The organism is Hominimerdicola aceti (genome assembly GCF_025567495.1).
Taxonomy (GTDB): Bacteria; Bacillota; Clostridia; order Oscillospirales; family Ruminococcaceae; genus Hominimerdicola; species Hominimerdicola aceti.
Genome location: NZ_JAOQJZ010000006.1, coordinates 1 through 115,343, shown reverse-complemented (window position 1 = coordinate 115,343; position 115,343 = coordinate 1). Strand labels below are relative to the sequence as shown.

At 42.0% G+C, this 115,343-nt stretch carries 106 protein-coding genes, 1 tRNA gene and 1 pseudogene (1 of these 108 running past the window's edge); 46 read left to right on the top strand and 62 right to left on the bottom strand.

Annotated elements, in window-relative coordinates; all coding sequences use genetic code 11:
- The 3 genes from OCV57_RS07480 to OCV57_RS07470 all read right to left on the bottom strand — a co-directional run.
- Positions 1–379: the 5' portion of a class I SAM-dependent methyltransferase gene (locus tag OCV57_RS07480; protein WP_317245241.1), read on the bottom strand. The gene continues 413 nt to the left of window position 1, outside the view; 379 of the gene's 792 nt are visible here — the first part of the coding sequence; the start codon lies at positions 377–379; its stop codon lies off the left edge, out of view.
- Positions 380–563: 184 nt separating this feature from the next.
- Positions 564–1,196: a GyrI-like domain-containing protein gene (locus tag OCV57_RS07475; protein ID WP_267301038.1), complete on the bottom strand. Its 633-nt coding sequence runs from the start codon at positions 1,194–1,196 to the stop codon at positions 564–566.
- A gap of 96 nt (positions 1,197–1,292) precedes the next feature.
- Complete coding sequence (locus tag OCV57_RS07470) at positions 1,293–2,021, bottom strand: metallophosphoesterase (protein WP_267301037.1); 729 nt, start codon at positions 2,019–2,021, stop codon at positions 1,293–1,295.
- Positions 2,022–2,324: 303 nt separating this feature from the next.
- On the opposite strand from OCV57_RS07470, the gene OCV57_RS07465 reads away from it, so the two are divergent.
- Positions 2,325–2,810, top strand: coding sequence for a hypothetical protein (locus OCV57_RS07465; protein WP_267301036.1), 486 nt, complete (start codon positions 2,325–2,327; stop codon positions 2,808–2,810).
- Between the two features lie 162 nt (positions 2,811–2,972).
- Here OCV57_RS07465 and OCV57_RS14380 read toward each other — a convergent pair whose 3' ends face one another.
- From OCV57_RS14380 to OCV57_RS07450, 4 genes are all read right to left on the bottom strand, one after another.
- On the bottom strand, positions 2,973–3,116 hold the full coding sequence (locus OCV57_RS14380; RefSeq protein WP_353733755.1) for a helix-turn-helix domain-containing protein: 144 nt from the start codon (positions 3,114–3,116) through the stop codon (positions 2,973–2,975).
- Positions 3,117–3,307: 191 nt separating this feature from the next.
- Complete coding sequence (locus OCV57_RS07460; protein ID WP_046440221.1) at positions 3,308–4,636, bottom strand: threonine/serine exporter family protein; 1,329 nt, start codon at positions 4,634–4,636, stop codon at positions 3,308–3,310.
- 18 nt (positions 4,637–4,654) lie between these two features.
- The gene (locus tag OCV57_RS07455) at positions 4,655–5,452 is read right to left on the bottom strand and encodes a DUF4866 domain-containing protein (RefSeq protein ID WP_022288239.1); all 798 of its coding nucleotides are present in this window, start codon (positions 5,450–5,452) and stop codon (positions 4,655–4,657) included.
- A gap of 23 nt (positions 5,453–5,475) precedes the next feature.
- Positions 5,476–6,378, bottom strand: coding sequence for a LysR family transcriptional regulator (locus tag OCV57_RS07450; protein WP_022288240.1), 903 nt, complete (start codon positions 6,376–6,378; stop codon positions 5,476–5,478).
- A gap of 153 nt (positions 6,379–6,531) precedes the next feature.
- Here OCV57_RS07450 and OCV57_RS07445 point away from each other — a divergent pair, with 153 nt between their 5' ends.
- Both OCV57_RS07445 and OCV57_RS07440 read left to right on the top strand, forming a co-directional pair.
- Entirely contained in the window at positions 6,532–7,227 is a 696-nt protein-coding gene (locus tag OCV57_RS07445; RefSeq protein WP_022288241.1) for a YoaK family protein, read from the top strand.
- A 339-nt stretch (positions 7,228–7,566) separates the two neighbouring features.
- Complete coding sequence (locus OCV57_RS07440; RefSeq protein ID WP_267301034.1) at positions 7,567–8,358, top strand: alpha/beta hydrolase; 792 nt, start codon at positions 7,567–7,569, stop codon at positions 8,356–8,358.
- Positions 8,359–8,507: 149 nt separating this feature from the next.
- Here OCV57_RS07440 and OCV57_RS07435 read toward each other — a convergent pair whose 3' ends face one another.
- The 8 genes from OCV57_RS07435 to OCV57_RS07400 all read right to left on the bottom strand — a co-directional run bounded on the left by OCV57_RS07435 (position 8,508) and on the right by OCV57_RS07400 (position 16,015).
- Positions 8,508–8,924, bottom strand: coding sequence for a hypothetical protein (locus OCV57_RS07435; protein ID WP_267301033.1), 417 nt, complete (start codon positions 8,922–8,924; stop codon positions 8,508–8,510).
- A gap of 390 nt (positions 8,925–9,314) precedes the next feature.
- Entirely contained in the window at positions 9,315–9,725 is a 411-nt protein-coding gene (locus OCV57_RS07430; protein ID WP_267301032.1) for an ABC transporter ATP-binding protein, read from the bottom strand.
- A gap of 5 nt (positions 9,726–9,730) precedes the next feature.
- Positions 9,731–10,882, bottom strand: coding sequence for an AlbA family DNA-binding domain-containing protein (locus tag OCV57_RS07425; RefSeq protein ID WP_267301030.1), 1,152 nt, complete (start codon positions 10,880–10,882; stop codon positions 9,731–9,733).
- Between the two features lie 304 nt (positions 10,883–11,186).
- A complete protein-coding gene (locus tag OCV57_RS07420; protein ID WP_267301028.1) occupies positions 11,187–12,140 on the bottom strand; it encodes a hypothetical protein in 954 nt (317 codons plus the stop codon).
- Positions 12,130–12,591, bottom strand: coding sequence for a DUF4869 domain-containing protein (locus OCV57_RS07415; RefSeq protein WP_022287080.1), 462 nt, complete (start codon positions 12,589–12,591; stop codon positions 12,130–12,132). Before OCV57_RS07415 ends, OCV57_RS07420 begins: the two co-directional genes overlap by 11 nt.
- 219 nt (positions 12,592–12,810) lie before the next feature.
- Positions 12,811–13,449 (bottom strand): cyclase family protein, encoded by a 639-nt coding sequence (locus tag OCV57_RS07410; RefSeq protein WP_267301027.1) that lies wholly within the window; start codon positions 13,447–13,449, stop codon positions 12,811–12,813.
- Between the two features lie 26 nt (positions 13,450–13,475).
- Positions 13,476–14,909: an ATP-binding protein gene (locus OCV57_RS07405; protein ID WP_267301025.1), complete on the bottom strand. Its 1,434-nt coding sequence runs from the start codon at positions 14,907–14,909 to the stop codon at positions 13,476–13,478.
- 164 nt (positions 14,910–15,073) lie between these two features.
- A complete protein-coding gene (locus tag OCV57_RS07400) occupies positions 15,074–16,015 on the bottom strand; it encodes a DUF2971 domain-containing protein (protein ID WP_267301024.1) in 942 nt (313 codons plus the stop codon).
- A 220-nt stretch (positions 16,016–16,235) separates the two neighbouring features.
- On the opposite strand from OCV57_RS07400, the gene OCV57_RS07395 reads away from it, so the two are divergent.
- Positions 16,236–17,660, top strand: a complete 1,425-nt coding sequence (locus OCV57_RS07395; protein ID WP_267301023.1) for a restriction endonuclease subunit S — start codon at positions 16,236–16,238, stop codon at positions 17,658–17,660.
- A gap of 49 nt (positions 17,661–17,709) precedes the next feature.
- On the opposite strand, the gene OCV57_RS07390 is transcribed toward OCV57_RS07395, so the two are convergent.
- The 8 genes from OCV57_RS07390 to OCV57_RS07355 all read right to left on the bottom strand — a co-directional run bounded on the left by OCV57_RS07390 (position 17,710) and on the right by OCV57_RS07355 (position 28,431).
- Positions 17,710–18,513: a tyrosine-type recombinase/integrase gene (locus OCV57_RS07390; protein WP_317245227.1), complete on the bottom strand. Its 804-nt coding sequence runs from the start codon at positions 18,511–18,513 to the stop codon at positions 17,710–17,712.
- Positions 18,514–18,572: 59 nt separating this feature from the next.
- Positions 18,573–19,274: a hypothetical protein gene (locus OCV57_RS07385; protein ID WP_267301022.1), complete on the bottom strand. Its 702-nt coding sequence runs from the start codon at positions 19,272–19,274 to the stop codon at positions 18,573–18,575.
- Between the two features lie 4 nt (positions 19,275–19,278).
- On the bottom strand, positions 19,279–20,844 hold the full coding sequence (locus OCV57_RS07380; RefSeq protein WP_267301020.1) for a restriction endonuclease subunit S: 1,566 nt from the start codon (positions 20,842–20,844) through the stop codon (positions 19,279–19,281).
- Positions 20,841–22,328, bottom strand: coding sequence for a class I SAM-dependent DNA methyltransferase (locus OCV57_RS07375; RefSeq protein WP_267301018.1), 1,488 nt, complete (start codon positions 22,326–22,328; stop codon positions 20,841–20,843). The genes OCV57_RS07380 and OCV57_RS07375 overlap by 4 nt, the downstream gene beginning before the upstream one ends.
- Before the next feature lie 3 nt (positions 22,329–22,331).
- Positions 22,332–24,668 carry an EcoAI/FtnUII family type I restriction enzme subunit R gene (gene hsdR / locus OCV57_RS07370; protein ID WP_267301017.1) on the bottom strand — a complete coding sequence of 779 codons (2,337 nt, stop codon included), beginning with the start codon at positions 24,666–24,668 and terminating at the stop codon, positions 22,332–22,334.
- A 214-nt stretch (positions 24,669–24,882) separates the two neighbouring features.
- Positions 24,883–25,998, bottom strand: a complete 1,116-nt coding sequence (locus tag OCV57_RS07365; protein WP_267301016.1) for a hypothetical protein — start codon at positions 25,996–25,998, stop codon at positions 24,883–24,885.
- A gap of 13 nt (positions 25,999–26,011) precedes the next feature.
- The gene (locus OCV57_RS07360) at positions 26,012–27,178 is read right to left on the bottom strand and encodes a GTPase (protein ID WP_267301015.1); all 1,167 of its coding nucleotides are present in this window, start codon (positions 27,176–27,178) and stop codon (positions 26,012–26,014) included.
- The gene (locus OCV57_RS07355) at positions 27,178–28,431 is read right to left on the bottom strand and encodes a GTPase (protein WP_267301014.1); all 1,254 of its coding nucleotides are present in this window, start codon (positions 28,429–28,431) and stop codon (positions 27,178–27,180) included. Before OCV57_RS07355 ends, OCV57_RS07360 begins: the two co-directional genes overlap by 1 nt.
- 336 nt (positions 28,432–28,767) lie before the next feature.
- On the opposite strand from OCV57_RS07355, the gene OCV57_RS07350 reads away from it, so the two are divergent.
- Positions 28,768–29,088, top strand: a complete 321-nt coding sequence (locus OCV57_RS07350) for a helix-turn-helix domain-containing protein (RefSeq protein ID WP_118054467.1) — start codon at positions 28,768–28,770, stop codon at positions 29,086–29,088.
- A gap of 144 nt (positions 29,089–29,232) precedes the next feature.
- Here the strand turns inward: OCV57_RS07350 and OCV57_RS07345 are convergent, their stop codons facing one another.
- Genes OCV57_RS07345 through OCV57_RS07335 form a run of 3 tightly spaced genes read right to left on the bottom strand, consistent with a single transcriptional unit; the run spans position 29,233 to position 31,617 of the window.
- Complete coding sequence (locus OCV57_RS07345) at positions 29,233–29,550, bottom strand: DUF960 domain-containing protein (RefSeq protein WP_267301013.1); 318 nt, start codon at positions 29,548–29,550, stop codon at positions 29,233–29,235.
- A 10-nt stretch (positions 29,551–29,560) separates the two neighbouring features.
- The gene (locus OCV57_RS07340; RefSeq protein ID WP_267301011.1) at positions 29,561–30,502 is read right to left on the bottom strand and encodes a class II glutamine amidotransferase; all 942 of its coding nucleotides are present in this window, start codon (positions 30,500–30,502) and stop codon (positions 29,561–29,563) included.
- 2 nt (positions 30,503–30,504) lie between these two features.
- Complete coding sequence (locus OCV57_RS07335) at positions 30,505–31,617, bottom strand: amidoligase family protein (RefSeq protein ID WP_267301009.1); 1,113 nt, start codon at positions 31,615–31,617, stop codon at positions 30,505–30,507.
- Between the two features lie 294 nt (positions 31,618–31,911).
- Here OCV57_RS07335 and OCV57_RS07330 point away from each other — a divergent pair, with 294 nt between their 5' ends.
- The gene (locus tag OCV57_RS07330) at positions 31,912–32,085 is read left to right on the top strand and encodes a helix-turn-helix domain-containing protein (protein WP_267301007.1); all 174 of its coding nucleotides are present in this window, start codon (positions 31,912–31,914) and stop codon (positions 32,083–32,085) included.
- 145 nt (positions 32,086–32,230) lie between these two features.
- Positions 32,231–32,629: a hypothetical protein gene (locus tag OCV57_RS07325; RefSeq protein WP_117891918.1), complete on the top strand. Its 399-nt coding sequence runs from the start codon at positions 32,231–32,233 to the stop codon at positions 32,627–32,629.
- A gap of 34 nt (positions 32,630–32,663) precedes the next feature.
- Here OCV57_RS07325 and OCV57_RS07320 read toward each other — a convergent pair whose 3' ends face one another.
- From OCV57_RS07320 to OCV57_RS07310, 3 genes are all read right to left on the bottom strand, one after another.
- A complete protein-coding gene (locus OCV57_RS07320; protein WP_267301006.1) occupies positions 32,664–32,858 on the bottom strand; it encodes a helix-turn-helix domain-containing protein in 195 nt (64 codons plus the stop codon).
- Positions 32,839–34,035 carry a hypothetical protein gene (locus OCV57_RS07315; protein ID WP_267301005.1) on the bottom strand — a complete coding sequence of 399 codons (1,197 nt, stop codon included), beginning with the start codon at positions 34,033–34,035 and terminating at the stop codon, positions 32,839–32,841. Before OCV57_RS07315 ends, OCV57_RS07320 begins: the two co-directional genes overlap by 20 nt.
- Before the next feature lie 549 nt (positions 34,036–34,584).
- The gene (locus OCV57_RS07310; RefSeq protein WP_267301004.1) at positions 34,585–35,826 is read right to left on the bottom strand and encodes a hypothetical protein; all 1,242 of its coding nucleotides are present in this window, start codon (positions 35,824–35,826) and stop codon (positions 34,585–34,587) included.
- A 269-nt stretch (positions 35,827–36,095) separates the two neighbouring features.
- Here OCV57_RS07310 and OCV57_RS07305 point away from each other — a divergent pair, with 269 nt between their 5' ends.
- Positions 36,096–37,919: a hypothetical protein gene (locus OCV57_RS07305; RefSeq protein WP_267301003.1), complete on the top strand. Its 1,824-nt coding sequence runs from the start codon at positions 36,096–36,098 to the stop codon at positions 37,917–37,919.
- 121 nt (positions 37,920–38,040) lie between these two features.
- Positions 38,041–38,256 (top strand): excisionase, encoded by a 216-nt coding sequence (locus OCV57_RS07300; RefSeq protein ID WP_181981517.1) that lies wholly within the window; start codon positions 38,041–38,043, stop codon positions 38,254–38,256.
- A 93-nt stretch (positions 38,257–38,349) separates the two neighbouring features.
- On the opposite strand, the gene OCV57_RS07295 is transcribed toward OCV57_RS07300, so the two are convergent.
- The 4 genes from OCV57_RS07295 to greA all read right to left on the bottom strand — a co-directional run bounded on the left by OCV57_RS07295 (position 38,350) and on the right by greA (position 42,242).
- On the bottom strand, positions 38,350–39,300 hold the full coding sequence (locus tag OCV57_RS07295; protein WP_267301002.1) for a DNA-methyltransferase: 951 nt from the start codon (positions 39,298–39,300) through the stop codon (positions 38,350–38,352).
- Positions 39,288–40,049 (bottom strand): hypothetical protein, encoded by a 762-nt coding sequence (locus OCV57_RS07290; protein ID WP_267301001.1) that lies wholly within the window; start codon positions 40,047–40,049, stop codon positions 39,288–39,290. Before OCV57_RS07290 ends, OCV57_RS07295 begins: the two co-directional genes overlap by 13 nt.
- A gap of 107 nt (positions 40,050–40,156) precedes the next feature.
- Positions 40,157–41,728: a lysine--tRNA ligase gene (gene lysS, locus OCV57_RS07285; protein ID WP_046440215.1), complete on the bottom strand. Its 1,572-nt coding sequence runs from the start codon at positions 41,726–41,728 to the stop codon at positions 40,157–40,159.
- Positions 41,729–41,765: 37 nt separating this feature from the next.
- Complete coding sequence (greA, locus tag OCV57_RS07280) at positions 41,766–42,242, bottom strand: transcription elongation factor GreA (protein ID WP_022287906.1); 477 nt, start codon at positions 42,240–42,242, stop codon at positions 41,766–41,768.
- Positions 42,243–42,498: 256 nt separating this feature from the next.
- Between greA and OCV57_RS14375 the strand changes: the two genes are divergently transcribed.
- The 3 genes from OCV57_RS14375 (at position 42,499) to OCV57_RS07270 (ending at position 45,646) form a co-directional block, all read left to right on the top strand.
- The gene (locus OCV57_RS14375; protein WP_394804275.1) at positions 42,499–43,152 is read left to right on the top strand and encodes a family 43 glycosylhydrolase; all 654 of its coding nucleotides are present in this window, start codon (positions 42,499–42,501) and stop codon (positions 43,150–43,152) included.
- Positions 43,153–43,262: 110 nt separating this feature from the next.
- Positions 43,263–43,847 (top strand): carbohydrate-binding protein, encoded by a 585-nt coding sequence (locus OCV57_RS14370; protein ID WP_394804274.1) that lies wholly within the window; start codon positions 43,263–43,265, stop codon positions 43,845–43,847.
- 11 nt (positions 43,848–43,858) lie between these two features.
- Positions 43,859–45,646 (top strand): glycoside hydrolase family 5 protein, encoded by a 1,788-nt coding sequence (locus OCV57_RS07270; RefSeq protein WP_267300999.1) that lies wholly within the window; start codon positions 43,859–43,861, stop codon positions 45,644–45,646.
- Positions 45,647–45,708: 62 nt separating this feature from the next.
- Here OCV57_RS07270 and OCV57_RS07265 read toward each other — a convergent pair whose 3' ends face one another.
- The 3 genes from OCV57_RS07265 to OCV57_RS07255 all read right to left on the bottom strand — a co-directional run bounded on the left by OCV57_RS07265 (position 45,709) and on the right by OCV57_RS07255 (position 49,301).
- Positions 45,709–47,682 carry a CotH kinase family protein gene (locus tag OCV57_RS07265; protein WP_267300998.1) on the bottom strand — a complete coding sequence of 658 codons (1,974 nt, stop codon included), beginning with the start codon at positions 47,680–47,682 and terminating at the stop codon, positions 45,709–45,711.
- A 203-nt stretch (positions 47,683–47,885) separates the two neighbouring features.
- Positions 47,886–48,653 carry a type III pantothenate kinase gene (locus OCV57_RS07260; protein WP_267300997.1) on the bottom strand — a complete coding sequence of 256 codons (768 nt, stop codon included), beginning with the start codon at positions 48,651–48,653 and terminating at the stop codon, positions 47,886–47,888.
- 24 nt (positions 48,654–48,677) lie between these two features.
- Positions 48,678–49,301 (bottom strand): ECF transporter S component, encoded by a 624-nt coding sequence (locus OCV57_RS07255; protein ID WP_267300995.1) that lies wholly within the window; start codon positions 49,299–49,301, stop codon positions 48,678–48,680.
- A gap of 479 nt (positions 49,302–49,780) precedes the next feature.
- Here OCV57_RS07255 and OCV57_RS07250 point away from each other — a divergent pair, with 479 nt between their 5' ends.
- Both OCV57_RS07250 and OCV57_RS07245 read left to right on the top strand, forming a co-directional pair.
- Positions 49,781–50,995, top strand: a complete 1,215-nt coding sequence (locus OCV57_RS07250; protein ID WP_117876580.1) for an iron-containing alcohol dehydrogenase — start codon at positions 49,781–49,783, stop codon at positions 50,993–50,995.
- 153 nt (positions 50,996–51,148) lie between these two features.
- Positions 51,149–51,733: a GNAT family N-acetyltransferase gene (locus OCV57_RS07245; RefSeq protein WP_147342887.1), complete on the top strand. Its 585-nt coding sequence runs from the start codon at positions 51,149–51,151 to the stop codon at positions 51,731–51,733.
- Positions 51,734–51,798: 65 nt separating this feature from the next.
- Here OCV57_RS07245 and radA read toward each other — a convergent pair whose 3' ends face one another.
- The 6 genes from radA to OCV57_RS07215 form a co-directional block, all read right to left on the bottom strand.
- Positions 51,799–53,172 carry a DNA repair protein RadA gene (radA, locus tag OCV57_RS07240; RefSeq protein ID WP_267300993.1) on the bottom strand — a complete coding sequence of 458 codons (1,374 nt, stop codon included), beginning with the start codon at positions 53,170–53,172 and terminating at the stop codon, positions 51,799–51,801.
- Between the two features lie 131 nt (positions 53,173–53,303).
- A complete protein-coding gene (locus OCV57_RS07235) occupies positions 53,304–54,167 on the bottom strand; it encodes a PSP1 domain-containing protein (protein ID WP_046440206.1) in 864 nt (287 codons plus the stop codon).
- 41 nt (positions 54,168–54,208) lie between these two features.
- Positions 54,209–55,204 carry a DNA polymerase III subunit gene (locus OCV57_RS07230; RefSeq protein WP_243128076.1) on the bottom strand — a complete coding sequence of 332 codons (996 nt, stop codon included), beginning with the start codon at positions 55,202–55,204 and terminating at the stop codon, positions 54,209–54,211.
- A gap of 34 nt (positions 55,205–55,238) precedes the next feature.
- Positions 55,239–55,562: a cyclic-di-AMP receptor gene (locus tag OCV57_RS07225; RefSeq protein ID WP_022287895.1), complete on the bottom strand. Its 324-nt coding sequence runs from the start codon at positions 55,560–55,562 to the stop codon at positions 55,239–55,241.
- A 55-nt stretch (positions 55,563–55,617) separates the two neighbouring features.
- Positions 55,618–56,949 (bottom strand): aminotransferase class I/II-fold pyridoxal phosphate-dependent enzyme, encoded by a 1,332-nt coding sequence (locus OCV57_RS07220; RefSeq protein ID WP_267300991.1) that lies wholly within the window; start codon positions 56,947–56,949, stop codon positions 55,618–55,620.
- Positions 56,950–56,951: 2 nt separating this feature from the next.
- Entirely contained in the window at positions 56,952–57,266 is a 315-nt protein-coding gene (locus OCV57_RS07215; protein WP_265290692.1) for a sigma factor-like helix-turn-helix DNA-binding protein, read from the bottom strand.
- Positions 57,267–57,633: 367 nt separating this feature from the next.
- On the opposite strand from OCV57_RS07215, the gene OCV57_RS07210 reads away from it, so the two are divergent.
- The 3 genes from OCV57_RS07210 to OCV57_RS07200 all read left to right on the top strand — a co-directional run bounded on the left by OCV57_RS07210 (position 57,634) and on the right by OCV57_RS07200 (position 60,907).
- Positions 57,634–57,861, top strand: coding sequence for a DUF896 domain-containing protein (locus OCV57_RS07210; protein ID WP_118124075.1), 228 nt, complete (start codon positions 57,634–57,636; stop codon positions 57,859–57,861).
- Positions 57,858–58,844: a helix-turn-helix transcriptional regulator gene (locus tag OCV57_RS07205; protein ID WP_022287891.1), complete on the top strand. Its 987-nt coding sequence runs from the start codon at positions 57,858–57,860 to the stop codon at positions 58,842–58,844. The genes OCV57_RS07210 and OCV57_RS07205 overlap by 4 nt, the downstream gene beginning before the upstream one ends.
- Positions 58,845–59,320: 476 nt before the next feature.
- Positions 59,321–60,907, top strand: a complete 1,587-nt coding sequence (locus tag OCV57_RS07200; protein ID WP_267301062.1) for a potassium/proton antiporter — start codon at positions 59,321–59,323, stop codon at positions 60,905–60,907.
- A gap of 218 nt (positions 60,908–61,125) precedes the next feature.
- On the opposite strand, the gene OCV57_RS07195 is transcribed toward OCV57_RS07200, so the two are convergent.
- Positions 61,126–61,326 (bottom strand): hypothetical protein, encoded by a 201-nt coding sequence (locus OCV57_RS07195; RefSeq protein WP_118054429.1) that lies wholly within the window; start codon positions 61,324–61,326, stop codon positions 61,126–61,128.
- Positions 61,327–61,661: 335 nt separating this feature from the next.
- Here OCV57_RS07195 and OCV57_RS07190 point away from each other — a divergent pair, with 335 nt between their 5' ends.
- The 13 genes and pseudogenes from OCV57_RS07190 to OCV57_RS07135 all read left to right on the top strand — a co-directional run bounded on the left by OCV57_RS07190 (position 61,662) and on the right by OCV57_RS07135 (position 75,481).
- Positions 61,662–61,943 (top strand): hypothetical protein, encoded by a 282-nt coding sequence (locus tag OCV57_RS07190; RefSeq protein WP_022287888.1) that lies wholly within the window; start codon positions 61,662–61,664, stop codon positions 61,941–61,943.
- An 86-nt stretch (positions 61,944–62,029) separates the two neighbouring features.
- The gene (locus OCV57_RS07185) at positions 62,030–63,520 is read left to right on the top strand and encodes a sensor domain-containing diguanylate cyclase (RefSeq protein WP_267300986.1); all 1,491 of its coding nucleotides are present in this window, start codon (positions 62,030–62,032) and stop codon (positions 63,518–63,520) included.
- Complete coding sequence (locus OCV57_RS07180) at positions 63,517–64,785, top strand: ABC transporter substrate-binding protein (RefSeq protein WP_267300985.1); 1,269 nt, start codon at positions 63,517–63,519, stop codon at positions 64,783–64,785. The genes OCV57_RS07185 and OCV57_RS07180 overlap by 4 nt, the downstream gene beginning before the upstream one ends.
- A 441-nt stretch (positions 64,786–65,226) precedes the next feature.
- On the top strand, positions 65,227–65,730 hold the full coding sequence (locus tag OCV57_RS14270; protein WP_287612933.1) for a type II secretion system protein: 504 nt from the start codon (positions 65,227–65,229) through the stop codon (positions 65,728–65,730).
- 226 nt (positions 65,731–65,956) lie between these two features.
- Positions 65,957–66,424, top strand: a complete 468-nt coding sequence (locus OCV57_RS14265; RefSeq protein ID WP_022287885.1) for a type II secretion system protein — start codon at positions 65,957–65,959, stop codon at positions 66,422–66,424.
- 265 nt (positions 66,425–66,689) lie between these two features.
- Positions 66,690–68,390 (top strand): hypothetical protein, encoded by a 1,701-nt coding sequence (locus OCV57_RS07165; protein WP_267300983.1) that lies wholly within the window; start codon positions 66,690–66,692, stop codon positions 68,388–68,390.
- A 118-nt stretch (positions 68,391–68,508) separates the two neighbouring features.
- A complete protein-coding gene (locus OCV57_RS07160) occupies positions 68,509–68,928 on the top strand; it encodes a GtrA family protein (protein ID WP_022287883.1) in 420 nt (139 codons plus the stop codon).
- A 30-nt stretch (positions 68,929–68,958) separates the two neighbouring features.
- The gene (locus OCV57_RS07155; RefSeq protein WP_267300980.1) at positions 68,959–69,762 is read left to right on the top strand and encodes a glycosyltransferase family 2 protein; all 804 of its coding nucleotides are present in this window, start codon (positions 68,959–68,961) and stop codon (positions 69,760–69,762) included.
- Complete coding sequence (locus tag OCV57_RS07150) at positions 69,759–70,496, top strand: glycosyltransferase family 2 protein (protein WP_267300979.1); 738 nt, start codon at positions 69,759–69,761, stop codon at positions 70,494–70,496. The genes OCV57_RS07155 and OCV57_RS07150 overlap by 4 nt, the downstream gene beginning before the upstream one ends.
- A pseudogene (locus tag OCV57_RS14365) lies at positions 70,493–71,011 on the top strand (lysylphosphatidylglycerol synthase domain-containing protein); the annotation flags it as partial. The gene OCV57_RS07150 and the pseudogene OCV57_RS14365, both read left to right, overlap by 4 nt.
- Before the next feature lie 393 nt (positions 71,012–71,404).
- Positions 71,405–72,409 (top strand): hypothetical protein, encoded by a 1,005-nt coding sequence (locus OCV57_RS07145; RefSeq protein ID WP_267300977.1) that lies wholly within the window; start codon positions 71,405–71,407, stop codon positions 72,407–72,409.
- Complete coding sequence (locus OCV57_RS07140; RefSeq protein ID WP_267300976.1) at positions 72,372–72,941, top strand: HAD family hydrolase; 570 nt, start codon at positions 72,372–72,374, stop codon at positions 72,939–72,941. Before OCV57_RS07145 ends, OCV57_RS07140 begins: the two co-directional genes overlap by 38 nt.
- 11 nt (positions 72,942–72,952) lie before the next feature.
- A complete protein-coding gene (locus OCV57_RS07135; RefSeq protein ID WP_267300975.1) occupies positions 72,953–75,481 on the top strand; it encodes a hypothetical protein in 2,529 nt (842 codons plus the stop codon).
- Positions 75,482–75,678: 197 nt separating this feature from the next.
- On the opposite strand, the gene OCV57_RS07130 is transcribed toward OCV57_RS07135, so the two are convergent.
- Positions 75,679–76,083: an ImmA/IrrE family metallo-endopeptidase gene (locus OCV57_RS07130; protein WP_267300974.1), complete on the bottom strand. Its 405-nt coding sequence runs from the start codon at positions 76,081–76,083 to the stop codon at positions 75,679–75,681.
- A 3-nt stretch (positions 76,084–76,086) separates the two neighbouring features.
- A complete protein-coding gene (locus OCV57_RS07125) occupies positions 76,087–76,434 on the bottom strand; it encodes a helix-turn-helix domain-containing protein (RefSeq protein WP_117864751.1) in 348 nt (115 codons plus the stop codon).
- A gap of 319 nt (positions 76,435–76,753) precedes the next feature.
- On the opposite strand from OCV57_RS07125, the gene OCV57_RS07120 reads away from it, so the two are divergent.
- On the top strand, positions 76,754–77,230 hold the full coding sequence (locus tag OCV57_RS07120; RefSeq protein ID WP_267300972.1) for a hypothetical protein: 477 nt from the start codon (positions 76,754–76,756) through the stop codon (positions 77,228–77,230).
- Positions 77,231–77,290: 60 nt separating this feature from the next.
- Here the strand turns inward: OCV57_RS07120 and OCV57_RS07115 are convergent, their stop codons facing one another.
- The 3 genes from OCV57_RS07115 to metG form a co-directional block, all read right to left on the bottom strand.
- Positions 77,291–77,908 (bottom strand): flavodoxin family protein, encoded by a 618-nt coding sequence (locus OCV57_RS07115; protein ID WP_267300971.1) that lies wholly within the window; start codon positions 77,906–77,908, stop codon positions 77,291–77,293.
- A 288-nt stretch (positions 77,909–78,196) separates the two neighbouring features.
- Positions 78,197–78,273, bottom strand: a tRNA-Arg gene (locus OCV57_RS07110).
- Between the two features lie 43 nt (positions 78,274–78,316).
- Positions 78,317–80,269, bottom strand: coding sequence for a methionine--tRNA ligase (gene metG, locus OCV57_RS07105; RefSeq protein WP_267300970.1), 1,953 nt, complete (start codon positions 80,267–80,269; stop codon positions 78,317–78,319).
- Positions 80,270–81,018: 749 nt separating this feature from the next.
- Here metG and OCV57_RS07100 point away from each other — a divergent pair.
- From OCV57_RS07100 to OCV57_RS07085, 4 genes are all read left to right on the top strand, one after another.
- Complete coding sequence (locus tag OCV57_RS07100; RefSeq protein WP_022287910.1) at positions 81,019–82,377, top strand: MATE family efflux transporter; 1,359 nt, start codon at positions 81,019–81,021, stop codon at positions 82,375–82,377.
- 15 nt (positions 82,378–82,392) lie between these two features.
- Positions 82,393–83,100: a histidine phosphatase family protein gene (locus OCV57_RS07095; RefSeq protein WP_022287911.1), complete on the top strand. Its 708-nt coding sequence runs from the start codon at positions 82,393–82,395 to the stop codon at positions 83,098–83,100.
- Positions 83,101–83,482: 382 nt separating this feature from the next.
- Positions 83,483–85,246 (top strand): ABC transporter ATP-binding protein, encoded by a 1,764-nt coding sequence (locus tag OCV57_RS07090; protein WP_195552141.1) that lies wholly within the window; start codon positions 83,483–83,485, stop codon positions 85,244–85,246.
- Complete coding sequence (locus OCV57_RS07085; protein ID WP_038672069.1) at positions 85,247–87,022, top strand: ABC transporter ATP-binding protein; 1,776 nt, start codon at positions 85,247–85,249, stop codon at positions 87,020–87,022.
- A gap of 115 nt (positions 87,023–87,137) precedes the next feature.
- On the opposite strand, the gene OCV57_RS07080 is transcribed toward OCV57_RS07085, so the two are convergent.
- On the bottom strand, positions 87,138–87,848 hold the full coding sequence (locus OCV57_RS07080) for an NAD-dependent protein deacylase (RefSeq protein ID WP_267300967.1): 711 nt from the start codon (positions 87,846–87,848) through the stop codon (positions 87,138–87,140).
- Positions 87,849–87,913: 65 nt separating this feature from the next.
- Positions 87,914–88,984 carry a branched-chain amino acid aminotransferase gene (locus OCV57_RS07075; RefSeq protein WP_022287915.1) on the bottom strand — a complete coding sequence of 357 codons (1,071 nt, stop codon included), beginning with the start codon at positions 88,982–88,984 and terminating at the stop codon, positions 87,914–87,916.
- Positions 88,985–89,297: 313 nt separating this feature from the next.
- Here OCV57_RS07075 and OCV57_RS07070 point away from each other — a divergent pair, with 313 nt between their 5' ends.
- The 3 genes from OCV57_RS07070 (at position 89,298) to OCV57_RS07060 (ending at position 94,295) form a co-directional block, all read left to right on the top strand.
- Positions 89,298–91,094 (top strand): L,D-transpeptidase family protein, encoded by a 1,797-nt coding sequence (locus tag OCV57_RS07070; protein WP_267300965.1) that lies wholly within the window; start codon positions 89,298–89,300, stop codon positions 91,092–91,094.
- A 67-nt stretch (positions 91,095–91,161) separates the two neighbouring features.
- Positions 91,162–93,003 carry an excinuclease ABC subunit UvrC gene (gene uvrC / locus OCV57_RS07065; protein ID WP_267300964.1) on the top strand — a complete coding sequence of 614 codons (1,842 nt, stop codon included), beginning with the start codon at positions 91,162–91,164 and terminating at the stop codon, positions 93,001–93,003.
- Complete coding sequence (locus OCV57_RS07060) at positions 93,003–94,295, top strand: bifunctional folylpolyglutamate synthase/dihydrofolate synthase (RefSeq protein ID WP_267300962.1); 1,293 nt, start codon at positions 93,003–93,005, stop codon at positions 94,293–94,295. Before uvrC ends, OCV57_RS07060 begins: the two co-directional genes overlap by 1 nt.
- Before the next feature lie 42 nt (positions 94,296–94,337).
- Here the strand turns inward: OCV57_RS07060 and glpK are convergent, their stop codons facing one another.
- Together glpK and OCV57_RS07050 are read right to left on the bottom strand one after the other, a co-directional pair.
- Complete coding sequence (gene glpK, locus OCV57_RS07055; RefSeq protein ID WP_267300961.1) at positions 94,338–95,819, bottom strand: glycerol kinase GlpK; 1,482 nt, start codon at positions 95,817–95,819, stop codon at positions 94,338–94,340.
- 329 nt (positions 95,820–96,148) lie between these two features.
- Positions 96,149–98,020, bottom strand: coding sequence for a hypothetical protein (locus OCV57_RS07050; RefSeq protein WP_267300960.1), 1,872 nt, complete (start codon positions 98,018–98,020; stop codon positions 96,149–96,151).
- Between the two features lie 399 nt (positions 98,021–98,419).
- Between OCV57_RS07050 and OCV57_RS07045 the strand changes: the two genes are divergently transcribed.
- The 4 genes from OCV57_RS07045 (at position 98,420) to OCV57_RS07030 (ending at position 101,487) form a co-directional block, all read left to right on the top strand.
- Positions 98,420–99,124: a hypothetical protein gene (locus OCV57_RS07045; RefSeq protein WP_022287921.1), complete on the top strand. Its 705-nt coding sequence runs from the start codon at positions 98,420–98,422 to the stop codon at positions 99,122–99,124.
- A gap of 59 nt (positions 99,125–99,183) precedes the next feature.
- Positions 99,184–99,693 carry a hypothetical protein gene (locus tag OCV57_RS07040; protein ID WP_022287922.1) on the top strand — a complete coding sequence of 170 codons (510 nt, stop codon included), beginning with the start codon at positions 99,184–99,186 and terminating at the stop codon, positions 99,691–99,693.
- A gap of 35 nt (positions 99,694–99,728) precedes the next feature.
- Positions 99,729–100,205: a peptidylprolyl isomerase gene (locus OCV57_RS07035; RefSeq protein WP_117858725.1), complete on the top strand. Its 477-nt coding sequence runs from the start codon at positions 99,729–99,731 to the stop codon at positions 100,203–100,205.
- Between the two features lie 79 nt (positions 100,206–100,284).
- Complete coding sequence (locus tag OCV57_RS07030) at positions 100,285–101,487, top strand: hypothetical protein (RefSeq protein WP_267300959.1); 1,203 nt, start codon at positions 100,285–100,287, stop codon at positions 101,485–101,487.
- Between the two features lie 50 nt (positions 101,488–101,537).
- Here OCV57_RS07030 and OCV57_RS07025 read toward each other — a convergent pair whose 3' ends face one another.
- From OCV57_RS07025 to OCV57_RS06995, 7 genes are all read right to left on the bottom strand, one after another.
- Entirely contained in the window at positions 101,538–102,374 is an 837-nt protein-coding gene (locus OCV57_RS07025; protein WP_267300958.1) for a prephenate dehydrogenase, read from the bottom strand.
- 96 nt (positions 102,375–102,470) lie between these two features.
- On the bottom strand, positions 102,471–103,760 hold the full coding sequence (locus OCV57_RS07020; RefSeq protein WP_267300957.1) for a Sapep family Mn(2+)-dependent dipeptidase: 1,290 nt from the start codon (positions 103,758–103,760) through the stop codon (positions 102,471–102,473).
- A gap of 2 nt (positions 103,761–103,762) precedes the next feature.
- Positions 103,763–104,620, bottom strand: a complete 858-nt coding sequence (locus tag OCV57_RS07015) for a metallophosphoesterase (RefSeq protein WP_267300955.1) — start codon at positions 104,618–104,620, stop codon at positions 103,763–103,765.
- A 15-nt stretch (positions 104,621–104,635) separates the two neighbouring features.
- Complete coding sequence (locus OCV57_RS07010) at positions 104,636–105,484, bottom strand: patatin-like phospholipase family protein (RefSeq protein WP_267300954.1); 849 nt, start codon at positions 105,482–105,484, stop codon at positions 104,636–104,638.
- Between the two features lie 115 nt (positions 105,485–105,599).
- Positions 105,600–106,118, bottom strand: coding sequence for a hypothetical protein (locus OCV57_RS07005; protein ID WP_117957208.1), 519 nt, complete (start codon positions 106,116–106,118; stop codon positions 105,600–105,602).
- Between the two features lie 14 nt (positions 106,119–106,132).
- Positions 106,133–106,729, bottom strand: coding sequence for a cache domain-containing protein (locus tag OCV57_RS07000; RefSeq protein ID WP_267300952.1), 597 nt, complete (start codon positions 106,727–106,729; stop codon positions 106,133–106,135).
- Positions 106,726–107,244, bottom strand: coding sequence for a MotA/TolQ/ExbB proton channel family protein (locus tag OCV57_RS06995; protein ID WP_267300950.1), 519 nt, complete (start codon positions 107,242–107,244; stop codon positions 106,726–106,728). Before OCV57_RS06995 ends, OCV57_RS07000 begins: the two co-directional genes overlap by 4 nt.
- A gap of 1,017 nt (positions 107,245–108,261) precedes the next feature.
- Between OCV57_RS06995 and sleB the strand changes: the two genes are divergently transcribed.
- On the top strand, positions 108,262–108,942 hold the full coding sequence (gene sleB, locus OCV57_RS06990; RefSeq protein WP_038672043.1) for a spore cortex-lytic enzyme: 681 nt from the start codon (positions 108,262–108,264) through the stop codon (positions 108,940–108,942).
- 37 nt (positions 108,943–108,979) lie between these two features.
- On the opposite strand, the gene OCV57_RS06985 is transcribed toward sleB, so the two are convergent.
- From OCV57_RS06985 to OCV57_RS06975, 3 genes are all read right to left on the bottom strand, one after another.
- The gene (locus OCV57_RS06985) at positions 108,980–110,332 is read right to left on the bottom strand and encodes a PASTA domain-containing protein (RefSeq protein ID WP_267300949.1); all 1,353 of its coding nucleotides are present in this window, start codon (positions 110,330–110,332) and stop codon (positions 108,980–108,982) included.
- Entirely contained in the window at positions 110,289–110,849 is a 561-nt protein-coding gene (locus OCV57_RS06980; RefSeq protein WP_267300948.1) for an RNA polymerase sigma factor, read from the bottom strand. Before OCV57_RS06980 ends, OCV57_RS06985 begins: the two co-directional genes overlap by 44 nt.
- A 139-nt stretch (positions 110,850–110,988) precedes the next feature.
- Positions 110,989–111,111 carry a hypothetical protein gene (locus OCV57_RS06975; RefSeq protein WP_022287987.1) on the bottom strand — a complete coding sequence of 41 codons (123 nt, stop codon included), beginning with the start codon at positions 111,109–111,111 and terminating at the stop codon, positions 110,989–110,991.
- Positions 111,112–111,304: 193 nt separating this feature from the next.
- Between OCV57_RS06975 and OCV57_RS06970 the strand changes: the two genes are divergently transcribed.
- The 3 genes from OCV57_RS06970 (at position 111,305) to OCV57_RS06960 (ending at position 114,998) form a co-directional block, all read left to right on the top strand.
- Positions 111,305–113,203 carry a lipopolysaccharide biosynthesis protein gene (locus OCV57_RS06970; protein ID WP_267300946.1) on the top strand — a complete coding sequence of 633 codons (1,899 nt, stop codon included), beginning with the start codon at positions 111,305–111,307 and terminating at the stop codon, positions 113,201–113,203.
- A 61-nt stretch (positions 113,204–113,264) separates the two neighbouring features.
- The gene (locus OCV57_RS06965) at positions 113,265–113,516 is read left to right on the top strand and encodes a YdbC family protein (protein ID WP_022287989.1); all 252 of its coding nucleotides are present in this window, start codon (positions 113,265–113,267) and stop codon (positions 113,514–113,516) included.
- 237 nt (positions 113,517–113,753) lie between these two features.
- A complete protein-coding gene (locus OCV57_RS06960) occupies positions 113,754–114,998 on the top strand; it encodes an ROK family transcriptional regulator (protein WP_267300942.1) in 1,245 nt (414 codons plus the stop codon).
- The last annotated feature ends 345 nt before the right edge of the window (positions 114,999–115,343 follow it).

Here is a 115,343-nt window from a genome sequence, read left to right as displayed (position 1 = left end):
TCTCGCCTGATTCAGGGAGAAGCTTTTCTCTCACGGCAATAGTTTCGGGCAGGTCGAGGTTATACCAATGGGTGTAGCCGTTCATTCTGTAACAGCGTGTATCAAGTCCGCAGGCGATATTCACCACCACTGCGCCTTTGTTTTTTGCAAGATACTTGTTCGCAAGCTTATCGAGGACTATTGTCCTTGCAACAACGCCGCTGTGCATTGCTGAGTCCTTATCGGCAAGTGAGAAATCATAGTTTATCTTATCTATTATCTCCACGGCTTTTGTATCTTTTATCGCGCCCCTTGTTTTTGTCTCCTTTGCACGGGCATACACGGTTTGAAGCATAGTTTCAGGCACGCCTGAGAGCTTTGGTTTTTCATTCATATCCATTTTTCTTCCTCCTGTGGTGTTATTAAGATAGTTGCGACTAACTTACTTTTTTATGATAGCACATTGAGGGGGAAATGTCAATAGAGGTGGGGCGGATAGGGGCGTTGGGGCAGAAAAATACCGATACAGAGGGGCTGTATCGGTGGATAATTATTTAAGAAAAGAATGACTAAATGGAAGTATTCTATATCTTCTTTATTGGAAGCCTAATGACAGTTTTCCATTTTTCAGGGACAACTCTCCTTGCATCTGAGAGATAAATTTCATGGTGTAACCTTGTCTTAGTTATGTCATTGACATATCCGTTTTTTTCTAGATATTCATCAATTAGAGCAATAGTAGCTGGTTCATCATCAAACGAACCCAAGTGCATTATTTGAACACATAATCCCTCGTCAATTGTCATTAGCTCTGCTGACGAACAATCTAACTTTTTCTTTTTAGTTGCTGTTTCAACTGCCCATTCAAAGTCTTTTTGAGTTATAAATTCAGGTAAACGGATAACAGATATCCAATTGAATGATGCCTTATCAGTATAGTCTATACCGTCTATGCCGTCCTGCCACCAAAAACCCTCAAGTGGTGGAACTACATATTCAAAAAATCCTTCAATTTTATGATCTGTTTTATAACTCATTTTCAGTGTATAGGCAACAGCATATAGCACACTAATTGCTTGTTGATATGCTCCACATACTTCATTTGGGTCGCCTTTTCCTCTGATTGTAATATAATTTGCTTTAGGAACAGTTACAATTTCTGGCTTGTTTTTAGGCATATAAAATTCTTTGTACTCTTTCTTAAAATCAAAAGCCATGATTACCTCCATAAAATATAATCTATAAATACGCTTTAATACGGCATAACCCCCGTTTTGTCCTCGTCGGTTATGATATTTAACGGGACAAGTATATCACATTTTGAAGTGATTTTCAAGGGGCTGGTTTATTTTGTCAACATAAAACTCCCTGTCTGTTTCAAAGCAGTAGGCGCACAGACGTCCACCTGAGGCACAGCCACAGTCTATGGCTATGTGTCCGTTGGCTTTGTAGGCTTCGGGTCTGCCGTGGTTTGGGATATTGGCGGTAGGGGTGTGACCTGTCACAAGGAAAGTATTCGGGTCGCTGAAATAGCGTTTTGAATAGTCGGTACGTTCCCAGATAAGCTCGTGGAGGGTATATTCATCAAGAGACTTATCCTCGCTAAAGCCCCCAAGACCTGCATGGGTGAGGACAAAACGTTTGCCGTTTATGGTGATATCCTCATACATTGAGAAGCTTTTAAGAAACTCTATAAAGTACACACGGTCGGCTTTGGGGAGGGAGATAAATTCGCTGAAAGTGGGTTTTCCTCCGCTGGTGAGCCAATCTATCAGGTCTAGCCGTTCGTCTTTTGTAAGCTTGCTCACATCATTTTTTATGAGGTGGCGGAGATTGATATAGGCAAGGTGTTCGTGGTTGCCAAACAGCGGGATAACATTATCACGAGTCATGATGTCGTTATAGATCTCCATAGTTTTTTCGCCCCTGTCGCAGATGTCACCTAGGATATAGAGGGTATCGTCCTCAGAGAAGCCTATTTTTTCGAGAAGCTTAATATACTCCTCATAACAGCCGTGGATATCAGATATTGCATATGTCATAAAAGCACCTCGCTGGGTTTTGGGTCGGGTTTCTTGTCTATTCTATTATAGCATACTTAGGGGTAAAATTGGGGAGGTTTGAAAAATTTTTTTACCCATTGGCATAGAGTTCGCTTCAAGCTGTATAATGGGGATAAAATTAAGGGGAGTTGAGCAAAAGTAACCGTTAAATATTCCGTACACTACCCGACTTTGTCACTAAAAAATAATAAAATGGACAGAATATTCAATTGTCCAAAAATTGTTACCACAAATCTTAAAAAATATGGTATAATATCAGAAATACAGTTTGGAGGTGTGATTATGGAATCTGGAAAAAACAACAGAAACAAGGAAATGCTTGACGATTATATAGGCTACAAGCTGACAACAGAAAACAGCTCTCAGCATATTTCGTTCAATCTCAAAGGAATCGTTGTCGCTGTGTTGACCATCATAGGGATAGCCATGATCTATGATGCCCTGCGCCCCAAATGCGCACACTCAGGCTGTGACAATTCTCCTGAAGAAGGCAGCAGTTACTGTTTGATACATGACCCTAAGTATTACAATAATAAGAACAGCTATACTCCAGTATTCACAACCGCTACAACATCACGTCCGGAAACCACTACAGCAAGTAGTTCAGCTACCAGAGCTACCCGTAAGAATACCAATAAAACCTCAACCAGTAAATCTGCTGAGTATGATGCTCATGATTATGACGACCCAGAGGATCTCTATGAAGATCACTATGATGATTTCTATGACTACGAGGATGCAGAGGATTATTGGGAGGAGAATAATTGACTCTTTTTTCATACAAGAATAAGCACAAATGCAAAAGACGTTCCATTTGGATAAAATGAAACGTCTTTTGTTTGATAATAGTTTTATCGTAGTCCTATAAACAGGAGAATGTAATGTCTACACGGCAGACAGATAAATCTGTGAGATATTGTCCCGTATATTCTACTTTCTAAAATCTCTGGGGCTGCACCCGTAGGCTTCTTTAAAGGCTTTTGAAAAATAGCTGTGATCGTCAAAGACGCAAAGCCCACAGATAGCATTTATCGAGTCAGATGTGTTTTTTATCATATATGCCGCATTGCGCAGACGATAATTTTTTTAGATATTCAAACGGCGACTGTCCTGTTATGTTCTTAAAACACCTCAGCACTTCGCTTTTGCTGACAAATGCCGCTGACGCCAGTTATAGGTAATGGAGAATAGTCTTAATAGGAAAGTGTATATCAATATAGTTTTTTTATGTGGGTTCGGTATAGCTTTAGGCTATGACTAAGATTTTAAGTACAACACCTAAATGACCTGTCCGTAATTATCCTAGCGAAGATAAGCCCCAAAGGCAGAGCTAGTATTATCAGCAGAGCAGACGCAAGCCATGACGCAGATGTTTCAAGGGACATGACGCCCAAATTATAGAAAGCCTTGTAAAGATATAATCCCGGAACCATTATGACTATGGACGGAACGGTTATGGATATTCTCGGATAGCCCACATACTTTTTCAGCAGCGAGGCGAGTATGCCTGCGGTGAATGCCCCCACAAACGCAGCAGCTGCAGGAGGAAATGAAACAAGGTCAACAAGTTCCAATCTCAGAGTGTTTGCAAGTGCACCTATAACTGCCGCAGAGGCTGCAAGCTTGACAGGGCTGTTGAACATAACGGAAAATCCGAAAACTCCGCAGAAACTTGCCGCAAGTCTGAACAGTATGAACTGCCATAAGGTAAGGTGCAGAGGCAAAAAGTCCATTGGCGTAAGGTGCAGGATAAGTGCCATTAACCACGCCGTCATTGTGGCTACAATTATAATGATGAGGGCGTAGGTCAGCCGCTCGATGCCCGAACGCATATCGAGCTTTGAAAGGTCTATGCCGCTTGTGATGAACGGAAAACCAGGTATAATAAAAAGCATTGCACATATGTAGCCTGCCTCATGCTGCATTTTTATATTGAAAAGTATTTTCGCAAGTTCAAACAGCCCTGCATATGAAAGGCACGCCGCCGATACTGAGGCAACTATTCCAAGCACAAGGGTAAGGTGGTGCTTTGTGAATTTGCTCCGCACATAATTGCCAATGCCTGCACCGAAAAATGCACATATCATCTCGGTCAGTCCACCGCCAAGCAGGAATGTGAACGCTCCGCAGGCAAGTGCCGCCGCAAGTCCCAAAACAGGCGGCGAGTAAAGTCCGTGTATCTTTTCGATATCGTCAAGTTCATTGTGGACCTGTTCGCAAGTCAAACTATCGCAGCGGCTGACAAAATCGTTGATGAAATTTTCAAGACGTGTTAGCTTTGAATTGTTTACTCCCGTGTTAGTAAGGCAAAGAGACTGCGAAAAGCAAGCCTCGCCGTCAAAACAGGTGTAGTTTATGGACATAAGCCCGATATCTGCTGTGCAGGTCAGTCCCATACATTCCGACATGGTGTTCATGGAACTTCTCACACGCCACGCTCCCGTTCCGCAGGAGAGAAACATCATTCCCACCCTGCCTATAACAGAGGCTTTTTCTTTTAGGCTCGCCTTTGATACTGGCTCGTCCTTTTCGGCGTCTGTGAAATCGTGCCATGGGATATCCATGTGATTTTTCTTAACTATAGTTTGTGACATTCAGTATCACTTCCGTTTTTAAAGATCAAGGCTGTCTGAGCCTGCTTTTTTCATCATTTCCTCACGGCAGGCAAGCACAATGCCGTCTATCTCGCTGAGGTGCATGAGCATTTTCTTTTCAAACTGATGAACAGGCAGTAAAACGCCGATCTCATCAAATGATTTTCCAGCCTTTTCGCCTGTTTCTTGTCCGTAATAGACCATTGCGGTTGGGGCAGTCTGCTGTATCTTGTGGAAAGTATTCCATATAACATCATAGGTCTGAGCCTCGGAAAGTCCAAGCTTTACAGTGTCAGGCAGGGCGTAAAGTATAAGCACGCCACGTCTTTTGTCAACACGCTTTTCCTTAATGTTCATTCCGTCGGTATAGACCCTCATAAGGTCATATCCGTCCGCAAGATAAAGCTTTGAACGTGGTGCACAGCTGTGGTTTTTGTACACATCACGAAATTTTTCGAACTCATGCTTTGTGACAAGCTTTTTCTTTTCTTCAATGACATCGCCTTCAGGGGTCGTAAGGAGTTCAGGATTTTTTCCGGCTTTTCCGTGAAAACGCTTTGGTATAAGGTAAGCCTCTCTCAGCAGATCGAAAAGACTTCTTCCGCAAAGCTCCAGCAGAAGTGCACTTATATCACCGTTCGTATATGCGGTCAAAAGCACCTGCACAAGATGTTTTGGGTCAGGATCGGTCTGCATATCGTCGTCACTAAGGTGATCGTAAAGCACGCTGCTGAGCCTTTCGCAAGCTCCTTCCGATGCCATTATCCTTGAAAAAAACTGTTCGACTTCATTTTCTTTTGGCAAAACTGTAGGCATATTATTATCTCCTTTCATGTATGTCATATCTCAGCATTTGCAAACATATTACACTTTTTCAGTATCATTTTTTGTATCTCTGTAGCGGCGGCATTGAGTTTTTTGTCTGCATTTTCTGCAAGAACGATGCTCCTCTTTGGAAACTCTTCATCAGTTTTCAGAATATAAACATCGCCGCTTTGTGCCATTGGTTCAGGTATAAGGCCTATGCCAAGGTTGCTTTTCACAAGCGGCATTATCTGATCGGCAGTTGCGACCTCTATATCCGGCTGAAAATCTATTCCATGCTGGAAAAAGAAATCGGAATAGAAATCATATGTCCTTGTGTTTCGGTTAAGTGATATTATAGGGTGGCTGCAAAGTTCCTCAAGAGTGAGCGTTCGCTTTGCAAGATCCTTTAGCTTTGTGCTGCATATGATAAGTTCACGGAACTCTCTGAGCTTATGAAAATTCAGCGAGCCCTCTGTGCTTATCGGCGTTGTTACCACAGCGAGGTTTGCAATGCCGCTTTTGAGAGCAGTCAGTGCCTGAGGGGTTGAATGGTTCAGCAGCTTTATTTTTATTCCCGGATATCTTTCATGGAACTCATTGAGAAGTGGCAGCATAACGCCGTGAAGTGCGGTCTCCGTCACACTTATGGTGACAGTTCCGCTTTGCAGGTCGTTGGCTTTTGAGATCTCATCTTCGCCCTCTGTAATAAGTTCCACCGCTTTTGAGATGTGCTCGTAAAGTATCTCTCCCTCAGGGGTAAGCGTGACGCCGTTTTTCATTCGATTGAAAAGCGTGCAGCCAAGTTCTCCTTCGAGTATTTTTATCACCCTTGTGATATTAGGCTGATTTGTGAGCAGCACTTTTGCCGTTCTTGAAAAGCTGCGGTTCTTTGCGGCATAATAAAATATCTTATAATATTCGTAATTTATATTCACTTTATCACTTTCTCGCTATATCAATATTTTATATCTTGCATATAAATTATATATTTGACTTATATATCTGAGATAATTATAATGGAAAAAGGAGAAAATTAAAGTGTATAAAAATATTTTTCTTGTTAATTTTTTATGAAGGAATATGATAAAATGATGTTACGATCAAGAAAACAAATGTCTGAAACCAATATGCTCATGATACTTCTGACCATATCAGGGGGCTTGCAGGACGCATATTCGTATTTTGTGCGAGGTGAAGTTTTTTCAAATGCACAGACGGGAAACATTGTGCTTATGAGCACATATGTCGCAAAAGGCAACTGGCACAGGGCGTTGCACTATCTTATACCTGTGCTGGCGTTTGCAATGGGGATTTTCATAGCCGAGCGTCTGCACGCACGTTTCAAGGACGTGGGATTTATACATTGGCGGCAGATAATAGTTTTCACGGAAATGGTGCTGCTTTGCATTGTGGGGTTTATACCGCTTGGCGGTTCATACGATTTTGTTGCGAATGCACTTTCATCATGTGCCTGTGCAATGCAGGTGCAATCGTTCAGGAAAGTAAATAGTTATCCATACGCAAGCACGATGTGCATAGGAAATATGAGAAGTGCAATGGAATCCATAAGTGCATACATGAGGATAGGGGACAAGTCGCTGCTTAGGAAATCGCTGCAATATTTTCTTACGATATTCGTATTTGCCTGCGGTGCAGGAATAGGCGGAGCATATTCATTATACATAGGCAATGAGTTTATATGGATATCTTGCGCATTGCTGCTTATATGCTTTGTGCTTATGTTTATAAAGAGTGAGAATGATATGATGAGGGAGGATATGTAGGGCACATTTCGGTTAGTATTGTATTATAAAGGTCAAAAGCCGCAAGGTCGGACAGCTTTTTTGCTGGTTTGACTTTGCGGCTTTGATTTTGATATAATGAATAAAATAGTTGCAGGGGTAGATAGACACCTTGTAAATGTGGAGAAGCGTAGAATTATGATTGACAAAAATATTATGAAAAAGCGGCAAGGTACGTTGGGACGAGGCTTTGACAGATGTGATTTTTATTTTTATAGGGATAAATGATTTTGTGAGGGAAATTGAAAAATTTTTTCGCTGCCCCCTTGGACAAACCTGATTTTATGTAGTATAATTATATAAAAAACAGGAGGAAAAGCTATGTCAAACTTAACGATCAGATTTTATTCAAATTGCCTGCGGAGGTATACCACGTTTAAAATGTACCTGCCATGTGACATAAGGCAGGACTGGGGGCAGACAGATACGAAATACTCGGAAAACAGCACCAAAACGCTTTTCTTGCTGCACGGTTTTACAGGCGACGCAGAAAACTGGGTGCCTGAATATCTTGCGGACAAGTATAATTTTGCAGTAGTTATCCCCTCGGGCGAAAATTCTTTTTGGCTGGACGGACGCTCGACTGGTCATCAGTTCTGCAAATTCGTCGGCGAGGAGCTTGTGGACTATGTAAGACGAGTTTTCAGACTTGCGAAAGATGGCAGTGAAACATACATTATGGGTCTTTCAATGGGCGGATTTGGTGCGCTTCATACAGCATTTGCATATCCAGAAACCTTTGGCAAGGTTGCTGCATTATCTTCGGCTCTTATCGTACACGAAGTCGCAGGAATGTCAGAGGGGCAAGGCAATGCCACAGCGAATTATGAATATTACAGAGAATGTTTCGGCGAAACGTCTGAGGTGCTGAACAGCAGGAACAATCCCGAATTTCTTATAGACGAACTTCAGCGAGAGGGCAAAAATATCCCAGATATATTTATGTGCTGCGGTACAGAAGATTTCCTGCTTGAAAACAACCGTGATCTTCACAAATTTCTTGAAAGCAGAAACGTTTCTCACGAGTATTTTGAAAGCAAAGGCAACCACGATATGATGTTTTGGAGTGAGTATGCTGAAAAGGCGGTCAAGTGGATGTTTGAGGAGAAGTAAGAGCGGTGATGTCTTTGCGGTTTTTATGTGATAATATGAAACACAAGAAACCTCATACAAACTGCACAATATAAAAATACCCTTTGAGAAAGGGATTTCTCCTATCTCAAAGGGCAGGTTGACTAAATCGGATTTTTATACATAAATTACTAATCATAATAATTCAATGCATTCTCATATAATTCTTGACATTGTTTTTCATTGCCGTAACCTAAACAATCGTCAGCATAACTCAAGATATAAAATGGTTCTTCGAGTTTTATTTTTTCGGGTAATAACGTCCATAAACGATACATTGCTTTTCCAAAGTCAGCAATGTTATTACCGTCATATAAAGGCTTAATCTTACTCATTAGTTGCTTGCCAAATTCCATAGTATCAAAAGATAATACATTTATTAAGTGACGTAAATGGAACATAGCATCTTTAAAGGCCATTTCTTCCAAATCAAGCAAATTCCTATCTTCGGGATTATTAAGGAAAAGGCGATTAAGGGTTTCTTCGTATTCATTAACTTTTTCATACCCAACATCATATAACAATGAATATACAAACAATTCTTCCATATCTTCCTCCGCTCAAAGAAACACAAATAATAAATAATTAAAAAGCCTCTTGATTTGTATTTCTGTTTGTTTTAAAAATGGGCAATCCAAATTGGAATTGCCCATTAATTCTACAAATTATCTTACTATGTTTACTCCAACGTCTTCATCGTAGGGAAATACCCACACCGCCTTTTTATATCTTTTCAAAAGCTCGCAAACCCTTGATTTTACTGGATTTGCGACATTTTTGCTTTTTACGAAAGTTTATATATTCTTACAAAACCTACGCCATTTTGGCGTAAAATTGGCGTATGGGGATTTGGTGGGATTCTACTATAAAACAGTTTAGATTTTATTGGGCTGAAAAAATTAAACAGCTTTTTTAGAATCTATCTTTCAACTCATCGTTTAAAAGCTTTTCTTTAATGATAATAGTGTTCTGCCATTGATATTCTCGCTCGACAATTCGTAGATCTCATCTAACTCAAGCATTAAGCCGGTGGGGTTTCGCCCTATTATTACATATTGGTTTTGTGCATCAAAAGCAATATACTGCCTCATTTTATCGTCCAGCAGAATATCTGCATTATCTATCACGAAAAGCTTATCCTTCGAATTTTTGATCGAAGTTTTGTAATTCTTTTTCTGGTCAAGATAATTAAAACACCTTATTCTTTTATCATTTGCAGACAGTTCTTCAATAAATGAATACAGAGCGGATTTGCCAACGCCAGAGTCGCCTGTGATAAAAGTAACGTTGTAATCGAGATGCAGATCAACGATGAACGAGGTGTGGGTAGTATGGATCTCTTGCATCACGATTTTTATTCATCTTCATATTTACTTCTATACTCTCTAAGCATTTCATTAAGAATAAAGCCCGTATTTAAATATTCTCTATATACTTCTGTTTTCTTTTTACTTTCCGTTTCTATGTAATTATATTTGTCCGCCTTAGCGAGTCTATCTTTGAATTCTTCAAAATAATATGTAATAAAGTCTTCAAAAGCAAATCGCTCATTTTCGGAGTCAAATATCAATACCACCTTCATTAAGTTTCTATAAGCATATCGTTCTTCTCTATTTTCATGATCATACATGAATTTCAAAAGAGTATAGCGTTTTGTACCATTTGAATAGTATTTATAGGAAATTGTATCATATGGATTAAATTCCTGCTTGATATATCCCCATTCAGGTACTGGTATGGTCAACCTTCCGCTATCAAGGCAGACAATTTGAAACCCTTCTAATACGGTTTGATTTGCCATAATATCAAGCCTCATAAAAGAGGTTAATTCGTTTAATTGAGAATACGAATAGAACTCATCTCTTCGTCGATTGTCTGAACATTCATCATCATCCCAATATGTACGAATAACATATTCTGGTTTGTAAATATGATACCAAGATTCTTCATATTCATTCCAGTTTAGTTTGTTGTTCATACTGTCATATATGAATTCAAGTGGAGATTTTGTCAGGCCCAGCCTTTTCTTCCATAGCATTTCTATTTCATGGTATTCCGCATTATCATCATTCGGGGTATTTTTATCGCCAATACGAGTATAGATACATCCTACCTTCATTCTCCCATACGGCTTTTTCAGATAAATCGGCGTAAAATCAGTATTCTTAATAATCAGTACATCTATTTCTTTCCCATCCAGAAATATGGTATGCAATTCAACTTTAGGAACAATATCTCCTGCAAAATACAGTTTATTCAAGGTATCGATTATATCTGCTTGTTTTCTGCGAGGTTTCGTCATGCCTACGATTTGGTAATCATCTGATATTCCAAACACTAAATAACAATCTTTATCATGTACGGTATTAGCAAAACAAACAATGTCTTTTATAAGATCTTCTGCTTTTTGATGCCATTCTTGCTTGAAATCGCATTGTTCTGTTTCACATCTTTTCATTATAAAAGACTCTATACGCTCTTCTAATTCGTATTCACCATATTCCATGATTGCCTGTTTTCATCTCCTCATTATCAGAAAAATCATTCTCTTCCAGATTTGTCGGCAGAAATGCTAATTATAATTATCTTTCTTGTATGCCTTGTAGTTATCACCGAAACGTTTGACAAGTTTTTTCAGTGCTTCTATTCTATTCATGTTGGTGCCTTTAATATAAGTAAAACTATATAAAATTTACATATCCGCTCATAGTAATTATATCACCAAAACCTTTGTTTTGTCAATTCAGAAATCATAAAAACAAGCCACACCCTGTGCAATCAAATCAACACAGAGTATGGCTTGTCTATTATTATTTTTTCATTGCATTTAAAATAGAATAAATATTTTGTTCGGATAAATATCCGGAAGGGATATGGCTCTTGTTCTCGTGATACTCAAGATTTGCTTTGCCATTAGTTTCTGCCACCAGCAATGCAGTAAAAAAGCGCTCCCAACTGAAATACTTTTCACAATCTATATGTTCTGCCGGGTCAGCCAAAATCTCTTGAACATTATCGTTACGGTCAAAAATCGCCGAGCGAAGAATAAGCCATTCAAAACTCTCCGGCAAAAAAAGATCGATCTTATTATTTGATACAGACTTTAAATACATAAGCTCTTTGATTTCTGAACCAAGTGCCGCAGCGTCGGCTATTACAAGAATACGCTTACCTTTATGCTGTTCCAGTAATTTTACAATTCCGCTCTTTCCGTTAGAACTGATACATTCGAGATCGTGATCTTCAGTTGCTTTCTTAAAAAACTGAAGACCCGACCTGCTGTCTTCAACGATTACAATATCATACGGAAATGCTGATATATCATTTTTTGAAATGTTCTTATATATCTTCTCGAACTTCGGTTTTGCACCATTTTTATGGATCTTCCTGATAGCATCTATACTGTATGGAATTTGCGCCAACGGCTCTCTTGTTACAAGAACATAATAATTATCAGAACCCTGAATCGCTTTTGCAAACTCATAAGAAGATAGAAATGGTGTACTTTCTTCAACAAAAACAATGCTCTCGTGGGTATTTTCAAGAATGGTTTCCCAATTAGCATTTGACAATACAAGGCAAGGTTTACTGCACTTTAAAATTACACCACTTTGTTCATCAAGTTCGGAATAGTTTCTCACCATATTGATGAGTTTCGTTTTTCCAGTGCCACTGTCCCCTGTCAATATCGTTACATTTCTCTCAAGAGTAAAATTAAACGTTATGTGCCTGTTTTTTATTTGTATTTTTATTTTACCCCTCATTTTCTTCACCCCTCAGATATCTATCTGCAAGCATCAAATATTCAATTGGGTCTGTAATCACTTTTCTTTTCCCTTCATTTATTATTTTCACAGAAAAAGACTTTCCAAAGTCCATCAAATGATGCAATGATACCGTAATATCCTTGTTTTCAGCCATTTCAAGCAGATACTTTGAGCAGTTATCTCCGCAATTTGAAATATTGAAGATCTTTTTAGGCTGATTATATATCAGCAAAAGAGTCTTAACGCCCGCTGACAATTCCGTTGAATTAAATTTGCCAAAAATATCGTTTTCTATAAGATCAGGGCCAATTACAGTTGAGTCATCAATATCCTTAATGATCTTTTTTGCAAATGGTTCCATGACCCACATTTTATCATACTGATTTGCATAATAGACCTCAGTATTGTATATTTCTTTAGGGTGTTTTCCAAAAAATATTCTAAGCACAACACCATCTCCTTATAGCTATTATTCACAAGCAAAACGGACGTATACGCCCATACAGTCTGCCTTCTTGAAAAATTTTGTTATTCTCATTATACCATTTTTCTGCGGGGAAAGCAAGCAGGATCGCATAAAAAACAAGCCACACCCGTGCTGTCAAATTGGCACTAGGTGTGGCTGTTATGTTGATGATAATTTTGTTGTACATCTATAAGTTGGAATTTATCTTTCAGCAGCGATCAGTATAGCTCTGCAAGGCGAACCGTCCGCACCTGATAGATTTAATGGTGCTGCGTTTAAGAAATAAACTCCCTCTGAAACTTTTGCTAAACGTATACCTTCAAGCAATACAGCGCCAGCTCCTAATAGGATAAGGTGTACTTCCATCGGAGCATTTTCAGGACCGACAGTTTGAGATTCATTACCAAGCAGTAAAATGTTTGATTCAGCAAACACTTTAGCTGCTTCCGCAGAGACCTCTGCATCTCCCTTGATAAGAATTCTCTTTGCCGCTTCTGAATTCTGTTTTTTCGCTTTTTCAAGTATTTCCGTGGCATCATCGGCAGAAACGATTCCATTATGTTCTGCCACATAAGCCATTCCTATAAATGTATCTAAACTTACGGAATCTACGGTTTTTCCGTCTTTGATAAAATGAAACGGCGCATCTATATGCGTGCCGTTGTGAGCGCACATACTAAAAGCCGTCAGGTTATACAAATCGCCTTTTTCCATTGAAGAAATCACCCTTTTTTTCGGTGTCGGGTCGCCTGGATATACCTGACAGCCGAAAACCTCTTGAGAAATATCATAGATTTTCATTTCATATTCTCCTCCACAAATTCCGATTTGTATTTCCATGCGTAATTGTCCACTCTAACTTTTTCCTACCTCGCCAAAAACTTTTGATACTTACTCTTAGGCTTCTCAGGTATCGTCATAATAAGCCTACCGCTTGCTATCATTGGCTTGACGTACCTTTCCATAACGTAAGCAATCGTCATTCTGCCATTGAAAAACTCCGCTATCTCATTCCTGCTTCTCGGCGTTTTACAGAATTCAAGTATCTCAGTTTCAATGTCATCTATCGGCACGCTTTCGGCGGCGCTGTTGTACAACGTCACCTTGAATACGCCTCTGTCGCTCTCGAATTTCGGTGCAGGCAGACCACTTTCTTCCATTGCATTTATTATCGTGGGTATGCCGCTGTATCTGTTCTCCGTTTCACCGAGTATCTCCATAGCACCCGCTATCTTAGGGTTTCTTGTGTCGGCAGACACTTTTCCCAATCTGTCAAGGGTCATTCTGCCGTAAAGTCCGCCGGGATTTTCTATCTCAAAACGGTTGCTGAACATCTTTATGGTTATAGGCGTCGTGTCCGTGTGGATACTGTAATCTCTGTGGATAAGAGCGTTCAGGATAAGCTCTCTTATAGCAATTACAGGATATTCCGTCTTGTCCGTTCGCTTGCCCGTGTTCGGGTCTATGATAGTCGCAGTTTTCATATTTTTGCGCACGAACACCAAAGCATCATTCAGCATCTGCACAAGTGTTCCGTCTATTCGCTGATTGTCTATAAAACGTTCGCCGACGCTTGCCGTACTGCTTATCTCAGTTCCGGGCACAGACACAGCCGTTATGCAAAGCTGCGGAAAAAACGCCTGCGGGTAGTTTGAGAAAAGCATTATTCCGGTCAAAGTCGGTTTGCCCTCATCAGTAAAACCTTGCAAGCGGCATATTTCCTCATTTGAAAGCTCGGCAAGATTAGGCTTTTTGCTTTTCAGCAGGTCAAAATAAAGCTTGAATGCGTTGGTCTGAATGTCCTTTGTAAAGGCTCTTTCACAAATTCTCAGCTCGTCGTGAATGCTTTTTTTGAAAGCCTCATAGCTGTAAACCTCATATTCCGTCATAAGTCTGTCAGCGTCGCCCGACCTGACATATGAACCTTTCAGCCTGCCGACACCGCTGTAAAAGCAGGGTTTGTCAGTATTATCAATCTCCTGTATCTCGGCAGACACGACAGTTTTTCCGTCGATAGATGCAACGGAAAACAGCGGTCTTATCACAGGCGTCATTTCCTTACACTGCGCCTCGACCTTTTTCATAAGGTCAGCTGTATCATAAACTCCGCAGACCTCGTACCCGTCATTTTCATCTACGCCGAAAATAATAACGCCTCCGCCCGACTGATTTGAAAAAGAAGACAGCGAATCACGCACCTTAGGGCAGCCCTTATTTGCCGCTTTTATCTCTACATTGTTGCTTTCACTGCGAACAAGCTGTATTTGTTTCACCATATCTATAAGTTCATTATCCAGCATTTTATCGCCTCCATAATATAATTATACTGATTTTATAAGAATTTGTCAAGACTAAATTCTTATAAAATTGTAATTTGTCCTATAAAAGTCTAATAAAAGTCGTATAAAATGAGGCGGTTGCTTATAAATTGATACGGGAGTACAAAAATCTTTATAAATGGCTGTTAAACGTAGGTTAATGTAGATTTGTATATTGTATCAATTCCACAAAAACAATTATCACATTTGCATACAAGAAATTTAGCAAGTTCCTCAGGCGAAGCTTGACACAATGGTCCTATAGTCACCGATTTTATGGCCTTAAATAGTTCTGAACCTAATTCAAGTTTCCTGTAAGGGATTAATCGATTTTTATTTGTTCTATAATCAACAGGAGAGATTTTTATATTATTTTCTAAATAATATATATTTCCCATATATTGTTTCAAGCCCGTTGCTCCAATATGTATATCATCAAATACATATTGCTTTATAGCATCATCACTTAATGAATCATATAAACCAATTCGAAATTCATTTTCCGCTAAAAAAGCAGGATTTTTTACTTTAGCTCTTTTAAGCCCTATTTGCATTTTTACTTCACGAGTAAATTTAACTGAGTCTGTTATCAAACTATGCTCATTTTTTATTGAAATCAATTTTTCTGAAATAAAAGAGTGTAATTCTTCCTTTGCCTTATAAGTTACATTTTCAGCGAAAAATCCCTCTTTTACCAACCCTTCAAAAAATGATTTATCAAATCCTATACATATACCTTTACCATCATCACCATAAGCACGCCACTGGTTTAAATCATCTCGTATATTTGAAAAACAACAAATAAAGCACACATTAGCATATAATTCAGAAAGCCTCGTCATGTATTTTTTCATATAATCATCGCTTTCAATATTTGCTTTTTCTTCATCTGATAAACCGTCATATAAGTTTTTCATTTCTTCCTCAAAAACATCTAAAAAATATTTTTCTTCTGAACTATCATTCATATAATGATAGCCTGACATAAATAAAACTTTGTTCTCCACAATAAGACGAAATGTTTCAAGGCTGCAATAATGATAAACTTGGTTTTCAAAAGGTATTTTTTCTGTGATTTTTATACACATAGCATTTCACCACTTCCTACATTTATAGTTAAATCAAATTCTCTTCACATTCAGCGATCCACCTATCCAATAACTTCACTTAATTCTCAGAACATAGAAGATTTATAACTTAGTCCAACTTCATTACAATCTTTGAAATATTTGTTATTCTTATTATAGCATTTTTCTGTGTGTATGGCAATGGTGCAGTGAAGAAATCACAAAATATATTTCTGATAATTTGCCTTATGCCTTCTGTGAGCAGATTGGCAAGGAGATACGGGATATTTCGGACGATATACCGTTTGAGATTCCTGATTCGTGGGAGTGGTGCAGGCTTTCGGATTTAGCCATCAAAGAGATTAAGCGAGGAAAATCGCCTGTTTATGCCGATAGTGGCTCTGCCCTTGTATTCGCTCAGAAATGTAATGTAAAAACAGGCAGAATCAATATCACGCTTGCAAAGTATCTTGCAGATAGTGTTATCAGCAAATATCCGCAAGAGGAATATATGCAGGACAGAGATATTATCGTCAATTCTACTGGTACAGGTACACTTGGTAGAATTGGTCTATATTCTGATAGGGACAATCCAAACAATTTACCCTTAGTTCCTGATTCTCACGTCACCATAGTAAGGGTATGCAAAAGCATATCGCAGTATATTTATTATATCCTTAAATGGTACCAGCCGTATCTTGAAGAAAGCGGCGAAGGCTCAACAAAGCAAAAGGAACTGAAAGCGGATAGGATCAAAGAGTTATTTATTCCTATCCCACCGCTTGCCGAACAACACCGCATCGTAGCCAAGATAGAAGAACTCCTCCCATACATCGAAAGATACGGCAAGGCAGAAGAACACCTCACAACCCTCAACACCACCTTCCCCGAAGCCCTGAAAAAGTCTATCCTGCAAGAAGCGGTACAGGGCAAGCTCGTTCCGCAGAACCCCGATGATGAGCCTGCAAGTGTGCTGTTAGAGCGTATCAGAGCTGAAAAACAGGAACTTATAAAACAGGGAAAAATCAAGAAAACCAAGAATGAATCCGTCATCATAACAAGGGATAAAATTCCTTATGAGATCATCGACGGAAAAGAGCGGTGTATCGCTGATGAAGTGCCGTTTGAGATTCCGGATAGTTGGTGTTGGTGCAGGCTTTCAGATTTGGCTATCAAAGAGATTAGGCGTGGAAAATCTCCTGTTTATGCGGATATTGGCTCTGTTCTTGTATTCGCACAGAAATGCAATGTAAAAACAGGTGGCATCAATATTTCGCTTGCAAAGTATCTTGTTGATAGTGCTATCAGTAAATATCCGCAAGAGGAGTATATGCAGGGCGGAGATATTATTGTAAATTCTACGGGAACAGGAACTCTTGGCAGAATAGGTATGTATTCCAACGAAGATAATCATGATAATATGCCTTTAGTTCCTGATTCTCATGTCACCATAGTAAGGGTATGCAGTGATATATCACAGTATATCTACTATATTCTAAAATGGTATCAACCTTATCTTGAAGAATGTGGCGAAGGATCTACAAAGCAAAAGGAATTGAAACCTGGCAGAATAAAAGAATTATTCATACCTGTTCCTCCATTATCAGAACAGAAACGGATAATTGAAACAATAGAAAGCATTTATAATTACTGCGACAAGCTATAAAAAACGGGCATACTCTCGTTTCTGAGGGTATGCCCGTTGTGTTTATGGATCACCAGTCAATAATGCTGTCCACGATTTCACGCTGTTCCGTGGCGGTCTTACGCAAATAAATGCGAGTGGTCTCGATGCTTTCGTGTCCCATTAGGTCGGCAAGAAAAGCAATATCGTTACAACGTTCAAGAAAGCTCTTTGCAAAGCGGTGACGGAACGAATGAGGATACACCACTTTTGTATCAATGCCGTATTTTAATGCAAACTTCTTCAATTCGCCCGATATGCCTCTGGTGGTTATGCGCTGTCCTCGCTGGTTAAGAAAGACGAAACCGCTGTCTTGCCTTTTATCAGTAAGCCACGCAAGTGCTTCTTCTTGCAAAGATTTTGGAATGTAGATACGGCGAAGTTTACCGCCCTTTGAATACAGATCGAGATACCCAAGTTTAACGTGTTCAACTTTGATCTGTATCAGCTCGCTTACTCTTGCCCCTGTGGCAGCAAGAAAGCGGATCACGAAGTACCAAAATAGTTCGTCGTCCTCTTTCAGGCATTTTTTGAAGTACAAGTAATCCGCTTCGCTTATGACGTTTTCGAGAAAAGGTTTCTGCTGAACTTTTACAAATGATAGTTTCCACTTTTCCTTACTCACGCTTTCAAGGTAACAGTTCATACCACGCAAGCGGAGATTCACCGTCTGCGGTTTGAAATTGTCCACAAGCCACATCTTGTAACCCGTAAGATTTTTCTTGGTAACGCTGTTGTACTGTTCTGTAAACTGTTTTAATGCAAACAGATACGCAGATTTTGAGTTTTCGGACAGATTTGTCTTGTCCAAATATGCCTTAAATGTGTCAATCATATCGAAAGACCTCCTTCCGATATAATTATAACTGAATATACGATTTAAAAAAATAGGTATTATATTCGCCCTGCAACCATACCGCCATTCTCAGTTTTCTCAAACTTCATGATGAGCGGATCATCAATCTCGTATGTCTGAGTCTCCCAGTTCCATGCACAGACATACACAGCAGGAAAGGGCGAACGCAGAATCGCTTTGAAAAAAGCACCGTAACAACCGTTTTGTGGTCCGCTGTGAAGCAAATCCATCATCACACGAAATTCATCTTCCAGGACGAAGATGAACAGGTCGGTATTGCCGCTTTTATGCTTTTCGCCCTTCTCTCGCACTTCACGCAGAATGTTTTCAGTTGAACATTCGATGATTGGAAAATCGCAATCAAACTCAGAAAGCTTTTCTGCAAAGTCCCATTTTGTGGGATCATATCCCATATGCGATTTCACGAGCTTCAAATCGCATCTGTATTGTGCCATTCCTTCCTCTGTATTTGGATAACAGTATTCATGGATTCTATCATAAACATTTCGTGCTTTCTCCATGATTTCAAGCTGTTCTGCGGTGCTTTTTCGATGAAACCGATTGATATGCGTTATGATTGCATTGTTATGTAGTGTGTGGGTGACTTCAAGAAAACGCTCTTCGTCCAGATACTTGAAATCAGGCATAGACGGATGGGAGTTGTCATCGTGATAATTGTCATCAAAAGCTACTCCCTTGCGCACAAGTATCATTTTTGCTTCCTGTTCGCCTTGCTTCATACTCTCACCTCAGAGTTAATCTTTCAATCATGGGCATGATTTCTTCAATTTTTGCGACTATGCGGTGCTGTTCGGCAAGAGGTGGAAGCGGGATAAGCAGATTACCCATTTCTTTTGCAGGCATTTGTCTTACTGCTGTTCCTGTTACTTTGCTTTCTACATAATTCGTATAGTCGGGTGACTTGAAATAACTTGATATATAACCAAACAAGGATTTATCCAACAGTCTAATTATAAGCATTTGTGCGCATATAAAGCCCGTATCGAATTGTTCATTAGCTTCAAATTTCGCTGTTTTTCCTACACTTCCCCTAAGTAAGCAGATTATATCCCCGTCTACAAGTTTGCCATTGCCAAGTTCATCATACTTTTGTTGTGATATAAATCGAACATTCTGAAAGCTCATCATATCACCATCAATGTCTTTAGCTCCAAAGAAAGGGATACCAATCTCAACATAGTCTGCTTCAACAGGGTATTTACTACTTCTATCTCCATTCTCTAAAATAGCTAAGTCGGATAGTTTACACCACACCCAACTATCGGGAATCTCATAAGGAATTTTATCCCTTGTTATGATGGCCGATTCGTGCTTGTCCTTCTTGATTTTTCCCTGTTTTATAAGTTCCTGTTTTTTTGCTCTGATACGTTCAAGAAGTACACTTGCAGGTTCATCAAAAGGATTTTGAGGAACAAGTTTTCCTTGTACAGACTCCTGTAAAATAGACTTTTTCAGCATTTCTGGGAATGATGTGTTTAAGGCTGTAAGCTGTGTTTCTGCTTGCTCATACTTCTCTATGAATGGAAGGAGTTGTTCTATCTTGGCTACTATGCGGTGTTGTTCGGAGAGAGGCGGGAGAGGGATAATGCATTCTGATAATTGATTTAGATAAAATCCTTTTTGAGCTGTTCCCGTGGCTTCTCGTACTATTTTATCCTGAAAAAAAGGATTATCAAAGAAATATTTAAGATAATAATTATAGATTAATGTGCTTATTACCGTAACACTTCTTTGAAAACAAATATTGTGTCCCCCTTGAAAGACGCAGCTTCTGCCAAGCGAACCAACTGACGTGAAAAAAACATCTCCTACTGAAACTTTTGTACGTGAATTTTCTTTTTCAAAGATTTCTTTATTTAAATATCGTACCTTATTAAGTTCTACAAGTGTGTTATGATTTATATTTGTAGATGAAAGCATATAGTATTGTGTAGTGGATTTTTCGCCTTTTGGGGGATTATGGTCTCCATCTACAAGTTTAGTACATATACTCGACAATCTCACCCACTCCCACGACTCAGGAATCTCAAACGGTATATCGTCCGAAATATCCCGTATCTCCTTGCCAATCTGCTCACAGAAGGCATAAGGCAAATTATGGGTAGCGCCTCTGAATATCTCCGAGGATTTCTTATCCTTTTTGATTTTGCCTGCCTTGATAAGCTCCTGTTTTTCGGCTTTGATACGCCGGAGCAGTACGCTTGCAGGCTCATCACCCGGATCTTGCGGAACGAGTTTGCCCTGCACCGCCATCTGGAGTATGGAGTTTTTAAGCTGCTGTGCTGTCATGTCAAGTCCTCCATATTGCTGATACCGAGAATGCCCGTGATCTGCTCCAGAATACGGTCAATATCCGCATTCAGGCTTGCACGCTTCTCCTGATACTGCTGGATCAGCTCTCTCGGAGGGAGTATTTCTTCTTCCTCATGAGGGAAACCGCAGAGGTCAATATTATAGCTTCTCTCCGCAAGCTCCTCAACTGTGTACTTCTTCGCCTTGTCAAAGCCGTCAATGGTGATCTCCTGTCGGTCGCTCCACCACTCAACAGCAGGAGCAAAGTGTTCGAGCTTCATAGGCTTGGTCTTGGAGAAGTTCTTGTATCCGTCGGGCATATCCAGACGATAGAACCATGTTTCCTTCGTCGAGCCTGTCCTGTCAAAGAACAGGATATTTGTAGTAATAGAGGTGTACGGAGCAAAAACGCTGTGCGGCATACGAATGACAGTGTGCAGATTGAACTCGCTCATCAGCTTTTTCTTGATAGCGACCTTTGCGTTATCCGTACCAAACAGGAAACCGTCAGGGAGAATGACCGCAGCTCTGCCGTTCTGCTTCAGGCGGTACATAATGACCGACATGAACAGGTCAGCAGTCTCACTGCTTGCGAGATCAGACGGAAAATGATTCTTGACTTCCGTTTTCTCGCTGCCGCCGTATGGTGGATTCATCAGAACCACATCAAACTGATCGTCCTCCGTATAGTCAAGAACATCCTTTAACAGCGAATTATCATGATATACTCTCGGTGTGTCAATATCATGGAGCAGAAGGTTTGTGACACAAAGCATATACGGGAACTGCTTCTTTTCAATACCGTAAACCGAGGTATCAAACGCCGCTCTGTCCTCAACAGTCTTTTTCTGTGATTCAAGGGCTTTGAGCCAACTGATGATAAATCCGCCCGTACCGCAGGCAAAATCAGCCATCTTTTCACCGATTACAGGCTTTATCATCTGTGCCATGAAGTCAGTCACAGCACGGGGCGTGTAAAACTCACCGGCAGAGCCTGCACTTTGCAACTCTTTCAGGATAGACTCATAAATATCGCCAAATGCGTGGCTTTCCTCATAATTGGTAAGGTCAAGCTCATCAATGACGTTGACTACCTGGCGAAGCAGAACACCGTCCTTCATGTAGTTGTTGGTGTCCTCAAATGTTGTCTTGACGATAGCCTTATTGATAGGCGTAGTCTTGGAAACTTGTATGCCTTTCAGCGTGGGAAACAGCGTATTATTGACGAAATCAAGCAGATCATCACCTGTCAAAGCTGTACCCTTGCCGTCATCTACCGCCCAATTACGCCAACGGCAATCTTCGGGGATAATAGACTCATAGGCATCATCATCAAATTCCCAATCTTCTTCCTTTGTGTCGTAAACCTTGAGAAACAGCAGCCAAGCGATCTGCTCAATACGCTGTGCATCACCGTTGATACCTGCATCGTTTCTCATAATATCCCGTAATCTCTTTACGAAATTACTTAAACTGCTCATATTTTAAACCACCTTGTAAATTTCTTCTTCAAGCTCTTTTACAGCCTTTTTATATCCTTCCTTACCACCAAACAACTTAACGATTGCCGCAGGCTTGCCCATACGGATAAAAGGATCAAGCTTTAATACCTGTGTGTCCTCTATCTGATAAATGCCCTCGTTTGAGTACATATCAAGCAGGGCTTCCAGAACTTCTTTCGCAAGACCATTATATTTGCTGATAAAATCACGTTTCTTTACATCGTTTGCACGTTCTTTTCGGGTCAATGGTTTCTTATCAAACGCTATGTGTATTATAAAATCAAAATCGTCTATATCGCCCATACCCTGTGATTCTTTTAAGGCCTGAATATCTATCCCGTGTTCTTTAAACAGCTCTGAAATAGTGCGTTTCTTTTCTTCACTATTCCAGCTTCTGATAAAATGTTCTAGATCGGCAAATTCTCCTAAAATGTTTGTCTTTGTATAATCTATGATATTCTCGTGACGAAGAAGCTTACCATCCGCATCATAAACCGATACCACTTTGTTTATAATTCGTACAGTACAGCCATCTACACCGACATACGGTTTAGGCTGTGGCTCAGGATGTGGTAATGGAGAATCAACAGGGCCGTCAGTATCGATCTTAGGTTCTGGAGAATGATAATTTGAATCAATTTCGACCGGCCCATCCCAGCCTTCATCATAGAACAGCCTTGTCACACCTCTGAAATCCATAACTACAAAGTGCGTCTTGCCCTCTTTTTCACGCAGTCTGGTACCTCTGCCGATGATCTGCTTGAACTCGGTCATAGAGCCGATATTCTCATCAAGCACTATCAGCTTTGTCATTTTGCAGTCAGCACCCGTAGACAGGAGCTTGGAAGTCGTAGCGATAACAGGATAAGGAGAGCCGACAGAGATGAAGTAATCAAGCTTGCTCTTGCCGTACTCGTCCGAGCCTGTGATACGCACCACATAATCAGGATTCTGAGCAACCATATCCTTATTGAAGTTGACAAGAGCCACTCTCATACGCTCCGCAGCATCCTCAGTCGCACAGAATACTATCGTTTTCTGCATACGGTCTGTGCTGATAAGGTAGTTCGTAATTTCAAGGGCAACCTGGTTGATTCTGTCCTGAATGATGATATTGTAGTCATAGTCGGTATTGTTGTATATCCTGTCCTCAATTTCGTTGCCGTAATAATCTCGCTGTCCTTTCAGCGGTCTCCAGCCGTCACTAATGTCTGTTGTGATGCTGATGACCTTAAACGGGGCGAGAAATCCGTCTTCAATGCCGTTTTTGAGGGAGTATGTGTAGATTGGTTCACCAAAATACGAAATGTTAGAAGTATATGTTGTCTCCTTCGGAGTAGCGGTCATACCTATCTGTGTAGCCGAGGAGAAGTATTTCAGTATCCTGCGCCACTTGCTATCCTCTTTGGCGCTGCCTCTGTGACACTCATCTACGATAATAAGGTCAAAGAAATCCTTGTCAAACAGCTCGGAGAAATGCTCCTTATCATCATCACCGATCAACTGCTGATACAGCGAGAAATAGACCTGATGTGAGGTGATAGTGGTTTTGTTATCCTTAGCAACATTGATCTTGTGGATGACCTTTTCAAGCGGAGAGAAATCCTGCTGTATAGACTGATCCACAAGAATATTCCTGTCGGCAAGATACAGTATCTTACGCTTCATACCGCTTTTCAGCAGACGGTACACGATCTGGAACGCAGTATAGGTCTTGCCCGTGCCTGTTGCCATGACGAGCAGGAGTCTCATTACACCACGAGCAATAGCATCAACAGTACGGTTTACTGCCACTCGCTGATAATATCTTGGCTCGTAGGTATTCTGGCTTGAATAGTAAGGCTGGCTGATGACTGCAAGCTCATTCCCTGACAGCCCTTGCCCGCCGTTCGCATTTGCCTTGTATCGTTCCATAAGCTCATTAGGTGTAGGGAAATCATCAAGTGCGATTTCACGCTCCATACCTGTCAGCATATCGTGTTCATAGAAAGCATCACCATTGGAGCTGTAAACGAAAGGTACATCCATCATCTGAGCATAAGCTATAGCCTGTTGTAAGCCGAATGATACGCTATGGTTATTGTCCTTAGCCTCAACTATCGCTATGGGGAAACTGCTGCTCCAATACAGAACATAATCGGCAAACTTGGCGCTTTTCTTATCACGATGGACAAAGTTACCGTTCAGACAGATCTTACCGTCGGTGATCCTTGTTTCCATTGTAATTCTGTTTTTATCCCACTTATCAAGAATAGCAGGAGTAATGAATTGAAGCTTTATATCCTCTTCTGACATTTCTTTTTTTGCAAGTATGGTCATTGTCACACCTCCACTTCAGATAAGATAAAATTATAAGAAGTTATATATTCACATCACATTATACCACATTTCCCACAAATAGTCAATCATTTAGCTGCGTTTTTTATTGCTTTGTAATAAAAATGAAGTAAAGTCACTAAATTTAAGGTAGAAAAAAAGCAGCCTTCCGACTCCTTAAAAAGCCGAAAAGCTGCCATAACAAAATTCAAAAATATCAGCTCAGCGAACTAATATAATACCCTAGTGTACTCTTAGGATTAAGCTCCGAAAGATCAACAGCTACGCCTACCGCCATGCCTAGCCGCTCGCGGTCTGCCTGCGATACGTCGAACTCTATGCCCCACGCGTTGCCGTCTATGTTTATCCACGCCGTCGGGCCGAACGTTCCGCCGTCAAGCGTTGCGCCCTCCAGGCTCGGGCAAATGGCTTTCAGCTCGTTGTACGTCATTCCAACCTGCACGCCCTCGGTGATGTATCCGCCCGGCGTGACGTGTATCGCGTACGGGAAATCAAGCGTGCCGATGTTCTGTATGTCCGTGGTGTAAAAGCCTATCTTTGTGTTCGGATACACGTCGTCGTTCTCGACAGCGATGATGTTTTCCTGCCCCACTGATATAAAATCCATGCTGAAATCGTCGCCAAGCTCGGCAAAAATATCGTCCGCCGTTTCGTAGATAAGGTCGTTCGCATACACCGTGTCGTCGTAAATGTCATACGGCGCAAGCGTGGTCACGGGCTTAGTCGTGGTCGCCTCGGCGGTCGTTGTGGTGGTAGTTTCCGTCGGCTGAGCGGCGCTGTCAGATTTTTCGTCTGCCGAACTTCCGCCGACTTCGATAAGAAAAGTCGCCGAATGTTCGTCACCATCTGAATCATAATGGCTCTCAGTGATCCTGAAATCACCCGCATTGTCCACACCAATGCAAGCCTGAGCCTTGCAGGAGCTTCCTATAGGCGCTTCATTTGGGTTTCTCGCAACGTCGCCCGGGTAACTGTAACCCATAACGCCATTGCTGTCTATTATGGTGTCCTCCATGTCAAAGAAAATGCCCTTTGCTATGCCGTCCTCGTCCTCGTAACCGATGTTTGTATATTCGTAGTCCACGATATAGACCGCCGCAGGATTTTCGTCCGCATACTCATTGCGCTCAGCCGTTTCCGTGACGCCTGTAACGGTAAGCGACCACTGCCCATCAACCGTCCAAGTTTCGCCAATGGTGTAGTAGTCTTTCTTCTTGCTTTTTTTGTCGCTGCCTGAATCGCTGTCAGAACAAGCGGTGAGCAGCAACAGCGCACCCGTGAGGACTATTGCTGTTAGCTTTTTTATGGTCATTTGGTTGCACCCCCTATATCTTGATCTCGATAGCAAGCAGCTTTTCCTCAGTTTTCTCGATCTCTTCAAAAACTACGCCTTTCGTTCTTACAATGTACCTGTCCACCGTTTCATGAAGGTCGTTTTTGATAGCTTTTGCCGTCTTTACGTTTATCTTTATCTCTGCAAAAAGCTTTTTCATAAGCTCTTTGGTAACATCCTGGTTCATGAATTTCAGTATTTTTCCCGTTGATTCGGCGATCCTTTCCACCTGCTGACTTACTTCTTCTTTGAAAGCCTTTGTTGCGTCAAAAAACATTATTGGGTCGTTCAGCAGCTTTAACGCGTCCATACCAAAAACGATCGCGTAATACTCTTGTGACAGCTGCTGATAATAATTATACGCATCGTTAAACTCGTTATTTAGTTTCATTACAGACTTAAAAACAAACATTCCGAATTCATTGTTTATTTCCTCTTCAAACTTATCGAGCTTATGATGCTTTCGCAGAACAAAGCTTGTACTTGCCACCATATCATGAAGCTTATCGTGCTCGCTGCGAAACATTTCGTTGGCGTGCTCTTTTATTTTATACGGCACTTTTACCTTGTAATTGTTCCACAAGTTGCGGATAATGCAGTTTACTACCTCTTCGCGTCCAAACTTTTTTACCTCGCCAGAAATAAGTTTTTTCTCATAGTTGTTTACAAATATCACCGAGTCAGCCGAAACGCCGCCGTCTTCAACTATGCGCCTTTTCATGCGCTCCGCTCTGTCGTCGTTTTCAGACTTGCAGTGAGTTATCACAACGTTTACGTTGTTTTTCTCAGCTATAAGGTTGTTTATTATGCTTATCTCAAAATCTTCCACTCTGTCAGAGTCGGCGCTAAGGCAGTAGATTATGGTGCTGAACCATTCGTTGATAGAGTGCTTGTCGTACTCCGCTACTTTGTCGATTATCTGCTTGTGCCATTCGTCCGCCTTGTCGGGTTCAAGACCCCAGCTGTCGCATATCGAAAAAGATATTCGGTCGTTATCTTTCAGCTCAAAAGAATATTCGTGCAGACCCTCCGCCGTTACGGGTTTTCCTGCACCCGTCGGTGAAACTTCTTCTCCAAATATGTAATTCAGCAGACTGCTTTTGCCAACGCCCGATTTGCCAGCTATCAGTATATTAGTTTTTATCTTGTCGCCTTCCATTATTTCCTTGCTCCTTTTTTCGTATCCTTGAACATATCAACTACAGCTTTTACTATTCTCTCTACAATTTTCTGATCCTTGCCCTTGCTGATCTCTTTCATTACCTTTTTCAGATTTTCAACAGTAAAGTAGTCGGAAATTTTGGTGATCATAAGGCCTTTCGAGCCGCCGTTCTCTATGCAGGCTTTAGTGTATTCCTCGCAGATCTTCGTTATCGCAACGCCGAGGGTAGCCGTAACAGTAGTTGCCACTGAAACATTTACCGTAGCTTTCGCCGCGCCGCCGACAAATGGGATCACCGAAAGCAGCTGAGAAGCCAGCGTTTTTCCTATATAAGAAACGAAGCCCGCTCCGGCTAAATTTTTCACAACGCCCTTCATATCATTATCTATTCCGTAGCAGCTTAAAATATCCATCGCCATTTTTACCTGTATGCCCATAAGCGGTACCGAATCGGAAAGTGGCACGGGTACAAATGATGTAGCCGTAACAATACCTGCGGCTAAAGCCGCGTATTTCGGTATCTTGTGCTTTATCATCATTTCTGCCATTTGACCCTGCGCTTTTTTGAGCGACGGGATAAAGCTTTCTCTGAGGTAATCGTCAAGATTATGATGTGCCCAGCTGTTTATCTCAGATTTCTGCACATACTCGTCGCCAAGATCGCTGTTAGTAGAATAGGTAAACACCTCAATACCGTTTATCCTATTGCGTTTTCCGGCATCGCCGACAGCGTCCTTTATCTGAGCGACTTCGTTCTCGTCAAGATTATCCACCTTTGTAATAATAACGCACACGGGGATATTTCTCGCCTGTATGTCTTTTATCAGCCTTTCATCGAGATCCATGAAGCGGTTATTTATGCAGTACCAAACCTCGTGGATGTGCATACCCAAATCCGCAGGATAATTATTTTTGCGTTCGTCGATAAGATCTATTATATTTTTGTAAAAAGCGCTGTTTTCCGGCGTAGACGAGCTTTCTACCTCGTAGCCTTCAGTGTCGAACAGGGTAATGCTCTTTGAATGATACTCGTGTATGCCCCTTGTCTGCGGCTTTCCGCTGCTTCCGACAGGAGCGGCACTATCCTTATCAAACTCGAAGAAGTCGTTTATAAGGCTGCTTTTGCCAACGCCGGTAGCTCCGCACACTATGATATTGATATTTTTTGAAGCATTTTCCTTTACTTCTTCATAGCACTTATCATAGTCAAAGTTTTTTACGTCAAATTTCTTGTTGATGTTTTCGTTCATGTCAAAAAACTCCTTTTCCTTATTGATTTGTCAATTATCAACTATAACTGACATAATAATACGTTTTTGTATGTTAATTATAACACATTCTTTTTCACTTTTGTTAAGCTGGCTGCTTAGTATAACGTTTTCGTAAGATATTTTTTTATTTTAACAAAAAACATGACACAATCCGCTTCTTATACAAATATCGCATTATTTCAAATACTTTACATCATTATATCATATTATTTCACATATTTCAACCCCTTTATAGGAAAAATTCCGACATAATGCATAATGATATAGGATAAAATATTATATATGGGGGTGCAAATAATGTACGAGAACAAATTCATGTATGACAATAATTTTGCTTTGAGGCTCTCAAAACTTCGCACACAGAAAGGTGTTTCCGCAAGGGATATGAGCTTATCTATTGGACAGAACGCAGGGTATATAAACAATATCGAAACAGGAAAAGCCCTGCCCTCTATGACCTCTTTCTTTTATATCTGCGAGTATCTGGACATTACGCCGCAGGAGTTTTTCGATGCCGACGCCGAGCAGCCAAAAGAGCTAAGTAAGCTTATCTCTGACCTGAAAAAGCTCAACAAAAGGCAGCTGGAGAACATTGCTGATATTGTTAATGATCTGGCTAATGGGAATAGGCGGTGAGAGGGTAAAAGGTAAGTTTGTACGTCTGCCACATAGACAAGACCGACACTTTGAAGCATGATTATAAGGTAAATAGGTACAGGAGAGGTGAGGTTCAGTACAAAAAAATCACAGCCCCCTCGAAAGCTGTGATTCCTTTTCAACTCAATACTCCTCCGCCAACAGCAGCGTAATATGATCCACATCGTCGATCATATACGCCCTGCTGTTTATCTCCACGTCGGTCGGTATGAAATATTCAAGCTTAGCCTCGGGGCATTCCTGCATATGATAAATGTGCAGGAATTTTTTCTGCCCCTTGACTTCTGTAACTATCTCGAAAACTTGCAGATAATCAAGCTTTCCGCTGACCTTTTCTCGCATTTGCTCTACGGCTGAAAATAACGCCACTTGCAATTCAATAGGGAAGTTTTCTGCCACGCCGCTTGTGACGTATCTGCTTCCGCTGAATGTGTATGCCATAAAATACCTCCTAATAATATTCTCCCACCAGCACCCTAGCCTCCTCGATACACTCCCTCAACATACTCCTGTCGCAAAGCATACCCTCTATCTCTTCGTTCGTGTAACCCATATCGTAAAGCAGCATAAGATCCTCCTGCGATACCCCGAACATACCACATATATCGAAAAGTTCGTCATCATCATAAGCGAGCTTTCTGTATCCATAATAGTTCCAGCCATAGCAGAACTCGTTTGGAATAAAGCTGCTTTTCTCAAAATGCCCACGCTTGTCAATGCTTATGATCTCTCCCTCTGTGACCTTTATCACTTCAAACGGCAGCTTTTCAAGGAAACTGCCTTTCAGCACGTTCTTCATAATGTCCTCGGTGGACGTGTAAACATACAGCCCTAATTGCTTGTAATGGATAAGGCAAAGCGGATTGTCGCCCTTTGCTATGAAAAGCTTGTTCTTGTCGCTAAGTATCGTGAATACAAAAGAGCCTTCTACCGCCTCTGACATTTTCGCTATGGTCTTGAAGTCAAGTCTGCCGTATTTCTCAATAAGCTGTGCGGCAACGTAGCTGTCAGTTTCTATCTTGCTTTTCGGCAGATGTTCAGACTTTGCAAGCTGGCTGTCGTTGTAAAGCACGCCGTTGTGACATAAAGCAAAAGACCCGTCCGCAGTTTTGCCTGTGAATGGGTGGTTATTGTAAATGTACCTAGCGTCGCCTTGCGTAGTCATTCTCGTGTGACCTGTGAGGATAACTGTGTCCTCTGGCACATAAAGCTTTACCTTGTGAGCAGGTTTTGCCCTCTTGAACACTTTAAGCTCGTCGTGTTTCACATAAGCTATTCCCGTTGCGTCTTTACCCCTCACCTCTGACTCGACGGATAATCTGTTGATAAGCTCTTTCATCTCGCTCCTGCTGAGCGAACGTCTGTAATTTACAAATCCAAATATCGCACACATAGTTAATCCTCCTCGCTGACAGGCTCGTTAACATAGAGCCTTTTCTCTTTCAGATACCTGATAAGTTCTGTATATTCAGGCTTTATGCCCAGCACAAAATCCGCCCAGGATTGCTTGTTCATCTCATCGTCATTAAGGCAAACTGCATTTTCGCATATGCTGTCAACAAGTTCAAGCGTCGCCATAAAGCTGTTGAATTTTAGAGTGCCCCTGAACAGCCTTATCTCCACAGTATCAGCATTTGTTATGTTAACACAGGCATATCTGCCCTTAGTGCTTTTCTTTGCCTTTTCAAGTATCTCTTTCGGCTTGTCATTGTAACCGTGTCTTGCCGCCCAGCGGTCAACGCTGTATGCAGTACGCCGTGAGAACTTGAAAAGCTCGTTCCAATGGCTCTCGAAAAAGAACATTATTCTGCTTATGACTTCTTCCTGTTCCTCGTAGGAATATCCAAGCTGCTTTCGGCCTATATGGACGTGAAGTCCGCAGGTAGACGTATTATGCGAACGGTAGCCAAGGGCAATGGCTTTTTTTACTATCTCGTCCCACGGGAATTTCTTTCGATGAAAATCTATTGAACAAGGGTGGCTGACAAGTTCCATTCCCTCGTCCAGCGAGCCGTCTGACTTTATGTAAAGCACTTCGTTCTGAACATTAGCTGTATCATAAATCTTTTCCGCATTATCATCGTATCTTCCTGCACCGTCTATCTCCAGTTCAACGCCGTAAAAACGCACGTTGTCTTCTTTCGGCAGTTTGTAAAACACGGGCTTTGGCTTGTAGTAATAATCGTTGATGTAGTCGCTGCTGTCACAGCAATCGTCATAACATTCACGGCAATAGGCATTATCGCCGCGCCAGTAAGTATCGTCTGAATGCACGATAGTTTCGCAGTTTGAACAGCGGTAATAATGATTATCATAGCAATCTGTGCAGAGGATAGTGTTTTCATCGCTCACGGTATTTCGTTCGATACAGCGGTCGCCGCAATGGTCGCATACCACAGTTTCGTTATCGTAGCAATCCTGACAAAGTATCTCGTTTTCGACTTCATAGCATTCCGCCTCGTCCTCTAAAGCGCAGCCGCAAATGCTGCAATAGGTAAGTTCGCTCATTTTAAAACTCCTTTACAAAATACAAAAATTAAAGGCAGACCCGAAAGCCTGCCTATGGTGTTCACTCGTCCTTATCTGCGATATAGGTGATGATCTCCTGCGCAATCTCCACCAGCACGCTGCCAACAAGCACGAGTATGACTTTAGCTTTGTTCATCGTAACGCCCTCCTTTCCGCATTTGCGTTACTTCACAAAGATGATGTATATTTGTAAAAGGTAAGTTTCCGAAAAGTGCCGAACTAAACCGCAGAACATTAAGATAAACCGATATTTTTTGAAAGGAATGATAAAATATGTTTGATGATATTCCCGATATACTTACCGCCAAAGAATGTCATCAGCTTTTAAAGATAGGAAAAAACTCTATGCTCCGTTATCTTAAAACAGGGGAGATAGAGGGTTTCAAGATCGGCAGCAGGTGGAGGATTTACAAGTTTAGTGTTATTGAGTTTTTGAGGAAGAGGTGAAAAAAGAACCGCCCCTGTACTGTGTTTTTCAGTACAGGGGCGGGTGCTTTACTATTGACAAGTTGTCAATATATGCTATACTAGTTATAATGATACATACATTCATATGAAAGGATGTGAAAAGTAGTTATATACTACGGCTATTATGAGTGAAATGATTGAATTTAGCATTTATGGTACGCAAGATAATTTTTGTGATGATTTTCAAGAAATAAACGAACAACTTGCACCATATAACGCAAGATTTGTAATGCCAAGCGGATTGGGTGCTGGAATACCTATTGATTCCATTATTCATATTTTTCTTCCGTTTGTTACTGAAGCGTTCAAAACTTTTGTGCTTAACGGTGGTTATGACATTTTTAAAATGCGGATATCAAAATTATATGCCAAATTTACTAAACACGCAAAAGAAAAGAATATGAATTGTGTTGTTTACATAAGCCGAGCAAAAGGACCAGATTATAATGAGATCAAAATAGAAAATCCGACTGAAGAGGTTTTACTACACACAATCGACCGTTTCTTTGACGATAATGTATAAGCAAACCTTTATGCTGGTTGATATCAATATTGACTTATTTTTGGCTGCTTTTCTCAAACTTAAAAACCTCCTCCACAGGTATCCTCCAAACACGGATACTCGGCTTGAAAGCTTTTATCTTTCCCTGATTGATAAGCTTAACCAAAGTTGGTCGGCTGAGCCGCAGCATTTTGCAAGTTTCGTTAAGAGTAAGGAATAATTTTTCTGTTTCAACATTCTTCTTGCTCACACCTAGGCACCCCCTCGAATTCGTAATAATTATCTGACGCATTAAGATAAAATTTTCTGTTTCTTGTCCTTTTGAGCAGATACTCATACAGCCTAGTATCGGTCGGCGTTGGGTCGTTAAAGCCAAGTGCACTGCTCAATGACTGCAAAAACGGATAATCCTTATTTTTGATAGTGACAGGCGATATGTGTATATCGTCGAACCAGTTCATCACGCCTAATGACGAACTATGACTATCGCAGTATATCAATCGTGCGTCCGTAATATTTGGCAAACTATCTCTGTCAAGTATCGTCGATAGATCTATCATATACTTTTTGTGCTTAGGCTTGCCGTCAATGCTTCTTTTTATGTACTTTTTCAGCCAGTAGATATTCAAAAACGACTGCGTTCTTTCCTCAACGTCAAATATCCTATAAAATTCTCTTTCGATAAAATAGCTTCTCCGCTCAAACATATGGCGCAATATCTCGATTGTAGTTGTTTCGTACGCCATTTTTCTTATGTAACTTTTGTAACATCTTAACTCCAGCCTCATAGTGTTTTTGTAGTATTCAAGCTCCGTGTCGGTAAGGTCTTGATCTATTGCCGCACGGGCTTTATTGTATACAACAAATTCTGCTATACTTGTGTTGCCCTTTTTCATCAGAGCATTGAAGGAATCTTCTCTGCGAAAATCCTTTGTGTTCTTTTCAAGCTGTTCGTTGAGTTCAAATTTGTCAGGCACGAACATTCTTCTCATAAGCATTATGTATTCCTTGATGACTGTCTCAGGTACTTTGTGTATGTCTTTAGTTATATCTATCCTAGTCAGTTCAAAATCATTTATATCGAGGTCAGGCATTCTGAACTTGATAAATTCATTGACGTAGTATATCATTTTATCAAGATCGTCCCTCATTTCAACGTGCTTTACCTCGTCTTTGAAATATGGTATCTTTCCGGTAGCTATCCTTAAAACTATCTTATAGTTCTCACCCTTTCTGTGGCGTTCTCCTTTAGAACATTTTCTCGTTCTCATATCTATACCCGACCTATTAGCTTCAAGTGAAGTCGGATAATAAAATTCACCTTTCTTTACGCACTTCTTTGGAACTGTGCCTAGCTTTTCTGTAATATATTCAAATGTAGTGTGATAAGTCAACTCGATAGTATCAATAAAATAATTGTTTTTCATTTGATCTAACTCCTTGTTTTTAGGCAAAAAATTTTATTTTATAGGATTGTTATATCAAAATAAAAAATAATTTAAAATAATGCTTGTGAATACAACATAAAGATAAAAAAATTATTTATAATATAAACAATTTATTATAGACCCGTTTAGCTTGATATAATATCATACTTTTATTACTGATATATAAGAGTAAAAATAGATATTAAGAATATTAGGGGTATAGGGGAATACCTACAGCTTTAAGCTGTTCATTTTTTTTCAAGAATACTTATCCTTATATATATATCGCTAAGTTACGCACAACTATCAATGCGAATATATTTGCGTTTCACTTTGCCAGTCGTAAAGCAATAAAGATGCTTCTAAATGGAATTTATTAGAGCGTACATATTATAAAAAGAATAAAACCGCAAGTACAAGCCGTTTTTTGAATCAACAGCGTAAAACTTGCGGTTTTTTGTTTAGAAATAAAATTCAATGTAATTATAAGGAAAAGAGTGTGCTTGATTTAGCACTCGGCTCATCTCAGCCGTATAGTATGAACGAGGTTTATATTTTAACAACAGATAAAAGATCAGAGAGCTGTTCATCGCTAAACACAGGATAGTGACCATATAGTGTGGTGTAAACTCTATCAAGAACTTCTTTGCGGCTAGTGATTTTTTGTTTCACACTATTATTGTATGCAGAATATGACTTATCGGAAGAATTATTTGTATCTTTTTGCTTTATCAACTTTATAAACTTTTCTAACCGCTTACAAAGCGTGATAACATCCTCCTTGATACGACCAGCGTTATTGTTATTTAAAACAAGCAGCTCACATCTTTTTAACGCCATAACAAAAAGCTCATAATTCTCCGCATAGTTGTTGTCATCTTTATTATCATCATTCTTCTTATCACAAGTACCAATATGACATGCCCTCAAAAGATCACGAAGTATGCGGCTCTTCTTCAAACGCTCCAAACTCTCTTGTTCCTCTTCCGAAAGACTGTCCATATCATAAACGAACAGCTTATGCTCTTGCTCCGCATTGTCCTGCGAAACGGCTTTTTCTTCTTTAAGTACCTTGCGTTCAGACGGAATGACCCTTATTTCACGTCCTAGCGGTTCCCATACGTTGCGCCTTAGTTCAGTACCTATTTGGCTTTTACCATATGTTTCAGTTGAAGTGCCGTACCAATCAACAAGTGTGTCACGGCCAATGCAGTTACTGTCCGAACGCTCACTGATAAGAAAATGCCATACTCCCAACAGGAAACAGTCGGCGGTAAAGTTAAACTGTTTATCTACCATTTCTCTTTTGGTCGTGCTTTTGCCGTTCCCGAAAATGTAAAACGTTGTATCGTCGGCAATGTCCTTATCATCTCTTATCGCTCTGAGCAGTTCGTCGACCATTTGTCTGCACTTATTTTCATCAATGCAATACAAAACAAATTCAGCCATAAACGCAAGCGCTATCGGAGTATCTGACTGTACATCTTCTATAAATGCCGCTTTTATCTCATCTTTTTCCAGCATAAGAAATTTAAAATTAAAGAGTTCCTTTTTGCAATTTATCAGATTGCTGTTCAGGCTTTTCAGTGTGTCTGATCGTTCATTATCATCAGTATACCAATTCAAAGTAAGCGCAGAGATAAAATACTTGAAGATAGTTGTCGAAATTACAGTATTATTTGCTCCCAAAAATCTTTTTTCTGCTATAGCTTTATCTTTTCTGGTATACCTTGACAAGAGTTTCAAAAAGATACCTAGAGAAAGATACGAACTTTTCTGAGTTTCTTCCATTTGAATGTTTCCTCCTTTTCAACATAAATCAGCGCATATGTACAAGTAGCATAAAAATCGCTCTGAAACTTTGTGAGTATTCACTTGGCGTTAACCCGTTAACATCTTTGCGTTAACGGTTCTTGGTGTGATAAACTCTAAACAGACAGATGATCTGATAGAGATAAAGTACAACAAAAATACTATGTGTCAGCAGCTTTGTAGTGCTTCTATTATATCACTTATTTACAGATATTTCAACTACTACTTGCTTAAAAGGAGAGCTTCTTATGAAAACTTTATTATTAACTCCAAAATTGCCGCAGGAGTATATACTGAAAGACGGCTGTTATTACAACTCAAAAGGCAAGATAACGGAATGGTCGATAATGCAATTAGAGTTTTATTCCACTATCAATACCCAGCACAATTGTACTAAGTACGTCAGATTTCACATCAAGCTAGCTGAGCAGGATAAGACGTATAGTTTCGATTGTCCGCTAGCACTTGCGATAGAGGGAAAGGCTTTAGACATCTTTTTCGACTATCAAATATACGCACTTTGCAGCGACAACCTGTTTTCAAAATTCATATCGTCGGTAGTGAAACTGAGCGTATTCGGTCAAACTCCTGAGGATAACTACGCCATAGATCAAGGCTATCTGAAACTGCAAAACGGCAAGATCGTTTTCGGATTAGGCAACGAAGTTGTCAATGCTTCCGACGAAGACCCTGTTATCTCTGAAAGCACTATAAAGCTAAAGAAAAGCGATAACAGCGGCGACTTTACTTCATATCTCGACAAGCTTATAAATTCATCATCATTCCCGCCGGCGGCATTCATAGCGTCCTTAGTTGCTTATGTCAAGCCGATGTTTGAGAACGAGCTAGACGAATATGGTTTTACCATATTCATTTACGCCGATTCAGGGCTTGGCAAAACGGAATTTTCAAAGCTGCTCAGTGATATTTTTGAAGATCACGACAACATCGTTTCATTGTCCAGCGATAAATATGCAATCAAGAAAGCCGCAAAGCTGAAAGATTCATTGATAGTTATCGACGACCTGAATCGCACGGTATCATCGAGGATAAGAAATTCCAACGAAGCAAAGCTCTGCGACTTTATACAAATGAATCAAAGCAGCGGCAACTGCCACTACAAAGACATCGAGGTGAAACTCGACAACATAGCTATCGTCACAGCAGAATATGTCATCAAAAACAACAGCACCATAAACAGGTGTCTGCTAGTCCAGCTTGAAAACGCCTTTGACAGCGATGAACTTACTCTGTTGAAAAAAGAGCACGGAAAGTACATTGCGTTTCTAAAAGACTTCATCTTGTGGCTGTGCTGGAATTATGAAAAAATATCCGATGAATCAGCGTATTACAAAAGCAAGAACGATAATAGCAATATCGGCAATGAAAATAGCGGCAAGCTAAAGCGGATAATGCGTACCTATCAGATACTTTGTATCACGCTGGATATTTTTAAACGCTATCTTAAAGAACAGCACGATCTTACGGACGAGCATATCAAAGACTTATCTAACATATGCAAGACCTCGATAGAAAACTGTATCAACGACACGATAGACCATTGTTTGACAGATGATAATAAGATAGGCAGAGAATTTATCGACGAGATACTTCTCGGCATATTCCAAGAGGACATTGTGTCCGCAGATTTTGCTGAATATTCCAAAGAAGCGAAAAAAGCAAGAAAAAACAAATATCTGCAACGATACGTCTTTTATTTTGACGGCTCTTACCTTTGCGTTGAGGCTGACGTTTTGACAAATTGGCTGAAAACCAGATTAGAGCTTGAGGTAGTACCCAGTAAACAAAAAGTATCGGCGCAGTTAAGATATTATGGCCTGCTCAAAGTTATCGGCGGCGAGTACACATCTACTATTTCAGAGGACAAGAGCAGAAAATATTATCAGCTATACTTGCAGAGATTGAAAGAATGTCAGGCTGAGATCGCCAATATATCGGCAGACGAAGTGCATTATTGGTGGGATGGTTCTTCAAGTTCGTCTGATTATGGCAGTTGGGGAGATAACTCGAACGACTGTTTTGAAAACATAGATGACCAAGAGCCTTATTAACTCCATACTAACTGCAGTTTTCTAAAGAATAGAAAGAAAGTCGAACAACGCCCATAAAAAGGAGCAAAGTCTTATTTTACACTAATACATTATTTTCAAGATACCAAGGAGGTAAGCAATTATGGATATGGTCAGAGAAAGGGAACTCAACGTCCCTATATTTCAAAAGCAAAACCTCACTATCGAGGAAGCCGCCGTTTATTCAAACATCGGTCAGCACAAGCTGAGAGAACTCACGGCAGACGAACGCTGTCCGTTCGTTTTGTGGGTGGGAAATAAAAGGCTTATAAAGCGCAGGCAGTTTGATGAGTATATGTCGAGAGCTTATTCTATCTGAATCATATAATCAAAGCTAAATTTCAGCAGAATTTAGATATTCATTTTTATAAGGAGGAAATAGTAATGCAGAATAAAGTCATGTATATCCTATTTAATATTGGATTTTATATTTGTCAAAAATAGAAGTTTGTTCAGTTTCTATCATTTTTGTCAAATACTTCGATTTAACTTCTTCCAAAAAAACAGGAATTGCATCTTTATGGTTTTTTAAAAACCAGTTTATATGATTATATATATACTCAATACGAACATCTGCATCATTTAAATCATTTGGACATCTAGTCATTTTTTCATCTACTGAGTCAAAGCCCTCAAAAGGTTTATTAAGTCTTTCTTCAATCATTTGACAATAATCTGGATTTAATTCAATAGTAATACCCTTTCGATTGGTATTTTGACAAACATGTAAACAGGTACCGGATCCCCCAAATGGATCTAGTACACAATCATTCTCATTAGATGATGCTAATATCATTCTTTCGTAAAGACCTTCTGGCTTTTGAGTTGGATGTGACTGCCTTTTTGAATTACAGTAATGTATGTGAGAAAATTGCCATACATTTCCTGGGTTGGCACCTCTCATATTATTAATATTTCTGTAAAATTTTTGTGGAACCCGTATATCATCAAGATTGAAAGTAAATTTTTTTTTATCTTTCGTAAACATTAATATGTCATCATGTCGTGGAGAAAAGCCTTTTGTTTTTCCAATTCCTTGTGTATAAAACCATGTAATCCAACTATTGAAGTGCATTCCCAAGTCTTGTTCAAGAATTTTATAAATATATGAAATATATCTCATTCCCATAAAAACATATATAGTACCATTTGGCTTTAAGATTCGTTTTGCTTCTGATAGCCATTTCTTTGAAAAATTAATATATTCATCAAACTCTAATTTGTCTTGTGATTTACCATAATTTTTATTCAAATTATATGGTGGGTCTGTAACTATTAATGATACGGATTCATTGGGCATTCTCATTAATTCCTTAATTACATCTCCGCATATAATGCGTTGATTATCAATTACTTTATCCATCCGTTCTTTTTTGCCTCCCTAATAAAATCATCAATATTTCTTCTGCTACTGTTAAGGTATTTATTATCTAAAAGCTGGCACATTTCCCACGTTGTTCTATATTGATATGTAATATAGTGAATGTCCTTTATTTGTATTTGACCTGTACCTAGAGCAGGATTATAGTTTATGTCCGAATCAGATATAAACTTTAAATCATACTCGTTGTGGTCTATTACTTCCATAATACCATCCATTAGTTTAGTTTGTTCATTTCGCTTTACATATACTCTATGCTTAATTGATAAAATAATAAACATAAAATCCGGGTCATTCACATATGCTGTTCTAATTCTTGAAAAAGAAGTAATATTAGGACCTTTTCCACTGTTTGGGATATCATTTGCTGTTGCCTTTACATCAACATTTCCTGTCAATACATCGCTATTTCTTTTGAATTGCAGAATAATATCTGCCATGCCCAGCCGTTCTTGTGCTTCGACATTTATTAGATGATATGGATTATTCATATCATCTCTAATGCCCGCAAAAACTTCGCCTGCCCATGCCTCAAGCATTGGGCCTGCAATCTTGTTAATATTTTCAAGTGGTAATCCCATTCTCAAATTTGTATTAATAATAATTTTATTATCACCACTTCGCATTTGATTATCCAGAATATCTTTTATTTGTTTTATAATGAATTCAGAATCTTCTCTGTATGTTTTTGATTCAATTGGCTTTTTTAATAACAAATCTTCGTACTTCATTTATTTCTCCTTTTATAAAAAACGGCTGGAATATAAATCCAACCGCTTTTTGTGTATTATTTCTAATCAGTTGTAATGTTTAAAAAGCACCAATTTATCATGCTTTCTTATTCCAACGTCTTCATCGTAGGGAACAAAAGCACATCTCTAATAGCCGGTGAGTTAGTCAGCAGCATAACAAGTCTGTCAATGCCGTAACCAATTCCGCCTGTAGGTGGCATACCTATCTCCAAAGCTCTCAGGAAGTCCTCGTCTGTGTGGTTTGCTTCCTCGTCACCCTGCTTCAATGCCTCTTCCTGCGCTGCAAATCTCTCACGCTGATCTATCGGATCGTTCAGCTCTGAGTATGCGTTGCACATCTCTCTGCCTGTGATGAAAAGCTCAAATCTCTCTACATAATCAGGATTTTCTGGCTTCTTCTTTGTAAGCGGAGAAATCTCGATAGGGTGATCCATTATGAATGTAGGCTGAATAAGATGCTCCTCAACATATTCCTCAAAGAACAGGTTGAGTATGTCGCCCCTCTTGTGCCTTGCCTCGTATTCAATGTGATGCTCGTCTGCAAGTGCTTTTGCCTCTTCTGTTGTGGCTACCTGTGAAAAATCAACTCCCGAATACTTCTTTACTGCGTCGATCATTGTCATTCTCTCAAAAGGCTTGCCAAGATCTATCATTACATCGCCGTATGGTACACAAGTTGTGCCGCATACCTCCTGTGCAACGTGCCTGAACATATTCTCTGTGAGATCCATCATGCCGTAGTAATCTGTGTATGCCTGATAAAGCTCCATAAGAGTAAACTCAGGATTGTGTCTTGCGTCAACACCCTCGTTTCTGAATACTCTGCCTATCTCGTATACTCTTTCAAGTCCGCCGACAATAAGTCTTTTCAAATAAAGTTCCAGAGAAATTCTAAGCTTAACGTCCTCGTCAAGTGCGTTGTAGTGTGTCTCAAATGGTCTTGCGGCAGCTCCGCCTGCGTTAGATACCAGCATTGGAGTTTCAACTTCCATGAAGCCCTGTCCGTCAAGATATCTTCTGATAGATGAGATTATCTGTGACCTCTTTATAAATGTGTCCTTTACCTCAGGATTGCATATAAGGTCTGTGTATCTCTGTCTGTATCTAGTGTCCTGATCCTTCAGACCATGCCACTTCTCAGGCAACGGCAGAAGCGACTTTGAAAGCAGTACGAACTTCTGAGCGTGAATTGATATCTCGCCCATTTTTGTTCTGAATACAAAGCCCTCAATGCCAACGATATCACCGATATCGCCCTTCTTGTAATCGTCAAATTCTTCCTTGCCGATCTCGTTCATTCTCAGATAGACCTGAACCTTGTCGCTCTTATCTCTCAGATCGAAAAAGCTTGCCTTGCCCATAAGACGTCTTGACATTACTCTGCCTGCAACGCTTACTGTTATGCGGTTTGCCTCAAGAAGCTCCTTGAGCTTTTCCTCGTCCTCGCCTGCCTGTTCCTTAAGTTCAGCCTCAAGCTTTTCATACTGTGCTTTAGCCTCGGCACAGCTTGCTGTAACGTCATACTTTGTTATCTCAAATGGATTCTTGCCCTTGGCTTTCAGCTCTTCAAGCTTGTCCATTCTTATCTTCTTTAAGCTGTTTATGTCCTCCTGAGTAAGCTCTTCCTCAGGAGCGTTTGTGCGGTTTTCCTCGCTCATTTATATTTTCCTTTCCGTGTGTTTTGTAAGTGGTCTGTTACTTTGAAATGTCGATGACCTCGAATTTCAGCAGACCGGCAGGTGTTTCAGCCTCGAAAATGTCGCCCACCTTGTGCTTGAGTGCAGCCTTGCCTATAGGTGACTCGTCAGAGATCTTGCCGTTGTCAGGGTCAGACTCAGTTGAACCTACTATCTGAAGATCCTCGATCTCGTCAAGCTCGATATCCTTTATCTTGATGATAGAGCCTACGCCTATCTCGTTTACAGAAATATCATCGTCCTCAACGACAGTTGCGTTTGAAATGAGAAGCTCTAACTCATTGATCTTTGATTCAAGGATAGCCTGCTCGTTCTTAGCCTCGTCGTACTCAGCATTCTCGGAAAGGTCTCCGAAAGAACGTGCTTCTTTAAGCTTCTGAGCAACTTCACGTCTTTTTACTGTAATAAGGTATTCAAGTTCCTCCTGCAATTTAGCATAACCTGCTTTTGAAACAGTCTTAGAAATAGCTGCCATAATTAAACACTCCTATATCAATATAATTTTATACGGGTACTATCAACTTAATATTATACACGATTTGCCCTCTTTTGTCAAGGTCGGAAGCCGTCGCAAACGGGCTTTTTTGCACCTTTGGACAGTCTGCACGATTTTACATTTTGCACAAATTTTCACCTCTGACAGCGTGTTAGGATATTGAAAATAATAATAGTATGATCTATAATTATCTTATGATAAAACAAGTTATGAAAAAACATAGGAGGAAATTTTCATGCCAAACCCCATTTTGCCTGCATGGGAGTATATCCCTGACGGCGAGCCGAGAGTTTTCGGCGACAGAGTTTATCTTTATGGCTCACATGACAGAGCCGCTCAAAGCGACTTTTGCGACTATAAACTGAAAGTCTGGTCTGCACCGCTTGATGACCTTAACAATTGGGTCTGCCACGGACACAGCTTCCATACCCGTGATGACCGTGACCATAAGTCCGATACCGAGGGAATGACCGACCGCAAGCTGTTCGCTCCGGACGTTATAGAAAAAGACGGCAAGTATTATCTCTATGCCTATATAGTCGGCTCAAAGGGAGTTGTTGGCGTGTCCGATAAGCCCGAAGGTCCTTTCAAGCTCCTTTCTCAGTATAAATATGACCCTGAGGACGCAGGCGATGACGGCATTTATAATGATGCAGGCGTGCTTGTTGATGATGACGGCAGAGTGTATATTTATTACGGCTTCACAGAATCCAACTTCAATGAGATAGACCCTGCGGATATGTATACCATTAAAAAGGTAAAAAGGGCAGCTACAAAAGAGCGGTCATTGATGACAGCGACAACGCACCGCAGGAACAGCGCTTCTTCGAGGCAAGCTCCCCAAGGAAAATCGGAGATACATACTATCTTATATATTCCCCATGTGTAGGAAGCAGGCTTGCCTATGCAACCTCAGATAAGCCACAAGGTCCGTTCAAATATCGTGGATATATAATAGACAACGGCGTTGACTATCCGGGTGGAAATGACCACGGCTCAGTGTGCAATATAAATGGTCAGTGGTATATTTTCTATCACAGAATGACAAACAATACCATAATGTCAAGACGTGCCTGCGTTGAGAAAATAGAGATTCTCCCTGACGGAACGATACCGACAGTGGAAATGACCTCGCTTGGCTTTGAGGACAGCCTTGACCCTTTCAAGCCTTATCCTGCGGATATAGCCTGCGTGCTTAAAGGTGGTTGTTTTATCACCGAAAAGGATATCTTCACAAGAAGTATCGTGAACATCACCGAGGGCAATGTTATAGGCTATAAGTATTTTGATTTTGGCGAGGACTTTTCCTCAAAGACCATGAAGATAGCCCTGAAAGTCAGGGGCATGGGAACTATTTCAAAGGTGGCGGTCTATGCTGATGACTATGAGAACGGCGAGCCAATAGGCTATGTTGATATCGGCACAGGCGACGGAGTTTACACAGGAGTAGTCAAGTCCCTTACTGGCAGACATTCTATCTATTTTGTGCCTACAGCTTTTTCAGATGAGCTTGCCGATTGGATAGCAGATTATTTCAAAAACAAGCCGCTTTTTGAACTTGAAGAATTTGTATTTATGAAATAGGAGGAAATGACATGGAAAAGTTTAGGCTTATCCCACTTCTTACCGCGGCGGTCATGGGCTGCACAGCACTGCTTGCAGGCTGTGGAAAGGGAAGCGACAGCCCTTCATCTAAGGCAGAGGAGGGCGCAAAGACCTCTGATGACGGAAGTATAAACAAAGACCTTACTGCAACCGAGCTTGCAAGACTTCTGGGCAACGGCACAAACCTCGGAAACACCATGGAAGCCTACGGTCATAAAAGCTATTCTGCCGACACCGACCCTGAAAGCTTTGAAACTTTCTGGGGTCAGCCTGTCACAACGGAAGAAATGATAAAGGGCATGAAAGCAAGCGGCTTTGACTCTCTCCGTGTGCCTGTGGCATGGACAAACGCAATGGAGTATGAAAAAGGCGATTACACCATAAATGAAGCCTATCTCGACAGAGTGGAGGAGATAATAAACTACGCTTTGGATAATGATATGTATGTTATCATAAACGACCACTGGGACGGAAGCTGGTGGGGAATGTTCGGTTCTTCAGAGCAGAGCGACGTTGACAAGGCGTTTGAAATGTATAAGTCCATGTGGACGCAGATAGCGAACAGATATAAAAAATACTCCGACAGACTTATATTTGAGGGTGCAAACGAAGAGCTTGGTGACAGACTCAATGACACAGACGTTTGCAAAAACTCAGGCTCGCTTTCAAAAGCCGAGTGCTATGAAATGGCCAACAAGATAAATCAGACCTTTGTTGACACTGTCCGTGCAACAGGCGGAAACAACGAACAGCGTTTTCTTCTTATCGCAGGCTACAATACCGATATCACAATGACCTGCTCAAACAAGTTCCAAATGCCAACTGATACCGCAAAGGATAAGCTCCTGCTTTCTGTTCATTATTATACCCCATGGGATTATTGCGGAACAAAGGGTCGCTCAGATTGGGGAACAAAGACAGACTATGAGGAGCAGAACAGACTTTTCAGGAACATGACAAAGTATTCCGAGCAGGGCTACGGCATAATAATAGGCGAGTATGCAGTGCTTACAAACGGCGGTGACCTAAAGAAAGGCACTGACAAGTTTATTGACAACCTCCTCGACAACTGTGACGCCTACGGCTTTGCACCATTCCTTTGGGATTGCAGTGATTTCTTCTCACGTTCAGAGCTTAAAATGCGTGATGAAACTGTGGCAAAGATATTTGATGAAAGACGCCGTGATAACCAGTCCTCGATGACAGTGGAGGAGGAAAGAGCCGCTGCTGTAAAGAAGCTTGATGAAACTCTTGCGGCTGCACCTGAAAAGCTAACAGATGATACCGCACCGCAGGCTGACGAGAACACAGCGGTGGCATGGATAATGTATCAGAGTGCAGATTTTTCCGTATGCTACAGCGTTGGTGACGAGTATGATCCGGTTTCAAAGAGCGACGGAGTTATCGCAGAAAACGCAGTTATAGACGGTGAGGGAACTTACACAGTAAGCCTTGATATGTCATCAAACAACGCCAACGGCATTGCATTCTCGGCTCTGGGTATCGCAAACGGTGAGAAGCTTTATCCGAACTATATCGCAACTATTGACGAGATAAAGATAAACGGCGAAGCTGTTGAAACCATAGCGGAGGGCTACACCACATCTGACGATGAGATCTGCACAAGAGTGAACCTTGTAAATCAGTGGGTATCCGCACCGCCTGAGGACGCAAGGATAGCAGGCGGTGACCTTTCAAAGGCTTCTCCAACAATACTTGACTATGCAGGAAAGATAAACACTCTCGAAATAACATTCACATACGCTCCTGCGGCATAGATCAGAGCATATAAAAACGGCAGTTCAGCATATGCTGTTCTGCCGTTTTGGTTTGTGAAATATCAGAACTGCGAATTAGTCCAGTCCACAATACTTTGGATAGACTTATCACGTTTGTTAATGAACGCCCTTATGCAGTCTGAAGAAGCATATCCTCCATGAAGCGCTTCTTCAGCCGAGCCTGTTTCTGGGTATCTTGCAAAGAACTGCTCATAAAGAGGGGAATATACGCTCTCAAATTCTGCGAGCCTATCAAGTGCCTTTTCTTTTTCAAACGTACCCTCAGACATCTTTAAAAGCCTGTCATTGAAATCGTTCCTGAAATCTTCATTTGACATAAGATAAGCAAAACTCAGAACCGCAGGATTTTTCGTGTCCGTGTCAAGCAGTCCCTTTGGCTTGTAGTTATCCTCTTTCATGGTGTTCGTCCATGCGTCGCCTTCACCGCTCACTCCGCCGAACTCAATGTCATAGAACATGAAACGCCATTTGCCGTCTGCATATTCGTTGGAACTGTCTGTGTTCTGCACCTTCCACATTGACCAGTTCTTGCCCGGCCAATCCCACTTGTTGTTTATCCAAACCTCTGCAAGGAAATAATCTCTCACACTGTCGGTGTCAACAAGCTTTGAGAACTCCTCATAATCCGTCTGTGTGGATAAGTCTTTGTGAGAAGCGAAGAAATCTGTAAGCTCCTTGAAGAAATATCCCTCGTCTGTTTCTCCCTCCGGAAGCTTGCCCTCGTCAAGCTTGTAGCCGCTCTGATAGGTTTCTGCGTCGCCTTTGTAGACCACCACATCGTCTTTGTTCACACCGTAGTGGTTTTCAAAATAATTGTCGGAATAGTCCTCCTCCAGCACATAAAGTCCCCAGTATTCGCCATTCAGATAAACAACGCATGGACGTGAAGCCTTTGTTGAGCCGTCAAGCTCTGTCATAAGACTCTGCCAATAGGTGTCATTGAATTTTGCTGTAAAAGCACAATTTCCACCTGCACGGAGAGTAAGCGTCTTAAAGCTGTCGATAGTTTCATCAGATGCGTTTTTCAGCCCCTCAAAGACCTCATAGTTAAACTTCTTTTCGCCATATTTCTTTCTGGCGTAAAGCCTGAATCCCTTTTGCAGGTCGGAGCGTGAATAGTTTCCCTGTATCCTTATGCCGCAATCCTGTGACAAAGCGTTCGTCACATTTCCCTCGGCTGAAATCTCGTTAAGCTCGATGTGACAATCACGTTCCCATTCCTTGCCACGCTGTTTGTAGTTTGCGTCAAGCTGTCTTGCAGTTTCGTTTTCTATGCTTTCTCCGCTGGCTTTATAGTCCTCAAGTGCCTTGTTGAAAATATCTCCCTTGACGTAAATGCCGATCTTGCTGTCGAAAAGGTCAGCGTAGTCCATTGTGATGTTCATTACCGCAAGGTCATGCCCGGCCGCTTCACAGCTTTCTTTAAGTCCTTTTATATGCTCCTCTGCGCTTCCTATGTAAAAGCTGCCTGAGAAGCTTTGCGAAACGCTTCCGTCGCTTTTTTCGCTTGACGCTCTTATAACAGTGCATTTGTCCACCGCATTGTCAGAAGGTGCTTTCTTGTTGCACCAGAAATCCCCCTCGCCAAAGCTGAACTCATTGAAATTTCCTGATATCATTTCTGTCGGCACGGCTGAAACCACATTAGGGTCATTGCTCCTGTCTTTTATCTCGATAGGGGCAGTGTATTCTTCTCTCGTGGCAGAGGTCCTAGGGTCTGTGCCGTCAGTGGTGTAGTATATCTTCTCGCCATCGTTTGCGGTAAGCTCAAGGCTGAAACCGCTGTCATAAAAGCCGCTTTTCTGCGAAAAACCTACCACGCTGTCATTGATAACAAGGTCAGGCTTGTCTGTTTCAGGTTCGGTGGTGGTATTATCATAGTCTGAAACACTGCTGTCCGCTTTGCCGGAGCTTTCAACCGCTTTTGATGAAGCCTGTGAACCGTCCACACCCTTTGAACAGCCCGACAGCATAAGCACTGCGGCCATAAGGCATAATATTTTTCTTGCGTTCATATATTTCCTGCTTTCTGTTTTATGTAAACGTTTTACTTTGCACATATGATTGTACCATAACAAAGTCCTGGAAGCAATAGAAACGCTCCATTTTCGGCATTTGCAACTGTTTGAAGCCTGTTTGTTTGTCTATTATGGATATAAAAAGCGACATAAAAAAGCGTCGGATAAACTACCCGACGCTTTGTGTATTGTATTTTAAATTATTGTTTGTTTTTATTGTAGATTATCATAAGCCCTTTAAGCAGAAGCTCATCGTCAATGACGATGTCACGCTTGCAGTAAGGCACTATTATCTTTGCCACGCCGCCAGTGGAAACCACCGTGCATTTTTCCCCAAGTTCGTTTTCTATCCTCTCGATAACTCCGTCAATGCTTGCAGCGTTGCTGTGGATTATACCGCTCTTCATGCAGTCGATAGTGTTCGTGCCTATGACCTTTTTAGGCGGCACAAGGCTGATAAAAGGCAACTGTGAGGCTTTTCCTGACAGAGAGTCAAGGGAAGTCCTCAGTCCCGGTATTATCATTCCGCCAATGAAATTCTTTTCCTTGTCGATCACCGATACGGTGGTCGCAGTGCCCATGTCTATCATTATAATAGGTACAGGATAAAGATTTATCGCCGCAACTGCGTCAGCAACTCTGTCGCTGCCAAGCTGGGCTGGATTGTCAAGGTTTATTTTAAGTCCCGTTTTTATTCCCGGTCCTACCACCATGATACGCTTTTTGATGAGCCTCTCCATAGCCTCTTTCATAGTAAGCGTAACAGAAGGCACAACGGACGAGATTATACCGCCCTTGAAGTCGTTAATGTCTATGGAATGTATCTCAAGAATGTTCTTGAGCATTATTGCATATTCAAGTGCCGTGGACTGCTGATTTGTAGAAAGTCTTTCAACAAAAAGTATCTTGTCGCTTTCAAAACAACCCATGACTATGTTTGTGTTTCCTATATCGACTGCTAAAACCATTTGTATGTTATCCTTTCGGTGGTATTATGCCTGTGCTTTACTTTTGTTAGGTATGAACTTTGCTTTGTAGAGTGCAGCACCTACCGTACCTGTAACAAATGTGCATACAGCCATTTCGACCAAAGCGTTTATGCCTACAAAGGTGCAGATGAATACTATTATATTCTTTCCGCCCATAAGCTCTTTTACATAATCGGTGTTGCCGAAAAGCAAAACAAGTGCACTCATAAAGAACGCAGTGTTCAAAAACGCAGTAAAAAAGCCCGTAACAGCATATGAAACATAATTGTTTGTTACCTTGCTCATTCCTTTTGCAATAAATCCTACGATAATGCCGTCAAGAAGTCTTGGTACAAATCGCTGAACGAAAGCCAAAATAGGGTTTATCGATACTAAAACTGCACCCATTCCGCTTGGTACGCCAATTCCGAAACACTGCAGAAAACTGAGCAGTCCAAATATTCCGCCAATGACCGCACTTCCCACAGGACCTACCGTTACAGCCGCTATCGCAATAGGAATTACATTAAGGGTAATTACCAGCGGTCCGATCGGTATAGAACCGATAGGGGTAAATGAGAAGATCATTGTAAGAGCTGTCATCAAACCCAGTATCACCAATGATTTCGTGTTGACCTTTGTTTTCATATTAAATTTCCTCCTTGTTATTATTCCTCCATCGTGGGAGGATACAATACAATACCAATATATTATAGCATATTTTTTCTCATATTTCCATAGCTTACGCAAATTTTTTATGAATTTTTTATGAATTTTTTTATCTTCATAAACAGGAATATCTCCACACTCATAAATGTATAATTTATTAACAAAAGAAAACAAAATAAGTGCCACAAAATTCCATATAGTGCAAACAAAATCGTGATTTTTCATGTAATTGTGATATTTTTTACACCTGTTTTACACATTCATATGTACATTTAGCTGTATGCACTAACAGATATACGCTATGTAAAAGTTAATAATTAATAGAATATTCATAGATTATGTTAGAATAGTTCATTGACATTTTGTATAATTAAAAGCAAGCAAAGAGAGAATTTGTGTGAGATTTACACAAACCTCTTTGGATTACATTATTACATTACATATAGGAGGAATTAGAAATGAGATTTACATTACCAAGAGACCTTTATCACGGAAAGGGAGCACTGGAGAACCTGAAAACACTGAAAGGTAAGAAAGCTATCATCGTAGTCGGCGGCGGCTCAATGAAGAGAAACGGTTTTCTCCAGAAGGCAGAAGCTTATCTGAAAGAGGCTGGAATGGAAGTTAAGCTTCTTGAGGGCGTAGAGCCAGACCCTTCTGTAACAACAGTTATGAACGGTGCAAAGGTTATGCTCGAATTTGAGCCTGATTGGATCGTAGCAATGGGCGGCGGCTCACCTATCGACGCTGCAAAGGCTATGTGGATCAAGTATGAGTATCCTGACTGCACATTTGAAGATATGTGTAAGGTATTCGGTATCCCTGAGCTGAGAAAGAAAGCACACTTCTGCGCAATTTCTTCAACATCAGGTACAGCTACTGAGGTAACAGCATTCTCTATCATCACAGATTATGACAAGGGTATCAAGTATCCTATAGCTGACTTTGAGATCACACCGGATGTAGCTATCGTTGACCCTGATCTTGCTGAAACAATGCCACAGAAGCTGACAGCTCATACAGGCATGGACGCTCTGACACACGCTATCGAAGCTTATGTTTCAACAGCGAACTGTGCATATACAGATCCGCTTGCTATCCACGCTATCGAAATGATCCAGAAGGATCTCGTTGATTCCTACAACGGCGATATGGGCGCAAGAGATAGAATGCACGACGCTCAGTGTCTTGCAGGTATGGCATTCTCAAACGCTCTGCTTGGTATCGTTCACTCAATGGCTCATAAGACAGGCGCAGCTTTCGCTGACTATGGCGCACACATTATCCACGGCGCAGCTAATGCAATGTATCTGCCAAAGGTAATCGCATTCAATGCTAAGGACGAAACAGCTAAGAAGAGATATGGCGTTATCGCTGATTATATGCACCTGGGCGGTTCAAACGATGACGAGAAGGTAAAGCTCCTCATCGAGTATGTAAGAGGCATGAATGACAAGCTCAACATTCCTCACTGCATCAAGAACTATGGTACAGACAGCTATCCATGTGAGCAGGGCTTCGTTCCAGAGAACGTATTCCTTGAAAGACTCCCTGAGATCGCTAAGAACGCTATCGCAGACGCTTGCACAGGTTCTAACCCACGTCAGCCTTCACAGGAAGAAATGGAAAAGCTCCTCAAGTGCTGCTACTACGATACAGAAGTTGATTTCTAATTCTCCAGATTATAGAACAGAGAGCGTCCCGAACTTGTTTCGGGGCGTTTTCTGCTTTTTTGTGTATTTCGCTTAAAAAGCACTTGATTTTTGCTAGATTTTATGTTATAATTTTAGTAGACTTGGGAAATTTTATTATATAAGCAGGGGAGAGTGTTTATTTTGCAGGACATGGACTATTATTTTTCTCATTTTCCTGTGCTGGAAACAGAAAGACTCATACTCAGGGCGAAGACCGCTGCTGACGCAGAGGATATGAAAACCTATATGGCTGACGAGAACCTTTACAAATATTGGGGCAGAAACATGACAAGGCAGGAAAGAGAGCCGTCGCTTTTTTTCGGACGCACTCTTAACAACGGCAAAAAGGATCATATAAGCTGGGGAATAGAGCTAAAGAAAAATCATAGGTTGGCAGGGGAGGTAAATCTGTTCAATATCGAGAATGACAGACAGGCAATGATAGGCTATCGAATATCGGCGGCGTATCAGAACATGGGCTTTGTCACCGAGGCTCTCAGGCGTGTGATCAGATTTTGCTTTGAGGAAACAGGCGTTCAAAGGCTTGAAGCCGAGGTCATGACGGTGAACGTGGCTTCAAACAGAGTAATGGAAAAATGCGGCTTTACCTGCGAGGGAACAAAGCGTCAGGCAAAGTTTGTGAACATCTATACAGACTTCAACATCTATGGGCTTCTCAGAAGCGATATTATGGGAGAGCGTGCGGCTTCTACATAAGACAGAAAAATAACGGGCGGAAGATTTGGTCTTCCGTCCGTTTTGTGTTGTTCTGTATTAGCTTATCAGCCTATAGCTTTGAACGCCTCTCTTATTGAGCGCACACCAATTATTTTCATTGAAAACTTACTTGTGTCAACGCTTTTCAGTGAATGTGCAGGAACGATACAAGTTTCAAAGCCCATTCGTTCGCACTCCGCAAGGCGCTGTTCACAGTGGGAAATGCTCCTAAGCTCTCCGCCTAAGCCTATCTCGCCAAGGGCGATAAGCTTGTCGCTTATAACCTTGTCCGTCAGCCCTGAATAAAGTGCCAACGCCACCGATAGGTCAGCCGCAGTGTCATCAAGCTTTAATCCGCCTACAATGTTGATGTAAACGTCCAGCCCACCGAAAAAATAGCCAAGCCGTTTTTCAAGCACAGCTATTATTATCGCCATTCTGTAGTAGTCAAAGCCCGTGGCAGTACGTCTTGGGGAGGCAAGCACGCTCTTGCACACAAGTGCCTGGACTTCCGCCATAACAGGCCTTGTGCCCTCCATTATGCAGGCAACGCAAGTTCCCGAAGCGTCTGTCGGTCTGCCCTCCAAAAACATCATAGAGGGATTTTCAACTTCCAGCAAACCGCTGTCAGCCATTTCAAACATACCTATCTCATTCGTTGAGCCAAAACGGTTTTTTATGGCTCGCAGTATCCTGTATGTAAGATTTCGCTGACCCTCAAAATACAGCACGCAGTCAACAATGTGTTCCATGACCTTTGGTCCTGCAATAGCGCCGTCCTTGTTGACGTGACCAACTATGAACATTGGTATCTCTTCCGACTTTGCTGTGCGCATGAACATATTTGTACATTCTCTTACCTGCGTCACAGACCCCTGCGCTGAGGATATCCCGCTTATGTTCATGGTCTGGATAGAGTCGATTATGACTATCTCAGGCTTTTCTTTTACTATCACAGAGCATATCTGCTCGCAGTCATTGTCTGCAAGCAGATACAGATTTTCAGAATCAACATGAAGCCTGTTTGCACGAAGCTTTATCTGCCGTACAGACTCCTCTCCCGATACATAGAGTATGGTGTGGTCTTGCCCTAAATACTGACATATCTGCAAAAGCATTGTGGATTTTCCTATGCCCGGTTCACCGCCCAGAAGCACCAGAGAGCCTTTCACAAGCCCTCCTCCAAGCACTCTGTCAAGCTCTTTCAGTTCCGTTGCATAACGTATCTCGTTGTAGCTTGCGTCAACACCGCCTATGCCAACTATCTTGTCGGAAATATCCCTGACAGTCGTAGGCTTAGACTTTGCACCGCCTGCTCTGACCGCAAGCTCGACCTCCTCAAAGGTGTTCCATTCGCCGCAGTTAGGGCATTTGCCGTTCCATTTTGATGTTTCATATCCGCACTGACTGCACACATACGAAGTTTTCACCTTTGCCATATGGTCGTTCCTTTCTGCATATTTATCTGATGATTTGCTGATATATAAAAATGCTGTGCCGATTTTGTGTAGTGGCTGGCACCCACACAGCCCGTTTATGTTGCGGTGATCGCTCGTTCAAAGCGCTGAAATTACTTGCCCTCAAGACCCTTGAGAGCCTTTATCTCGTCACGGTCGAGCCTTATAACAGAATCCTTTATTACCTCAATATCGTCTTTCTTTACCACAACAACATTGTCGTTTTTATCCATTTTAACTCTCAGCTTGCCTGTGAGCAGATTTACTTCCTCAACAACGCCCTTTCCGTCAGCCGTTTTTACGATAGCGCCCACCTTTGGTGTGTGCTTGAGAAGATCCTCATAGCTGTCCTGCTCGTATTTCAGACAGCACATAAGTCTTCCGCAAGTGCCTGAGATCTTTGTAGGGTTAAGTGACAAGCCCTGCTCCTTAGCCATTTTAATAGAAACAGGCTGGAACTCTCCCAAAAATCTTGAACAGCAGAAAGGCTGTCCGCAGATGCCAAGACCACCAAGCATTTTTGCCTCGTCACGAACGCCTATCTGACGAAGCTCTATCCTCGTTCTGAATACCGCCGCAAGGTCTTTTACAAGCTCACGGAAGTCAACTCTGCTCTCGGCGGTAAAATAGAAAAGAAGCTTGTTGTTGTCAAAAGTACATTCAACGTCGATAAGATTCATTTTCAGCTTGTGAGCGGCTATTTTCTGCTCGCATATCTTGAAAGCGTCCTTTTCCTTTTGTCTGTTTTTTTCGATAGTTTTCATATCGTTAGGGGTGGCAAGCCTTATAATGCCTTTTACGGGGTTTGTGAATCTTGTTTCGTCTATTTCCCTGTCCACAAGCGCAACTTCACCACATTCAACGCCCCTTGCGGTCTCAACGATAACTTTGTCGCCCATTTTCACGTCATAGTCTTTTGGGTCGAAGTAGTATATCTTGCCAACGCTTTTAAAGCGTACTCCGATTATTTTTAACATCTCTTTTTCCTTTCAAATATATATCACGGCTTTGCCGTCAGCTACTTTCCTGTGACAGAATATATCTGTCCTGCCAGACTGTTTATAGTCAGGCTTATGTTGCAGTTTGCGTCTATCCTGCCTATGTAGTCAGAAACTATATCGTAAAGCCTGACCGCCTGATCTGAGGAAAGGCTTCTGCTGAGCGTTTTTGCACCCTCTTTCGCACAGCTCACAGACTTTTCGCTTTCTCCCCCGAGCCTGAATGCCGCACTGTCACGGAGTATCTCCTGAAAAAGGCTCAGCCCCTCTCTCAGCAACGTTTTTTTGCCGTCTGCCACAAATAGTGTTTTCAAAACGTCATATTCGTTTCCACCGCACATTGCGTCGCACAGACCTCTTGCAAGCTTCACACTGTCAAAAAACTGGGAGTGTTCAAGATACTCGACACATCTGCCGATATTTCCACGCCCTGCTGAAACAGCTTCGCTTATGAGCGCAGGGGCAACGGCAGGATATTTCTCCTGCAAACACGCCATGCTCTCCGCCTCCGTGACAGAGGTCATGCCAAGGGAAAGCACTCGTGAGATTATGGTAGGCAGAAAAATTTCCTTGCTCCTCGCCGTAAGTATTATAGCAGTATGCTCAGGCGGTTCTTCGATTACTTTAAGCAGAATGTTCTGCACCTGAATAACAGTGTTTACCGACAAGTCAAGGTCAGGAATTATGTATACTTTCATTCTCGCCTCGTTCGGTGCAACGGGAGCTTCCGCAACTATAGGTCTGATAGAATCGTCCACGATGTAGTTGCCGTTGCTGTTTGCCTTTGCCACCATAACGTCAGGGTGAGCTCCGTCGGCTATCATTCTGCACGTCCTGCAAATGCCGCAAGGCTCGCCTGTCTGACGTTCGCACAAGAGTGCCGCCGCTATCCACCGTGCAAGGGTCTTTTTACCAAGCCCCTTTTCTCCGTGTATCATTATGGAATGCGGCTCTCGTTTCTTTTTTATCATCTCAGATACGAGCCTGCGAGGCTCGCTGTTTCCGTATATTATCAAGCCCTCAGACCCCTTTCTGAAAATTTTCTATTCCTTAGACTTTCTCGAAACGCTCAATATCAGTAACGAAAATAGTTGCGCCGCCGATAGCCACCTCAACAGGATATGAAGCCGCACCGTCAGGCTCCATGATAGTTGATGACGGAACGAACTGCTTTCTTTTCTTTGAATACTTTTTGCAGACCTCTATAACAAGGTCTACCTGCTCATCAGGGCAGCAGATAAGAAAGGTGGTGTTTCCTGACATAAGAAAACCGCCTGTTGAAGAAAGCTTTGTGGCTCTTATGCCGGCTTTCAGAAGTCCTTTATTTACAGCGTAGGTATCATCGCTGTTTACGATAGCATAGACAAGTTTCATGATTTTGCCTCCTGTTATTTTGATGTAATAATAGCTTTTTTAGCTACACCTTATATTATAGCACATTTATGCGTTCAATTCCATAGTTTTTCAAAATTTTTATTACCTGCGGTGTTATCTCCTCACCGCTCACTGCCACAGGCACAGAGGGCTGACAGCTTGTGACGGTCATTGCGCATATAAGACCGCAGGCGTCCTCCACGTTTACGGCGTGCTGAGCCGAAAAAGCCGCCTGTCTTATACCCATGCGTTTTATCCCTTTGGGTATAGCGGGTAAGTCACCGAAAAGCCTTATCCTAGGCTGTTTTATCTCTGAAAACGCCTTTTCAAGTTTTAAAAAGTCCTCCTCGCTGTTGAAAGGCGACGGCATAAGCACAACATATTGTGTGTCACTGTATTCAGGCTCGATGCCATATTCCCTCAGCCTGTCTGCAAGGTCGTCACCTGTGATACCGCTTTTGTATGCGGCAATGGTTATCTTCATAGGCTCTTCGCCTGTGGTATGCCAGCCGAAAGCTGTTATCCTATCTTTGCAGACTCTTACCCTTTCCACAGTGCGTTCAAGGTCACGAGGAAAATCACCATTCACATAGTCAGCGCAAAGGTCAAGGCTCTCCATTATAAGATAGGAGGGGCTTGTTGAGCCGAACATTGACATTATCTCTTTGGCGCAATCATCATAATTCGCAGGGGCGTGATTTGAAATATGAAGCATTGCTCCCCCTGTGTAGCATGGAAGCGTTTTGTGAGCAGAGTCACAGCACATATCAGCCCCCAAGTCCATGGGGTGCAGGCTCTCAGGGAGAAACTTCAGATAAGCTCCGTGAGCGTTGTCGCAAAGAAGAGGTACACTGTATTTTCTGCAAACCTCGCTCATGCCCTTTATGTCGCTGAGATCGCCAAGATAGTCAGGCGAGGTCACATAAACGCAGTCCACCTCTGTTTCAGCCAGCACCTTTTCAACTTCCTCAGGAGTAACGCTTCCTGCGCATATAGATGTAAACTCGCCCTTTGGATATATCCACTCCACGTCAATGTCAAGGAGTATGCAGGCATTTATAAACGCCTTGTGGACGTTTCTTGGTGCGGCAACAGTTATCTTTTTTCCTTGTCCACTGCGACATACTATGCCAAGCATTGCCTTTATGCAAAGGCTCGACCCCTCGGCAGAGTAAAAAGTCCGCCTGCTGCCATAGGCTTTTGCCATTTTGGCTTCGCTCTGTGCGATGATCCCCTCGGCTTCAAAAAGATAGTCCGCACCTTTTATTTCAGTGATGTCAAGAGCCTCAAGACCGTGAAATTTCTGCCCTTTGTGACCAGGCATATGAAACCTCGCTATGCCTGACTTTGCATATTCTCTAACGAATTTATTCACAGGTGCGTTCAATGCTATCTCCCTTTCAGTGCGCTTTTGAGCATGGCAGGCTTCATACCGCAGGATATCCGCTTTCTTGCAAGCCCGATAGTCCTTGATACAGTGGATTTTGAAACACCCTCTGCGTCGGCTATCTCCTGCATTGTCATGCCCTTTGTATAATACATTATTATATAACATTTCTGCCGTTTCGTCAAATTTTCCCGCACTATTTCACGCATGAGCCTGTTTTCTATGGCAGAGGCAGGGTCAACAGGCTCTTTTTCTTTTGCTTGAGGGCTTGGGATATAATTCTGTGTAAGCTCGTATGATACCTTTGTGTGCTGCATAAAAATCCTTTCTTTATCTTTTTTTCGATGTTTTCTGACCATTTTTTTACCCACTATATATTGTGGGCAAATTTTTGGACAAACACAATTTTCAAAATTCTTGTTTAATTTGTGGGAAATTAAACGGACTGTTTGTGCATTTTACCATTGCAATTTAAAGAAATATGTGTTATAATGTATCTGCAAATTTGTTTGAGGGTGTTTTGTTGGACTTGTAAATATAAATAAAGAAAAAAGCCAATATGAACATCTTTTGAATGAAAAGGGCGGTATTGTGTAAGCTGCCCGTTCTATTTTGAGCCGAATACTGCGGATAAAAATAAAAACACAGGGCAGTGTGAAGCTTTAAGGAGAAGTGTAAAAATTTATGGAGAAAGTAAAGCTTAACAGATTGTCTGAGCTTACTGCTATTGCGAGAAAAAGAGAGCTTACCGCAGATGAGAAGTCTGAGCGTGAGGCTTTGAGAAATGAGTATCGCAGAAGCGTTATAGCTAACCTGACAGGTCAGCTTGAAGCCACGACGATCATTGAGCCGGACGGCTCAAGAATTAAGGTTTCGGATATGAAACGCAGCGGGGAGGATAAAATAAAGTGACAGGAGTTTCCAGACAGAAACAGAAGCTTTTGACCATGAAAAAGCTTTTTGAGACCAAGACAGACGAAAAGCACACCATTACAGGAAACAGGCTTATCGAGATCCTGGGCGACTACGGCATAAAAGCTGAGCGTAAGACTATCTATGACGATATCAAGACCCTCTGCGACAGCGGAATGGATATTGAGATAACTAAGGACGGTCACTCCAACGCTTATTATCTTGCTCAAAGGCTGTTTCAGGACGAGGAGCTGTATGTTCTTGCAGACGCAGTTGCTTCAAGCAGGTTTCTTACACAGAAGAAATCGAAGGAGCTGTTAAAGAAGATACAATCACTTACATCTGAACACAAGGCAAAGGATCTGCGCCGAATGGTCTATGTGTCAAACAGGACAAAGACCTTCAATGAGCAGATATACTATGCTATAAACAGCATACAAGAGGGCATTTTCAGCGGTTTGGAGATACACTTCAAGTATTACGAATACACCGTTGAAAAACGCAAACAGCTTCGCCACGGCGGCGAGGTGTATACGGTTTCACCGTATTCTCTGGTTTGGGAAAACGACAACTATTACCTTGTGTGCTATTGCGAAAAGCATGAAAAGATATGCCGCTACAGAGTTGACAGAATGACTCAGGTCACTGTTACAGATATCCCCAGGAGGGAGCTTTCCGAGGAGGAGAAGACAGAGGTCACAAATCGTCAGACTATCTACGGAATGTACGGCGGCGAGCTTATGACGCTGCAATTGCAGTTTGACAATAAGCTCATAGATGTTGTAATGGATCGTTTTGGTGAGAAAACCATATGTCACAAAAATTCCGACAATACCTTCTATATAAATGAGGAGGTACAGGTCGCACCAACATTCTGGGGCTGGCTTTTCCAGTTCGGCTCACAGGCAAAGGTGCTTGGACCTGAAAGGGCAGTGGAAATGGCAAAGGACGCTATTTCAGATATTGCCGATTGCTACAAATAAAAATTTGGACAAGGATAAAAGAGCCGAGATATAAATAGGCGAACGTCTGCTGTAAAAGGCAGGCGTTTTTTATTTGGATATACTGCTTCACTATTGATTGTAGCACATATGTTCGATATTGTCAAGGGGTAATGTAAAATTTCCGTAAGATGTGGGCAAAAAGTTGACAGCACAGGGGTGAATATGTTATAATATTTACACAAGCAAAGGCGCTTTGAGTAGAAGATACCCAAAGCGCTATTTTTATAATAAGACAATAACTGCCATATCTATATGTAGGGGCGAACAGTGTTCGCCCGTGTTCAGAAATTGCCATAAATTCTGAATTGTAGGGGACGGCGCCCTCGACGTCCCGATCGAAGTGACGAGGCTTGAATTATCCGGAATTTGTGTAGATCAACATTGTGCGGATACACAAATGAGATCGCAGTAAATGCGATGTGTTTGTTGTGAAAGGAGTGATATACTTGACCACAATGCTCATTTTATCTTCTGTGATAGTGCTGTGCTGTGTGTTTTTCAATAAAATATCGGACAAGTTTGGACTTCCTGCATTGCTGGCGTTCATTCTCCTTGGAATGTTGTTCGGCTCTGACGGGCTTTTTAAAATAGAGTTCGATAACTATAAATTTGCCGAGGAGATATGCTCGGTGGGACTTGTTTTCATAATCTTCTACGGAGGCTTCGGCACGAAATGGAGCGAAGCCAAAAAGGTGGCAGGCAAGTCACTTATACTTGCTTCCGCAGGAGTTTTGCTCACAGCCTTTGCAACTGGAGCATTTTGCAAGCTTGTGCTGGGCTTTGAGTGGCTGGAAAGTCTGCTTATAGGCGCTGTTATAAGCTCCACAGACGCAGCGTCGGTTTTCTCGGTGCTGAGAAGCAAAAAGCTGAATCTGCGATACGGTACGGCTTCAATACTGGAGCTTGAAAGCGGAAGCAACGACCCTTGGGCTTATATGCTCACGGTTATAATACTTTCAGTAATGAAAGGCGGTGCGACCGCAGGAGGCTTTGTTGTGAGCTTGCTTGCACAGGTGTTCTTCGGTGTGGGCTTCGGTGCGCTTATATCTTTGGGCGCAGTGTATCTCATAAAACGTGTGCGATTTGACGCCGCAGGCTTTGACGCTATCTTTGTTACTGCCATAGCTATTCTTTCCTACGCCCTGCCCTCGGCGGTGGGCGGAAACGGCTATCTTAGCTGTTACATTGTGGGAATAGTCCTGGGCAACACAAAAATATCAGGCAAAACAGCCCTTGTGCATTTCTTTGACGGAATAACGGGCTTCACACAGATATTGCTGTTTTTCCTCCTTGGACTTTTGGCATTCCCGTCGCAAATGCCGTCAATAATACTTCCTGCGGCGGCGATAGCATTGTTCCTTACATTCGTTGCAAGACCTGCGGCTGTTACTGTTATCATGAAGCCTTTCGGTGCAAAGTGGAAGCAGATAGCCCTTATCTCATGGGCAGGACTAAGAGGAGCGACCTCCATTGTTTTCGCTATCATGGCGACAGTTGACGACGCCTACATGAAAAATGACGTTTTCCATATCGTTTTCTGTATCGTGCTTATGTCTATAGGTATTCAGGGTACGCTTCTGCCGCTGTTTGCTAAAAAGCTCGATATGATAGACGATGAGGAGAACGTAATGAAAACGTTCAATGACTACAGCGACGAAACGGAAGTGCAGTTTATAAAGCTTTCAGTTCAGCCGGACAGCAATTGGGTGGGGCGGAAGATAAAGGATATACCGTTTCCGAGAGGTCTGCTTGTGGTTATGATACTCCGTGACAAAGAGAAGATAATACCAACAGGCAAAACCCAGATACTTGCAGGGGACGTTGTTGTGCTGAGTGCGGCAGGCTTTTATGACGACAGCCATTTTGTCCTAAGCGAAATGAACCTTGATAAGCATCATGAGTGGTGCGGTCACAGGATATCCGAGATAACAATGTCAGAGGACAGCCTGATAGTAATGATAAAACGTCAGGGGCGTATACTTATCCCAAACGGCAGATTGCGGCTCAAAGAGGGAGATGTGCTTGTTGTCACATCAGGATAGAGAATATGCAGGCGGCGGATTGACTTGCGTTTTGTGTGCGGACGCTGTTCGCCCCTACGTTATTATGAAAACCACTTTGCCATTCTTATCAGCTTATTTTCAGTGTCTTTTCATAAAACTATCATATTGAACAGGTATTATATATACAAGGTCAGAGGAACACCGAGAAAGACCTCAGGCAAAAGCTTTGAGAGCTAGCTGAAAGTTCCGTCAACCAATTACTCATAATGAGTTTTCATACATGGGCAATGCCGCACAAGGAACACCTGTCGGCTTTGCACGCAATCTGCTTGCAGATTTTCCGCCATATCACCCAAAAGCTCTTTGACTGGCGTCAGCCAGCCTGCGTCACTTTTAGATGATCTGACGAAAAATCTGACTACGCATCTTACGCACAATCCTTGCGTGGCATTGCCCAATAATTTTCCTTCATTCTTCTTTTCATTTCATCTCGCTGTGCTCTGATTTTTCAGAGTGCGGCAAAAGTGAAATGGCATGGAAAAATACATAACTTTAGCATTCCCCATTCATAATTTTTTCTTCATATTATACTTCTTACTTCTCTGAAAGACCCTGTGGCTTTTGCCGCAGGGTCTTTTGGATTTGTAGAATTTATATCAAAACAAACGTTCTTATCTGTGCATATCGACAAAAAACTTGCTGTCCAAAAAATCACCCCTCAAATTCATCAAGTTGTGTTATCATACATACAGCCCCGAAATAGAAAAAGAAAAATATGAGGATGTGTGTAAAAATGATATGGATAATTATGATGAATGTTTTTATCGTTGCGGCAGGTGCAGGCGGCGACAGGTGGCTTATGAAAACTATAATGAGAATGGTGCTGTTTTTCCTGTTTGTTGCGGTGGCAGAGCGGAACATGGGAGCAGTGTTTGCCGCAGGTATCGTGTTCACAGCGGCATGGGCGGCACTGTCGCTTTTTGAAGCGGAAACCAAAAAGAAACGCCATGCAAATAAGGTCAGACAGTGCCGTGTAAGAGAAAATATAAACCGTACAATACAAATTGAGCAATAATTAACAAAAAAATCACTTATTTTATGGGCATATGTGTTATAATTAATAATGATTATAGTAATTTAGCCTGAGAGGTGATATAGCTTTTGAAAAATTCTGCTGATTTTGAACTGTATGATAAAATAAAAAAATATAGAAGATCTATTTTGAAAACAAGCGTGTTAGTGCTGTTCGTTGCTTGTCTGCTTGTGTATGCGTGTGCCTGCTATTACAGCGGTGTGAACGCATTTCAGAAAGAGGCTCAGCTTTGCTCTGCCATAAATGCGGAAGCAGACCAGAATGTGGCTGCCTTTATGAAGAAAATGGAGGACACTGCCAAGCTTATAATGGGCAATGAAGACTATGCGAAATATGATCCTACTGATACGTCAAAGAGCGAATTTGCTGTGCTTAATGAGGAGAATGTTCTCACTGAGAGGCTTATAGAGCTTAGTACGTTGGGCAACTATACAGATTTTGGCATTGTAAGCAGTAATGAACATAATGTAGGAAAGATAACCGACGGTACAAAGGATATATTTGACGATGAGATATATAAGAGAGTTTCCGACCTTATGGGTGACAGTAAGATAAAATGGTTCACGGGACAGGACGATAACTACAGACGAGTGTATTTCGCAGGCAGGATAAATGACGATCTTATTTTTATCTCCTCTGTGTTTTCAACGGAGTTTGATCTTGTTTTTCTGCCCTCTGACAATTACAGCGAGATAAATACCATGCTGTGTGATGACGATGGCAGGATAATCTATGCTAACGACGGAAAAAGTGTTGTCGGCGAAAAGCTCGATGAAAAGCTCTCTAAATTCCTTGATGGAGGCACTGGCGTCACCGTTTCGGATATGACTACTATCTGTGCTATTGATGATTGCAGTGACGATTGGGTGGTCATTACTACCGTGGATATGTCAGACACTTTGCGTCACTATGTGAAAACAGGGCTTAAATGCCTTGGTATCTTTATTTGCTGCGCAGTCATATTTATTATGATATCTGCGGCAGCGGCGGCGGATAACGACCCGCAGAACGGACCGAAGTTTGGAAAATATCCAAAGGTGGACGAAAATACAGGGCTTTTCACTGCGGAATATACCGAAAACAGCATTATGGATAAAATGGAAACTTGTATCTCAGGCTCGACTATCGCATTTATTATCGTGAAAATAACAAATCTGGAGCTTATAAGGCTCAACTATGGCGAGGAGATAGTGGCGGAAGCTGAGCGAAAGGTCGCCGAAATACTGGTGGAGAACCGCAAGGAGGGCGATATCTGCGGAATTTTCAGGGAGGGCGAGTTTGCTCTGTTTGCAGACCACACGAACTTTGACCTTGTGAGAGCCTATGGTGATGTGAGGACCTATGTTAAAGAGCTTAACGATAAGCTGAAGAAATGTTGCCTTGACGATGACAGGGGCTACATAAAATGTGCAGTGGGTGCGTCGGTCTACCCTGAAACAAGCGATGATTATGATGAGCTTTACGAAATGGCAGAAAAGGCCTGTGAGAAAGCAGAACACAGTGAGGACGCAAGAGCGGTGATATATGATAAAAAAGAGGAAGAGGTGAGCCGCAGTTGAGAACACGCATTGTAAGGTGTGCGGCTTTGACCGCTTCAGCGATCTGCACAGCGACTGTCATGACGGGCTGTGCATTGTTTGAAAGAAGAATGGAGCATAATGTAAAGACCGAGGTGTCCTTCTCGTGGTGGGGCAAGGACGCGCGTAACGAGTATACTCTCGACGGGCTTAGAGCCTATCAGAACAGCAATAAGAACGTTGTGGTAAGACCTGAGTATGCAGACTTTGACGGCTTCAAAACACGAATGGACGTGGAATTTTTCTCTGACACCACCGCAGATATCATGCAGTTAAACTACAGTTGGCTCTATGAATATTCTCCCGACGGCGATGACTTTTATGACCTTAATGAGCTGTCGGAATACATAAATCTCTCAGCATTTGATGATGACAGCCTTTCATACGGCACTATAAACGGCAAACTTAATGCCTTGCCTACCGGTACGAACTGTATAACCTTCTACTATAATAAGACGATGTATGACAGCTATGGTCTGAGCCTGCCTGAAAATTGGTCTGACCTTATAAATGCGGCAGAGGTCATGAAATCAGACGAGGTGTATCCTGTTGAAATGACGAAAAAGGCGGCTTATCTCAGCTCTGTGGCGTATGTGGAGCAGGTAACGGGAAGAAAGATGTTATCTGACAGCGGTGAGTTTCAGTATACCTCGGAGGACGTAAGGCTCATGCTCGCCTTTTATCAGGAAATGCTAAATAAAAAGGTCACAAAGCCTGCGTGGGATTTCGATAGGAACGATCTTGAAAAGTGCCTGACGGCAGGCGTGGCTTCCTGGATATCAGACGCAGAGTATTACTGCGAGCCTGCTCAGAAGTTTGGTTTTGACATCGTTATAGGCGACTATCCAAAGCATAAGCAGGCAGTGAGCAGCGGTTGGTATAAAAAGCCCACTAGCGTTTATGCCATAAAGAAAAATACCAAGTCCCCTGAGGAAGCCGCAAAGCTTCTTGACTATCTTGTGAACGGTGAGGAAATGGCTCTCCTGCAGGGCATGGGAAAGGGCGTGCCTGCATCAAAGGCGGCATTGGAAGCCCTTGAAGCGAGGGATATGCTTGACGGGATAGAGTATAAAGCCAACGAGAAAATGGCAAACTCAGAGGAGCTTGAAATAATGTCCCCGAAGCTTGAAAATCAGGGGATACTTGACCTTTTTATAAGCACCTCCGAGTCGCTTTATTATGGCAGGGCGGAGATAGAAAACGCTTCTGAAAATCTGTATAATAAGATGAAGAAATCATTCAAATAGTTAAATATGCGAAACAAATAGTGCAAATTGTATTCAAAAATGAATGAGAAGTGTACAGAGTACACAAAAATAACGAAACTGTTAAATAAGTCTTGACAATTTATTTGTTTTAAGATATAATTAAGAACGATGTAAGGTGATACATCATAAAATGGTGTGTGACAAAGTGTGTGACATAATTTCTTGTGAAAATGTCAACATAGTGTTACCAATCGTCAAAATGACCGATTGAAAATTAGTTTTTCGTCAAGTTGAACAAACTTGAGAAAAAATCTGAAAAACTATTGACATTTTGGACAAGATGATGTATACTTTAATCATGGTGATAAGGAGAACGCAAAGAACTCCGAAAGCCACTTAATTATTGGAAAGTAGCTGCTTAAATCGGCTTGCGGCACTTTTATAAACAATTTTATTTAATTTATTATGGAGGGATTTTCTATGAAGAAATCTAACAGAAAAGGTTTCACCCTTGTAGAGCTCGTAGTTGTTATCGCTATCATCGGTATCCTTGCAGCTATCCTCGTTCCTACAATGATGAACTATGTAAAGAAGTCAAAGCTCAAGACAGCTAACTCAAACGCTAAGCTCGTTTTCACAACTGTAAACAACGAAGCTGCTGATATGCTCGTTGAGGGTACATCAGTAACAAACACTGCTTCACAGAGCGGTGCAGTTGAGGTTAAGAGCTTGCAGAATACTAACACAGATGCAAAGTCAAAGCTTGCTAATGCAGTTTACAACGCACTCAAGGATAACGGCGACGGTGCTGGTTGGTGCCTCTACATGGTAAATGATGACGGTAGCGTTAATTTCGCTCAGTGGTGTGATGTTGAGTCTGCTTCTGGCTCAACAGGTGTTCTTGGTCAGTATCCTGATCCTTGCAAGGATGCAGATAAGGCTAACAAGGCATTCTCTTCTACAAAGATCTCTAGCTGGGGTTAATCTTAACTTTAACTTTGAATCTTCAAGAACCGCTCATTTGAGCGGTTCTTTTTTTGTCTGAAAATATATAAAATAGCCAATGAGAATAGATTGCCTTTGTGCAAATGGTAAAATTGAGTAATAAAGCTTGCCTTTTCCTTGACAAAATCGGGTAAATTTTGTATAATGTACTTGTCGAAATATTAAATGGGGATCAATATTTTGATGAAAGAATTGAGGGAAAGACATGAATAAAAAAGGCTTTACTTTGGTGGAGCTTGTGGTGGTTATTGCCATTATTGGCGTGCTTGCGGCTATTCTTGTGCCAACTATGATGAGTTATATCAGAAAAGCGAAGCTTAAAAGCGCAAACAGTAATGCAAAGATAGTGTTCAATACTGTAAATGCGGTCGTGACGGATATGCAATGTGAGGGCAAAGATATCGACGTTCAGTCATGTACGGCTGTGGTCGATTGCACCGCAGAGCCTGACGAATCCAAAAAACTTGAAAAAGCCGTCCATGACGCACTTAACGTCAATGGTGACAATGCAGGCTATGCCTTTTGGATAGCAGGGGAGGACGGCAGATACAAGCTTGCACAGTGGTGTGATACAAGTTCGCCAAGGTCTAAAGGCATTGTAGGGCAGTATCCTGACCCTGTGAACAAACCTGACGATCTCCCTGAGAATTTCAGTTGGGGCGTTAAATTCTGAAACTATTGACGATCTGTCATTGCCGTGGAATAATTAAGATAACAAAAAAGAGGCATACTGCTGTAAGCGGTTTACCTCCAATATAGTTTTTTCTTTAAGAAATAACCGACCTATTGGACGTGGGGCGGTTATTTCTTTTTATTGCAGACATTGAGTACAAGTCTAATCATGTCAATATTTGTCGCAAAAAGTTTTACAAAAACATTGACTAATTTCTTAATAAATGGTATAATTTATATGTCAATTATTTTTTTGGAGGATATTAATGAAAGAGAAATTTAAAAGCTGGGCATTCAGCAAAGAGCATGGAAAATGCGATGTTATAACGCTGATAATATACCTGCTTGGCGTTTGCACTGTATCGTTTTTTCATGAACCGTGGTTTGATGAAGCTCAGTCATGGGCGATTGCACGTTCGGGAACTATAAAGGAGATACTTTTTGAGATACCACACTATGAGGGTCACCCGCCACTATGGCATTTGATATTGGCGCCTTTCGCAAAGCTTGGCGCACCCTATGAGCTGTCCCTTGCGGCAGTCAATATTTTTTTTATGACCCTTGCTGTGGCGGTCTTGCTTTTCAAGTCACCTTTTCCAAAGCTGATACGTTGTCTGTTGCCGTTTAACTTCTTCCTGTTTTATCAGTACGGCGTTGTAAGCAGACCTTATTGCATACTTGTGCTTGCGATTTTCCTTGCGGCAGCGTGCTATAAGAATAGAAATGAACACCCTGTAAAATATCTTTTGTGCCTTGCGCTCATGTGCGCTGTGCATTCATATGGCATAATAATTGCGGGCTGTCTGTGTATCGTGTGGCTAATAGAAATTTTTACAGAGTATAAAAAAAGCGGAAAACTTGCAGACATACTGAAAGACCGCCGCTGTTGGCTGATGTTTTGTCTGCTGATATTTGCAATGTTGGTCATGGCTGCTATTGTGCCGGATGAAAATGTGTACCTTGGCGGTAAAATGTCAAGTGAAACAGAAAAGAAATTTGACTTTAGCTGTATAAATATTCTGTTTTGCTTTGTGATCTTTTCTGACTCGATAATCACATCGTTTTTTAATTATGCTGGTGTTCCAAGCGAGATAGCAAGCCAGATCCCTGTTATCGTTGTTTCTATCCTGCTTGTGGCACTATTTGTGACGATAACATACAGAAATAAAAAACTGCTGACTTTTTTGCTTCCATATGGAGTGCTTTCCATATTCGGCTCTTTTGTTTATATATCTCCACACCACATAGGCGTTATAACAGCGTTTGTGATCTTTGTTCTTTGGATAATAGTTGATGAAAACGGCAAAGTTCTGCTGCCTGAGTACATGAACAAAATATCGGCTAAAATTGGAAAGAAACTTAAAGTTATTTTAAAAGCCATTGCATTTCTACCATTGCTGATACCAATTGCATGGAGCTGTACATCATCATATTTTGATATTCGCTATCCATATTGGTTTGATGAAGCCGCTGACTTTATAAAAGAATACCACCTTGATGATTATAAGATCATTGGCTATTGGCAGCAGGTTCTTAATGGTGAAATAGATGATGATGCTTTCTGGAATGTTGATGAAGCTGATTATATGTGGCATGATTATCCAAATCTACAGGGCATATCCGTTGCATTAAACCCATATTTTGATAAAAATATATTTTGTTATTTCAATATTGATAAACATGACAAAACGTTTCAGTACTATCGGGCTAATACCCAGAAAGAAGCGGAAGAAGAATTTTCCAAGTGGCGAGAGCAGGGAGAACCTGATGTAGTCATAGAGCGTTGTGAGATAACAAAGGCATATCCTGACATAGACGTTGATAATTATGTGGCTGTCAAGAGAATATATTTCTATAAACCATATAAATTTGAGACCTATGACCAATATATCACCATCTATGTAACAAAAGACCTGTTCAATAAGATCGGCACTCTTGAAGAATTGACCGCAAAAAAGCTATACTAGAAACGATATGACAAAAAGTTTGTTTTTGGATTAATTATCCGAAAATGCTTGATTTTTCCTTGATGATGTGTTAAAATAATACATGAAACAGAAAACGTTTTACGATGGAGATTTTAATGTGAAAAAGCTTGACCTTGACAAGATAATAAAATTTGTATTGACTTCTGGAATAGGTTTTGTGCTTGATTTCATATCCTACTTTATGATGACGCAGCTAATAAATATCAGTGTTGTTTATGCGAATTTTACAAGCTCAATAATAGGCGCAACATTTGTTTTCATAGTTTCTACGAGAAAGATATTTATACATGATAATTCAAAGATCCCATTAATGTGCAAATATATTTTGTATATAATGTATCAGCTTATCATGATAACGGTGGCGTCGTTGCTGATCTCTTATGTAAATAAATTTCTGTCAGCATCAACGGATATATCATTGATAGTTAAATACAGCAAAATGTTATCGAAGATCCTGGTAACGCCGCTGACGCTTTCGTGCAACTATATTTTTATGAGGACGATTTCCAAGCTGTAATATGACATATATCGATGAAGGAGAAGCGTTATGAAGAAAGATAAGATCATGGTGTTTATACCTGTCTATAATTGTGAGAAGCAGATCACGAGAGTGCTTTCACAAATCAATGACGATGTGCTTACATATGTTGATGAGATCATTGTGGTAAACAATTTAAGCACCGATAATACAGTAAAGGTTACACAGGATTACCTATTGAAGCATAGAGAACTTCCCTGTAAGATAATAAATAATAATGCAAATTTTAATCTTGGCGGATCACACAAAGTTGCTTTTAATTATGCTTTAGAAAATGATTTTGATTACGTTATTGTCCTCCATGGCGACGATCAGGCGGATATCAGAGACTTTTTGCCAATTCTGAAAAAGAGAAGTTATAAAAGGGCTGATTGCGTTTTGGGCGGTAGATTTGAATCAAGATCTTGCCTGATAGGCTATTCAAAAAAGCGCATACTTGGAAACCATGTTTTTAATCTTATCTATTCACTGGCAGCTGGAAAGTCTATAAGAGATATGGGTTCAGGTCTTAACATGTACAGCACCAATATGCTCAAAAGTAAATTTTACATTGGTCTGTCGGATTCATTGTATTTCAATGCCGAAATGCTGCTGTTCTCAGCATATTATAATGTTGATTTCAAGTTTTATCCGATCACATGGCGTGAGGAAGATCAGGTATCAAATGCAAAATTATTTAATTTGTCATATAATTTGTTTGTCATGGCTTTGCGATATAGGCTTAACAAAAAGAAGTATATAGATTCCTACTGCAAAAAAGATATATATAAGGGAAAGATCATTTTTGATAATACTGTTGGGGGAGAACGATGAAAAATTTCCATTTAGTAATGCCAATGGGCGGCAAGGGACAGCGCTTTTTCAATGACGGGTATGTAGCCCCTAAACCATTGATCGAGATACATGACAGACCATTCTTCTATTGGTCCACTATGTCAATACTGAAGTATAATCCAGATTGTGATGTTACTTTTGTTGTGCTGAAAGAACATATAGAGAAGTTCGATATAAAAAATCGTATATTATCGTATTTCCCACAGGCTAGAGTGGAGGTAATACCTGAGGTTCTTGCAGGTGCAGTGCTGACTTGCATGGCAGGTGTAGAAAATATCAATGACGATAGACCAGTCTTGTTTAATGACTGCGATCACATGTTTTGTTGCTCTGAGTTCAATTTTATGGATAAAAAAAGTGCGGCAAAGTATGACGGCTTGTTGTTCACGTTCAAATCAGATCTGCCGCAGTTCAGCTATGCTTTGTGTGATGAAAATGGTGTTGTTATTAGAACTCAGGAGAAAGTTGTTATTAGTGAAAATGCAATATGCGGAGCATATTATTTCAGAAATAAGGACATTTTTCTTGAAAACGCCAAGAGATATTTGTCGGAGTGCGAATATAGCGAATATTTTATGAGCGGCGTGTATAACAGCATGATAAAGAATAAACTTATATCCGGCGTAGTGGGTACGGATTATCATATATCGTTTGGTACACCTGCTGAGTATCAGGACGCAGTTGACAGACTGGAATTTGGAGAGCTGTTATGAACATTCTTATGTTTTTAGCTGCGCTGGCTGTGATAACTCTTGGACACTTTTTTAGAATTAGGCGTTGGAAAAGTTTTATATCGGTCTATGAAGATTCACATGATTCAGACTTGATGTTTTGCACAGGAATAGGTTATTTGGTGGATAATGTTCTGCCATTTCATGTGGGCGATATTGTCAGAGCAGCGATAATTGGCAAAAAACTAAAAAATGGTGCTGCATTTTCTCTTGCCGTGATAATCATAGATAGGATCTTAGATGTTTTCGTTGTAGCGTTCATTTATGGGACGATTTTTTTTGCCTCAGGGAAAAATCTGATGAATTTTATTTTCTTCACCGGTTTTTCAGCACTGCTACTGTTTTTTCTTGGGTTGTCGGTTACATTTAGCAAACGTTTTAAAAAGTGTGTGCTTGTATTTTCCTCAATATTTAATACGAAGATCCAGCTTTGCATCTTAGAATTTGTGTGGTCTTTTATCTGTACCATACGCAATACAGTGAAAAAGATCGACAAAACAAAGCTTGTTCTGAGAACACTTTGTATGTGGTCTTGCTACATTTTGTCATATCTGATGTATTCAAATTGCTTAAAAAACACGTCTTTCGTAGATGTTTTCAATAATTTGTTCAGCATAGATTCTTATTCTCCATTTGTTGATTATGTACGTCATGGTTTTTCTCACTATTATTTTATTTTCCTGCTGTTTAATTTCCTCACTTGTGTGTCTATAATAGTGGTCGCATTTTTTGAAAAATTCAAAAAATGCAGCTCTGAGAATAAAGGAGAGCTTATTATACCATATACAAATGAAAACAGCTGTCTTGACTTTTTGAAAATATATTTCTCAGATATCCGTGATAAAAACTATATTGACCGGTTTCTTGAAATAAATAAAGATGTAATTATATTGAGAAACTGTTCAGCAGGTTCAAATGCAACAACTTTGCAATGTATAAAAAGCGGAAGAATGGTGTATCGGAAGTATGCCTTTGGCAGTGACGGTGAAAAATTATTTGAACAGGTAAAGTGGCTTCAAAATAATAGAGATCAGCTGTATGTTACTGAAATCCTAGATGCGTATCAGAAAAATAATGTTTGTTACTATGATATGCCGTATCTTGGTGATTCTATAGGTTTGTTTGATTACATACATTCTATGCCTTTGGAGAGTTCTTGGAGAATAATGGAGAGCGTGGTCAGCGATCTTGAAAGCAATTATTCTAAGAAATATAGTTCCAAGGCTGACGCTGATACAATAAGGCAGTATTATGATAAAAAGATCAGGTCCAACATAGATAAAATAATGAATGCACACGTTTTGAGCGAATTGACAAACTATGAAAAGATTGTCATCAACGGTGAAACATATGATAATCTGACAATGTTTCTTGACAAATTATACTCCTTTGAGTTTTGGAGAGAAATATTTGAAAATGACTATTATTCAGATATCCATGGAGATTTGACAGTAGAAAATATTGTGTGCAATATTAATTATCCCAAAGGGTATTATCTTATTGACCCAAATGGCGGAAATATCCATTCATCGCCTAACCTTGACTATTCAAAGCTTCTGCAATCGCTTCATGGAAATTATGAGTTCTTTATGCACACTGCAAAGGTCAAAGTTAATAAAAATGAAATATCATTTAAGATAACAAGAACTACATCGTATGATGTATTGTATAAAAGGCTTGATAAGTATCTAAAAGACACGTTTGATGCCAAGAGAGTCAAAAGCATATATTTTCACGAGATAGTGCATTGGCTGAGATTGATGCCGTATAAAATAAATAATGATAGTGATCGTGCAGCAATGTTTTATGCAGGCCTTGTAATGGTTGTAAATGATATTTTTGAGGAGTTTGATAATATTGACAAAAGGATCGGAATTAAAGCTTGCAATGTTTGACCTAGATGGTACGCTTTTTGATACGAACAAGGCAAATTATCTTTCCTATAAAGAAGCCTGCAACGGCTTTTGTGATGTAAGCGAGGATTTTTTTTACGAGCATTGTATGGGAAAAAACTATAAGACTTTTTTGCCTCTTTTAGGAGTGGAGGATAAAGAAAATATAGAATTGATACATAAACGGAAAAGTGATAATTATAAGAGCTTTTTCTCTTTTATACGTCCTAATTTTTCACTTCTGAAGATAGCTGAACTGTTTAAGAAGAATGGTATAAAGATCGCAATAATAACAACCGCGTCAAGAAGCAATACTTCAGCGCTTTTGAAGTTTTTCGATTATGATGATTTTTTTGATCTGGTGGTCACACAGGAAATGACAGATAAGACAAAACCTTTTCCTGACGGGTATCTTTATGCCATGAAGTATTTTCATTGCACGCCTGACGAAAGCATTATATTTGAAGATTCTGACGTTGGTTTGCAAGCTGCTCTTAAAACACAAACTGCGGTATATAAAATAGTACGCTTTTGAAAGGTGACACAATGAAAAATAAAACCAGAAATTTGATACCTGTGCTTGTAATAGTGCTGTATTCAATATTGTTCTTTGCTGTTATTTTGTCAAAGAATAGAAGTTCCCTTTATGTTGATGATAATATTCTTCAGTGGGGACCTGTTATAAATAAAGCATTTGATAATATTTTCAGCGGTAAGGGCATACCATATTGGAATTTTTATCAGTACAAAGGAATAAACATTTTCAGCAGCGGTTATTATGGCTTGTTGAATCCCTTTATGTATGTTTCCTATGCCATAAGCCATTATCTTTTAAACGGCTTTCTTGAAACGCTAATTGTTTATGAAATAATTATGTATATGCTTGGTAATCTTATGATGTATAAGATACTGAAGTTATTAAATTTAAAGCGTAGTACGATAATAATAGCCATACTTACATATTCAACAAGTATAATTTTTTTTCTGCATAGCTTTTATTATTTTACTTTCAATAATTATTTCTTTATGCCGTTTTTAATGTGGATCTTTATTCAGACCAACTCCAAAAGGACCCGCTATTTTATTCCTGGCATAGTTTTAGCTTTTTCCCTGTTAATGGGCCATGTTCAATTCAGCTGTTATTATGTAATGGTATACTGTATTTTTCAAGTGGTCGCTTCTGTTCAAAAGAAAAAGTTAAAAGAATTAGTTCCGCTCATGACAAATTTGATGATATTCATAGGCTTGTCAAGCGGGATAATAATTGGGTCTATGAAAGTGTCAGGCGACAGAAGTCTGATACTTTCTGGCTATGGCAACAATGATTTCTTCTCGCAGGGCATATCTATTTCAAGCGTTTTTAGACCTATTTATATAGTTCTATTTAATAATAAAATAGTAATGCGTGATTATTATATGAACTATATTGGTTTGGGCTTTTTTGCTTGGTTTTGTTTGATGTATGCTACACAGATCTTAAAAAAGCTGCACGAAAAGACAGAATATGGCATACATTTAGCCATTAATAAGTTGGCGTCACACGAACAAATAGGCAAGAAGCCAAAAATGATGTTGTATGGGTTGCTTTACTTTGCAGCTTTAAGAATAGTTGTATATTATTTGTTTGAGCAATATCATTACTCGCCAATAGCAGATGCTATACTTGTTGTTCTAACTGCAGTCAGTGTTGTGTGTTTGTTAGTTCGTGACCAGAGATCTGATACCCATTACCTGACGTCGCCTAAATTAAGAACAAGCTGTGTGCTGTTTTTAATTCTGTTTTTTCTTTTACTAAAGCTAGATATTGTATTATATCTTGCTGTCATAGTATACTATATTTACTTCTTTATAAAAGGAAAATGTCAAAATGAATATAACGAGTCTGAGAAACTTATGCACTGTTTCCTTTTTGCGGCGGTATTCTTTGTTATAATGGCAGAGGGAAGTGGGCATGGCATTGCTGATATATTAAGTCATCTACCTTTTATTCGTGAATTTCGATTTCTGTATAAATGCTCGTTTATTTATGTACCGCTCATAATAGTGACGGGGGCGTATAAGCTGGACGGCATAAAAAAATATTATAAAACAGCTATAATTGCTGCAATAATAGGCTCCGTTTCTTCATTCGTTATTGTACTCTATTTCATGCTCTCTGGCAATCATGTATACATTAACAATAAGCACTATGACTATTTGGATTATAAGAACATTAAGTCAGAAGTTGAAATCTTGCTTGATAAAAACCATATAGACAATAATTACAGATTTCTTACGATAGGAAAGATTTATAGAGATAACGTGACGTATTACAATAACCCAATTGAATATAGTTCTAAAATATGTTTCTATGGTTTTACAAAAAATATCAGCACTGAGTATGGCTTGTTTTCCTTAAACGGTTATGATAATATATTTTCCAAGAAAGGCTTTGATCAGAGCAATGCGATAATGAGCAGTATCACAGATGAAGGTATGATGTGCAATATGGTAGCATCACCATTAAGTTATCTGCAATATATGAAAGACCCCGAATGGATAAATAAGTTTGAAGATCAGATGATATCAAACGGAGTAAAATATGTTCTGGTCGATAAAAATAGTCCGAAAGCTATTGAAGCATTCACCAAAGTCATTGAAAAATGCCCTAAATTGACAATATCAAGTGTGCATGATTGGACACACGGCATGAAACTTATGGAAATAGACGGAGTCTCTCCTATCTGTTCCTATGGGGATAATATTGAAATTCCGATAAAAGCAGATTTGGATACGCTAAATTTTGATACTGACTTTGCTAAGGATACCGAGATAGTTGTATCAATGACCTACGTTGATAATTACAAATTGACATTATATCAAGACGGAAGATCAGTAGGAGATGCTGAACTGTCAGAAACCTCAGATGGCTATATTTCAGCAGTTATACCTAAGGGCAATTATACAGTGCAATTAAGCTATGAAAACAAGGAAATGGATATAACAGTGCTCATTGCCATATTCACAACAATAATTACATCGGTAGCAACCATTTATTTGTTTTTGGATAAAAGCCACAAGACAATTAGCACTTGATTTGTATATATCGCTTCGACTGTCTCAACTGCACAGACGTTTTGCCACAACTTGTTGCTGACTTCCCGTGGGCAGTCAGCGACAAGTTTGTGGATATATTGTGCGGTTCAATAGTGGCGAGAGTGCGGTTTTGTAACCGTTAAAGTGCGGTTTTAAGTCAGTGCAGTTGCGGTTCTGTGGGCGGTATATACATTTTTCTACCCAAAATAAACCCCATAATACCTGCAAGCCTTTATCATAAAATCCTCGCTCACATCAAAATGTTGCGCAAGCAGATAAATACTGTCCAGATTTTTCTTTATGGCTTTGATAAGCTCGCTTTTCGGTATCAGATTTTCTATCGCCCACTTGTCTGCACGGTATTCATGCTGTGAGATGTTGTCTGCCGTGGCGTATCTGTTGTAAAACGCACCCTTTACGCAGTGACCTATCTCGTGAGCAGTGCGCTCCTTCAAAAGCCTTGCAGGCGTCTGGCTGTCTATGCCGATCGCACAGCCACCTGAGCCAAAAAGCGATATCGCCCCGCACTTTGGACAATCAATAAAATCTATAGTTATGTTCTCTCTATTGCAAATATCATACAATTCCTGTATGTTCGTCATCTCTCACTTTTCACCAGCCTTTCTGCGCTTTGCTTCCTCTCTGAGCATGACCATTTCTGCATACTGCTTGACCTCGTCAAACATTTCGTCCGTCACTCCAAGCGTGCCGTTGAATAATGCATATTTCAGCTTCGTGTCAAAATCTTCTTCCCTGCCAGATATAAGATATTGTACGCTCACTCCAAATCTGTTCGCTATCTTTGTAGAATTCTCCGCGGAAAGTCGTTCCGTCCTGCCTTTGCTCAGCTCAGATAAACAGCTCCTCGTTATAGACAGCTCCTTGCACATCTGCGATACAGTCATATAGTTCTCCTCGCATAGCTCTTTTATCCTTTTGTACATTTCAGTCATATTTTCTTCCTCCAATTGTGATCATTTCACAAAAGATACAGAAGTCTGTATCAAATTTGCTGATGGCTATTGACTTTTGCAGAAACCTGTAGTATACTGTATGTATCGTTAGTACAGATATCTGTATAGAATCTGGCTTTGATATAATTATAATACATTTCTCTGTAAAAGTCAAGAGGATAAACCGCCCCCCTTTTTTGACATCTCCGCCCCGAGAGATATACAGAAAACGGTTATCTGAAATGTCATTGCTTTATTTTATTTACAGTATATCATACTAACTGTCCAAATGTCTGTACAAAAAGGCGAAAGGAGAAAAATGTACGATAATATAGATTATTCCGTAGAGGTAAATTCCATAAAAAGGCTTGCGCCCTCAGCGAGCCGATATAATTTCAGAAGCGGTGGAAGCAGAGTTAATACAGCCGCACTGCGAAAGCTTTCACAGTATCGCAAACTAAGGTGGCAGGAGTGGAAACTTAAAGAGGATATCTGCGAAATGTCCTCACAGCTTGCCGCAGTGGGGGAGCATTGCGGCAGGGTAGCCCACAGAGGGAAAAAGCTTACTGACTTGTGGCTTGACCTTGCAAAGGTGCAGCTTCGCTTGAGAGAATGTGAGGAGCTTGCGGCAAAAATGCCAAAACGCTATCGTGGAGTGGTGAAAAGCCGCTATTTTGACAGCTCAAAGAAGCACCCACCTGAGTGGGGAAGCTCCGCCGCAGAGTTCGGCTTTCCCTTTGGAGGAGAAGAACTGCGCAGGCGAGTGACAAAGTGCCTGAATGATATATATAACTAAAAAATATCCGTTCTGTTTTTTGCAGAACGGATATTTTTCATGTTTTCTTTATGTATAGAGTTATCTGATAAAATGAGTCCAAGCGTGTTCCTCGACTTCAGGTAAGCCGTATTTTTCTTTGCCAAGTGCAATGCTTTTCATAAGGAAAGTCATGTTTCTTGCAAGTACACGCATTGTCTGTTTACCCTCATCGTCCATTTCAGCCTCGCCTACTTCACGTCCGTGAATACTGTTCCAATACTGACTTGAGGCAATAGGCATATTGCAAATAGTGAAATACTTGTTAAGCTCATCAAATGTAGCCGAACATCCGCCTCGTCTTGCACAAACTACACTTGCTCCTACTTTCATTGATTTGTCAAAATGTGTGCTGTAGAACAAACGGTCAAGACAGGCGATAAGAGTTGCATTTGCAGAAGCGTAATATACAGGGCTTGCAACAACAAGTCCGTCAGCCTTCTCAAACTTTGGTGCGATTTCATTTACCATGTCATTGAATACGCATTTGCCCGTTTTTGAACATGACATGCAGGCAATACAGCCACGAATATCCTTGTTCCCAATTAGAACAGTTTCTACTTCAACATCACTTTCTTTAAAAACCTTTTCCATTTCTCGAATGGCAATAGAAGTATTTCCGTTTATCCTCGGACTTCCGTTTAAAATAAGAACGTTCATGTTAAATCCTCCTATGTATTTATTTTAATAATTATATCACTTGGAGTACACTATAAGTCAAGTGAATTTTTATATGCTTTATTCTGAAATAATTGTTAATATGAGCATTTCCTGAAAAATCCGCCGACAAAAAGTACGGCGGATACGATACAGCTATATATATTGCAAAGCGTAAATCGCCCGCCACGGCGAACATATAGCTTTCCCAGCATATTACGCCTATGGGCGGAAATAAAAAATTCCGCTACCATAAATGATAGCGGATATGGTGCAGGGGCACGCCCCTGCTGGTGCGCCTGACAGGAATCGAACCTGCGACCTCAAGAGTCGGAGTCTTGCGCTCTATCCAACTGAGCTACAGACGCATATAAGGAGCGGAAATCCGCTCCTTGTTTTTTTATAAATTTTTTATCTAAGCTTAGCTCCGCATGGCAAGTCCTGATCTGGGAAAATAACGCTTGCCGCACCGTCAGGTGTGTCAGCCGCACATATCATGCCGTTTGACTCAACTCCGCAAAGCTTCACAGGCTTCAGATTGGCTACAATAACTACCTTCTTGCCAATAAGATCTTCAGGCTTGTACCATGCCGCAATGCCCGATACTACCTGCCTGCCGCCAAAACCATCGTCAAGCTGTAAGCAAAGAAGCTTCTTGGACTTCTTTACCTTCTCGCAGTTCTTAACAAGAGCAACTCTCAGATCTACCTTTGCAAAATCATCTATGGTTATCTCGTCAGCTATAGGCGCAGGCTCAAATCCATCGTCAGCCTTTTCCTCAGGCTCTGCATTGCTGCCTATTATCTTGTTAAGCTCCTCTATCTCCTTGTCAACGTCAATTCTTGGGAAGATGATCTCACCCCTGTGAACTGTAACGTCAGCAGGAAGTACACCAAACTTGCCAGCGTTCTCGTATGTGATGTCGCTCTCAGCCGCACCTATCTGCTCCCATACCTTTGGCATTGTTGTAGGCATAAAGTTGCTGAGAAGCGTTGATACTATCCTGATAGTTTCAAGCAGATTGTAAAGAACTGTCGCAAGTCTTGCCTTTTTGCTCTCGTCCTTGCCAAGTACCCATGGAGCTGTCTCGTCAATGTACTTGTTAGCTCTGGATACTACCTTGAATATCTCAGCCAAAGCATTGTTTATCTGAGTCTTGTCCATGAACTCGTCTACCTTTGCAACAAGTCCCTTAGCCTCAGCAATAAGCTCAGCGTCAAAATCGCCGGCCTCTCTGTCAGCAGGAAGCGTGCCGCCAAAATATTTGTCAGCCATAGCTACAGTTCTTGAAACAAGATTGCCAAGACCATTTGCAAGGTCAGAGTTTATTCTGTTTATCATTATCTCGTTTGAGAATGAGCTGTCTGCACCCAAAGCCATTTCACGAAGAATGTGGTATCTGATAGCGTCAGCACCATATCTCTCACCAAGAATAAACGGGTCAACAACGTTGCCCAAAGACTTGGACATCTTCTGTCCGTTGAATGTTATCCAGCCGTGTACAGCAAGATGCTTAGGCAGTGGAAGATCAAGTGCCATAAGCATTGCAGGCCAAACGATAGCGTGGAATCTCATGATATCCTTTGCTACCATGTGAACGTCAGCAGGCCAGAACTTGTCAAAATCATTGTACTGCTCGTTCCAGAAACCAAGTGCAGAAATATAGTTAGAAAGTGCGTCTATCCAAACGTAAACAACGTGCTTGTCATCAAATGTAACAGGAATACCCCACTTGAAAGTGGTTCTTGATACACAAAGATCCTCAAGACCGGGTTTGATAAAGTTGTTTACAAGCTCAGTGGCTCTTGTCTTTGGCTGGAGATAATCTGTCTCAGTGAGAAGCTTCTCTATCCTCTCAGCAAATGGCGACATCTTGAAGAAGTAAGCCTCCTCCTTAGCCTCTGTTACCTCTCTGTGACACTCAGGACAACAGCCGTTCTCATCAAGCTGTGACTCAGTCCAGAAGCTCTCGCAAGGTGTGCAGTATTTACCCTTGTATTCGCCCTTGTAAATGTAGCCCTTGTCATAAAGAGCCTTGAAGATCTTCTGAACAGTTTCAATGTGATAATCGTCAGTAGTTCTGATGTATCTGTCATAGCTGATGTTCATGTAGCTCCAAAGCTTTTTGAAAGTCTTGACTACCTCATCAACATATTCCTTAGGCGTAACACCCTTTTCAGCAGCCTTCTGTTCGATTTTCAGACCATGCTCGTCAGTGCCTGTGAGGAACATGACATCATAGCCCTGCATACGTCTGTATCTGGCAATAGAATCGCAGGCAACAGTGGTGTAGCAGTGACCGATATGAGGATTACCTGAAGGGTAATATATCGGGGTAGTGATATAAAACGGTTTTTTCTCCATATAAAGGACCTCCGTAAAAGAATTTGCATAAGCAGCATTTCTTATATTATACTACTTTACAGTGGTTTCGTCAAGCGGTAAAGCGATTTAAGTGAGGAGTGAGGAATGAGGAGTGAGGAGTGAGGAATGAGGAGTGAGGAATGAGGAATGGGCAAAGCCTACCAGAGTTGTACACCCAGCACCGAGCGTAGCGAACACTTAAACGCAGGCTCAAGCCCGGCGTTAGAGGGCTTGCAGGGTCAAGGGACAGAGTCCCTTGTGGGTTCTTAGGGCAAAGCCCTGAGCGGAGTATGAGGCAGAGCCTCATTCGGCGTAAGCCGACAAGGTGCAGATTAAAGTGTAAAAAGCACACGAGAGCCATATATCAAACAAATCCCATATCGGAGTACAAAATCTGCACCGCCCACCCTCGCCCTGAGCAAATGTAAATCCGCAAAGAGCGTAGCGATTTTGCGGCACAACAAACTTCCCCTAACAATATGTAGGGGCTGGCGCCCTCGACAGCCCACCCCCCTTGACATTTCGCATTATTGTTTATCTCACAACCCTTGATAACCCCACAAACATCGGTAGGGGCGAACATCGTTCGCCCGTGCTCAGAACTTGCATAAATTCTGAATCATAGAGGACACCACCCGATTTGTGCTGATTTAACAAATAATTCATACAACTTTCGTATAAAAATGCTATAATAGAAGGGTTAAAGTATAAATTCTAAGAAAAAGTAACTCTAAGGTGGGAATCGTAAAATGGAAGAAGTAAGAGAAAATAAAATGGGAACGCAGCCCATAGGTGATCTGCTGTTCAAAATGTCCCTGCCGATCATGATATCCATGCTCGTGCAGGCTCTCTATAATATCGTCGACAGCATATTTGTTGCCAAAATAAGCGAGGACGCACTCACTGCCGTGTCACTGGCTTTCCCTGTGCAAAATCTTATGATAGCCCTCGGTGCAGGCACTGGTGTCGGTATCAACGCACTGCTGTCAAAATCACTTGGTGAAAAGAACTTCAAACAAGCCAACAGCGCCGCCAATAACGGCATTTTCCTCTGCCTTGTGAACTTCGTTATCTTCGTGGTTTTTGGTGCATTTTTTACCGAGATCTTCTATCGCTCACAAACCTCAAGCAAAATAATTATCGAATATGGCGACCAGTACCTAACCGTCATCAGCCTGCTAAGTATCGGTCTTTTCTGTCAGATGACCATGGAAAAACTCTTGCAGGCTACAGGTAAAACTATCTATTCAATGTATACTCAGGGAATAGGCGCAGTGATAAATATTATCCTCGACCCTTGCTTTATCTTTGGCGTGGGCTTCTTCCCTAAGTGGGGCGTAACAGGTGCGGCTGTGGCTACCTGTATCGGTCAGTTCACCGCTGCAGCCTTCGGACTTTTCTTCAATATGAAGTTCAACAAAGAGATAACCATAAACCTTGTGAAGTATAGACCGCAGGCAAAAATAATCAAGAAGATCTACGCTGTCGGTCTGCCGTCCATTATAATGCAATCTATCTCTTCTATCATGACCTACGGCATGAATAAAATACTTATCGGCTTCTCAAACACCGCCGCCGCAGTTTTCGGTGTGTATTTCAAGCTTCAGAGCTTCGTTTTCATGCCTGTTTTCGGACTTAATAACGGTCTTATCCCTATCGTTGCCTATAACTATGGTGCAAGAAAGAAAAAGCGTATCACAGGTGCAATAAAATACGCCATGATATATTCTGTGTCTATCATGATAGTCGGCACTATCATAATGCAGATTTTCCCTGCACAGCTTCTGAAACTCTTTGACGCAAGCGATAATATGCTAAGCATAGGCGTAACAGCCCTGCGTATAATCAGCACACACTTCTTCTTCGCAGGCTTTGATATAATCATAATTTCATCATTGCAGGCTCTTGGCAGGGGACTTTCCTCTATGCTCGTTTCATTTACAAGACAGCTTGTTGTGCTTCTTCCTGTGGCGTATCTTCTTTCCCTTACAGGCAAGCTTGATGCTATTTGGTGGGCGTTCCCGATAGCCGAAATATTCTCGATCATGGCGTCATTGTTCTTCCTTAGAAGAGCCTACAACGCTGAAATAAAACCAATGGCAGACTAACTAGGAGGTATTTTTATGCGTCTTATTTTTATCAGACATGGCGACCCCGATTACGTTCATGATACCCTTACAGAAAAGGGCAAGCGTGAAGCAGAGCTTCTTGCACAGCGTGTAAAGAATTGGGACGTTTCAAAGTTCTACGTTTCTCCCCTTGGCAGAGCACAGCTCACAGCGGAATATTCCCTGAAGCTTCGTGGCGATACCGCCGAAACTCTCCCATGGCTGAGAGAATTTAACGGCATAATACCCACCTCTGACGGAGGACATCGTATCCCATGGGATATGTACCCCACCGAGTGGGCGGATAAAGAGATATACTATGACCGCAATAACTGGTTCAAATCCGATTATATGCAAACAGGCAATGTTGAAGAACAGCTTAAATGGGTGCATGAGGGTATTGATAAGCTTCTTGCCGACCATGGTTATATCCACGAGAACGGTATGTTCCGCATTGAAAAGCACAGCGATGAAACCCTTGTGTTCTTCTGTCACTTCGGCGTATCAATGGTGATGATAGGACATATCCTTGGTATTTCCACCATGAATATGTGGCATGGCTTCAATATGCAGCCTACATCTGTGACAGTCCTCGGCTGTGAGGAGCGTGAGGGCGACTATGGCTTTTTCAGATGCCACGTCATGGGCTGTACAAAGCACCTTGCAGGCGGCAATGAACCTATCTCCAACGCAGGCTACTTCACCGACGTTTTTCAGGATTAAATAAACCCGTAAGGGTGACTTTTTCGCTCGCATATTATTGCATACAAAAATATCCTCTATCCGCTCTGTTATTTCAGGGCGGTTATTTTATTGTGCGAAACCTTAGTTTAAGATAATATAACAGTTAAAGAAAACGTTTTCTTCTAAATATGACTATCATTAGATAACAACATATTCATAATTTGTGAAAAAGCACAACAAAAGCTTCGTGTTTTCGTTGATTTTTTAGCTTGCTTTATGTAAACTAAATGCTTTTACCCCCTTGACTTTATTTTGAAAAGGGCTTATAATATCCCATAGCTTAAAAGAGTATGGGTTTCATATTTTTATATGTGCCTAAGAGAGCATGAAGATTAGAAGAATAAAAGGAGAGTGAAAGAATATGTTCCAGCTTCAATGGATATGGCACAATCTGAAAGGCTACCGAAAATTCTATGTAACAGCCCTTGTGCTGTCTATCGTATGCAACGCCTTGTATCTTACCACACCTTATTTCAGCAAAGAGCTTGTGGATAAGTTTCTTTCAAGCAAGGACGCACTTTTTAATCTTGAGCATGAAAGAAAGCTGTTCTGGCTGCTGCTTGCAGGCATGGTGGGCTTTACCCTGCTTAGAACTATCTGTCAGTACACCTGCAACATGACCTATGAATTATCATCTCAGGGCATGATATACAGAATAAGGACACACCTTTTCAGACGTATCGAAAATCAGGATATGGAGTTTTATGACCGCAACCGAACAGGCGACCTTATGACAAGGCTCACAGGCGACCTTGATATGGTGCGTCATGCAGTGGCATTCGTTTTTAAAGGTATGCTTGAATCATGTTCGCTGTTTATAGCCTCATCAGTTTATTTCTTTATGGTAAGCTGGAAAATGGCACTTCTTCTGCTGGCTGTTACACCGTTCATATTCGGCGTGGTGGTGCTTCTTGATAAAAAGGCAAAGCCGGTCTACGTTGACCTCCGTGAGAAGCTGTCCCAAATGAATACCGACGCTCAGGAGAACATCTCAGGCAACAGAGTTGTAAAAGCCTTCGCCCGTGAGGACTATGAGATAGAAAAGTTCCAAAAAGCCAATAAAGAGTATTCTGACGCCAACAAAAAAGCGTCACTGCTGTGGCTTAAATTCTTCCCTTATATGGAAGCTTTCGCAAACGCCTTGTCAGTTGTAATGCTCCTTGGCGGTGGATTTTTCCTTATAAAAGGGGAAATAACAATGGGCGAGTATGTTGCTATCTCAGGACTTATCTGGGGCATCGCAAACCCTGTCAGAAACCTTGGTATCTATGTGAACGATATGCAAAGGTTCATGGCTTCCGCTATGAAGGTCATTGAGATATACTATGCAAGACCTATCATCACCGACCGTGAAGATGCAGTTGACCAGACAGAAAGGCTTCACGGAGATGTCGAGTTCAAGGACGTTACCTTTAAGTTTGGCAAGCATATAGTCCTTGACAACGTGAACTTTAAGATAAAAGCAGGTCAGACAGTTGCCATAATGGGCGAAACAGGCTCAGGCAAGACCTCGCTTATAAACCTCATACCAAGATTTTACGATACCAACTCAGGAGAAGTCCTCGTTGACGGTGTGAATGTAAGAAAGCGTAAGCTCTCACAGCTCCGCTCACAAATAGGTATGGCAACGCAGGACGTCCTGCTTTTCTCTGATACAATAGACGGCAATATCGCATACGGCGACTCTGATATGTCCGAAGAGGACGTTAAGCACTATGCAAAGCTTGCGGCGGCAAACGAGTTCGTTGAGAAAATGCCTGACGGCTATGAAACTATCGTTGGCGAGCGTGGCGTAGGTCTTTCAGGCGGACAAAAGCAAAGACTTTCCCTTGCAAGAGCCTTAGCCATAAAGCCTGCCATTCTTATCCTTGACGATACCACCTCCGCCGTGGATATGGAAACAGAAAAGTATATTCAGGACAGCCTTAGAAACCTCGACTTCCCATGCACAAAGATAATAATAGCCCAGCGTATCTCCTCCACCAAAGACGCTGATATGATAATAATCCTCGATGACGGCAAGATAACCGAAATGGGTACTCATGATGAGCTTATCGCCAAAAAGGGATACTATTACGAGGTGTTCAAGCTGCAGAACGATGGCTTCGGAAAGGAGGCGGTCTAAATGGCAAGAAACCGTTATGACGTTGACGAAGTCCTTGAAACCCCATTTGACTTCGCCCACCTGAAACGCTCCTTTGTGTATATCAAAAAATATAAGGGCAAAATGATAACCGCCCTTGTGCTCAGCGTGTTCGCAGCAATATCAGGACTTCTCGGACCGCTCATCACACAGTACGCTCTTGATAATACCATACCTCAGAAAAATATGGGACAGCTCGTCCTGCTCACCCTCGCATTTGTCGGCACTATAGCCGTGTCCATAACATTCTCCACTATCCGTTCAAGGATAATGACAGTTGTTGGTCAGGATATAATCTTCGATATCCGTACCGATCTTTTCAAGCATTTGCAGGAGCTTCCATTTGAGTATTACGATAACCGCCCACACGGCAAAATTCTTATAAGAGTTGTAAACTATGTAAACTCCGTGTCGGATATGCTCTCAAACGGTATCATCAATGTTATACTCGAGTGCCTTAATATGCTTTTCATCATGATTTTCATGTTCTTTGTGAATGTGAAGCTGTCATTGGTGGTGCTTTCGGGTCTGCCGATATTTGCAGTCATAATGATGATGATAAAGAAAAGACAGCGTAAAGCATGGCAGGACGTTTCAAACAAATCCTCAAACCTTAACGCCTATTTGCAGGAAAACATCACAGGCGCAAGAGTGACCCAGATATTCACCCGTGAGGAAGAAAACGCCCAGATATTCGACAGACTTTCCGAGAAATATCGTAAAAGCTGGATAAACGCCGTGAAATATTCTAACCTTGTCTGGCCTGCTACCGACAACGTTTCTACTCTTGTGAGAGCCGCAATATTCGTGGTGGGTCTGCTGGTGCTGACACCTGCGGCAGTGAGCCTTGGAACTATCGTTGCCATGACAAGCTATGCTTCAAGCTTCTGGCAGCCTATCATGAACCTGTCAAACATCTTCAATAACTTCATCAACAATATCGCCTACCTTGAGCGTATCTTTGAAACCCTTGACGAGCCTGCCACTATCGCAGACAAGCCGAATGCTCAGGATATCGGTGATATCACAGGTGAGGTAAAATTTGATGACGTTACATTCAGCTATGAGCAAGGCAAAACAGTTTTGGAGCATATCTCCTTTGACGTTAAGCCGGGCGAAAGCGTTGCCCTCGTTGGACCAACAGGCGCAGGAAAATCTACAGTAGTTTCTCTCCTGTCAAGATTTTATGACCTGGACAGCGGTAAAATAACCATAGACGGCAAGGATATAAGTCAGGCGACCTTGCATTCACTCCGCTCACAAATGGGCATAATGCTTCAGGACAGCTTTATTTTCAGCGGCACTATTTACGATAATATCCGTTACGGCAGACTTGACGCAACGGAAGAAGAAATAAGAGAAGCCGCAAAGATAGTCTGCGCAGACGAGTTCATCAGCGAAATGAAAGACGGCTATATGACCGAAGTCAACGAGCGTGGCTCAAAGCTTTCAGGCGGACAGAAACAGCTTATCTCCTTTGCAAGAACGCTCCTCTCCGACCCGAAAATACTTGTCCTTGACGAAGCAACTTCATCAATAGACGCACGAACAGAAAAGCTCCTTCAGCAAGGACTTCAAAGACTTCTTGTTGGCAGAACTTCATTTATTATCGCACATAGACTTTCCACTATCAAAAACTGCGATAAGATAATGTATATCGACAACAAAGGCATTGCCGAGTGCGGCACTCATGACCAGCTTATCGCAAAGAAAGGCGAGTATTACAAGCTTTATACCGCCCAGCATATGGACGAATAAAATAGCATAAAAACACGGGCGAACACTGCCCCCTGCAAATGTGGCTATCCACATCTGTAGGGGCGAACAGTGTTCGCCCGTTTATTATCTCACCTTGTAATTGCGTTGTTTAACATTACTTTATCACTATCTTATCCAACGTTTCCCCCACCTTGTCATGGATAACAAGGTCGCAGGAGCCGTCCATGGAAGTCTTGTCCCGATTTATCAGCACAAGATCATCCCCCTGAAAATATCTCACCATTCCTGCCGCAGGATAAACTGTCAGAGAAGTGCCTGCAATAATAAGCGTGTCGCACTGAGATATCTCTCTCACCGCCTCCGTCACAGTTTTATCATCAAGCCCCTCCTCATAAAGCACAACATCAGGCTTTATCGTTCCGCCGCAGGTGCATTTCGGAATGCCTGTGCTGTTTAAAATATCCTCCGCAGTGTAGAATTTTCCGCAGTCCATGCAGTAGTTGCGGTGTACGCTTCCGTGAAGCTCCAGCACCTTTTTGCTGCCTGCCGCCGTGTGAAGTCCGTCAATATTCTGCGTGATAACTGAAGAAAGTATGCCTGCCCTCTCCATTTCCGCCAGCTTGTAATGCGCCTTGTTAGGCTTTGCCGTCAGACAAAGCATTTTGTCACGGTAAAAATCATAAAATGCCTTTGTGTGCCGCATAAAAAACGTGTGGCTGAGTATCTGCTCAGGGGGATAATCATATTTCTGATTGTAAAGTCCGTCCACCGACCGAAAATCAGGTATGCCGCTCTCTGTTGATACCCCTGCTCCTCCGAAAAATACTATCCTGTGTGACTTGTCTATTATCTGCTGCAGCTCCATTTTTATCACTCCTATGAAAAATGCGGTCTATACCGAAGCACAGACCGCATTGATTATTCACGATATTAGTCGATCTTGACGATCCAGCCAAACTCGTCTGGTATCTTGCCCCACTGAATGCCTGTCATTGTATCATAAAGCATCTGTGAAACAGGGCCGATCTTGTTGTTGTTTATCTCCATTACCTTGTCGCCCCACTTAAGATGACCAACAGGTGAGATAACAGCAGCAGTACCTGTGCCGAATACTTCGTCAAGCTTGCCGTTGTCGTAAGCCTCAGCGATCTCCTCGATAGAGATCTTTCTCTCGCTTACCTTGTAGCCCTTCTTCTTGCATATCTCGATAGCAGACTTTCTTGTGATACCAGGGAGAACAGAGCCAAGTAGCTGTGGTGTAACAACTTCGCCGTCAATAACGAAGAAGATGTTCATTGAGCCAACTTCCTCAACATACTTTCTCTCAACACCATCAAGCCAAAGTACCTGCTCGTAATCCTGCTCGTGAGCTTCTTCCTGACCCGCAAGTGAGATAGCGTAGTTAGCGGCTGTCTTAGCAAAACCTGTACCGCCTCTTACGGCTCTTACATACTTGTTCTCAACATAGATCTTAACAGGGTTAAGACCGGTTGAATAGTAAGCGCCTGAAGGTGAAAGAATAATGATGAACAGATAGTGGTCAGCAGGCTTAACACCTACATATGGGTCAACAGCGATGATAAATGGTCTGATGTAAAGGGAAGCACCCTCAGTGTGAGGTACCCAGTCCTGCTCCATTTTAACAAGAGTTTTCAGAGCGTAGAGCATATCCTCTTCGTTTATTTTAGGAATTACCATTCTCTCAGCAGAGTTGTTCATTCTCTTGAAGTTCTCCTGCGGTCTGAAAAGCTGAACAGAGCCGTCAGCAGTACGATAAGCCTTAAGGCCTTCAAATATCTCCTGACCGTAGTGCAGGCACATAGCAGCAGGGGAGAGTGAAAGGTCGCCGTAAGGCACGATCCTAGCGTCATGCCAACCCTGACCTGCGTCATAATTCATAACAAACATATGGTCAGTAAAAATGTGACCGAAACCAAGCTTTGTCTCGTCAGCCGGTTTTTCCTTTGGAGTAGTGGTACGTTCGATCTTGATATCTAACATACAGATCCTTCTTTCTTAAATTAATGATCGGCTCGGCAAGCGAACCTTTACCACATATATTATAATACTTATTGTGATCTTTTTCAAGAGGTTTTGCAAAAAAAATTCCTTGTCGCAGGAAAAATATGCAGGATAACATTTTGAAAACTGCATTTTTATACAACTGTATGAAAACTGTTGAGAAATCGTCATAAAATTGTCTTTATATTGTAGGAAATACTCCTTGAAAAAAAGGTGATAGTGTTGTATAATAGGGTAAAATAAATGTGAAACGATTATATTATAATAAGGTTATATAAGGAAAGGTAATGTTATGAACGATAGAGAAAGAAAGGATAATGAGCTTGGTATAGATCTTGATATGAAAGGTCTTACCCTCGAAAGCGATGAAGCCGCAAAGCCGCAGGCGCAGAACCGCCCTATGAGCCATGAGGATATGGCAAGAATGATCGCTAAAAATATGGCAATGCAGGACGGCGGCTTTGACGAGCCTATCACTCCTGTAAGAGGAGTTTCAGACTTTGGCGAGGAAACTATCAAGCCTAAAAAGCCCAAAACAACTGAAACACGCAGTAAAAATGCAAAGCCTGCATCAAAGCAGACTTCAAAGAGCGGCTCAAACAAGGGAAAAAAGAAGAAAAAGAAGTCCTCGTCAGGAAAGACTGTCGCAATAGCAATATGCTCAGTTGTTGGTGTTATGATAGTCGCCGCAGGCGGCTTCTATCTGTGGGGCATGAATTCGTATAAGGATAGATTTCTTGGAAATACATATATAAACGGCATCGAGGTCAGCGGAAAGACCAAGGCGGAAGCCTATAAGCTCGTAAGCGAGCAGGCTGTTATCCCCGAAGCCATCACCGTTACAAAGAAAGACGGCACAACATTTTCTATAAAGCTGTCTGAAATAGGCTATAACGATAATACTCAAAACCTTATCACACAGTATTATACTCAGCAAAACCACTATTCATGGTTCTCTTCTGCCATGAAGCGTACGGATTTCAGCTTTGATTCTAAGTTCAAGTACGATAAGGCTAAGCTTGAAAAGGTGCTGAAAAGAAAGGTGCTTGACTCCCAAAGCACAAAAGATCCTGAAGACGCCTATATCAAAAAAGGCGACGACAACAGCTATGTTGTGGTAAAAGAAACCACGGGCGACGCTGTGGAGGAGGGTAAGATAGACGAGCTTTATTCCTATGTGGAAAATCAGCTTGACGACGGTAGCTTTGACGTTGATATCTCAAAGGCAGATTGCTATAAAAAGCCTGCCATAACAGCGGATATGCTTGAAGAGACCTGCAAGAAGCTCAATAACCTTAACGATATCGAAATAACATTCGATTTTATCTACACCACCGAAACTCTCACGGGTGATACTATCATGGATTGGATAACCTTTGACGAGGATAACGCCGAAGCCGGCTATACAGTTGATGAAGATAAGGCAATGGCATATGTTGAAGATCTTGCAGATAAGTATGATACCTATGGCAAGGACAGAGAGTTCAAGACCACAAAGCGTGGAACTATCACTATCCCCGAGGGCCAGGGCTGTTACGGCTGGTGGATAGACCAGCAAAAGACCTGCGACCTTATCGTGGACCTTGTTGAAAAGGGCGAGTCTGCCGAAACTGAGCCTGTCTACTATGTAAACCCTGACTCAGCCTATGAGTATACCTGCAATAAGGATTGGCGTACAGCCGATAAGGATTACGGCAACACTTATATCGAGGTAGACCTTACTGCACAGCATTTGTGGTATTATAAGGACGGCAAGCTCACAATGGAGTCTGATATAGTTTCAGGCTATCCAAGCAAGTCAAGAAATACCCCTGGCGGTGTTTATAAGCTTTGGTATAAGGAAAAGGGCAAGACCCTCAGAGGATCAGCAGACGGACAGTCTTACGCTTCCTATGTTGACTATTGGAACAACGTTTCCACTATCGGCATAGGACTTCACGACGCATCATGGCAGAACGGCAACTTTGGCGGTGAGCGTTATAAGTCAAGCACATGGGGCTCACACGGCTGTATAAATATGCCTTTAGATAAAGCGAAATACGTTTATGAAAAAATAGATATGGGTACTCCTGTATTTATGTATTGGTAAGAGATAATAGCAAGGCAATACGGACAACTCGTATTGCCTTTGCTTTTAGTTTCAGTTAGGAGAATTTATGTACATTACAGATGAAGACAACCCACGCCTGCCATTTCTGCGTGATAAAACTTCAAAGCTCACCACCTCACCGGGCTGTTATATAATGAAAGACAAAATGAAAAAGATAATATATATCGGCAAGGCGAAAAATCTCCGCAACCGTGTGACATCTTATTTCAGAAAGTGTCAGGATCACCTGCCAAAGGTGTGGAAAATGGTGTCCCACGTCTATGACTATGACTTTATCGTCACCGACTCTGAGTTTGAAGCCCTAGTGCTGGAGTGTTCTCTTATAAAGCAGTATACCCCGAAGTATAATATCCTGCTGAAAGACGATAAGGGCTATAGCTATATCAGGGTCACAAATGAGGACTACCCACGTTTGCAAGCCGTATTGCAAAAATACGATGACGGAGCAGAGTATATAGGACCTTATACAAGCTCGTTCGCAGTAAAACAAGCCGTTATTGAAGCCAATAAAGTCTTTATGCTCCCTACCTGCACCCGAAAATTTCCGCAGGATTTCAGAAAACAGCGTCCCTGCCTTAATATGCACATAAAGCAGTGTATGGGCGTTTGCACAGGAAAATTCTCCAAAGATGAGTATAATTCTATAGTCCGTCAGGCGGTGGACTATATCCGAAACGGTTCGTCAGATTCAGTTGAAAGACTCACCGATGAAATGAACAAAGCCGCTGAGGAGCTTGACTTTGAGCTTGCCGCAAAGCTTCGTGACCGTATCCAAGCCATACAAAAAGCCGCTGAAAGTCAGAAGATAATTAATGACGATATTCGTGACACTGATATAATCGCCATTGCTCAAAATGGCGAAATGGCTTGTGCAAGCGTTATAATGTATCGTGGGGGCAGACTTTTTGATAAGGCTTCCTATTTTCTGGGAGAAAAAGACGACAGCATAAAAATGCGTGAAGATTTTCTCATGCAGTATTATTCCTCCAAAGACAGCATACCGAAAGATATCCTCCTTGACGAGGATATCACAAACGGCGAGATAATAGAGAAATTTCTCCGCCAGAAGTATGACCATGCCGTGAATATCTCTACTCCGAAAAGAGGACAGTTTCTCCGCCTTACCACCCTTGCCAAAAGCAACGCCACCGAGTATCTCTCCATAAAAGTCGGCAGAACGAGCCGTGAGATAACCGCCCTTGAGGAGCTTGCCAAAGCATTGGGACTTCCCAAGACCCCGAAATATATCGAGTGCTACGATATATCAAACCTCGCCTCTACAAATATGGTGGCAGGCATGGTGGTCTTTGAAAACGGCAGACCATGCAAGAAGTATTATAAAAAGTTTTCTATCAAAACAGTTGCAGAGCAAAATGACTATGCCTGTATGCAGGAGGTCATAGAACGTCGCTTTAGAAACTACTTTGAGAAAACAGACGAGGGCTTTTCTATTATGCCCGACCTTATCTTGCTCGACGGTGGAAACGGCCACGTCAATGCCGTTGAGCCTGTCTTAGAGCGAATGGGTGTGACCTGCCCATTGTTCGGACTTGTGAAAGACTCCAAGCACCGCACACGAGCCGTTGCCACAGGGGGCGGAGAAATAAGCCTTGCAAAGTGCAGAGCGGCGTTCAATCTTGTTACCGCCATTCAGGACGAAGTCCATAGAGTAGCCATAACCTATCAGGCGCAGAAGCATAAAAAGAATGCCCACCGACTTGAGATAACCAAAGTCAAAGGCATAGGCGATAAAAAAGCCGCAAAACTCATCACCGAGTATAAAACCAAAGAAGCTCTCAAAAAAGCCACAGTAGAGGAGCTTGCAAAGACCGCAGGTGTGAATATAGACACCGCAAGAGAGCTTAAAGAAATAATAGACGAAATGTAGTGATAGAATTGATAGAAAATACCAAAGACATAGACGAGCTTGAATTTATAAACAGCTTTTCCCACTCAGGCAAGCCCGTGAAAGACCTGTCCAGAATAAAAGCCTTGCTCTCCGATCTTGGCGACCCGCAGGACAGCCTTAAATTCGTTCATATCGCTGGCACCAATGGCAAAGGTTCAATGGCGCAGATGTTCAGCGAGGTCTTTCAGTGCGCAGGGCTGAAAACAGGTCTTTTCACCTCGCCTTATATAATAAGCTATACCGACAGGATAAAAATAAACGGCATTGATATCCCAAAGCCTGCCCTTGCGAAAATGGCAAAGCGTGTGAAAGCCGTCACCGATATGCACTGCGACCGTGAGAATTTCTCTCAGTTTGAAATAACCACCGCCATAGCTTTCCTCTATTTTGCTGAGGAAAACTGCGATATAGTCGTTCTTGAAACAGGTCTTGGGGGACTTTTAGACAGCACCAACGTTATAAAAACTCCTGTCCTAACAGTTATAGGCTCAGTTGATTTCGACCATACCGCCATTCTGGGCGACACCTTGGAGAAAATAGCCTATCAGAAAGCAGGCATTATAAAACCCCACTGCCCATGCGTTTTGAGTGCAGGCAACGACATGAAAGTTATCCGCACTGTCAGAGAGCAGGCGGTGAGAAATCTTTCTCAGCTGGTTATCCCCGACATCAAACAGCTCAAACTTATAAGCTGTGACGTTTTCGGCTCAAAGTTTGAGTTCAAAGGACAGCCCTATGAAGTCACAATGGGTGGCGCACATCAGGTGCTGAACGCCATGAGCGTCATAAGCGGAATACGCCTTATCAACGATACCCTGAAAATTCCCCAGGATAAAATTTTGGAGGGCATCAAAAAAGCCCAGCTCCAAGGCAGAGTGCAGATACTCAGCCGTGAGCCGCTTTTGATACTGGACGGCGCACACAATCCAGACGGTCTGTCAGCCTTGGCAGGCGTATTGGAGCATTGCCCAAAACGCCCATGCTACGCCGTTATGGGAATGTGCAGGGATAAAAACATCACCGAGGCTGTAAAGAAACTCATACCGTATGTAGACAAATTCTACACAGTTGACGGTTTCAGCGACAGAGCCGAAACTGCCTCTGACCTTGCCGACATCATAACCAACGCAGGCGGCAGGGCAGAGCAAAGTCCAAAGCCTGCCCTTGAAATGGCACGTCAGCTAATAAACGAGAATCCTCACGGAGTGAATCTTATATGCGGTTCGCTTTTCCTATGTGCCCAGGTGCTTAATGAAATGAAAGATATATAACAGAAAGGGCGACCCACCCAAGGTCGCCCGATTTTTTTACCTTTATTCCCTAATAGCCGCTTGAACCGCTTTCTTCCAACCACCTATCAGATCACTGCGTTTACCCTCACTCATAGACGGAATAAACTCTCTAAACTTATCCGAAACTCCCACAAGCTCTTCCATACTGCCCCAAAGCCCACAGCCAAGCCCAGCAAGATATGCCGCACCTGTTGCGGTGGATTCCACGTTATAAGGCCTTATGACCGAATGACCCAATATATCAGCCTGAAATTCCATAAGAAAATCGTTGCTTGCCGCACCACCGTCAGCCTTTATGCTTCCGATAGCCCCAGCGTCCTCCTCCATCGCCCTGAGAACGTCATAGGTCTGATAGCACATAGCTTCCAATGTTGCCCTGACTATGTGGCATCTGTTTGTTCCTCTTGTAAGCCCTGTTATCATGCCCCTTGCCTCAGGCTTCCAGTATGGTGCGCCAAGTCCCACGAATGCAGGCACAAAGTATACACCGCCCGTGTCCTCAACGCTTCTTGCAAGCTCCTCAGTTTCTGACGCTGTGCGTATTATGCAAAGCTCGTCACGAAGCCATTTTACCGCCGCACCCGATACGAATACCGACCCCTCCAGAGCATAATTCACCTTTCCTCCTATGCCCCAGGCAATAGTCGTGAGCAATCCATGACGGCTTTCCACAGGCTTTTCACCTGTGTTCATAAGCAGAAAACCGCCCGTGCCATAGGTGTTTTTCACATCGCCCTCACGGAAACAGCATTGCCCAAAAAGTGCCGCCTGCTGATCTCCTGCACAGCCTGCGATCTTTATCCTGCTTCCGAAAATGTTCTCCTCAGTTTCGCCCAAGTCACCCGAACATTCTTTGACCTCAGGGAGCATACAGCTGGGTATGCCCAAAAGTCCCAGTATCTCTCTGTCCCATTCAAGGGTGTGAATGTTGAAAAGCATAGTCCTGGAAGCATTGGAGTAGTCCGTAACGTGTACCCTTCCCCCTGTCAGATTCCATATGAGCCAGCAATCCACAGTGCCGAAAAGTATCTCTCCCTTTTCCGCACGCTCCCTCACACCCTCAACATTTTCAAGTATCCACTTTATCTTTGTGGCAGAGAAATAAGGGTCGATAAGAAGTCCCGTCTTGTCCTTGAAAAACTTTTGCAAGCCCTGACTTTCCATTCGTGCGCAGTCCTCAGAAGTCCTTCTGCATTGCCAAACGATAGCGTTGTAAACAGGCTTGCCGGTGTTCTTGTCCCAAAGTATCGTCGTTTCACGCTGGTTGGCGATGCCGATAGCCGCCACGTCCTCCGCTGTTATCCCGGCCTTTGCAATGACCTCACGAGCAGAACTGAGCTGACTTTCCAGTATGTCCATAGGGTCATGCTCCACCCAGCCGTTGCCGGGGAATATCTGCGGATATTCTTTCTGTACGCTTGCAACCTTTTCACCCTTTGCGTTAAAAAGCACCGCTCTGGAGGAAGTCGTTCCCTGATCTAAAGAGAGTATGTATTCTTTCATAAAATTTCTCCTTATTGCAAAAAAGGGGCGGAATTCCCACCCCTTATAAATCTGTTATCTAAATTTCTAACACTGTTTATTTTCCTACAAAATTTCGCATCACATTATAATGTAGGGGACGGCGCCCTCGACGTCCCGCTTCCTCGCCCGATTAATTGCCGAATAAACTTGTGTTACTCGCAAAATGCTGACGTTTTCACAAACCCTGTAGGGGAACGGTGCAATTTCTGCTTTGCAGAAATGCGACGTCCCGTTTGCCCGATGTTTTGTTTACTTATTCTTTTTCGTTACACCACGTTGCGGATATTCTGCCACACTTTATATCGTCATCAAATAAGACCCGTGTAAAGCAGTATAAGATAAATGATCAACAAAAGCGACAGAACTCCAAGAAGCTTCCAAATACCCTTTATGGCGGACTTTTCCTGCTTTTTAGCTTTAACAAATTCCTCGATAGCGTCCGGAGTGTATTCTTTGTGCATCTGGCTTCCTACTGTTGGATTGAGCATATCATTGATGTTGATGTTGCGGTATTTTTCCTCACGAAGCTTCTTAGGATCGGTTTCCTTGGTGCTGATGTTATCATATGAAGAATTGAGCAGGCTCTTGTCCATTTTCTTCATGTTGATAGCGTCCATAGAAAGCTCTGCTTCCTCAGGTCTGCCAAGGCTGTCGCCGTTGTCGTAAATATGCTTTGTGTCAACGCTCTTCATAAGCTGATTGTTTGAGCGGTTTGCCCTCAGCATCTTGATAAGAGTGTCAGTGTAGAGGTTTTCCTCTTCCTCAGCCTCGTCAGTAAGGATTATGTCCGAGGTGTCGTTTATCGCCTCGTCAACTGTATCAATAAGGGAAGTAAGTCCCTTGTTCGCCTTCTTGTATGGCTTTTTAGCTGCAGGCTTCGGAGCTTCCGCCGCAGGCTGTGGAGCAGGCTGGCTGTACACAGGTGCTGAAACTGTCTGTTGTGCAGGCTGTGCTGTCTGAACAGGCGTTGGAGCAGGTGCAGGCTGTGAAACTGGCGGAACAGGAGCAGTAACAGGCTGGCTTGCAGGTGCAGAGCCTGAAATGCCCTCGTGTCCCGGAATAAAGATCTTTCTCTTTCTTATAGGTGCGTTTATCTCGCCGGGAATACCTCTCTGAGCCATCGGCTTTGTTTTGAATACAGGAGCAGACTGGATGTCCTCTGCAGGCGTCGGTGCAGGAACAGGCTGTGGCTCTGGTATAGGCTCTGGCTCTGGTGCAGGCTGTACTGCTACAGGCTCAGGCTGAACGGGAGCTGGAGGCGGAACTACCTTAAGCTCAGGATTTTCCTCAGGCTCGTCAGGTATAGGCTCGCTGTCAGGACCGTCTTCGCCAACGATAGCGTCAGCAGAAATGGAGCTTGCAGCCGCAGAGAAATCGTTGCTTTCGATAGTCGAATCCTCGTCGCCCTCAAAGTTTACCATTTTGCCTGTTGTAACATCATAGTATTCCTCGCCGTCCTTGACAGCGATCTTGAGCTTCGGCGCAGGCTCGCCCCTCTTAGGCAGGTTAGCCTGTGGAATGTCAATGTCAGGGAATACCTCGTCAACGTCCACCTTTGCGATCTTAAGTATCTCCATTGCGGATCTGCACTTCATAGAGCCTCTTACCATTTCCTTGATAGGAAGCAGAATTATATCGCAGAATGTGGCATAGAAAGACCTCAGCGCAGACATTGAGCTGTCAAGCATATCCTGCGGAAAACGATGGTCAAAATACTTATCCCATTGCTCAGGGCTTGACATTATCATCTTGTCTATGTACTGACAAAGTGGTATCCAAAGTTCAGGCTCTTCAAAATCTCTGTCATTGGTGATGAGCCACATATAACACCTGAGGAAACAGTCATAGCATGAAATATCTCTGAGGTTGAGCATAACGTCATCAATGTTCAGGGAAGCCGAAAATATAGGATCAGAGAATGCGAAGCATCTGTATCCGTTGCTGGCGATCTTTGCATAAGCCGTTTTCAGATCCTTTTCAGAACGGGAGAAAGGCGGCAGAAAATCAAAATCATAAGGCGTTTCATAATCAGCCGTGTCACCTTTAGCCGCCATATCAAGCAACTTTTTGTATGTGAGCGTGACATCAGCAGTAGGAGTGTCAACGGCTATGCCGAGCACCCTGAAAGGATTGCAGGCGAAAAGTTCCATTGCCGTTATCCCAAGTGACGGTCTTGTCATAAATAGATCCTCCTCCATGAATTTACTTCATATATACTTAAGCTTTTACCCCTCTTATTCGTGTTATCTTCTTCACGATCGGGTATTTTTGTGTATTTTTATGCCAAAAATAGTTTTCTCAAACTAATTTGTTTTTTGTTTTTAATTAACAAAATAAATAACTTAACAAATATAGTATAGCAAATATTAGTATAGATTACATTAAATAAGCGTGAATTTTATATTTATATTATATTAATATGAAACAAAATGCACAAAAAGAGTTTAAAAAATCGTACAAAAAGTAACTGTCAAAAGGTTTGCAATTTTGGTGAAAATATTGTATAATAAATAAGTATAAGATGTCAGGCATAAAAAGCCGATATCAGATCATCATGCCAATAAAAAGGGGGAGATCTTATGGGTCTGTTCAGCAGAAAAAGCTCCGAGCCCAAAACATCGACACAGCCTAAAAAGCAGCAGATAAATGCTGATGATATATGGAACACGCCTGTGAAGAGAGCAGGCGGAGATACGGCTTTTGTGAAGGAGTCCAGCAGCGATAAGGTACACGCCGAGAAGATAACCGATACCATAGAGCCGGAAACTATCCGCAGCAAGATGGAGCAGCTTGAAAAAGAGCTGGCTGAAAAGAAAAACGATCCCGTAAAGACCTATGCCGACTACGACGTGAACCCAGTAGGACAGGCTGAGATAACCGATGCCCAGAGCGAGTATGAAAAGCTTTATGAGGAGGAACACGCAAGATTTGTAGCTTCTCATAAGGAGGATATAAGCGTGGCGTCCGTTGAGGGTATCGACTCAAAGCTTGAGGAGATATATAGGATACATGACGAGAAAGTGGCTCAGGAGAAGCGTGATACAGGCAATATCGAAGCCATAAGTGCAGAGACCACAGCCGCAAAAGTGGCTGAGCTTCCTTATGCAAAAAAGCCTGAGGACTATGCAGAGTATAAGGATATAAAGGGAATATCCGTCGATGAGGCTCTTGTGGAGGGTCTTGGCTCTGTTGACCACAGCGAGGACGACGACGCTATCGGCTCAGTATCGGAAGAGTTTTTGGCGCAGAAGGTGAAAGAATTTAACGAAAAATATGGCAGATGATCGGGGTAAAGGCAGTCATTAGGGGTATTGCCAGAATAAATTGAATTGGAGAGATAAAATTGAAGATCAATACCGATAACCCTATCATAAAGTTTTCAGGCAAAGGCAAGCCGTTTCAGTATGATAAGTTGCTTTATGCTACATTAAATGAGTATATACTTGATTATAAGAATGCAAGACTTGATAAGCTTACCGATCAGGACGCTTCTATATGCCTTGCGAGAATAATAAGAAAAATGGAAGTCAATGACGTTCCTGTCCAGCAGTTTTTCCATGAAGAGCTTGAAAAGTGGAGCGAGCATACCAACTATGAGAAGATACTCAGACTTTGCGAGCTTATGGCAAAGGATATCTTCGGCTGTTTTGATAAGAACAGAGATGACGGCAACGGCGGCTTCTATAAAACAGACAGGCTCTATTGCGTAAATAATGACGGTGAAAGAGATTATATCGTTTGTGACGAGGTTGAGAAAAAGGGACTTTTCAAGAAAGTTCCAACTCCTGTCACATTGTATTTCAATGATCTTATGGAGAAAAATAAACGTGGCGAGCTGCCAAAATCCAAGTAAATTTTGTATTAATAAATAATAAGGAGAGTATTAACATGGTAAATATAGAAATGGCAAACGGAAAGAATATCAAGATCGAGCTTTATCCTGACGTTGCACCTATCACAGTTGCAAATTTTGAGAAGCTTGTTAAAGAGGGCTTTTATGACGGACTTATTTTTCATAGAGTTATCTCAGGCTTTATGATACAGGGCGGCGACCCAATGGGAACAGGCATGGGCGGTGCAAAAGAGAAGATAAAGGGCGAGTTCCTTGCTAATGGTGTTCGTAACGACCTTAAGCATACAAGAGGCGTTATCTCAATGGCACGTTCAGCAATGCCAAATTCAGCAAGCTCACAGTTCTTTATCATGCACCAGGACGCTCCTCATCTTGACGGACAGTATGCAGCATTCGGCAAGGTAGTCGAGGGCATGGACGTTGTTGACGAGATCGCAGCAGTTGACGTAAATTTCAACGATAAGCCGCTTGTAGATCAGGTCATGAAGAAAGTAACTCTTATTGAGGACTAATAAAAAGTAAAATCATGGGCTGCGGTCTTTATGGCGGCAGCCCTTGTTTACGTCAAAAACAATATCAGGAGAGTAAATAATGGATTTCAAGAAAGTAACAGTGGGATTTTTTGCAGCGGTCATGGCAATGACTTCAGTGTGTTTCGCTGATCCCGAAACGCCTGTGACAACCGATGTGCCAGCCACAGATCCTGTACCGGAAACAACCACTACCGCTCAGCCTCAGCAGGAGGACACTGAAACGACTACAACTACCACAGCTCAGACATGGGAAACCACCACATGGGGAACTACCACATCTTATTCCTATGTTCCGGACACTCCGACTTCTACGCCGACAGTTGTAAAGCTTGTGGTCAGCGAGGTAAAGGATAAAAAGTTCACAGCGAAAATAAATATCCAGTGCGACCACCTTATCTCAAATGCCTCTATCTCCGTGGGCTATGACGATAGCCTTGTAGAGTTTGAAAAGTGCGAAACCAATGATAAAGCAGGTGGCATGGCAGTTGACAATGCCTTTGCAGGGAAGTTTGTATATAACTATGTGAACGCAGACGGCACAGACTTTGACGGTGATTATGCGACCCTCCATTTCAAAGTCGCAGACGAAAAGCTCACCTCAACAGTGCTTTATCTAACAGTAAATTCCCTTGATGACGAAAACCTCAATGCCATATCAAATCAGGTAGAGAACGGTATCGTCAAGTATCAGGACGCTGCAGATGTTCAGCAGGACGACAGCGATTATATCGAAATAGACGTTGACTATTCAAAGTACCCTATCGCTCCCGAGGATATAGGACTTACAGATGTTGAAAGCGTAACAGTAGCCAACGGCGAAGTGCTTATATTCGAGGACGGCAAGTTCCAGACCCTCAGCACAGGCGAAACAAAGATAGATATTGTTTATAAGGACGGCTCAGTAGGGCATTTTAAAATAGTGATAAAAGAACCTGAAGCCGTGAAGCTTGAAAGCTCAGAAGCAGAAGCGACCTCAAAAGCCGCAAGTCCGGTGTCGGAAAAAAAGAGCGGTTCATCAATGGGCGTTATTATTGGCCTGGTCTGCGTTTTGTGCGTAGCTCTTATTGCCGCTGAGTATCTTATGATAGTGAAAAACAAAACAGTAGGCGACAATAAGTCAGCCAACAAGGATAATGATAAAGATATCCACGATACAGACGAAAGCGACGATACCAATTTGTCCGAGCCTGACGAACCTGACGAAAATGAAGAGCAGGAAGAAACTGATAATACAGACGACGATACAGACACAGAAGAATAAACAAAAAGCGGTGCAGAGAATTGAACTCTGACACCGCTTTGTTTTCTTATTTAGCTATTATTAGACAATTCCTTAAGCTCTCGACCCTCTTTAAGCAGGTCATGCAACCTTTGAGCGTCATTATTTGCAATAGCATCACGATACTCCGTTAATCTTGCGATTATATGCTCTATCTCGTCCACCAGTGGACCACGGTTCATAAGGAAAAGCTCCGTCCACATATCTTCGTTGAGCTTTGCCACTCTCGTAAGGTCTTTGAAAGAACCTGCTGAAAAACCTGCCTGCTTTAAAAGACTAGGGCTTTTTACATAGGAACTTGATACAACGTGAGCAAGCTGAGAAGTGAACGCAATAACGCTGTCATGCTCTTCAACGTTTGATACAACGACCTTTGCAAAACCGATATTATATGCAAGCCTTGATATCTCCTGCACAACCCTCATAGGAGTTCTGTCAGTAGGCGTCATTATAAAGCTTGCTTTTTCAAAAAGATTGTCCACCGAGTATGCAAAGCCCGAAAATTCACGTCCTGCCATAGGGTGACAGCCGAGGAAGTTTACGCCGTTTTCAATGCAAACGCCCTCTACAGCTCTGACTATCTCGCCCTTTACTCCACAAGTGTCAAGAACGATACCGCCCTTTTTGAACTTGTCTGCATTCTCCGTGATAAATTTTATGGTAGCCTCAGGGTGAAGTCCCACAATAACAACGTCACAGCCTGCAAGGTCGTCAATGGTCATTTCACCGTCGATAGCCTCCTGCGCCAGCGCCCCTGCTATCGTTCCCCTGTCAATATCTATACCGAAACAGCTCTCATGAGTGTTCTTTTTTATTGCCTTGGCAAGCGAACCGCCTATAAGTCCAAGTCCAACTATACAAATCTTCATTGTCCGTCATGCTCCCTTTGCTTTTACGCTTTTAAGCTTTTATGTAATAAAGTATACCACTAAAATCACACTTTGTCAAGAGCCATGCACACCCAATTATTCACCGCAAAGCTCTGCAATAGCATTAGCGTACATATTCAGATTTATTTTGAAAGTTTCCATGGAAATATGTTCGTCAGCTCCGTGCATATTGTTGTTTTCCTCAGGAAATTCCGCACCGAACGCAACACCGCCCTTTGTGTTGTGAACGTAGGTTATTCCGCCCTCTGCGATACATTTTCCCTTTTCGCCCTTGACCTTTTCGTATACCCTTAATAAGGTCTGAACGAACTCACTGTTTTCGTCCACATAATGCGGCTCCATGCCGTCAAGCTCGTCCACCTTGAAGCCCTTGCTTTCAAGTGCCGAAGTTATGATACCGCTTATCTCAGCAAGCGTCTTGTCAATAGGGAAGCGTATGTCGATACCGCCATGAAGCCTGCTACCCTCAGTTTTAAGGATAGTCAGCGCACAGGTCATCTCGCCTGATACATCGTCTGAAAAACCAAGACCGCAGGACTTTCCGTTGCATTCTCCGTGTGGGAAAAGCTCAGCCAACCCACCAAGGAGAGCATTTTCATTTTTGTATTCTGCCACAAATTTTGTCACCGCATTGTCGCCGTTTTCAGGTCTTGACCCGTGTGACGATTTTCCTCTGATGACCTTCTCACTGTCGTCAGCAAACTTCACAATGCACTTGTCCGGGATAGCATTTATAACGCTTCCGCCCTTTATCTCAGCTATCTTATCATCTGAAAATTCAGCAGAGAATGTAAGATGCACCATGCCCTTTTCACAGTTGAGCACAGGAAAAGAGCCGTCGGGGGTGAACACCATTTCAGGGAAAGGCTGTTTGCTTTCATAATATTCCATGTCCTCACAGCCGCCCTCTTCATTGCCACCGAAAATAACACGAAAGTTCTTTTTTATAGGAATGTTAAGCTCTTTGATAGCCTTTACAGCCCACAGCACTGCAACGCTCGGACCTTTGTCGTCAATTGTTCCTCTGCCGAAAAGCTTTCCGTCAGCTTTAGTCAGCTTGAAAGGCGGATAGCTCCAGCCCTCGCCTGCGGGAACAGTGTCAAGATGTGAAAGCACAGCAAGCTTACATTCTCCATTTTGGTAAAAATCACCGTGAACAGCATAGCCGTCAAAGTCCTTTGTTGTCATGCCGAGCTTTTCAAGATAAGCCTTTCCCCAGTTAAGAGCCTTGCGAGAACCCTCGCCAAATGGCTTAACAGGGGCGTTTATGTCACCAACGCTCTCGATAAAAATAATCTCGTCAAGGTCACGAAGTATCTCCTCCATGTGCTTGTCAAAATATTCTGCAAATTGTTTCTGATACATATTTATTCCTGCCTTTCAAGTGTGCAAATCATTATTTCCGAGGGATTATTCAGCCTGAATTTACCAAGCCCCGCCGTAACAGCAAGCTTTGCCAAGCCCTGTTCAGCGTTAAGTTCGTAAATGCCCTTTGTGTATCTTGGAAAGAATTTCCGTTCAGGAGAAAGTATTCCGCCAATAAAAGGCAATCTTATAACTCCCCCGTGACAGTGACCCGAAAACGTCACATCTGCTCCCCAGTCCGCATAAGCACGGAACGCCAGCGGTGTGTGCGAAAGCAAAAAGTTACACTCGCTCCTGTCAGGATCGCCTAAAAGCTTTGTAAGCTCGTCCTTTGTGATCTGCGGCAGGTCGTGATGTGAAAAATCTTCGTTGCGGTAAAATCTTTGTGGAAGCTGAGTGCCGTATATATTGATGTGATCCTCGCCTATTTTTATCTGCTCCATGTTGTTTCTCAGAACGTGTACTCCACATTCGGTGAGTTTCAAAGCAAGGGCTTCGGCATTATCCATGTTGTCAGTTTCATGGTTACCGAAAATATAATAGGTCGGTGCAATATGTTTTAGCCTTTTCATAAGGGCAAGCTTCGGTATCATGTCCGTTTCATCACGGCTGTAAAGATCACCTGCAAAGAAAATAAAGTCAGGCTCGGCGGCAATGCAGGAATTTACCAGATTGTTGAAATTATCCCCGTAACGCTTCTTGTGAAGATCTGCAAGAAGAAGTATCTTTTTACCAACAAAATTCTCAGGAAGCTTTGATACTTTCAGCTCATATTCGTTCACCCTTAGCTGTCTGTTTGAAATAAACATATAACCGCCCAGAAATGCGGCGGCAACAAAAAGCGGCAGCTTGTATGACATTTTATTACCTCATTCCTACTTGCAAAGATATTTTTTCAGATCGTCCATTGCCCATTTTGCGTGGTTGTAGCCGTAATCGTAGAGCCTTCTCAGCTTTGCAGGGTCGCCCTCAGTCCTGCCTACACCGAAGGTGGTTTTTGGTGTGAAAACAAAGACTTTCCCCTCCGCTTTAAGCTCCATAAGCTCTGCGATACATTTGTTGTATCTCTCGGCTCTTGTGGCAAGGGCTTCGGCAAACTCAGGGTACTTGTGATAATATTTCATGGCAAGCTTTGTGGCAGGCTCCTGGGTCTTAACATAGCCCTTTGGTCGTGTCAGCACAACGATATTTTTGTCACAGCCTGCTTTTATTGCCTGCATATATGGTATTGAATCTGATATACCGCCGTCCATATATTTTTCTCCGTTTATCTCTATCTCAGGGAAAAGCAGAGGAAGCGCACAGGTTGCTCTAAGCAAATTCCAGTGGGTGTCATCTTTTGGCACGTCCATGTACTCAGCCTTGCCGTTTTTTACGTTTGTAACAACTGCACAAAATCTGCCCTTGAAGTTTCTGTAGGCTTCATAATCAAAGGGAAGCTCAACATTAGGCACAACATTGTAGGCATAATCAAGGTTATAGTAGCATCGGTTTTTAGGGTCGATAAGATGTCTTGCGCCCATGTATTTCTTTGTTCCCATAAACTCGGTGGCAAGACGGAGATTTCTGCCTATCTGCCCTGAGCAGTAAGAAACGCCGAAAGCTGCTCCTGCCGAAACGCCTATAACATAATCGGCTATTATTTTATTCTCCAGCAGAGCGTCCATTATTCCGCAGGAATAGACCGTTCTGCTGGCTCCGCCCTCTAAAGTAAGTCCAAGCATGATATTACCTCTGTTTCTGAAAAGAGGACGGCTTGACCGTCCCCAATTTTATTTTATATCTGTATCCTTTAAAATTATGCAGAAAACGGGCGAAGGATGTTCGCCCCTACAGTTTTTATCTTACGGCTTCAGATGTTGTATCTGCCATGCTGTTATCCAAAGCTGAATTGTCAAGAACTGTTTCTGTGAACTCTCTGCCGTCGTCGGTAAGAGCCTTTTTCAAGTCATCCATAGCGTTCTTTGTTGCGTTGTCGTCTGTTATCCTTACGATAACATTGTCGCTCATAAGCTTCACTGTGGAAACAAGACTTTTAAGATCTACCACACGCTCATCGATTATATAAGTGCTTCCTGAAACCTTGATGTCATAAAATTCCTTTGGCACTGCTGTTGTTGTGGTAGTGACGGAAGCTTCATTGGAGGAAGCACTTACGTCCTTGCCGTCCCCTGAGCCTTCGCCTTTTCCACCGCCTAGTCCAAGTCCAAGATACTGCATTATAAGAATAAGCGCCGCAATGATAATGACGATCAGCATGATACCAAGAAGCTTTTTCTTCTTTTTCTTTTTCTGCTTTTGTCTTTGTTTTTCAAGGTCACTGCGGTAGAGCTTTTCAACATCGTTCTGAATACTCATTTTTATTGTCCTTTCTATTTGGAAGTGTTTATGTATGTAAAGTAAACATTTTCGTATTTGTCTGACACAGCCTGCACAGCGTTTTCCACTATTCTCATATTACGATAAAGCACAGCGTCACCGTCATAGACCACTGCCGCAAGCATTACTTCACCGTCTGCCGCACCGAGTCCTTCAAAAAGAGATATGAGCCTGCCTGAGATATCTTCATCATGGGTCACGGTCATAATATCCTCATCATTTCTGGAAATATACAGCTTGTCAGTGCCGTTTTCATTTCGCATATCAAGTGAGATAAGCATACCCTGAGTGTAGCCGTCAAGCGCCTGCTGATTTTTTGCGGCATTGCTGTTAATGCTCTCAGCCTTTTTATAGGCTTCATCTATCTGCTTTTGCATATCCTCACGGAGCTTTTCAAGCTCGTCAGCGGACTTTTGCTTCTGCTCCTCAAGCTGTTGAGTGACAGCCTGCACCTGAGCTTTTGCGTCCTCTTTCTGACTGTCGGCAGATGCGGAAACATCGGTCATGACCCAGAAAAGCATTATCATGATAACATCGAGCAGGGAAGTCAGCTCAAGGACTATGCCCTTATTTTTCCTGAAACCATTCATGGCTGTTCACCGCTTTGGGAATGTTCAGCGTTATTTCTTTCAAGATAGAGCTGAACATTTTTCTCGTTATCCTCTATTTTTGCAGAGATTATGCCGTCAAGAAATTTGAAGATTATAGCAAAAACAAGTCCCCAAAAAGTTGAGGTCAAAGCGCCATAGAAATTATCCTGAACGTTTGTCATATCGCCCACCATACCGAGGAGGGAGATAACAGTGCCGAGGATACCCAAGAGAGGGAAGATCCCTGTGAGATTTACGAACAGAGAATAAAGGCTTCCTGTGCGGTTGCGCATAGAAACGATATCTGTTTCACGAATGCCCGAAATATCGCTGTCAGCCTGACGGCGGGAAGCACCTGAGTCGGGAACGAAGATGTTAAGATGAAGCTTGTTGTAGAGAACATCAGCCGATTTTTTAGTGAAATAAAAGACGATGGCGGTCGCGACTGCAACCAAGAAAATTATCATGTCGAAGCCGAAAAAGTTCATAAAAATTACGGAAAAGAGTTTTTTCATGGATAAGACCCCCTATAGAGATAATGATAGCACATTTTGAGGTAAATTGCAAGATGTGGGGGCGGATTTTTAGTGAGGAGGGGAGGAATGAGAAATGAGGAATGAGGAATGAGGAGTGAGGAGTGAGGAATGAGCATAGCAGACCAAAGTAAATTGCAAGCATAAAGTAAAATAAAGCACCGAGCGAAGCAAGAGATAAAGCGCACGCTCAAGCCTGGCGCTAGAGGGCTTGTGGGGTCTAGGGGCAAAGCCCCTAGCGGAGTATGAGGCAGAGCCTCATTCGGCGCAAGCCGACAAGGTGCAGATTTAATGAAAAATAGCATATAGAAGTCAGATATTAGATGAAAGTGATATCGGAGAATTAAATCTGCACCGCCTTTCTAGCCCTAAGCGCAATGTAGATACGCAAAGAGCGGAGCGATTTTGCGGAGGAATAATCTATCAATAAAAATTGTAGGGGCTGGCGCCCTCGACAGCCCGCTATTTCTTACCCATTGAATTATCGGGGAATATCACAATAATGTACCTCGAAAATAATTTGGCATCAAAGATACAACAATCACAGCATTACACCTCCGAGTGGGATGTCGGGGGCGCCGTCCCCTACAAATGCGTTGCCATAGGTTTCGTGTTTTAGCTGTATTTATATTCAATTTTCAAGTTACATTCGGGGTGTGACATTTGGTATTAAGCCCTTGGTTGCGTATACACAAAATCCACAACGCACACCCACGCTTTGACACAAGTACTCTACAGCCTGTTCCAGAAACGCCCTTCGGTTTCACTAAGTCGCAGGGCTTGTACGTGCCCGCAAGTATCAAAACGCTTTCTACTTATACACGAAAAGCACCACTTTTGTTGCATAAAAAATGCAACAATTGCAGAAATGTTGCCAAATTAAAATATAAATCATTTGTTTGCATAAATTTGTGCCACTGAATTTGTGCATATTGGCATGGCGTGAATAAATCTGTAAATGCTGTAAAAAATAAATGCAGATTTTCAGGAGGTGATCTTATGAGAACAATGAGAAATCTGCTTGCGAAAAAAGCTGTGGTGACGGTGCTGGCTGTGGGAGTTTCGCTGGCGGCGGTGAATGCCTTTTGGGGCGGTTCGGACAGTGCGCTCTCTCAGCTTGGGTCTAGCGGCAGTGAGGTTAGGGCTATTCAGGAACGCCTTAAAGAACGTGGTTTGTTCAATGATTCTGTGACGGGATACTACGGCGAAAAGACCAAAGCCGCTGTGATAAAATTTCAGAAACAGCAGGGGATAAGTCAGACGGGGACGGCAGGTCCGCAGACGCTTCGGGCGCTGGGAATATCTATTGGCTCTGTGCCGTCGGCTACGGAACAGAACATCAATCTTTTGGCGAGGATAATCTCTGCCGAGGCCAGGGGCGAGCCTTATGTGGGACAGGTGGCTGTGGGTGCGGTAATTTTAAACCGCATTGAACACCCGTCTTTCCCTGACACGCTTTCGGGCGTAATTTACCAAAACGGCGCTTTTACGGCGGTGGTGGACGGACAGTTCAACGAGCCTGTTGCCGCTTCCGCTTACAATGCTGCCCGTGACGCTTTGAACGGCTGGGACCCCACAAATGGCTGTGTTTACTACTACAATCCTGCTAAGACTTCAAACGCTTATATGCACGCTAAGCCTACGGTGACGGTTATTGGAAGCCATAGGTTTTGTATGTGAAAAAAAGCCGCCCTGCGCAGTGCAGAGCGGTTTTGTGCTATTTATGTACGAAAAAGTAATCGCTGCCGTTTAGGGATATTGGTATGGAGTAGAGGATATCGTCGGAAAAATAGCTGGTGATGTAGCCTGCTATATCGGCGAGCTTTTCGGTGTCGGAGATGTCTATGGCATAGGCGTCAACATACGAAGTCTTGCCTGTTATGGCTGTTCTTACATCATTTATATGGAAAACGTCTTTTACTTCTTCGAGTATCTCTCTTGGGCTTCTGTAGCCGGGGGTGACTTCTGCTTTTCCGCCGAGGGTTATTGTGACTATCGACATATCAACGTTACAGCTTTGCAGAAGCTCTTCCATTTCCTTGATGTTGTGTTCGTAAAGCACTGTTACCTCACATCTGTTGCCTTGGTCATAAATGCCGCAGGAGGTGAAAGTTGGGCGGTAACCCATTTCTTCCAGGTCGCACAAAAGATTTGATACTTTATACGGATTTGTTATAGGCGTATCGCTGACGGGGAGATCGCCTGTCGGCTCTGGGTAGGCGGTGTGGACGTCCACAAGGTCGATATTTATGCCGTATGCTTGGAGGTAGGCTTTTATGCAGGTGACGTCATTTTCGGTGTTCACTGTTACATCGAGGTAGGTTTCATGGTTTTCGGCGGAGATTATGCCGAAGTCTGAGGTTCTTGAATTTAGTGCGGAAAGTATTATGTCAAGATCGTCTGTGTTTTCAAGGTCGGTGAGGCGTTCGGTAAAGGTCGGTATCTCTATATCTGCCGCTTCATATGTGCCAAGCTCGTCTTCGGTGAGCTGTTTATCGGTCTGTTCGTCAGAGTCGGTCTGTGAACTGTCATTGTGGATATAAGTTCTTTGCTCAGGAACTGGACCTTTACTCACAAACAGGTTGACTTCTTGCCCTGCTTGTATTTTTTCCCCTGCGGCAGGCTCGGTATTCATGACAGTTTCGGCGGCGACAGTATCGCTATATCTATCACGTCTTACGGGCGTGCCGCCTGCCTGTGCGATAAGCTGTTCGGCTTCGACATAGGTCTTGTTGGTAACGTCCGGCACTGTGATAGGCTGTGGGGCCTGGGGCGGCTGTGTTGTGGTATCGGTGGAGGCTGTTGAGGGGGCAGGGGTGGTGGCGTCGATATCGGGCTTTAAAAGTCCGCTGAATGCGAATGCTCCCACTGCTACGGCGGCGCAGGCTGCTGCTGCGGCTATGCCGACGGATTTTCTTCTAAGCTTTATAGGCTGGGGTTTTGTTTCTGTGTGTGCGCTGTCGGCTGAGTTGGTGATAAAGGCTTTATTGTCTATTTTTTGCAGGATAGCGTCAAGATTTTCAGACTTACTTTCGCTGTGGCATTTTTTCATTATATCTGTCATTTTCATTGCTTTGTTCCTCCTTTTCACAGTATGTTTTTTTCAGCTTGTCAAGGGTGCGGTATAGTCTTGATTTTACGGTGGACTGGGACAAGCCTAGGCATGATGCGGTTTTCTTGATAGTATAGCCGTACTGATAATGCAGTACGAAAATGCGGTAGGTGGTATCGTCGGAGCTTTTGAGATAGCTCATCACCTGCTCATAGTCGAAAAAGTCGGCGCTTTCAAGGTCGGCAAGGGCTTTTTCATCGGGGATATTCAGGTCGGTGATATCCTCGAATGTGGCTTTGGGCTGTTGTCTGTAATGGTCTGCAACATAATGCTTGGCTATACGCAGGACGTAATGCCTGACGTTTTTTATTTTCCCCTGGGTGGTGATAAGGGAGCGGTAAAAATCAAGATACACGCTTTGGAGTGCGTCTTCTATAAGCTCTCTGGTGGGGAGCTTTGAGGTGAGATAGCGGTTTATATAATCGTATGTATCATTATAAGCCTGCACGAATGTATCTTTTAGTTCTGTTCCCATGGTTTTTCCTCCTTTCTTTTTTTGCTCTGTGAGCTTTCACCCTAATAGTCGGGAATTTTGCTGAAAAAGTTTCACTTGCGGTGAAAAAACTGCGTAAAGAAAAAGGACGGCAGAAGCCGTCCTGATAAAAACGCTGTGTTTAGTCTACAGAATAATATTTCTGAAGTCTTGTTTTGAATATCTCACAGATGATATTTGCAGCTACTCCTGCTGTGAATACAGATACGAAAAGTATCAGAAATACTTTTGTTGCTTTGCTCATGTTATCTTCCTCCTGTAATTCTGTGACGCTGTTTTTACAGCCCTTTTCTTTAGGTCTATTATACTATAATCTTGCTCTGATTGCAAGCGGTTTGTGAAAAAATACGGCTTTTTATAAAAATATTTGCAAAAATCAAAGCATTGTGTTATAATATCTCTATGTGTTATATTTTTATGTAATGAGGAAATTTTAAATGGCAGAAACAGGCAAACAAAGCAGCTACAAAAAGCTGTTTTCAAATACTCTGGTGTTCGCTATAGGTTCTTTCAGCTCAAAAGTCCTTGTGCTGTTGCTTGTGCCTATTTACACCAACTATCTTACTACGGCTGAGCTGGGCGTTACGGACGTTCTCACTCAGATAGCTAACTGGATAATACCTCTTGTGACCATGACTATCACGGAGGCTATAATTAGATTTGGTCTTGACAAGGCTTATGACAAGGTAAAGGTCTTTACTCTTGGCAATCTTATATGCTTCTTTGGTCTGGCGGTGTTCGGTATTTTGCTGCCTATTGTGTCGCTGACGGGCATTGCTGACAAGTATATTGGCGGATACAGCTTGATACTATATATATATGTATTCACATCAAGCATGAAGTCGCTGTATTCAACTTTCGTGCGTGCAATGGAGCAGGTAAAACTGTTTGCTTTTAACGGCATACTGACCACGTTCTTTACGCTGTTTTGGACGGCTTTGTTTTATATGGTGCTTCCTGAGGGATTTCTCGGGCACGGCACGGGCATTGAGAAGTATTTGCTCGCTACCATTCTTTCTGACCTTATCTCGGTGGTATTTCTCACGTTCAAGTCAAAGCTTTGGAGATATATAAACTTCAAGGATATTGACAGAGAGCTTTTGCAGGTAATGCTTCAATACTCTGTGCCTCTTATCCCTGCTCAGCTTTTGTGGCTCATAACAAACAGCTCGGATTCATTTATGACCACCCACTATCTTGGCTCGGACTACAACGGCGTGCTGTCGGCGGCTTACAAGATACCTAACCTTGTGTCAACGGTGTATCTTATGTTCGGTCAGGCTTGGAATATGTCGGCTATCACTGAGGACGATTCTGATGACAGAGATTCCTTCTATGAGAATGTTTTTGACTTCAATCAGAGCCTTTTGTATATCCTTGTGGCAGGCTGTCTGCTTATCGTTCAGCCTGTGACTAACTTCTGGATAGGCGCAGATTTCCGTGACTGCGTAAAATACTCGCCTATCATCATATATGCGACCATTTATTCATGCTTCACCACTTTTATGGGGTCTATTTATCTTGCTTCAAAGCAGACAAAGAGGTCACTTTTTACGAGCCTTGTTTCAGGCGTGATAAACGTGGGGCTGAACGTTATCCTCATACCGAGGATAGGACTTTACGGTCCGCCTATATCCACGGTTGCGGCTTACATGACGGTTTTCATCATAAGAGCCATAGACTCGAGAAAGCTCGTGCCGTTCAGGATAGATATGAAAAAGATGATAGTGAACAACATCGTTATCCTTGTGATGATGTTCATTTGCCTTTTTGAAACTGACCTTATGCACCACCTGCCTTTGTATGCTATCGTGACACTGCTTTTCCTTGCGGTCTTTATACTCAACCGAAAGGCTGTGGAGAGCATATTCTACAAGGTGCTTCCTGCAAGGATAGCTTCACATTTTGTGAGCCTTAGCACTGCAAAGCTTTGCGCAGTTATAGGCGGCTTGGCTGTATTTGTACTCATAGACTTGCTCACAAGGGGCATTATTGTGTATGCTTTGCTTCTGGCAGGCTTTGTCTTTGCAATATACAAAAACAAGAACAGGCTTATGTATATCTTTATGGTGCTTATGCCGCTGAGTCTGGTTTTCAGGCACGGCATGGTATGGGCAGCGGTGGCGTTTCTGATACTGGCGGTGGCTGTTATTATCAAAAACCGCAGGGCAACAGATGTTTTCATTGGCATTGCGGCACTTGATTTACTGCTTGGTGCGGCGGCAGGACTTTGGTTCGGCGTGCTTGCGGCGGCGGTGCAGACACTTGTATGCGGCTTTATATTCCGCAGACAGATATGGGATAAGCTTATTGAATGGGCATATAAAAAGCGGTAGAGATACTGCGTTTTATAGATAAAGGGGCTATGCTCCTATTACACCAATGGAGGTTTTTATCATGGCAGAATTGAAATTTGAGATCACAGAGCGTATAGGCGTACTTTCTGAAAACGCTAAGGGCTGGACAAAGGAGCTTAACAAGGTTTCCTGGAACGAGAGAGAGCCTAAATATGACCTGAGAGAATGGAATCCAGACCACAGCAGAATGGGCAAGGGTATCACTCTTACTGACGAAGAAGTGGAAACTCTCAAGGCTATTCTCAACGGTGAGGAGATAGAGGACGATATCAACGAGGCTGACATTCTTTAAAAAATTGTAAATGTTCGGTAAACAGTTAAATGATAATCAATTGTTAATCATGAGTTTAAAAATGTTTGCTATAATTTCCGAGAAGAACAATTAAACGGCGGAGTTGTGCGTTATTTCATGCATGGCTGCCGCCGGAAGCTTGCACATAAAAGGCGTTTCGTATCAGTATTTAAAGGACACGGAACGCTTTGAACGTACAGGGCAGGTAATAATATATTCGGAGGGAATTATAGTTATATGGAACAGCATGGCATTAGCAAGCTTGATCTCAAGAGGCGCAACCGTATGCAGGTCCTCAAGATACTCAAGCAGAGAGGCCCTACTTCCCGTATCGACATTGCGGGAACTTTAGAGCTTACAAGAGCCGCTGTCACGATCATAACAAATGAAATGATCGAGCAGGGGATAATACAGGAAATAGGCGAATACAAACACGTTACAGAAAAAGCTCCGAGAGGCAGAAAAAAGATACTTATCGACATAAATCACCACTACAAGTTCGTTATAGGCGTAACGGTAGAGGAGGATATCGTAAGCGTTGGTCTGTCAACTCTGGCAGGTGCAGTTCTTGATAAGAGAAATCTGGCTATCAACGAAAAGACGGACTACAGCACTATTTTTGATTTCACTGAGAAGTCTATAAACGAGGTACTGGGCGACAACTGCCTTGACAAGAACTCTATTCTCGGCATCGGTTTCGGTATATTCCCGACTATGTATTCAAGACTTGGTATCAGTGTTGAAGATGGCGAGCCTGATTATGCTAAGCTAAAGGCTGCAATAAGAGAGAAAACTGAGCTTCCGCTGGTTTTTGACAACTCTGTAAAGGGTACGGCTATGGCAAATATCGACTTCCTTAAAACAAAGGATATAAACAGACACAACATAGCCTTTTTGCAGTATGGCAACACTATGCACTTTGTTGTGACCAATCTTAACGATCCGATCGTTTCATATGATAACAGAACTAACTTCGTGGATAAGATGATAATCAACCCTTATTCTGACAGGACTTGTCCTTGCGGAAGAAGAGGCTGTGTTGAGAGTGAACTCACTCCATCGGCTACTATGTCAAAGCTTAGGGAAGTATTTTCAGCTGAAAAGACGCCTTTTCTCTATGAGGCGGCAAGGGGAAGCTTTGAGAATGTCAATCATGATATGATAACGATGGCGTACGAGAAAGACGACAAGGCTGTAAAAGAGATACTTAACGGCGAGCTTACACTGTTAGCGGTGCTTCTTAACAACTTGTATTTTTCTACCAACCCACAGAAGATAGTGCTTCATCAGTTCAAATTCCAGAATGAAAAGGCGTTCCAGAAATTAAAGGACGCTGTGACAGAGATAGGCGGAGCGCTTGTTTCAAGCAAGATCGAGCTTTCTATCATTGAGGACAAGCACAGATTCCTGTCAGGCTGTGCGCTTGCAATAAGAGAATTGTTCTTTAACAGGGGCGGATTTGATACATCTTCTAATAATTAAGAGCATCAGAGCAGGGCATTGCCCTGCTTTTTCTTTTATATTATAGTATAAAATGAACAACATAGTGAAAAATATCTAAATTATCGGGTAGAAAATGTATAAAATAGAGAAACGATGAAAAAGCTATTGACAAATGTCGCTGTAGATGATAAAATGTATAAGTCGCTTGACGAGAGCGATGAATGTGAATAAGGTGATGACGATGAACACTTTCCGAAAGAGTTCAAACGAATTCACAAAGAATTCACAAAGAAAAGTCTTGACAAAGCTTAGCTAATATGATATAATAGATAAGCTGATTTAAGACAGCACATTAGAAAGCACGAAAAAATCGAAAGTCAAAAA

Bases quoted from the DNA above. Each gene is read 5' to 3' on its own strand.
- OCV57_RS07475 (WP_267301038.1), bottom strand. From the start codon at position 1,196: ATGGCTTTTGATTTTAAGAAAGAGTACAAAGAATTTTATATGCCTAAA.
- OCV57_RS07470 (WP_267301037.1), bottom strand. From the start codon at position 2,021: ATGACATATGCAATATCTGATATCCACGGCTGTTATGAGGAGTATATT.
- OCV57_RS07465 (WP_267301036.1), top strand. From the start codon at position 2,325: ATGGAATCTGGAAAAAACAACAGAAACAAGGAAATGCTTGACGATTAT.
- OCV57_RS07460 (WP_046440221.1), bottom strand. From the start codon at position 4,636: ATGTCACAAACTATAGTTAAGAAAAATCACATGGATATCCCATGGCAC.
- OCV57_RS07455 (WP_022288239.1), bottom strand. From the start codon at position 5,452: ATGCCTACAGTTTTGCCAAAAGAAAATGAAGTCGAACAGTTTTTTTCA.
- OCV57_RS07445 (WP_022288241.1), top strand. From the start codon at position 6,532: ATGATGTTACGATCAAGAAAACAAATGTCTGAAACCAATATGCTCATG.
- OCV57_RS07440 (WP_267301034.1), top strand. From the start codon at position 7,567: ATGTCAAACTTAACGATCAGATTTTATTCAAATTGCCTGCGGAGGTAT.
- OCV57_RS07435 (WP_267301033.1), bottom strand. From the start codon at position 8,924: ATGGAAGAATTGTTTGTATATTCATTGTTATATGATGTTGGGTATGAA.
- OCV57_RS07425 (WP_267301030.1), bottom strand. From the start codon at position 10,882: ATGGAATATGGTGAATACGAATTAGAAGAGCGTATAGAGTCTTTTATA.
- OCV57_RS07420 (WP_267301028.1), bottom strand. From the start codon at position 12,140: ATGAGGGGTAAAATAAAAATACAAATAAAAAACAGGCACATAACGTTT.
- OCV57_RS07410 (WP_267301027.1), bottom strand. From the start codon at position 13,449: ATGGAAATACAAATCGGAATTTGTGGAGGAGAATATGAAATGAAAATC.
- OCV57_RS07405 (WP_267301025.1), bottom strand. From the start codon at position 14,909: ATGCTGGATAATGAACTTATAGATATGGTGAAACAAATACAGCTTGTT.
- OCV57_RS07400 (WP_267301024.1), bottom strand. From the start codon at position 16,015: ATGTGTATAAAAATCACAGAAAAAATACCTTTTGAAAACCAAGTTTAT.
- OCV57_RS07390 (WP_317245227.1), bottom strand. From the start codon at position 18,513: ATGATTGACACATTTAAGGCATATTTGGACAAGACAAATCTGTCCGAA.
- OCV57_RS07385 (WP_267301022.1), bottom strand. From the start codon at position 19,274: ATGAAGCAAGGCGAACAGGAAGCAAAAATGATACTTGTGCGCAAGGGA.
- OCV57_RS07380 (WP_267301020.1), bottom strand. From the start codon at position 20,844: ATGACAGCACAGCAGCTTAAAAACTCCATACTCCAGATGGCGGTGCAG.
- OCV57_RS07375 (WP_267301018.1), bottom strand. From the start codon at position 22,328: ATGAGCAGTTTAAGTAATTTCGTAAAGAGATTACGGGATATTATGAGA.
- hsdR (WP_267301017.1), bottom strand. From the start codon at position 24,668: ATGACCATACTTGCAAAAAAAGAAATGTCAGAAGAGGATATAAAGCTT.
- OCV57_RS07365 (WP_267301016.1), bottom strand. From the start codon at position 25,998: ATGACCATAAAAAAGCTAACAGCAATAGTCCTCACGGGTGCGCTGTTG.
- OCV57_RS07360 (WP_267301015.1), bottom strand. From the start codon at position 27,178: ATGGAAGGCGACAAGATAAAAACTAATATACTGATAGCTGGCAAATCG.
- OCV57_RS07355 (WP_267301014.1), bottom strand. From the start codon at position 28,431: ATGAACGAAAACATCAACAAGAAATTTGACGTAAAAAACTTTGACTAT.
- OCV57_RS07350 (WP_118054467.1), top strand. From the start codon at position 28,768: ATGTATGACAATAATTTTGCTTTGAGGCTCTCAAAACTTCGCACACAG.
- OCV57_RS07345 (WP_267301013.1), bottom strand. From the start codon at position 29,550: ATGGCATACACATTCAGCGGAAGCAGATACGTCACAAGCGGCGTGGCA.
- OCV57_RS07340 (WP_267301011.1), bottom strand. From the start codon at position 30,502: ATGTGTGCGATATTTGGATTTGTAAATTACAGACGTTCGCTCAGCAGG.
- OCV57_RS07335 (WP_267301009.1), bottom strand. From the start codon at position 31,617: ATGAGCGAACTTACCTATTGCAGCATTTGCGGCTGCGCTTTAGAGGAC.
- OCV57_RS07330 (WP_267301007.1), top strand. From the start codon at position 31,912: ATGTTTGATGATATTCCCGATATACTTACCGCCAAAGAATGTCATCAG.
- OCV57_RS07325 (WP_117891918.1), top strand. From the start codon at position 32,231: ATGAGTGAAATGATTGAATTTAGCATTTATGGTACGCAAGATAATTTT.
- OCV57_RS07315 (WP_267301005.1), bottom strand. From the start codon at position 34,035: ATGAAAAACAATTATTTTATTGATACTATCGAGTTGACTTATCACACT.
- OCV57_RS07310 (WP_267301004.1), bottom strand. From the start codon at position 35,826: ATGGAAGAAACTCAGAAAAGTTCGTATCTTTCTCTAGGTATCTTTTTG.
- OCV57_RS07305 (WP_267301003.1), top strand. From the start codon at position 36,096: ATGAAAACTTTATTATTAACTCCAAAATTGCCGCAGGAGTATATACTG.
- OCV57_RS07300 (WP_181981517.1), top strand. From the start codon at position 38,041: ATGGATATGGTCAGAGAAAGGGAACTCAACGTCCCTATATTTCAAAAG.
- OCV57_RS07295 (WP_267301002.1), bottom strand. From the start codon at position 39,300: ATGGATAAAGTAATTGATAATCAACGCATTATATGCGGAGATGTAATT.
- OCV57_RS07290 (WP_267301001.1), bottom strand. From the start codon at position 40,049: ATGAAGTACGAAGATTTGTTATTAAAAAAGCCAATTGAATCAAAAACA.
- lysS (WP_046440215.1), bottom strand. From the start codon at position 41,728: ATGAGCGAGGAAAACCGCACAAACGCTCCTGAGGAAGAGCTTACTCAG.
- greA (WP_022287906.1), bottom strand. From the start codon at position 42,242: ATGGCAGCTATTTCTAAGACTGTTTCAAAAGCAGGTTATGCTAAATTG.
- OCV57_RS14375 (WP_394804275.1), top strand. From the start codon at position 42,499: ATGCCAAACCCCATTTTGCCTGCATGGGAGTATATCCCTGACGGCGAG.
- OCV57_RS07270 (WP_267300999.1), top strand. From the start codon at position 43,859: ATGGAAAAGTTTAGGCTTATCCCACTTCTTACCGCGGCGGTCATGGGC.
- OCV57_RS07265 (WP_267300998.1), bottom strand. From the start codon at position 47,682: ATGAACGCAAGAAAAATATTATGCCTTATGGCCGCAGTGCTTATGCTG.
- OCV57_RS07260 (WP_267300997.1), bottom strand. From the start codon at position 48,653: ATGGTTTTAGCAGTCGATATAGGAAACACAAACATAGTCATGGGTTGT.
- OCV57_RS07255 (WP_267300995.1), bottom strand. From the start codon at position 49,301: ATGAAAACAAAGGTCAACACGAAATCATTGGTGATACTGGGTTTGATG.
- OCV57_RS07250 (WP_117876580.1), top strand. From the start codon at position 49,781: ATGAGATTTACATTACCAAGAGACCTTTATCACGGAAAGGGAGCACTG.
- radA (WP_267300993.1), bottom strand. From the start codon at position 53,172: ATGGCAAAGGTGAAAACTTCGTATGTGTGCAGTCAGTGCGGATATGAA.
- OCV57_RS07235 (WP_046440206.1), bottom strand. From the start codon at position 54,167: ATGTTAAAAATAATCGGAGTACGCTTTAAAAGCGTTGGCAAGATATAC.
- OCV57_RS07225 (WP_022287895.1), bottom strand. From the start codon at position 55,562: ATGAAACTTGTCTATGCTATCGTAAACAGCGATGATACCTACGCTGTA.
- OCV57_RS07215 (WP_265290692.1), bottom strand. From the start codon at position 57,266: ATGCAGCACACAAAGGTATCATACGAGCTTACACAGAATTATATCCCA.
- OCV57_RS07210 (WP_118124075.1), top strand. From the start codon at position 57,634: ATGGAGAAAGTAAAGCTTAACAGATTGTCTGAGCTTACTGCTATTGCG.
- OCV57_RS07200 (WP_267301062.1), top strand. From the start codon at position 59,321: ATGCTCATTTTATCTTCTGTGATAGTGCTGTGCTGTGTGTTTTTCAAT.
- OCV57_RS07190 (WP_022287888.1), top strand. From the start codon at position 61,662: ATGATATGGATAATTATGATGAATGTTTTTATCGTTGCGGCAGGTGCA.
- OCV57_RS14270 (WP_287612933.1), top strand. From the start codon at position 65,227: ATGAAGAAATCTAACAGAAAAGGTTTCACCCTTGTAGAGCTCGTAGTT.
- OCV57_RS14265 (WP_022287885.1), top strand. From the start codon at position 65,957: ATGAATAAAAAAGGCTTTACTTTGGTGGAGCTTGTGGTGGTTATTGCC.
- OCV57_RS07165 (WP_267300983.1), top strand. From the start codon at position 66,690: ATGAAAGAGAAATTTAAAAGCTGGGCATTCAGCAAAGAGCATGGAAAA.
- OCV57_RS07155 (WP_267300980.1), top strand. From the start codon at position 68,959: ATGAAGAAAGATAAGATCATGGTGTTTATACCTGTCTATAATTGTGAG.
- OCV57_RS07150 (WP_267300979.1), top strand. From the start codon at position 69,759: ATGAAAAATTTCCATTTAGTAATGCCAATGGGCGGCAAGGGACAGCGC.
- OCV57_RS07135 (WP_267300975.1), top strand. From the start codon at position 72,953: ATGAAAAATAAAACCAGAAATTTGATACCTGTGCTTGTAATAGTGCTG.
- OCV57_RS07130 (WP_267300974.1), bottom strand. From the start codon at position 76,083: ATGACGAACATACAGGAATTGTATGATATTTGCAATAGAGAGAACATA.
- OCV57_RS07125 (WP_117864751.1), bottom strand. From the start codon at position 76,434: ATGACTGAAATGTACAAAAGGATAAAAGAGCTATGCGAGGAGAACTAT.
- OCV57_RS07120 (WP_267300972.1), top strand. From the start codon at position 76,754: ATGTACGATAATATAGATTATTCCGTAGAGGTAAATTCCATAAAAAGG.
- OCV57_RS07115 (WP_267300971.1), bottom strand. From the start codon at position 77,908: ATGAACGTTCTTATTTTAAACGGAAGTCCGAGGATAAACGGAAATACT.
- metG (WP_267300970.1), bottom strand. From the start codon at position 80,269: ATGGAGAAAAAACCGTTTTATATCACTACCCCGATATATTACCCTTCA.
- OCV57_RS07100 (WP_022287910.1), top strand. From the start codon at position 81,019: ATGGAAGAAGTAAGAGAAAATAAAATGGGAACGCAGCCCATAGGTGAT.
- OCV57_RS07095 (WP_022287911.1), top strand. From the start codon at position 82,393: ATGCGTCTTATTTTTATCAGACATGGCGACCCCGATTACGTTCATGAT.
- OCV57_RS07090 (WP_195552141.1), top strand. From the start codon at position 83,483: ATGTTCCAGCTTCAATGGATATGGCACAATCTGAAAGGCTACCGAAAA.
- OCV57_RS07085 (WP_038672069.1), top strand. From the start codon at position 85,247: ATGGCAAGAAACCGTTATGACGTTGACGAAGTCCTTGAAACCCCATTT.
- OCV57_RS07080 (WP_267300967.1), bottom strand. From the start codon at position 87,848: ATGGAGCTGCAGCAGATAATAGACAAGTCACACAGGATAGTATTTTTC.
- OCV57_RS07075 (WP_022287915.1), bottom strand. From the start codon at position 88,984: ATGTTAGATATCAAGATCGAACGTACCACTACTCCAAAGGAAAAACCG.
- OCV57_RS07070 (WP_267300965.1), top strand. From the start codon at position 89,298: ATGAACGATAGAGAAAGAAAGGATAATGAGCTTGGTATAGATCTTGAT.
- uvrC (WP_267300964.1), top strand. From the start codon at position 91,162: ATGTACATTACAGATGAAGACAACCCACGCCTGCCATTTCTGCGTGAT.
- glpK (WP_267300961.1), bottom strand. From the start codon at position 95,819: ATGAAAGAATACATACTCTCTTTAGATCAGGGAACGACTTCCTCCAGA.
- OCV57_RS07050 (WP_267300960.1), bottom strand. From the start codon at position 98,020: ATGACAAGACCGTCACTTGGGATAACGGCAATGGAACTTTTCGCCTGC.
- OCV57_RS07045 (WP_022287921.1), top strand. From the start codon at position 98,420: ATGGGTCTGTTCAGCAGAAAAAGCTCCGAGCCCAAAACATCGACACAG.
- OCV57_RS07035 (WP_117858725.1), top strand. From the start codon at position 99,729: ATGGTAAATATAGAAATGGCAAACGGAAAGAATATCAAGATCGAGCTT.
- OCV57_RS07030 (WP_267300959.1), top strand. From the start codon at position 100,285: ATGGATTTCAAGAAAGTAACAGTGGGATTTTTTGCAGCGGTCATGGCA.
- OCV57_RS07025 (WP_267300958.1), bottom strand. From the start codon at position 102,374: ATGAAGATTTGTATAGTTGGACTTGGACTTATAGGCGGTTCGCTTGCC.
- OCV57_RS07020 (WP_267300957.1), bottom strand. From the start codon at position 103,760: ATGTATCAGAAACAATTTGCAGAATATTTTGACAAGCACATGGAGGAG.
- OCV57_RS07015 (WP_267300955.1), bottom strand. From the start codon at position 104,620: ATGTCATACAAGCTGCCGCTTTTTGTTGCCGCCGCATTTCTGGGCGGT.
- OCV57_RS07010 (WP_267300954.1), bottom strand. From the start codon at position 105,484: ATGCTTGGACTTACTTTAGAGGGCGGAGCCAGCAGAACGGTCTATTCC.
- OCV57_RS07005 (WP_117957208.1), bottom strand. From the start codon at position 106,118: ATGAGTATTCAGAACGATGTTGAAAAGCTCTACCGCAGTGACCTTGAA.
- OCV57_RS07000 (WP_267300952.1), bottom strand. From the start codon at position 106,729: ATGAATGGTTTCAGGAAAAATAAGGGCATAGTCCTTGAGCTGACTTCC.
- OCV57_RS06995 (WP_267300950.1), bottom strand. From the start codon at position 107,244: ATGAAAAAACTCTTTTCCGTAATTTTTATGAACTTTTTCGGCTTCGAC.
- sleB (WP_038672043.1), top strand. From the start codon at position 108,262: ATGAGAACAATGAGAAATCTGCTTGCGAAAAAAGCTGTGGTGACGGTG.
- OCV57_RS06985 (WP_267300949.1), bottom strand. From the start codon at position 110,332: ATGAAAATGACAGATATAATGAAAAAATGCCACAGCGAAAGTAAGTCT.
- OCV57_RS06980 (WP_267300948.1), bottom strand. From the start codon at position 110,849: ATGGGAACAGAACTAAAAGATACATTCGTGCAGGCTTATAATGATACA.
- OCV57_RS06975 (WP_022287987.1), bottom strand. From the start codon at position 111,111: ATGAGCAAAGCAACAAAAGTATTTCTGATACTTTTCGTATCTGTATTC.
- OCV57_RS06970 (WP_267300946.1), top strand. From the start codon at position 111,305: ATGGCAGAAACAGGCAAACAAAGCAGCTACAAAAAGCTGTTTTCAAAT.
- OCV57_RS06965 (WP_022287989.1), top strand. From the start codon at position 113,265: ATGGCAGAATTGAAATTTGAGATCACAGAGCGTATAGGCGTACTTTCT.
- OCV57_RS06960 (WP_267300942.1), top strand. From the start codon at position 113,754: ATGGAACAGCATGGCATTAGCAAGCTTGATCTCAAGAGGCGCAACCGT.